The 113590-nt window shown below is 58.9% G+C and carries 106 protein-coding genes, 4 tRNA genes, 2 pseudogenes and 1 riboswitch (2 of these 113 running past the window's edge); of the genes and pseudogenes, 50 read left to right on the top strand and 62 right to left on the bottom strand.

Annotation, left to right across the window (positions count from 1 at the left end):
* The 6 genes from ACYZUD_RS15555 to ACYZUD_RS15580 all read left to right on the top strand — a co-directional run.
* Positions 1-338, top strand: the end of a protein-coding gene (locus ACYZUD_RS15555; protein WP_462024786.1) for a TonB-dependent receptor plug domain-containing protein. It extends 1786 nt beyond the left edge of the window; only the last 338 of its 2124 coding nucleotides appear in the window; the start codon falls outside the window, past its left edge; its stop codon occupies positions 336-338.
* 1 nt (position 339) lies between these two features.
* Positions 340-1269, top strand: coding sequence for an ABC transporter substrate-binding protein (locus ACYZUD_RS15560; RefSeq protein ID WP_462024787.1), 930 nt, complete (start codon positions 340-342; stop codon positions 1267-1269).
* On the top strand, positions 1266-3167 hold the full coding sequence (locus ACYZUD_RS15565) for an ATP-binding protein (protein ID WP_462024788.1): 1902 nt from the start codon (positions 1266-1268) through the stop codon (positions 3165-3167). Before ACYZUD_RS15560 ends, ACYZUD_RS15565 begins: the two co-directional genes overlap by 4 nt.
* 247 nt (positions 3168-3414) lie before the next feature.
* Complete coding sequence (gene fabA / locus ACYZUD_RS15570) at positions 3415-3930, top strand: 3-hydroxyacyl-[acyl-carrier-protein] dehydratase FabA (RefSeq protein ID WP_042560484.1); 516 nt, start codon at positions 3415-3417, stop codon at positions 3928-3930.
* A gap of 11 nt (positions 3931-3941) precedes the next feature.
* Positions 3942-5162, top strand: coding sequence for a beta-ketoacyl-ACP synthase I (gene fabB / locus ACYZUD_RS15575; RefSeq protein WP_462024789.1), 1221 nt, complete (start codon positions 3942-3944; stop codon positions 5160-5162).
* A gap of 401 nt (positions 5163-5563) precedes the next feature.
* Complete coding sequence (locus ACYZUD_RS15580; RefSeq protein ID WP_462004470.1) at positions 5564-5752, top strand: hypothetical protein; 189 nt, start codon at positions 5564-5566, stop codon at positions 5750-5752.
* A gap of 68 nt (positions 5753-5820) precedes the next feature.
* Here ACYZUD_RS15580 and ACYZUD_RS15585 read toward each other — a convergent pair whose 3' ends face one another.
* The 7 genes from ACYZUD_RS15585 to ACYZUD_RS15615 all read right to left on the bottom strand — a co-directional run bounded on the left by ACYZUD_RS15585 (position 5821) and on the right by ACYZUD_RS15615 (position 14283).
* Positions 5821-6363: a DUF2058 domain-containing protein gene (locus ACYZUD_RS15585; protein WP_007899055.1), complete on the bottom strand. Its 543-nt coding sequence runs from the start codon at positions 6361-6363 to the stop codon at positions 5821-5823.
* A gap of 28 nt (positions 6364-6391) precedes the next feature.
* A complete protein-coding gene (mazG, locus tag ACYZUD_RS15590; RefSeq protein ID WP_462024790.1) occupies positions 6392-7225 on the bottom strand; it encodes a nucleoside triphosphate pyrophosphohydrolase in 834 nt (277 codons plus the stop codon).
* A 136-nt stretch (positions 7226-7361) separates the two neighbouring features.
* Complete coding sequence (relA, locus tag ACYZUD_RS15595) at positions 7362-9605, bottom strand: GTP diphosphokinase (protein WP_462024791.1); 2244 nt, start codon at positions 9603-9605, stop codon at positions 7362-7364.
* A 123-nt stretch (positions 9606-9728) separates the two neighbouring features.
* Positions 9729-11081, bottom strand: coding sequence for a 23S rRNA (uracil(1939)-C(5))-methyltransferase RlmD (gene rlmD / locus ACYZUD_RS15600; RefSeq protein WP_462024792.1), 1353 nt, complete (start codon positions 11079-11081; stop codon positions 9729-9731).
* On the bottom strand, positions 11081-11983 hold the full coding sequence (gene cysM / locus ACYZUD_RS15605) for a cysteine synthase CysM (RefSeq protein WP_462024793.1): 903 nt from the start codon (positions 11981-11983) through the stop codon (positions 11081-11083). The genes rlmD and cysM overlap by 1 nt, the downstream gene beginning before the upstream one ends.
* Before the next feature lie 166 nt (positions 11984-12149).
* Entirely contained in the window at positions 12150-13574 is a 1425-nt protein-coding gene (locus ACYZUD_RS15610) for a histidine kinase sensor domain-containing protein (RefSeq protein WP_462024794.1), read from the bottom strand.
* Positions 13561-14283, bottom strand: coding sequence for a response regulator transcription factor (locus ACYZUD_RS15615; RefSeq protein WP_462024795.1), 723 nt, complete (start codon positions 14281-14283; stop codon positions 13561-13563). Before ACYZUD_RS15615 ends, ACYZUD_RS15610 begins: the two co-directional genes overlap by 14 nt.
* 213 nt (positions 14284-14496) lie before the next feature.
* Here ACYZUD_RS15615 and ACYZUD_RS15620 point away from each other — a divergent pair, with 213 nt between their 5' ends.
* Together ACYZUD_RS15620 and ACYZUD_RS15625 are read left to right on the top strand one after the other, a co-directional pair.
* A complete protein-coding gene (locus tag ACYZUD_RS15620; protein ID WP_462024796.1) occupies positions 14497-17286 on the top strand; it encodes a response regulator in 2790 nt (929 codons plus the stop codon).
* Between the two features lie 207 nt (positions 17287-17493).
* Complete coding sequence (locus ACYZUD_RS15625; RefSeq protein ID WP_462024797.1) at positions 17494-18483, top strand: 2-hydroxyacid dehydrogenase; 990 nt, start codon at positions 17494-17496, stop codon at positions 18481-18483.
* Positions 18484-18488: 5 nt separating this feature from the next.
* On the opposite strand, the gene ACYZUD_RS15630 is transcribed toward ACYZUD_RS15625, so the two are convergent.
* Positions 18489-18854: a hypothetical protein gene (locus ACYZUD_RS15630; RefSeq protein WP_462024798.1), complete on the bottom strand. Its 366-nt coding sequence runs from the start codon at positions 18852-18854 to the stop codon at positions 18489-18491.
* 133 nt (positions 18855-18987) lie between these two features.
* Here ACYZUD_RS15630 and ACYZUD_RS15635 point away from each other — a divergent pair, with 133 nt between their 5' ends.
* Both ACYZUD_RS15635 and ACYZUD_RS15640 read left to right on the top strand, forming a co-directional pair.
* The gene (locus ACYZUD_RS15635) at positions 18988-19422 is read left to right on the top strand and encodes a hypothetical protein (protein ID WP_054054862.1); all 435 of its coding nucleotides are present in this window, start codon (positions 18988-18990) and stop codon (positions 19420-19422) included.
* Positions 19422-19826, top strand: a complete 405-nt coding sequence (locus ACYZUD_RS15640) for an META domain-containing protein (RefSeq protein ID WP_462024799.1) — start codon at positions 19422-19424, stop codon at positions 19824-19826. Before ACYZUD_RS15635 ends, ACYZUD_RS15640 begins: the two co-directional genes overlap by 1 nt.
* A 112-nt stretch (positions 19827-19938) precedes the next feature.
* Here ACYZUD_RS15640 and ACYZUD_RS15645 read toward each other — a convergent pair whose 3' ends face one another.
* Positions 19939-20406: a TlpA disulfide reductase family protein gene (locus tag ACYZUD_RS15645; protein ID WP_462024800.1), complete on the bottom strand. Its 468-nt coding sequence runs from the start codon at positions 20404-20406 to the stop codon at positions 19939-19941.
* Between the two features lie 114 nt (positions 20407-20520).
* Between ACYZUD_RS15645 and arsC the strand changes: the two genes are divergently transcribed.
* From arsC to ACYZUD_RS15660, 3 genes are read left to right on the top strand one after another with little or no spacing between them, the layout of a single operon-like run.
* On the top strand, positions 20521-20874 hold the full coding sequence (arsC, locus tag ACYZUD_RS15650) for an arsenate reductase (glutaredoxin) (protein ID WP_462024801.1): 354 nt from the start codon (positions 20521-20523) through the stop codon (positions 20872-20874).
* The gene (wrbA, locus tag ACYZUD_RS15655) at positions 20871-21467 is read left to right on the top strand and encodes an NAD(P)H:quinone oxidoreductase (RefSeq protein WP_462024802.1); all 597 of its coding nucleotides are present in this window, start codon (positions 20871-20873) and stop codon (positions 21465-21467) included. Before arsC ends, wrbA begins: the two co-directional genes overlap by 4 nt.
* Position 21468: 1 nt before the next feature.
* Positions 21469-21894, top strand: a complete 426-nt coding sequence (locus tag ACYZUD_RS15660) for a DUF2069 domain-containing protein (protein ID WP_462024803.1) — start codon at positions 21469-21471, stop codon at positions 21892-21894.
* Between the two features lie 88 nt (positions 21895-21982).
* Here the strand turns inward: ACYZUD_RS15660 and ACYZUD_RS15665 are convergent, their stop codons facing one another.
* Both ACYZUD_RS15665 and ttcA read right to left on the bottom strand, forming a co-directional pair.
* A complete protein-coding gene (locus tag ACYZUD_RS15665; protein ID WP_462024804.1) occupies positions 21983-22657 on the bottom strand; it encodes a DNA-3-methyladenine glycosylase I in 675 nt (224 codons plus the stop codon).
* A gap of 91 nt (positions 22658-22748) precedes the next feature.
* Positions 22749-23573, bottom strand: a complete 825-nt coding sequence (ttcA, locus tag ACYZUD_RS15670; protein ID WP_462024805.1) for a tRNA 2-thiocytidine(32) synthetase TtcA — start codon at positions 23571-23573, stop codon at positions 22749-22751.
* A gap of 372 nt (positions 23574-23945) precedes the next feature.
* Between ttcA and ACYZUD_RS15675 the strand changes: the two genes are divergently transcribed.
* Together ACYZUD_RS15675 and ACYZUD_RS15680 are read left to right on the top strand one after the other, a co-directional pair.
* A complete protein-coding gene (locus tag ACYZUD_RS15675) occupies positions 23946-24548 on the top strand; it encodes a Yip1 family protein (protein WP_462024806.1) in 603 nt (200 codons plus the stop codon).
* A 172-nt stretch (positions 24549-24720) separates the two neighbouring features.
* Entirely contained in the window at positions 24721-25215 is a 495-nt protein-coding gene (locus ACYZUD_RS15680; protein ID WP_462024807.1) for a SprT family zinc-dependent metalloprotease, read from the top strand.
* Positions 25216-25335: 120 nt separating this feature from the next.
* On the opposite strand, the gene ACYZUD_RS15685 is transcribed toward ACYZUD_RS15680, so the two are convergent.
* Both ACYZUD_RS15685 and ACYZUD_RS15690 read right to left on the bottom strand, forming a co-directional pair.
* A complete protein-coding gene (locus tag ACYZUD_RS15685) occupies positions 25336-26517 on the bottom strand; it encodes a CaiB/BaiF CoA transferase family protein (RefSeq protein WP_462024808.1) in 1182 nt (393 codons plus the stop codon).
* A gap of 145 nt (positions 26518-26662) precedes the next feature.
* Complete coding sequence (locus ACYZUD_RS15690; RefSeq protein ID WP_462024809.1) at positions 26663-27997, bottom strand: dicarboxylate/amino acid:cation symporter; 1335 nt, start codon at positions 27995-27997, stop codon at positions 26663-26665.
* A gap of 337 nt (positions 27998-28334) precedes the next feature.
* Between ACYZUD_RS15690 and ACYZUD_RS15695 the strand changes: the two genes are divergently transcribed.
* Positions 28335-29333, top strand: coding sequence for an AraC family transcriptional regulator (locus ACYZUD_RS15695; RefSeq protein WP_462024810.1), 999 nt, complete (start codon positions 28335-28337; stop codon positions 29331-29333).
* Positions 29334-29430: 97 nt separating this feature from the next.
* On the opposite strand, the gene ACYZUD_RS15700 is transcribed toward ACYZUD_RS15695, so the two are convergent.
* The 3 genes from ACYZUD_RS15700 to ACYZUD_RS15710 form a co-directional block, all read right to left on the bottom strand.
* Positions 29431-30777, bottom strand: a complete 1347-nt coding sequence (locus ACYZUD_RS15700) for an ATP-binding protein (RefSeq protein WP_462024811.1) — start codon at positions 30775-30777, stop codon at positions 29431-29433.
* Entirely contained in the window at positions 30774-31451 is a 678-nt protein-coding gene (locus ACYZUD_RS15705) for a response regulator (RefSeq protein WP_218439667.1), read from the bottom strand. Before ACYZUD_RS15705 ends, ACYZUD_RS15700 begins: the two co-directional genes overlap by 4 nt.
* Positions 31452-31677: 226 nt before the next feature.
* Positions 31678-32280: a hypothetical protein gene (locus ACYZUD_RS15710; protein ID WP_462024813.1), complete on the bottom strand. Its 603-nt coding sequence runs from the start codon at positions 32278-32280 to the stop codon at positions 31678-31680.
* A 146-nt stretch (positions 32281-32426) separates the two neighbouring features.
* Between ACYZUD_RS15710 and ACYZUD_RS15715 the strand changes: the two genes are divergently transcribed.
* Together ACYZUD_RS15715 and ACYZUD_RS15720 are read left to right on the top strand one after the other, a co-directional pair.
* Positions 32427-33218 carry a dienelactone hydrolase family protein gene (locus ACYZUD_RS15715; protein ID WP_462024815.1) on the top strand — a complete coding sequence of 264 codons (792 nt, stop codon included), beginning with the start codon at positions 32427-32429 and terminating at the stop codon, positions 33216-33218.
* A 163-nt stretch (positions 33219-33381) separates the two neighbouring features.
* Positions 33382-34107: a 4'-phosphopantetheinyl transferase family protein gene (locus tag ACYZUD_RS15720; protein ID WP_462024816.1), complete on the top strand. Its 726-nt coding sequence runs from the start codon at positions 33382-33384 to the stop codon at positions 34105-34107.
* Positions 34108-34233: 126 nt separating this feature from the next.
* On the opposite strand, the gene ACYZUD_RS15725 is transcribed toward ACYZUD_RS15720, so the two are convergent.
* Both ACYZUD_RS15725 and ACYZUD_RS15730 read right to left on the bottom strand, forming a co-directional pair.
* Positions 34234-35844, bottom strand: a complete 1611-nt coding sequence (locus ACYZUD_RS15725) for an ATP-binding protein (RefSeq protein WP_462024818.1) — start codon at positions 35842-35844, stop codon at positions 34234-34236.
* Positions 35841-36563: a response regulator gene (locus tag ACYZUD_RS15730; RefSeq protein WP_462024819.1), complete on the bottom strand. Its 723-nt coding sequence runs from the start codon at positions 36561-36563 to the stop codon at positions 35841-35843. The genes ACYZUD_RS15725 and ACYZUD_RS15730 overlap by 4 nt, the downstream gene beginning before the upstream one ends.
* Positions 36564-37298: 735 nt before the next feature.
* On the opposite strand from ACYZUD_RS15730, the gene ACYZUD_RS15735 reads away from it, so the two are divergent.
* Positions 37299-40193, top strand: coding sequence for a ribonucleoside-diphosphate reductase subunit alpha (locus ACYZUD_RS15735; protein ID WP_462024820.1), 2895 nt, complete (start codon positions 37299-37301; stop codon positions 40191-40193).
* Between the two features lie 268 nt (positions 40194-40461).
* Here the strand turns inward: ACYZUD_RS15735 and flgE are convergent, their stop codons facing one another.
* The 6 genes from flgE to ACYZUD_RS15765 all read right to left on the bottom strand — a co-directional run bounded on the left by flgE (position 40462) and on the right by ACYZUD_RS15765 (position 45555).
* Positions 40462-41784, bottom strand: coding sequence for a flagellar hook protein FlgE (gene flgE / locus ACYZUD_RS15740; RefSeq protein ID WP_462024821.1), 1323 nt, complete (start codon positions 41782-41784; stop codon positions 40462-40464).
* 31 nt (positions 41785-41815) lie between these two features.
* Positions 41816-42538, bottom strand: coding sequence for a flagellar hook assembly protein FlgD (gene flgD, locus ACYZUD_RS15745; protein WP_462024822.1), 723 nt, complete (start codon positions 42536-42538; stop codon positions 41816-41818).
* 15 nt (positions 42539-42553) lie between these two features.
* Positions 42554-42997: a flagellar basal body rod protein FlgC gene (gene flgC / locus ACYZUD_RS15750; RefSeq protein WP_046046514.1), complete on the bottom strand. Its 444-nt coding sequence runs from the start codon at positions 42995-42997 to the stop codon at positions 42554-42556.
* A gap of 3 nt (positions 42998-43000) precedes the next feature.
* Positions 43001-43408, bottom strand: coding sequence for a flagellar basal body rod protein FlgB (gene flgB / locus ACYZUD_RS15755; protein WP_123360312.1), 408 nt, complete (start codon positions 43406-43408; stop codon positions 43001-43003).
* A gap of 338 nt (positions 43409-43746) precedes the next feature.
* Positions 43747-44574, bottom strand: coding sequence for a protein-glutamate O-methyltransferase CheR (gene cheR, locus ACYZUD_RS15760; protein WP_192227950.1), 828 nt, complete (start codon positions 44572-44574; stop codon positions 43747-43749).
* A 48-nt stretch (positions 44575-44622) separates the two neighbouring features.
* A complete protein-coding gene (locus tag ACYZUD_RS15765; RefSeq protein ID WP_462024823.1) occupies positions 44623-45555 on the bottom strand; it encodes a chemotaxis protein CheV in 933 nt (310 codons plus the stop codon).
* 82 nt (positions 45556-45637) lie between these two features.
* Between ACYZUD_RS15765 and flgA the strand changes: the two genes are divergently transcribed.
* From flgA to ACYZUD_RS15785, 4 genes are all read left to right on the top strand, one after another.
* Positions 45638-46399 (top strand): flagellar basal body P-ring formation chaperone FlgA, encoded by a 762-nt coding sequence (gene flgA / locus ACYZUD_RS15770; protein ID WP_462024824.1) that lies wholly within the window; start codon positions 45638-45640, stop codon positions 46397-46399.
* A gap of 167 nt (positions 46400-46566) precedes the next feature.
* The gene (gene flgM / locus ACYZUD_RS15775; protein WP_462024825.1) at positions 46567-46890 is read left to right on the top strand and encodes a flagellar biosynthesis anti-sigma factor FlgM; all 324 of its coding nucleotides are present in this window, start codon (positions 46567-46569) and stop codon (positions 46888-46890) included.
* 51 nt (positions 46891-46941) lie between these two features.
* Positions 46942-47409, top strand: a complete 468-nt coding sequence (locus ACYZUD_RS15780) for a flagella synthesis protein FlgN (protein ID WP_462024826.1) — start codon at positions 46942-46944, stop codon at positions 47407-47409.
* Positions 47410-47501: 92 nt separating this feature from the next.
* Positions 47502-48248, top strand: coding sequence for a flagellar brake protein (locus ACYZUD_RS15785; protein ID WP_462024827.1), 747 nt, complete (start codon positions 47502-47504; stop codon positions 48246-48248).
* 64 nt (positions 48249-48312) lie between these two features.
* On the opposite strand, the gene ACYZUD_RS15790 is transcribed toward ACYZUD_RS15785, so the two are convergent.
* The 4 genes from ACYZUD_RS15790 to ACYZUD_RS15805 form a co-directional block, all read right to left on the bottom strand.
* The gene (locus ACYZUD_RS15790; RefSeq protein ID WP_462024828.1) at positions 48313-49683 is read right to left on the bottom strand and encodes an MFS transporter; all 1371 of its coding nucleotides are present in this window, start codon (positions 49681-49683) and stop codon (positions 48313-48315) included.
* 69 nt (positions 49684-49752) lie between these two features.
* A complete protein-coding gene (locus ACYZUD_RS15795) occupies positions 49753-50994 on the bottom strand; it encodes a glutamine synthetase family protein (RefSeq protein WP_462025048.1) in 1242 nt (413 codons plus the stop codon).
* 298 nt (positions 50995-51292) lie between these two features.
* On the bottom strand, positions 51293-51985 hold the full coding sequence (locus ACYZUD_RS15800; RefSeq protein ID WP_462024829.1) for a sensor histidine kinase: 693 nt from the start codon (positions 51983-51985) through the stop codon (positions 51293-51295).
* Complete coding sequence (locus ACYZUD_RS15805; RefSeq protein WP_462024830.1) at positions 51982-53586, bottom strand: response regulator; 1605 nt, start codon at positions 53584-53586, stop codon at positions 51982-51984. Before ACYZUD_RS15805 ends, ACYZUD_RS15800 begins: the two co-directional genes overlap by 4 nt.
* 248 nt (positions 53587-53834) lie before the next feature.
* Between ACYZUD_RS15805 and ACYZUD_RS15810 the strand changes: the two genes are divergently transcribed.
* A complete protein-coding gene (locus ACYZUD_RS15810) occupies positions 53835-57971 on the top strand; it encodes a CheR family methyltransferase (protein ID WP_462024831.1) in 4137 nt (1378 codons plus the stop codon).
* Between the two features lie 7 nt (positions 57972-57978).
* Here ACYZUD_RS15810 and ACYZUD_RS15815 read toward each other — a convergent pair whose 3' ends face one another.
* Positions 57979-58518 (bottom strand): hypothetical protein, encoded by a 540-nt coding sequence (locus ACYZUD_RS15815; protein ID WP_462024832.1) that lies wholly within the window; start codon positions 58516-58518, stop codon positions 57979-57981.
* A 147-nt stretch (positions 58519-58665) separates the two neighbouring features.
* Positions 58666-58742 (bottom strand) — tRNA-Arg (locus ACYZUD_RS15820).
* Between the two features lie 290 nt (positions 58743-59032).
* Between ACYZUD_RS15820 and ACYZUD_RS15825 the strand changes: the two genes are divergently transcribed.
* The gene (locus ACYZUD_RS15825) at positions 59033-59266 is read left to right on the top strand and encodes a hypothetical protein (RefSeq protein ID WP_462024833.1); all 234 of its coding nucleotides are present in this window, start codon (positions 59033-59035) and stop codon (positions 59264-59266) included.
* A gap of 21 nt (positions 59267-59287) precedes the next feature.
* A complete protein-coding gene (locus tag ACYZUD_RS15830) occupies positions 59288-59467 on the top strand; it encodes a PA3371 family protein (RefSeq protein ID WP_462024834.1) in 180 nt (59 codons plus the stop codon).
* On the opposite strand, the gene phnN is transcribed toward ACYZUD_RS15830, so the two are convergent.
* The gene (phnN, locus tag ACYZUD_RS15835; RefSeq protein WP_462024835.1) at positions 59442-60014 is read right to left on the bottom strand and encodes a phosphonate metabolism protein/1,5-bisphosphokinase (PRPP-forming) PhnN; all 573 of its coding nucleotides are present in this window, start codon (positions 60012-60014) and stop codon (positions 59442-59444) included. The genes ACYZUD_RS15830 and phnN overlap by 26 nt on opposite strands.
* A gap of 387 nt (positions 60015-60401) precedes the next feature.
* On the opposite strand from phnN, the gene ACYZUD_RS15840 reads away from it, so the two are divergent.
* A complete protein-coding gene (locus ACYZUD_RS15840; protein WP_003204761.1) occupies positions 60402-60728 on the top strand; it encodes an Arc family DNA-binding protein in 327 nt (108 codons plus the stop codon).
* Between the two features lie 100 nt (positions 60729-60828).
* Here ACYZUD_RS15840 and mgtE read toward each other — a convergent pair whose 3' ends face one another.
* Complete coding sequence (gene mgtE, locus ACYZUD_RS15845; protein ID WP_462024836.1) at positions 60829-62271, bottom strand: magnesium transporter; 1443 nt, start codon at positions 62269-62271, stop codon at positions 60829-60831.
* Positions 62272-62591: 320 nt separating this feature from the next.
* On the opposite strand from mgtE, the gene ACYZUD_RS15850 reads away from it, so the two are divergent.
* Positions 62592-63110 carry a cell envelope protein SmpA gene (locus tag ACYZUD_RS15850; RefSeq protein WP_462024837.1) on the top strand — a complete coding sequence of 173 codons (519 nt, stop codon included), beginning with the start codon at positions 62592-62594 and terminating at the stop codon, positions 63108-63110.
* 19 nt (positions 63111-63129) lie between these two features.
* On the opposite strand, the gene ACYZUD_RS15855 is transcribed toward ACYZUD_RS15850, so the two are convergent.
* The 7 genes from ACYZUD_RS15855 to ltaE form a co-directional block, all read right to left on the bottom strand.
* Positions 63130-63206: transfer RNA gene (locus ACYZUD_RS15855), tRNA-Arg, on the bottom strand.
* Between the two features lie 71 nt (positions 63207-63277).
* Positions 63278-63354 (bottom strand) — tRNA-Arg (locus tag ACYZUD_RS15860).
* A gap of 107 nt (positions 63355-63461) precedes the next feature.
* A tRNA-Ser gene (locus ACYZUD_RS15865) sits at positions 63462-63552 on the bottom strand.
* 62 nt (positions 63553-63614) lie between these two features.
* A complete protein-coding gene (gene csrA / locus ACYZUD_RS15870; protein WP_002554426.1) occupies positions 63615-63803 on the bottom strand; it encodes a carbon storage regulator CsrA in 189 nt (62 codons plus the stop codon).
* 186 nt (positions 63804-63989) lie between these two features.
* The gene (locus tag ACYZUD_RS15875; protein WP_031319071.1) at positions 63990-65231 is read right to left on the bottom strand and encodes an aspartate kinase; all 1242 of its coding nucleotides are present in this window, start codon (positions 65229-65231) and stop codon (positions 63990-63992) included.
* A gap of 91 nt (positions 65232-65322) precedes the next feature.
* Positions 65323-67947, bottom strand: coding sequence for an alanine--tRNA ligase (gene alaS, locus ACYZUD_RS15880; protein ID WP_462024838.1), 2625 nt, complete (start codon positions 67945-67947; stop codon positions 65323-65325).
* 146 nt (positions 67948-68093) lie between these two features.
* Positions 68094-69098: a low-specificity L-threonine aldolase gene (ltaE, locus tag ACYZUD_RS15885; RefSeq protein ID WP_462024839.1), complete on the bottom strand. Its 1005-nt coding sequence runs from the start codon at positions 69096-69098 to the stop codon at positions 68094-68096.
* A 197-nt stretch (positions 69099-69295) separates the two neighbouring features.
* Positions 69296-69466, top strand: a riboswitch (FMN riboswitch).
* Between the two features lie 102 nt (positions 69467-69568).
* Between ltaE and ACYZUD_RS15890 the strand changes: the two genes are divergently transcribed.
* The gene (locus ACYZUD_RS15890) at positions 69569-70078 is read left to right on the top strand and encodes a 6,7-dimethyl-8-ribityllumazine synthase (RefSeq protein ID WP_462024840.1); all 510 of its coding nucleotides are present in this window, start codon (positions 69569-69571) and stop codon (positions 70076-70078) included.
* A gap of 166 nt (positions 70079-70244) precedes the next feature.
* Here the strand turns inward: ACYZUD_RS15890 and astE are convergent, their stop codons facing one another.
* From astE to ACYZUD_RS15925, 7 genes are all read right to left on the bottom strand, one after another.
* The gene (astE, locus tag ACYZUD_RS15895; protein ID WP_462024841.1) at positions 70245-71255 is read right to left on the bottom strand and encodes a succinylglutamate desuccinylase; all 1011 of its coding nucleotides are present in this window, start codon (positions 71253-71255) and stop codon (positions 70245-70247) included.
* Between the two features lie 12 nt (positions 71256-71267).
* Positions 71268-71555, bottom strand: coding sequence for a hypothetical protein (locus ACYZUD_RS15900; protein ID WP_033056735.1), 288 nt, complete (start codon positions 71553-71555; stop codon positions 71268-71270).
* Positions 71556-71605: 50 nt separating this feature from the next.
* Positions 71606-72952 carry an N-succinylarginine dihydrolase gene (gene astB, locus ACYZUD_RS15905; RefSeq protein WP_033056736.1) on the bottom strand — a complete coding sequence of 449 codons (1347 nt, stop codon included), beginning with the start codon at positions 72950-72952 and terminating at the stop codon, positions 71606-71608.
* A 140-nt stretch (positions 72953-73092) separates the two neighbouring features.
* A complete protein-coding gene (astD, locus tag ACYZUD_RS15910) occupies positions 73093-74562 on the bottom strand; it encodes a succinylglutamate-semialdehyde dehydrogenase (RefSeq protein ID WP_462025049.1) in 1470 nt (489 codons plus the stop codon).
* Entirely contained in the window at positions 74559-75584 is a 1026-nt protein-coding gene (gene astA, locus ACYZUD_RS15915) for an arginine N-succinyltransferase (RefSeq protein ID WP_008154313.1), read from the bottom strand. The genes astD and astA overlap by 4 nt, the downstream gene beginning before the upstream one ends.
* A 70-nt stretch (positions 75585-75654) precedes the next feature.
* Complete coding sequence (gene aruF / locus ACYZUD_RS15920; protein WP_462024842.1) at positions 75655-76674, bottom strand: arginine/ornithine succinyltransferase subunit alpha; 1020 nt, start codon at positions 76672-76674, stop codon at positions 75655-75657.
* A 216-nt stretch (positions 76675-76890) separates the two neighbouring features.
* Positions 76891-78111: an aspartate aminotransferase family protein gene (locus ACYZUD_RS15925; protein ID WP_462024843.1), complete on the bottom strand. Its 1221-nt coding sequence runs from the start codon at positions 78109-78111 to the stop codon at positions 76891-76893.
* Positions 78112-78397: 286 nt separating this feature from the next.
* On the opposite strand from ACYZUD_RS15925, the gene ACYZUD_RS15930 reads away from it, so the two are divergent.
* Entirely contained in the window at positions 78398-83113 is a 4716-nt protein-coding gene (locus ACYZUD_RS15930; RefSeq protein ID WP_462024844.1) for a dermonecrotic toxin domain-containing protein, read from the top strand.
* 8 nt (positions 83114-83121) lie between these two features.
* Here ACYZUD_RS15930 and argR read toward each other — a convergent pair whose 3' ends face one another.
* The 7 genes from argR to acs form a co-directional block, all read right to left on the bottom strand.
* Positions 83122-84102, bottom strand: coding sequence for a transcriptional regulator ArgR (gene argR, locus ACYZUD_RS15935; RefSeq protein ID WP_462024845.1), 981 nt, complete (start codon positions 84100-84102; stop codon positions 83122-83124).
* A gap of 296 nt (positions 84103-84398) precedes the next feature.
* Entirely contained in the window at positions 84399-85163 is a 765-nt protein-coding gene (locus tag ACYZUD_RS15940; RefSeq protein ID WP_008154324.1) for an ABC transporter ATP-binding protein, read from the bottom strand.
* 27 nt (positions 85164-85190) lie between these two features.
* Positions 85191-86315, bottom strand: coding sequence for a M14 family metallopeptidase (locus ACYZUD_RS15945; RefSeq protein ID WP_462024846.1), 1125 nt, complete (start codon positions 86313-86315; stop codon positions 85191-85193).
* 1 nt (position 86316) lies between these two features.
* Positions 86317-87015, bottom strand: coding sequence for an ABC transporter permease (locus ACYZUD_RS15950; RefSeq protein ID WP_462024847.1), 699 nt, complete (start codon positions 87013-87015; stop codon positions 86317-86319).
* A complete protein-coding gene (locus tag ACYZUD_RS15955; RefSeq protein ID WP_075945348.1) occupies positions 87012-87701 on the bottom strand; it encodes an ABC transporter permease in 690 nt (229 codons plus the stop codon). The genes ACYZUD_RS15950 and ACYZUD_RS15955 overlap by 4 nt, the downstream gene beginning before the upstream one ends.
* A gap of 91 nt (positions 87702-87792) precedes the next feature.
* Positions 87793-88566, bottom strand: coding sequence for an ABC transporter substrate-binding protein (locus ACYZUD_RS15960; RefSeq protein WP_102595633.1), 774 nt, complete (start codon positions 88564-88566; stop codon positions 87793-87795).
* 680 nt (positions 88567-89246) lie between these two features.
* On the bottom strand, positions 89247-91202 hold the full coding sequence (acs, locus tag ACYZUD_RS15965; RefSeq protein ID WP_462024848.1) for an acetate--CoA ligase: 1956 nt from the start codon (positions 91200-91202) through the stop codon (positions 89247-89249).
* A gap of 482 nt (positions 91203-91684) precedes the next feature.
* On the opposite strand from acs, the gene ACYZUD_RS15970 reads away from it, so the two are divergent.
* From ACYZUD_RS15970 to ACYZUD_RS16015, 10 genes and pseudogenes are all read left to right on the top strand, one after another.
* Positions 91685-91948 (top strand): DUF2790 domain-containing protein, encoded by a 264-nt coding sequence (locus ACYZUD_RS15970; protein ID WP_462024849.1) that lies wholly within the window; start codon positions 91685-91687, stop codon positions 91946-91948.
* A 190-nt stretch (positions 91949-92138) separates the two neighbouring features.
* Positions 92139-92453, top strand: coding sequence for a hypothetical protein (locus ACYZUD_RS15975; protein ID WP_462024850.1), 315 nt, complete (start codon positions 92139-92141; stop codon positions 92451-92453).
* Between the two features lie 517 nt (positions 92454-92970).
* Positions 92971-94221 (top strand): ribonucleotide-diphosphate reductase subunit beta, encoded by a 1251-nt coding sequence (locus ACYZUD_RS15980; protein ID WP_462024851.1) that lies wholly within the window; start codon positions 92971-92973, stop codon positions 94219-94221.
* 415 nt (positions 94222-94636) lie between these two features.
* Entirely contained in the window at positions 94637-95170 is a 534-nt protein-coding gene (locus ACYZUD_RS15985) for a BRO-N domain-containing protein (RefSeq protein WP_462024852.1), read from the top strand.
* Between the two features lie 110 nt (positions 95171-95280).
* Positions 95281-95994: an HNH endonuclease gene (locus ACYZUD_RS15990; RefSeq protein ID WP_462024853.1), complete on the top strand. Its 714-nt coding sequence runs from the start codon at positions 95281-95283 to the stop codon at positions 95992-95994.
* 189 nt (positions 95995-96183) lie between these two features.
* Complete coding sequence (locus tag ACYZUD_RS15995; RefSeq protein WP_462024854.1) at positions 96184-97374, top strand: S-type pyocin domain-containing protein; 1191 nt, start codon at positions 96184-96186, stop codon at positions 97372-97374.
* A 10-nt stretch (positions 97375-97384) separates the two neighbouring features.
* A complete protein-coding gene (locus ACYZUD_RS16000; RefSeq protein ID WP_259153025.1) occupies positions 97385-97636 on the top strand; it encodes a pyocin S6 family toxin immunity protein in 252 nt (83 codons plus the stop codon).
* A gap of 50 nt (positions 97637-97686) precedes the next feature.
* Positions 97687-98562: pseudogene (locus ACYZUD_RS16005) on the top strand (colicin E3/pyocin S6 family cytotoxin); the annotation flags it as partial.
* The gene (locus tag ACYZUD_RS16010) at positions 98559-98786 is read left to right on the top strand and encodes a DUF7683 domain-containing protein (RefSeq protein WP_462024855.1); all 228 of its coding nucleotides are present in this window, start codon (positions 98559-98561) and stop codon (positions 98784-98786) included. The pseudogene ACYZUD_RS16005 and the gene ACYZUD_RS16010, both read left to right, overlap by 4 nt.
* A 207-nt stretch (positions 98787-98993) precedes the next feature.
* Positions 98994-99266, top strand: coding sequence for a colicin E3-like toxin immunity protein (locus tag ACYZUD_RS16015; RefSeq protein ID WP_462025050.1), 273 nt, complete (start codon positions 98994-98996; stop codon positions 99264-99266).
* Between the two features lie 230 nt (positions 99267-99496).
* Here the strand turns inward: ACYZUD_RS16015 and ACYZUD_RS16020 are convergent, their stop codons facing one another.
* Both ACYZUD_RS16020 and ACYZUD_RS16025 read right to left on the bottom strand, forming a co-directional pair.
* Positions 99497-99868 (bottom strand): type II toxin-antitoxin system VapC family toxin, encoded by a 372-nt coding sequence (locus ACYZUD_RS16020; protein ID WP_462024856.1) that lies wholly within the window; start codon positions 99866-99868, stop codon positions 99497-99499.
* An 11-nt stretch (positions 99869-99879) separates the two neighbouring features.
* Positions 99880-100125 (bottom strand): type II toxin-antitoxin system Phd/YefM family antitoxin, encoded by a 246-nt coding sequence (locus ACYZUD_RS16025; protein ID WP_414912573.1) that lies wholly within the window; start codon positions 100123-100125, stop codon positions 99880-99882.
* 277 nt (positions 100126-100402) lie between these two features.
* Here ACYZUD_RS16025 and ACYZUD_RS16030 point away from each other — a divergent pair, with 277 nt between their 5' ends.
* Positions 100403-101389: a hypothetical protein gene (locus ACYZUD_RS16030; RefSeq protein ID WP_462024857.1), complete on the top strand. Its 987-nt coding sequence runs from the start codon at positions 100403-100405 to the stop codon at positions 101387-101389.
* A 30-nt stretch (positions 101390-101419) separates the two neighbouring features.
* Here ACYZUD_RS16030 and ACYZUD_RS16035 read toward each other — a convergent pair whose 3' ends face one another.
* Genes ACYZUD_RS16035 through ACYZUD_RS16045 form a run of 3 tightly spaced genes read right to left on the bottom strand, consistent with a single transcriptional unit; the run spans position 101420 to position 103351 of the window.
* On the bottom strand, positions 101420-102115 hold the full coding sequence (locus tag ACYZUD_RS16035; protein ID WP_462024858.1) for a DUF6933 domain-containing protein: 696 nt from the start codon (positions 102113-102115) through the stop codon (positions 101420-101422).
* 30 nt (positions 102116-102145) lie between these two features.
* The gene (locus ACYZUD_RS16040; protein WP_462024859.1) at positions 102146-102496 is read right to left on the bottom strand and encodes a hypothetical protein; all 351 of its coding nucleotides are present in this window, start codon (positions 102494-102496) and stop codon (positions 102146-102148) included.
* A 39-nt stretch (positions 102497-102535) separates the two neighbouring features.
* On the bottom strand, positions 102536-103351 hold the full coding sequence (locus tag ACYZUD_RS16045; protein WP_462024860.1) for a sulfite exporter TauE/SafE family protein: 816 nt from the start codon (positions 103349-103351) through the stop codon (positions 102536-102538).
* Positions 103352-103463: 112 nt separating this feature from the next.
* Here ACYZUD_RS16045 and ACYZUD_RS16050 point away from each other — a divergent pair, with 112 nt between their 5' ends.
* The 3 genes and pseudogenes from ACYZUD_RS16050 (at position 103464) to ACYZUD_RS16060 (ending at position 105052) form a co-directional block, all read left to right on the top strand.
* Entirely contained in the window at positions 103464-104231 is a 768-nt protein-coding gene (locus ACYZUD_RS16050) for an AraC family transcriptional regulator (RefSeq protein WP_462024861.1), read from the top strand.
* Between the two features lie 83 nt (positions 104232-104314).
* Positions 104315-104632: a helix-turn-helix domain-containing protein gene (locus ACYZUD_RS16055; protein WP_462024862.1), complete on the top strand. Its 318-nt coding sequence runs from the start codon at positions 104315-104317 to the stop codon at positions 104630-104632.
* Between the two features lie 100 nt (positions 104633-104732).
* Positions 104733-105052: pseudogene (locus ACYZUD_RS16060) on the top strand (helix-turn-helix domain-containing protein).
* A gap of 33 nt (positions 105053-105085) precedes the next feature.
* On the opposite strand, the gene ACYZUD_RS16065 reads toward ACYZUD_RS16060, so the two are convergent.
* The gene (locus tag ACYZUD_RS16065) at positions 105086-106564 is read right to left on the bottom strand and encodes an amidase family protein (protein ID WP_462024863.1); all 1479 of its coding nucleotides are present in this window, start codon (positions 106562-106564) and stop codon (positions 105086-105088) included.
* A gap of 136 nt (positions 106565-106700) precedes the next feature.
* A complete protein-coding gene (locus ACYZUD_RS16070) occupies positions 106701-107753 on the bottom strand; it encodes an MBL fold metallo-hydrolase (RefSeq protein WP_462024864.1) in 1053 nt (350 codons plus the stop codon).
* A 214-nt stretch (positions 107754-107967) separates the two neighbouring features.
* Between ACYZUD_RS16070 and ACYZUD_RS16075 the strand changes: the two genes are divergently transcribed.
* The 3 genes from ACYZUD_RS16075 to ACYZUD_RS16085 all read left to right on the top strand — a co-directional run bounded on the left by ACYZUD_RS16075 (position 107968) and on the right by ACYZUD_RS16085 (position 110411).
* Positions 107968-108576 carry a TetR/AcrR family transcriptional regulator gene (locus ACYZUD_RS16075; RefSeq protein WP_462024865.1) on the top strand — a complete coding sequence of 203 codons (609 nt, stop codon included), beginning with the start codon at positions 107968-107970 and terminating at the stop codon, positions 108574-108576.
* 156 nt (positions 108577-108732) lie between these two features.
* Positions 108733-109809, top strand: a complete 1077-nt coding sequence (locus tag ACYZUD_RS16080; protein WP_462024866.1) for a diguanylate cyclase — start codon at positions 108733-108735, stop codon at positions 109807-109809.
* A gap of 71 nt (positions 109810-109880) precedes the next feature.
* Positions 109881-110411 (top strand): DUF1003 domain-containing protein, encoded by a 531-nt coding sequence (locus ACYZUD_RS16085; protein ID WP_462024867.1) that lies wholly within the window; start codon positions 109881-109883, stop codon positions 110409-110411.
* A 6-nt stretch (positions 110412-110417) separates the two neighbouring features.
* Here the strand turns inward: ACYZUD_RS16085 and ACYZUD_RS16090 are convergent, their stop codons facing one another.
* Positions 110418-111359, bottom strand: a complete 942-nt coding sequence (locus ACYZUD_RS16090) for a LysR family transcriptional regulator (RefSeq protein ID WP_462024868.1) — start codon at positions 111357-111359, stop codon at positions 110418-110420.
* A gap of 15 nt (positions 111360-111374) precedes the next feature.
* On the opposite strand from ACYZUD_RS16090, the gene ACYZUD_RS16095 reads away from it, so the two are divergent.
* Together ACYZUD_RS16095 and ACYZUD_RS16100 are read left to right on the top strand one after the other, a co-directional pair.
* The gene (locus tag ACYZUD_RS16095) at positions 111375-112082 is read left to right on the top strand and encodes a CTP synthase C-terminal region-related (seleno)protein (RefSeq protein ID WP_462024869.1); all 708 of its coding nucleotides are present in this window, start codon (positions 111375-111377) and stop codon (positions 112080-112082) included.
* The gene (locus ACYZUD_RS16100; protein ID WP_462024870.1) at positions 112079-112402 is read left to right on the top strand and encodes an antibiotic biosynthesis monooxygenase family protein; all 324 of its coding nucleotides are present in this window, start codon (positions 112079-112081) and stop codon (positions 112400-112402) included. Before ACYZUD_RS16095 ends, ACYZUD_RS16100 begins: the two co-directional genes overlap by 4 nt.
* A 135-nt stretch (positions 112403-112537) precedes the next feature.
* Here the strand turns inward: ACYZUD_RS16100 and ACYZUD_RS16105 are convergent, their stop codons facing one another.
* On the bottom strand, positions 112538-112864 hold the full coding sequence (locus tag ACYZUD_RS16105; protein WP_462024871.1) for a DUF2025 family protein: 327 nt from the start codon (positions 112862-112864) through the stop codon (positions 112538-112540).
* 218 nt (positions 112865-113082) lie between these two features.
* On the opposite strand from ACYZUD_RS16105, the gene ACYZUD_RS16110 reads away from it, so the two are divergent.
* Positions 113083-113590, top strand: partial view of a glycerophosphodiester phosphodiesterase gene (locus ACYZUD_RS16110; RefSeq protein ID WP_462024872.1) — the start only. The gene runs 620 nt beyond the window's last position; only the first 508 of its 1128 coding nucleotides appear in the window; its start codon is at positions 113083-113085; its stop codon lies beyond the right edge, outside the window.

The following is a 113590-nucleotide window of genomic DNA, read 5'->3' on the forward strand; positions in this document are numbered from 1 at the left end:
CCGATCGCTTGCGCCTGACCTATGCTTACGTCGATGCCACGGCCAGCAATCCGCTGGATGCGAAACAGACTGCACGCAACAGCGGCTCCGCCGGTTGGCTGCGCGATTGGGGTCATGGCTGGAACAGCGCACTCTTCTACTATGGCGACGACACCCTCAACGGTTACCGCTTCGAACGGGTCGACACACGTATTGCCAAACACATCGGCCTGGGCAAGGCCAGCCTGGAACTGGCGGGCGTGCTCCAGCAACGCCTTGACAATCAGCCCACCACCTTCGTCGACAACCGCTACGACGAACGCCGGGTGCTGTACTTCAGCGCGGAGTTGGCGTTCTAAGATGCGCTATTCGTCACGGAAGACGCCAACCCTTGGCCGCCTGCTGGTCGGGCTATGCCTGGTGTGTAGCGGTCTGCTCGGCAGTCTGCCGACAAGGGCCGCCGACATCCTGCTGACCGCGGCCGAAGACAGCCCGGCCGTGCAATCCTTCACCCAGGCCCTCGGCCAAATGCGACCCGCCGACAGCGTGCGCTTCCAACCACTGGCCAGCCTGCCGGCGCCGGGCAAGCTGCCCGCCAGTACCCGTTTGATTCTGCTTGACCTGCCAAGCCTCGACTGGCGCCTGCAAGAGACCCAAGGCCCGGCGACGCTGGTGCTGCGCATCAGCCGCCTGCAAGCCCGACAACACTTGGGCACTTCGCTGCCCCCGCGTTTAAGCCTGCTTTGGAGTGACCCGCCCCTGGACCGGCAACTGCGCCTGGCCCAAACCCTGTTGCCTCAGGTCAAACGGGTCGGCGTGCTCTACGACAGCCACAGCGAATTTCTCTTGAAAGAATTGCACCAGGCCGCCCTGCCCCTGGGCCTCGAGATCGTCACCGAGCGCTGGGACAACACCAATGACAGTCGGCCGCTGCAGGCGCTGTTGAAAACCAGTGACGTGCTGCTGGGCCTTGACGATCCCGACCTGTACAACCCCAAAACCGCGAAAAATCTGCTGCTCAGCAGCTACGCGCGGCAACAGGCGTTGATCGGCCCCAACGCAGGGTTCGTCAAGGCCGGGAGCCTGGCCAGCACCTACAGCGATCAGGCCGATTGGCTGGAGATGCTCCACGACTTGCTCGATCGGCCACCGGCCACTTGGCCGCGCACGCACTACCCGAATCGCTTCAAGGTGTTGAGTAACCCGCAAGTGGCTCGTTCATTAGGTATTGAACAGATCCATGAAGCGTTTGTCGCAACACAGTTGGCCGCAGGAGAAAGCCGCCCATGACTTTCCGTCGTCGTTGGGACATCAACACCCGAACCCAGATCATCAGCCTCGGCCCTGCCCTGCTGCTGACGTTGCTGTTGATCAGCTTTTTCACCTTTGTACGGATCCAGGACCTGCGCCAGGAACTCAACCACACCGGTCAACTGATCGCCAACCAACTGGCGCCGGCCGCCGAATACGGGGTGATATCGGGCAACAACGAGGTGCTCGAAAGTTTGCTCAAGGCCACCCTCGCCACGCCCAATGTGCGCTTTCTGGAAGTCCAGGACAGCGCCAACCGGATTCTGGTGTACGTCGAGCAACCGTCGCAAAACCAGAACCACCCGCACCAGGTCGAAGTGTTCCAGGCGCCGGTGCGGCTGCAACGCATCCCGCTGCACAATGATTTTTTCCAGGGCAGCAAAGTCGCCACCACTGCCCCCGCCGAGGATTATCTGGGCCGGGTGATTGTCGGTCTGTCCAATGACGCCTTCAGCAAGCGCCAGCAGGAAATCCTGTTCAAGGCCGGGATCCTGGCGTTGTTCGCCCTGCTGTTTACCTACCTGATCGCACGGCGCCTGGCCGGCAGCCTGTCGCAACCGATCCGCGATATCGGCAACGCAGTCAAGGCGATCCAGGAAGGCGACTACAAAACGCCGCTGCCAATCGTCGACGACGCCGAACTGGGCGCGCTGTCACAGCACATCAACAACCTCGCCAGTGGTCTCGAACAGGCCAGTCGCGAGCAGCATCAAGCGATGGCGCAGCTGATCCAGACCCGCGAAGAAGCGGAAAAGGCCAACAACGCGAAGTCCGATTTCCTGGCGATGATGAGTCACGAACTGCGCACGCCGATGAATGGCGTGCTGGGCATGCTGCAACTGCTGGAAACCACCGAGATGACCGAAGAGCAGGTCGAATACGCGGCGCTGGCCTCGGAGTCCACTGAACACCTGCTCAAAGTCATCAACGATATTCTCGACTTCTCGCGCATCGAGCGTTCGGAACTGGAGCTGGAGCACATTCCGTTCAACCTCGCGGACCTGATCAGCAGCTGCGCGCAGTCGTTCTCGCACAGCGCGGCGCAACGCGGCCTCGACCTGGCGCTGCTGATCCCCGAGGACATGCGCGCGTTGCAGGTTCAGGGCGATCCGACGCGGATCCGGCAGATCCTGGTCAACCTCATAGGTAACGCGCTGAAGTTCACCGAGCAGGGCCGCATCACCATCGAACCGCAGTGGCAGTCGCTGGATCACGAACTGTTGTGGTTCACCTGCACGGTGCGCGACAGCGGGATCGGTATCTCGGCCGAAAGCCTGGAGTTGATGTTCGACGCGTTCCAGCAGGCCGACAGTTCTATTTCAAGGCGTTACGGCGGCACCGGGCTGGGCCTGCCGATCGCGCGTACATTGGCCGAACGCATGGGCGGCACCTTGCGCGCTCAGAGCGAGGAAGGTCGTGGCTCGGTATTCACCCTGGAAATTCCGCTGGCACTCTATAAGCAGACGCTGCCGGTATTGACTCAGCGCACGCCGACCGGCAGCGGTGATGGCGAAGGCCGCAATGTGCTGCTGGTCGAGGACAATCCGGTCAACCAGACCGTCATCGAAGCAATGTTGCGCAGTCTGGGCTTTACTGTCAGCGTCGCCACCGATGGCGCGCAGGCGGTGCGCAGTGCCGAGAGCCTGATTTTCGAAGCGATCCTGATGGACTGCCGACTGCCGATCATTGACGGCTACGAGGCGACCCGGCAGATCCGCCAGTTGCCCGGTTGCGCGGACTTGCCGATCATCGCACTGACCGCCAACGCCTTGCAGGGCGACCGCGAAGCCTGTTTATCGGCGGGAATGAACGATTACCTGGCCAAGCCCTTCAAACGCACTGATCTGCAGCAAATTCTTCAGCGATGGGTGCAGTAGTGCAGGCCTTTCGACCATCTGCGACTGGCGTGAAAGGCGAAAGTGCGGCAGTCTTAGGCACCCGAACAGGCCCGAAAAGGGGCTTGAATAATAATTTCAGTGCACAAGTGTACATTCATGTCCTTGGTGCTGTGACTTTCACCACAACGCAATAGTCTATGAGTAGGCTGCTGACTCGAGGCATGAATGCTTCGATCGGTCGGGAAGATTTGCCCCACCTGCCGCATGGGACTATTGAGGAGCTCGCATGACCAAACAAAACGCCTTTACTCGGGAAGACCTGCTGCGCTGCAGTCGCGGTGAGCTGTTCGGCCCAGGTAACGCGCAACTGCCCGCCCCGAACATGCTGATGGTTGATCGCATCACCCACATCAGCGAAGAAGGTGGCAAGTACGGCAAAGGTGAATTGGTCGCCGAGCTGGATATCACTCCGGACCTGTGGTTCTTCGCCTGTCACTTCGAAGGCGATCCGGTGATGCCGGGCTGCCTGGGCCTCGATGCCATGTGGCAACTGGTCGGCTTCTTCCTCGGCTGGCAGGGTCTGCCGGGCCGCGGTCGCGCACTGGGTTCGGGTGAAGTGAAGTTCTTTGGTCAGGTCCTGCCGACCGCCAAGAAAGTTACGTATAACATTCAGATCAAGCGCGTCCTGAAAGGCAAGCTGAACCTCGCTATCGCCGATGGTTCGGTCAGTGTCGACGGCCGCGAAATCTACACCGCCGAAGGCCTCCGGGTCGGCGTGTTCACCTCCACTGAAAACTTCTAAGGGTTATCCGCATGCGCCGCGTCGTTATCACTGGTCTGGGCATCGTTTCGTGCCTGGGCAATGACAAAGAGACCGTCTCCGCTAACCTGCGTGCAAGTCGCCCTGGCATCCGGTTCAATCCGGAATATGCCGAAATGGGTCTGCGTAGCCAGGTTTCCGGCTCCATTGACCTTCCCCTCGAAGAGCTGATCGATCGCAAGATCTATCGCTTCGTCGGCCACGCGGCGGCTTACGCCTACCTGGCCATGAAAGACGCCATCACCGACTCCGGTCTGACCGATGAGCAAGTCTCCAACCCGCGTACCGGCCTGATCGCCGGTTCCGGTGGCGCCTCCACGCTGAACCAGATGGAAGCGCTGGACATCCTGCGCGAGAAAGGCGTCAAGCGCGTCGGCCCATACCGTGTAACGCGGACCATGAGCAGCACCGTTTCCGCTTGCCTGGCCACGCCGTTCAAGATCAAGGGCCTGAACTACTCCATCGCTTCTGCCTGCGCCACCAGTGCTCACTGCATCGGTAACGCCATGGAACAGATCCAGATGGGCAAGCAGGACATCGTATTCGCCGGCGGCGGTGAAGAAGAACACTGGAGCCAGTCGTTCCTGTTCGACGCCATGGGCGCTCTGTCCAGCCAGTACAACGAAACCCCGGAAAAAGCTTCCCGTGCCTACGACGCCAAGCGTGACGGTTTCGTCATCGCCGGCGGTGGCGGCATGGTCGTGGTCGAAGAGCTGGAACACGCCCTGGCCCGCGGCGCGAAGATCTACGCGGAAATCGTTGGCTACGGCGCGACCTCCGACGGCTACGACATGGTCGCCCCAAGCGGCGAAGGCGCCATCCGCTGCATGCAGATGGCCATGTCCACCGTTGACACTCCAATCGACTACCTGAACACCCACGGCACCTCGACTCCGGTCGGCGACGTCGCGGAAATGAAAGGTGTGCGTGAAGTGTTCGGCGACAAGGCTCCGGCCATCAGCTCCACCAAGAGCCTGTCGGGTCACTCCCTGGGCGCCGCCGGCGTTCACGAAGCGATCTACTGCATGCTGATGATGGAAGGCAACTTCATGGCGGGTTCCGCCAACATCGACGAACTGGACCCGGAAGTGGCAGACATGCCGATCCTGACCAAGACTCGCGAAGACGCCACCATCAACACCGTGATGAGCAACAGCTTCGGCTTCGGTGGCACCAACGCGACCTTGGTACTGAAGCGTTGGCAGGGTAAGTAATACCCCGCCGCTTCGCTGCACATAAAAACGCCCCGACTGGTTCGGGGCGTTTTTTTTCGCCTGAAAAAACGCAAAAACCTGTGGGAGCGAGCCTGCTCGCGATAGCGGTCTGACGGATACATTGATGTTGAATGTGAGGCCGTCATCGCGAGCAGGCTCGCTCCCACAGGTTTTTGCACTTTTGGGCTCAATCAGTGATTTTCCTCACTGCGAACATGAAGCTTTTGTCATAAAACTCAGCGACCTGCGACCGAATGCCGCGTGTTTCGCGGGCTGCAGGACTTTCTCCAGTTTTGCAAAAATCCGTTATCCAACTTTGTCGTTTACTTAGCAGGCTAACCAAACATATAACGGAGTCCTGCACACGCCTTGCTGCAGATAACAGAGATTGGAGCTAGCAGATGACTGTAAAAGTAACTGAACGCGACGATTCACATATGTCCCACGAAGGCGTAGCCGCCGGTATCCGGATTTGGGACGTGCACCAACAAGACATGCTGGTGGGGATGTTTCACTCCGAGACCGACGCCCACAGCTACAAGGCCGAACTGGAAAAACTGGAGCAGCAACGAGAGCTCCGATCTGCATAAGCAATCACAGCATTGAAAACGACAAACCCCGCCATGAGCGGGGTTTGTCGTTGTTGAAGCCTAACGGCTTACCACATCAGATCATCAGGGATCTGATAGGCCGCGTACGGATCGTCTTCGGCACTGACCTCTTCGGTCTTCACGTTCAACTGCACGATGCGCTGCGGATCGCGCTCCTGGATCTTCAGGGCCGCTTCACGCGGGATCACTTCGTAGCCGCCGGCATGGTGCACGATGGCCAGCGAACCGCTGCTGAGCTTGTTGCGCATCAGGGTGTTGACGGAGATGCGCTTGACCTTCTTGTCGTCGACGAAGTTGTAGTAATCCTCGGTGGTCAGCTTCGGCAGACGCGAGACTTCGATCAATTGCTTGACCTGGGCGGCGCGAGCCTTCGCCTCGGCCTTCTCCTGCTGCTGACGGTTCAGTTCCTGGTCGCGCTTGACCTTTTCGGCCATGGCTTCCTGGGCGGCGCGCTGCTGCGAGTCGTCGAGTTCGATCTGGCCTTTGTGGGCCAGACGCTGCTGTTTCTGCTTTTCTTTGCCGACCTGTTTGGCCTGCTTTTGGTTGACCAGCCCTGCTTTGAGCAACTGGTCGCGAAGGGAAATGCTCATGGTGCTTATTTCTCACTTAGGCAACTGCTCAACCGCAGCTGGGCAAATTCTTTTCCTGACGTTTGGCTTCGCCCCACAAGGCGTCCAACTCTTCGAGGGTGCAATCTTCCATGGGACGGTGGGTGTCGCGCAATGCCTGTTCGATAAAACGGAAGCGTCTTTCAAACTTGCTGTTAGCGCCACGCAGCGCGGTTTCCGGATCGACCTTGAGGTGCCGTGCCAGATTGACCACGGAAAACAGCAGGTCACCGACTTCATCGGCAATCGCTGCCGGGTCATTGTCGGCCATGGCTTCGAGCACTTCGTCGAGTTCTTCGCGGACCTTGTCCAGCACCGGCAAGGCGTCCGGCCAATCGAAGCCGACCTGCCCTGCACGCTTCTGCAACTTGGCCGAACGGGACAACGCAGGCAGCGCGGCGGGCACATCATCGAGCAAGGACAACTGCTCGGGTGCGGCAGATTTCTCGGCGCGCTCTTCAGCCTTGATCTCTTCCCATCGCTGCTTGACCTGCTCTTCACTCAGGCGCGGAACATCCAGCGGCGCGTACAGATCACCGGTGGGGAACACGTGAGGATGACGACGGATCAACTTGCGGGTAATGCTGTCGACCACGCCATCGAATTCGAAGCGCCCTTCTTCCCGGGCCAGCTGGCTGTAATAAACCACCTGGAACAGCAAATCCCCCAACTCACCCAGCAAGTGATCGAAGTCACCACGCTCAATGGCGTCGGCGACTTCGTAGGCTTCCTCGAGGGTATGCGGGACGATGGTGGCGTAAGTTTGCTTGATGTCCCACGGGCAACCGAACTGCGGGTCGCGCAGGCGGTTCATCAGGTGCAGCAAGTCTTCAAGTGAATACATCAATCTTCTCGGTTAGCGGTGCATCAGACAAATCACATCCCTGTAGGAGCTGCCGAAGGCTGCGATCTTTTGACTTTCAAGAGCAAGATCAAAAGATCGCAGCCTTCGGCAGCTCCTACAGGGGACCGATCACCGCTTACGGCGTCCGGTTACGCCGGGTTTCGATGATGTTCGGCAACTGGGAAATGCGCCCCAGCAACCGACCCAGTGCATCCAGCCCCGGAATCTCGATGGTCAGGGACATCAACGCGGTGTTGTCCTCTTTGTTCGAGCGGGTGTTGACCGCCAGCACGTTGATCCGCTCGTTGAGCAGCACTTGCGAAACGTCACGCAGCAAACCGGACCGGTCGTAGGCACGGATGATGATGTCCACCGGGTAGGTGAGCACCGGCACCGGGCCCCAGCTGACCTGGATGATCCGCTCCGGCTCGCGGCCGCCCAGTTGCAACACCGAAGCGCAGTCCTGACGGTGGATGCTCACGCCGCGGCCCTGGGTGATGTAACCGACGATCGCATCCCCCGGCAGCGGCTGGCAGCAGCCGGCCATCTGGGTCATCAGGTTGCCGACGCCCTGGATCTGAATGTCGCCACGCTTGCCCGGTTTGTAGCCGGTGGCTTTGCGCGGGATCAGTTCCAGCTGTTCGTTGCCACGTTCCGGCTCGACCAGTTGCTGCGCCAGGTTCACCAGTTGCGCCAGGCGCAAATCGCCGGCACCGAGTGCGGCGAACATGTCCTCGGCGGTCTTCATGTTGGCCTTTTCGGCCAGTTTGTCGAAATCGACCGCTGGCAGACCGAGGCGGTTGAGTTCGCGTTCGAGCAGGGTTTTACCGGCCGCGACGTTTTGATCGCGCGCCTGCAATTTGAACCAGTGAACGATCTTCGCCCGCGCACGCGAGGTGGTGACGTAACCCAGGTTCGAGTTCAGCCAGTCGCGGCTCGGGGTGCCGTGCTTGCTGGTGATGATCTCGACCTGCTCACCGGTTTGCAGGCTGTAGTTGAGCGGCACGATGCGCCCGTTGATCTTGGCGCCGCGGCAGTTGTGACCGATTTCGGTGTGCACGCGGTAGGCGAAGTCCAACGGCGTCGCGCCCTTCGGCAAGTCGATGGCGTGACCGTCCGGGGTGAAAATGTAGACCCGGTCCGGCTCGATATCGACCCGCAGCTGTTCCGCCAGGCCTCCGATGTCGCCCAGCTCTTCATGCCACTCGAGGACCTGACGCAGCCAGGAGATTTTCTCTTCGTAGTGGTTGGAGCCGGATTTGACGTCGGTGCCCTTGTAGCGCCAGTGCGCGCAAACGCCCAGCTCCGCTTCTTCGTGCATCGCGTGGGTGCGGATCTGTACTTCCAGCACCTTGCCCTCGGGGCCGATCACCGCGGTGTGCAGCGAGCGGTAGCCGTTCTCCTTGGGGTTGGCGATGTAGTCGTCGAACTCTTTCGGGATGTGCCGCCACAAGGTGTGGACGATGCCGAGCGCGGTGTAGCAATCGCGCATTTCCGGCACCAGCACACGAACGGCGCGCACGTCGTAGATCTGGCTGAACTCCAGACCCTTGCGCTGCATTTTGCGCCAGATCGAATAGATGTGTTTGGCCCGACCGCTGATGTCGGCATCGACACCCGTGGCCTGCAATTCGTTCTTGAGCTGGCTCATCACGTCGGCGATGAAGCGCTCGCGATCCAGACGCCGCTCGTGGAGCAACTTGGCGATCTGTTTGTACTGATCGGGCTCGAGGTAACGGAAGGACAAATCCTCCAGTTCCCACTTGATGTGCCCGATACCGAGACGGTGAGCCAGCGGTGCATAAATGTCGAAGACTTCACGGGCAACGCGGTTGCGCTTCTCGTCGTCGGCGGTTTTCACCGCACGGATCGCGCAGGTGCGCTCGGCCAGTTTGATCAGCGCGACGCGGACGTCGTCGACCATGGCCACGAGCATCTTGCGCAGGTTTTCAACCTGGCCCTGAGTGCCCAGCACCAGGGATTGACGGGGGCTCAGGCTGGCGCTGATCGCCGCCATGCGCAGTACGCCGTCGATGAGTTTGGCGACCACCGGACCGAAGCGCTGGCTGACCGTCGGCAGTTCGATCTGGCCTTCGCGCACGCCGCGGTACAGGACCGCTGCAACCAACGAATCCTGATCGAGTTTGAGGTCGGCGAGAATCTCGGCGATCTCAAGGCCCGTACGGAAACTCGAGGTCCCTTCGGACCATAGATTCTTCGCCGCATTGGCCTGTTGTTCAGACGTGCGAGCGAACTCGCACGCGTCCTTCAAGGCTTCGCGATCCAGTGCCAGATCGACACTGACCGCGTGATCGAGCCAAGCCTCGAGATTGATACTGCCGTCGGTGTTGATCGGCTGGTGTGCTCTCACCTGTACCATCTTGCTTACCTTCCCTACGACGCAGATTCAATGCGTCAAATCGCTGACCTTCGTTGCCCGTGCGCACACGTCAGGGCTGGTGCGCGGCTGCACGGGCGGGCCAGTCGGACCAGACGAGCCTTCCTAGCTCGCTTCAAATAACGCCATGGCCTCGACATGTGCCGTCTGAGGAAACATATCGAGAATCCCGGCACGTTTTAACCGGTAGCCCTGCTTGATCAATTCGACCGTGTCGCGCGCCAGAGTTGCAGGGTTGCACGACACATACACCAGCCGTTCGGCGCCCAGGGCCTTGAGCTTGCGCACGACCTCGTAAGCACCGTCACGCGGTGGGTCCAAGAGTACCGCACAAAAGCCTTCGCGCGCCCATTCGGCATCGGTCAAAGGCTGGGATAAATCGGCCTGAAAAAACTTCGCGTTATGCAGATTGTTGCTAGCGGCGTTCGCGGCTGCCCGCTCGACCATCGCCTGCACACCTTCGACCGCCACCACTTCGCGAACGGCTTTGGCCAGCGGCAACGCAAAGTTACCCAAACCACAGAATAGATCCAGAACCCGCTCATCCGCCGCCGGCTTCAACCAGTCCAGTGCCTGGGCGACCATCGCTTCGTTGACCCCGGCATTGACCTGAATGAAATCTCCGGGCCGGTATGCCAGATTCAAATCCCACTGTTCCAGGCGATAGCCCAAGGACTGATCGGCATCGACCGGATATGGCTCGCCGTCACCGTGCAGCCACAACTGGGCTTCATGGAACGCGCAGAAATCCTTGAGGATCGTCATGTCGGCATCGGACAACGGCGCCATGTGCCGCAGCAAAACGGCCAGTGACGTGCCGCTGAACAATTCCACATGCCCCAACGCCTGAGGCTTGCTCAAGCGTCGAAGCATTTCCGGCAAGCGAGTCATGATCGGCTGCAAGAGCTGTACCAGCACCGGGCATTCGTTGATCGCAACGATGTCCTGACTGCCCGCCGCGCGGAAACCGACTTCGAGTTTTTTCGCCTTCATGTCCCAGCGCACCGCCACCCGGGCGCGACGACGGTAACCGAATTCCGGACCACTCAACGGCGCGGCCCATTCTTCGGGTTCGACACCCGCGACCTTGAACAATTGCTCGGCGAGCATGCGCTGTTTCAGGGCGAGTTGTTCGTGGTGAGGCAGATGTTGCACGCTGCAACCGCCGCAGCGGCCAGCATGCGGGCACGGCGCAGGACGACGCAGCTCGCTGGCCTGGAACACCCGCTCGGTGCGCGCCTCGACCACTTTGCCGTGGGCGCCCAGCACGCGCGCCTCGATCTCCTCACCGGCCAATGCGCCGATGACGAACCAGGTACGACCTTCGAAAAACGCGATACCGCGACCGTCATTGGCCAGGCGCTCGATGCTCAAGCGTTGCTTTTTGCCGGTCGGAATTTGCGGGGCCTTGCTGCCGCCCGTGGGCTGGAAGCGCAGGCCTCTCTCTTGCTTGGCCATCAGTTGGGCGCGTCGAAAATGCCGGTCGACAGGTAACGGTCGCCACGGTCGCAAATGATCGCGACGATCACCGCGTTTTCAACTTCCTGGGACAGGCGCAGCATCGCCGCCACGGCACCGCCCGAGGACACGCCACAGAAGATGCCTTCTTCGCGGGCCAGACGACGGGTCACGTCTTCGGCTTCGCTTTGGGCCATGTCGACGATCCGGTCCACGCGATCGGCCTGGTAGATCTTCGGCAGGTATTCCTGCGGCCAGCGACGGATGCCCGGAATCGCCGAGCCTTCCATCGGTTGCAGACCGATGATCTGCACGTTGTCGTTCTGCTCTTTCAAGTAGCGCGAGACGCCCATGATGGTACCGGTGGTGCCCATGGAGCTGACGAAGTGGGTGATGGTGCCCTCGGTCTGGCGCCAGATTTCCGGGCCGGTGGTGGTGTAGTGCGCCTCGGGGTTGTCCCCGTTGGCGAACTGATCCAGCACCTTGCCACGGCCTTCGGCTTCCATTCGCTGGGCGAGGTCGCGAGCGCCTTCCATGCCTTCTTCCTGGGTGACCAGAATCAGCTCGGCGCCGTAAGCCGTCATGGCAGCTTTACGTTCGGCGCTGGAGTTGTCCGGCATGATCAGGATCATCTTGTAACCCTTGATCGCGGCGGCCATCGCCAGGGCGATCCCGGTGTTGCCCGAGGTCGCTTCGATCAGCGTATCGCCAACGTGGATCTGCCCGCGCAACTCGGCGCGGGTGATCATCGACAGCGCCGGCCGGTCCTTGACCGAACCCGCCGGGTTATTCCCTTCGAGCTTGAGCAGAAGGGTGTTGCTGGTGGCGCCAGGCAGGCGCTGCAAACGGACCAGCGGAGTGTTGCCGACGCAATCGGCGATGGTTGGGTACTGCAAGGTCATGGCGTATTCGCAATCCAGACTGCGGGGGCGCCTATCATACCGGCAAACGTTCGCAGGCCATATCACGCAAAGTGCGGTGCTTATGGCATATGGGAATAAGGGAGGTTTTGTGGTGACTGGGAGGGCCTCTTCGCGAGCAGGCTCGCGCCCACAGGGTCCGCGCTGCTCACACTTTTTTTGGTTGGAGCCGTTCCAATGTGGGAGCGAGCCTGCTCGCGATTGCGTCGGCACTGACGCCATCGACTTCAGCCAATAGCCGAATATTCAGTCGCAGCCCCTGCCCGGTGTTCTCAGCCCAAAGCCTCCCGCCCTGCCGCTGCACCGCATTCCTGGCAATGCTCAATCCCAACCCGAACCCGCCATTCCCCGGCCGCGAACCGTCGAGACGAATGAACGGCGAGAAGATCCGCTCAAGATCGACCTCAGCCACCCCGCCCCCCTGATCGTCTAGCCACAGGTGCCAGAAATCGCCATCGCGCCGTCCATCCAGACGCACCACGCCGCCCAGCGGTGAATGACGAATGGCATTGCGCAGAATGTTTTCCAGCGCCTGGGCCAGGGTATTGAGGTTGCCACGCACCCAGCAGGACGAATCCAGTGCACATTGCAACTGGCCAACCGGGCAGCCACTTTCATAGCAGGCATTTTCCGTGAGCATTTCCCACAGCGCCTGAATCTGGATCGCTTCATCGGGCAACGGCGAGCGCTCGGTGTCGAGCCAGGCCAGTTGCAACGTGTCCTCCACCAGACGCTGCATGCCATCGACCTCCCGGCCAATGCGCTCGCGCAATTGCGCCAGCCCCTCCTCGCTCTCACTGGCCACCCGCAGACGGCTCAACGGTGTGCGCAGTTCGTGGGACAAGTCGCGCAGCAATTGTTGTTGCAGGGCTACCGTGCTCTGCAGGCGTTCGGCCATGTGATCGAACGCTCGGCCCAGCTCACCCAATTCATCGGAACGGCTGGTCGTATGACTCGACAACCGCACGCCCAGTTGATCGGCGCGCCAGGCGTTGGCTTGTTCGCGCAGGCTGTTCAACGGCACCACCAGCATTCGATACAGGCCGACGCACAGCAACAAGGTGAACAGTCCGGGAATGACGCCGTTGGTGATCACGCGCCAGAACACCCGGTAGCGTCCCGGCAGGAGCCGCTGGGGCAATTCGATCACCAGGCTGCCGGCGGACGGGTCACCGGGAAACGGCACCCGCAGCCACGGCAGGCCTTTCTTGTGGATGGGCCAATCCAGGCCGCGCAGAAACGTCAGGCGCTGGATTTCCTTTTCCGTCAGCGATTGACTGCTCAACGACTGTAGGTCACCGCCAATGACACCCACCCAGCCCGCTTCGCGCTCGTGCATGCTCTGCAACCAGCTATCGACGCCAGCACGCTGGCGCTGATGCCAGGCCTGCTCGGCCTCGGCGGCGTAGCCCGTCAGGGTGCCTCGGGCCTCATCCGACAGGAACTGGTTCTGCTCTTCCATGTAGCGGCCCCAGGACCAGCTCAGCCAGATCATCAGCAGACAGAACGCCACCAACAGACAGGCCAGTTTCCAGAACAGTGAATGCCGGCCCGGCAGGTCAGACACTTTCATCGGCGCCACTCAATACGTAACCCTTGCCCCATACCGTGCGCACTTCCCGCTCGGTGTAGCCGATGGCCTTGAGTTTGCGGCGGATCTGGCTGATGTGCATGTCCAGGCTGCGGTCATGGAGCGCGTAACCCCGTTGCAGCACATGCTGATAAAGGAAGGCTTTGCTCAGCACTTCATCGCCGTTGCGGTTCAGCGTGTCCAGCAGCCGATACTCGCTGCGGGTCAGCCCGGCGGCGTGCTCACCATAAAAAACCTCACAGCGTTCATCGTCGAAACGCAGGCTGTCCGCCGAAGGGACAAGCGGCGCCGGTGCCGGCCGACGGTCGAGCGCCACCCGCCGCAGGATCGCTTCGATGCGCACCCGCAACTCGACCATGCTGAACGGTTTGGGCAAGTAATCATCGGCACCGAGGCGGAAGCCGCTGATGCGGTCCGCCTCGGCACCCAGCGCCGACATCAGCACCACCGGGGTGGAATGGCTCTGGCGCAATTGAGTCAGCACGTTCAGCCCGTTCAGACCCGGCAGCAGAATATCCATCAGCACCACATCGAAGGCTTGCTGGCGAGCAATGTCCAGGCCTTCCTGACCGTCCTGGCACCAGGTCACCTCAAAGCCACAGCGCCCCAAATGCTCGTGCACATAGGCACCGAGCACCAGGTCGTCTTCGATGGAGAGGATTCGGGGATGGCCAACAGGGATGGGAGTCATGAGTATCTGCAAATAATTCTCAGTTGGCGATTATTCAAGATTGCCTCGCCAGGGGCAACCCAAGGTTTGCCACGACGCAAAAGCGTTGAACCGACCGACGAATGACGACATCAATTTTAGAAAGATTGCCCGCCAGCAAATCGCTACACTGCGCAGGTGGCGCGTGCCGGATGTACGCGCGGGTTATTCAATGGCTGGATGCAGGAGAGATGCGTGCTCAAGAACCTGGGAATTAAAGGCCGCGTGCTGTTGCTGACCCTGTTGCCGACCAGCCTGATGGCCTTGGTTCTGGGCGGCTATTTTACCTGGACGCAGCAGTCCGACCTGCAAACCCAACTCATGCAGCGTGGCGAAATGATCGCCGAACAGCTGGCGCCCCTGGTGGCCCCGGCCATGGGCCACAAGAACAACGAGCTGCTGGAACGCATCGCCACCCAATCCCTGGAACAACCGGACGTGCGCGCGGTGACCTTCCTCGCCCCCGACCGCACGCTGCTGGCCCACGCCGGGCCGACCATGCTCAATCAGGCCCCGTCGGGCAACGGCTCGCAGATGCTGCACCGCAGCGGCAACGATGCGACTCGCTACCTGCTGCCGGTGTTTGGTAAACACCGCAACCTGGCCGGCGACGTGATTCCCGATGAAACCGACCGCCTGCTGGGTTGGGTCGAGCTCGAACTGTCCCACAACGGCATGCTGCTGCGCGGTTATCGCAGCCTGTTCGCCAGCCTGCTGTTGATCGGCGCCGGCCTCGCCGGTGCGGCGCTTTTGGCATTGCGCATGGGGCGGACCATCAATCGACCACTGAGCCAGATCAAGCAAGCGGTGGCGCAACTCAAGGACGGTCATCTGGAAACCCGCCTGCCGCCCCTCGGCAGTCAGGAACTGGACGAACTGGCGTCCGGCATCAACCGCATGGCCGGCACCCTGCAGAACGCGCAGGAAGAATTGCAGCACAGCATCGACCAGGCCACCGAAGACGTACGCCAGAACCTGGAAACCATCGAAATCCAGAACATCGAGCTGGACCTGGCACGCAAGGAAGCCCTGGAGGCGAGCCGGATCAAATCCGAATTCCTGGCCAACATGAGCCATGAGATCCGCACGCCGCTCAACGGCATTCTCGGTTTCACTCACCTGCTGCAAAAAAGCGAGCTGACCCCGCGCCAGCTCGACTACCTGGGCACCATCGAAAAATCCGCCGACAGCCTGCTGGGGATCATCAACGAGATCCTCGATTTCTCGAAAATCGAGGCCGGCAAACTGGTGCTCGACCATATTCCGTTCAACCTGCGGGACTTGCTCCAGGACACCCTGACCATCCTCGCCCCGGCCGCCCACGCCAAGCAGCTGGAACTGGTGAGCCTGGTTTATCGCGACACGCCGCTGTCACTGGTGAGCCTGGTTTATCGCGACACGCCGCTGTCACTGGTGGGCGATCCGCTGCGGCTCAAGCAGATTCTCACTAACCTGGTGAGCAACGCGATCAAGTTCACCCGCGAAGGCACCATCGTCGCCAGGGCCATGCTCGAAGAAGAACATGAAGACAGCGTGCAACTGCGCATCAGCATTCAGGACACGGGCATCGGCCTGTCGAACCAGGACGTGCGCGCGCTGTTCCAGGCGTTCAGCCAGGCCGACAACTCACTGTCCCGGCAACCCGGCGGCACCGGCCTGGGGCTGGTGATTTCCAAGCGCTTGATCGAACAGATGGGCGGCGAGATCGGCGTCGACAGTACGCCGGGCGAAGGCTCGGAATTCTGGATCAGCCTGAGCCTGCCCAAGACCCGCGACGACGCCGAGGACCTGCCCGGCCCGCCGCTGCTCGGGCGCCGCGTGGCGGTGCTGGAAAACCACGAACTGGCGCGCCAGGCCTTGCAGCATCAACTGGAAGACTGCGGCCTCGAAGTGACGCCGTTCAATACCCTGGAAAGCCTGGCCAATGGCGTGACCGGCGCCCATCAGACCGATAAGGCGATCGATCTGGCGGTGCTCGGCATCACCAGCAACGACATGCCGCCTGAGCGCCTCAATCAGCACATCTGGGACCTCGAACACCTGGGTTGCAAAGTTCTGGTGCTGTGCCCGACCACCGAACAGACGCTTTTCCACCTCTCGGTGCCCAACCCGCACAGCCAGCTCCAGGCCAAACCGGCCTGCACCCGCAAGCTGCGTCGGGCGTTGTCCGATCTGGTCAACCCGCGCCAGCAGCGCAGTGAGCCCGGCGAGCCGGTATCGAGCCGTGCGCCGAAAGTGCTGTGCGTCGACGACAACCCGGCCAACCTGCTGCTGGTGCAAACCCTGCTCGAAGACATGGGCGCCAAGGTGCTCGCCGTCGAAAGCGGTTACGCCGCGGTCAAAGCGGTGCAGACCGAAACCTTCGACCTGGTGCTGATGGACGTGCAAATGCCGGGCATGGACGGACGCCAAAGCACCGAAACGATTCGCCAGTGGGAAAGCGAACGGCATTGCACACCGCTGCCGATCGTGGCCCTTACCGCCCACGCCATGGCCAACGAAAAACGCGCGCTGCTGCAGAGCGGGATGGACGACTACCTGACCAAACCGATCAGCGAGCGGCAACTGGCGCAGGTGGTGTTGAAGTGGACTGGCCTGGCGCTGCGCAATCAGGGGCCGGAGCGTTCCAGCGAAAGCCACGGCGGCGGCCATGAATTGCAGGTGCTCGATCACGAAGAAGGCTTGCGCCTGGCCGCCGGCAAGGCGGATCTGGCGGCGGACATGCTGGCGATGCTCCTGGCGTCTCTTGAAGCCGACCGCGAAGCGATCCGCAGCGCCCGGGAAACCAATGACCAGAACGCCCTGATCGAACGCGTCCATCGCCTGCATGGGGCGACCCGTTATTGCGGCGTACCGCAACTGCGCGCCGCTTGCCAGCGCAGTGAAACCCTGCTCAAACAACTGGACCCGAAAGCCTACAGCGCCCTCGAAGAGCTCGACCGGGCCATCAATCGCCTGGCGGCCCATGCCCGTATAAACGCCTGATGCAGCGCAATGGCGCCGGACACCCATTCCGCTAAGCTCATCAGCCCCTGTCCGGTGCGGCGCCGTTCCACTGTGGGAGCGAGCCTGCTCGCGAAAGCGGCGTGTCAGGCACTAGTGATGGCGGCTGACACTCCCTCTTCGCGAGCAGGCTCGCTCCCACAGTGGAACGGCGTTGCACAGGACACGTGAAATATCCAGGAGGACGCCATGCGCACGATTCTTTTCAGCAGCCAGACCTACGACCGCGACAGTTTTCTGAGCGCCGACCTGCCCGCCGGTATCGAACTGCACTTTCAATCGGCGCGACTGAGCCTCGATACGGTGGCGCTGGCTGAACATCACGAGGTGGTCTGCGCCTTCATCAATGATGATCTCAGTGCCCCCGTGCTCGAACGCCTGGCCGCCGGCGGTACACGCCTGATCGCCCTGCGCTCGGCCGGTTACAACCATGTCGACCTGGCGGCGGCGAAGCTGCTGGGGTTGTCGATCGTGCGGGTTCCGGCCTACTCGCCGCACGCCGTGGCCGAACATGCGGTAGCGCTGATCCTGGCGCTCAATCGCCGTCTGCACCGCGCCTACAACCGCACCCGCGAAGGGGATTTCAGCCTGCACGGGCTGACCGGTTTTGACCTGGTGGGCAAGACCGTCGGCGTGGTGGGCACCGGGCAGATCGGCGCCACCTTCGCCAAAATCATGAACGGTTTTGGCTGCCGGTTGCTGGCCTACGACCCTTTTCCGAATCCTCAGGTCGAAGCCCTCGGCGCTCGTTATTTGAGCTTGCCGCAACTGTTGGCCGAGTCGCAGATCATCAGCCTGCACTGCCCGCTCAACGAGCAGAGCAAACACTTGATCAACAGAGAGTCACTGGCGCACATGCAACCCGGTGCGATGTTGATCAACACCGGACGCGGTGGTCTGGTGGACACGCCGGCGCTGATCGACGCATTGAAGGACGGCCAACTGGGTTACCTGGGACTGGATGTGTATGAGGAGGAGGCGCAGTTGTTCTTCGAGGACCGTTCCGACCTGCCGCTGCAGGACGATGTGCTGGCACGGCTGCTGACCTTTCCGAACGTGATCGTCACCGCGCACCAGGCCTTCCTGACCCGGGAAGCCCTGGGTGCGATTGCCGCGACGACGTTGCAGAACATTGCAGCCTGGGCGGCCGGGCAGTCACAGAATCTGGTTGAAGGTTGACGGGCTCAGGCCTTGGACAACGCGATCATCAGGGCCAGCCAGCCGAAGCCGATCAAGCGCTGCTGCAGGGAATGCCCGCGACGTAGCAGGAACCAGACAAAAAACGGTGGCAGCAAAAACACCATGATCTTCAGCCAGAGCTCGACCTGACGCGGTCCTGCCGCCGGCTCGACCTCAACCCCGGCCTTGGGCTTGCGCCCGAAAGCGGCGGGCGTAACCCGGGGGACGTTCTGATCCGTCGGTAAACGCCCGAAAGACACCGGCGCCTCCGTGGCCGCCTGCACCGCCATCGCAGGTGCACCGCAATGAATGCAAGCAGGCGCCGAAGAGCTGATGCGTTGCTTGCATTCATAACATTCGATCAACGCCATTTCCGTTCCTTAGAGATGCAAAGCGGCAGTTTGCCATGAGTCCGAGGGGCATTTGAACCAGATCGAAGGTCATCTGCCCGCGCCATGCTGCGTGCTGGCCCGTGATAGCATACCGCGCATATTTGGAGGACCCATGGTCGAACACGATTTCCGCTACAGCCTGATGAACCCGCAACACACCCTCACCGAATGCCGCGCCCTTGTGCCGGGGCGTTATCAAGTCACCGGCAACGGCGGCTCGATTCGTAATAACGACGTGCTGGTCGTGACCCTTAAAGGCAGCAAGGACTTGTCCATGCGCCTGACCGTCGAAACGGTTCGCCACCTGATCAACCCGCCTGGCCAATGGGTCGCGGTAGCCAGTGGCCCGGTATTCGGCGAACTGGCGATCCACACCTGGAAAGTGAACTGCGACAGCTGCGCCAAAGAGCTGAGCTTCGAGTTCGCGGTCGACGCAAAACTGGGCAACAAGGCCGAAAAACCTGCCGCCACTGCGCGGATCGCCGAGTTGGGCTGGACCACCGCTGGCGAGAAGCACCTGTGCCCGAAATGCCAGGAGCCTGCGTGATGAAACGCCTTGCCCTGACCGCAATGGTTGGCGCCGGCCTGTTGGGCTGCGCTGCCGAGCCGGTGCAACTGCAGCAGAACCGCAGCTACATTCTGGAGTGGATCGGCGAACGTCCGTTGATGGATTACAGCCACCTGACCGTCACCCTCGGTGAAGACGGTCGGGCCTACGGCAACGGCGGCTGCAACCACTGGTTCGCGCCGTACAGCCTGGAAGGCGACAAGTTGAGTTTCGGCAAGGTCGGCAGCACCCGCAAACTCTGCGCGCCGGCGTTGATGGAACAGGAAAAGCGTTTCCTGCAAGCCCTGGAAAACGTTCAGCGCTGGGACGTCTCCCCGATCGACCAGATGCGCTTCTGGCCGGCCGAAGGCAAGCCGCTGCGTTGGTGGCTTGAAGAGGGTTGATCATCGATCCCCGAAAAGATCGCAGCCTCGCCAAGGCTCGACAGCTCCTACAGGGTGTTCGGCAATCCATGTAGGCGCTGTCGAGCCTTGGCGAGGCTGCGATCTTTTGCTTTTAGTTCCTGGCCTGCAACGCCTCAAGCTTCGCCATCACTCCCGCCGCCGTCTGCTCGCCCATCAGCTGTTCCCGCACCTTACCCTTGTTATCGATGATGTAAGTCACCGGCAATGCCTCACTGCGCGGCAATTCGAAAAGATCCGCCGGATCCTGAGCCAGCACGGCGAACTTGATCCCCAGTTTCTCACTGGCGCTTTTCAGCTCTTCGCCCTGCACATTGTCGAAGTTGACCCCGAACACGCCAATCTTCTTGTCCTTGAGTTGATCGGCCAGGGCGTTCAATTCCGGGATCTCGGTACGGCACGGGCCGCACCATTCGGCCCAGTAGTTGAGCACCAGCCATTGTTTGTCCAGACGTTCGGCAGCGACTTTATGACCGTTCTGGTCGATGCCATAGTCGTTGCCGCAGCCCCCCAGCAGTAGCGTTCCGATGATCGCCAATGCCGCTGCCAATCGCCTTGTCATGTCGTGATCCTTGTCGAAAAAAGAATACTGCCGCGACCCATTGCCTCCCAAGGTTCTGGATTACGCGCTGCACAGTTAGAATAGCCGCCACCTTACGCAAGATGCGACCCGCACATGACCGATCTGACGCTTTATCACAACCCGCGCTGCTCGAAATCCCGCGGTGCGCTCGAACTGCTGGAAGCCCGTGGCCTGACCCCGACCGTGGTCCGCTACCTGGAGACCCCGCTGGACGCCGCACAAATCCAGAGCCTGCTGGGCAAACTCGGCATCAGCGCCCGGCAACTGCTGCGCACCGGTGAAGACGAGTACAAAACCCTCAACCTGGCCGACGCCAGCCTGAGCGAGGCGCAATTGATCGCCGCCATCGCCGCCCACCCGAAACTCATGGAACGACCGATTCTCGAAGTCGGCGACAAAGCCATCATCGGCCGTCCACCGGAGAATGTGCTGGAGTTGCTGCCGTGAGCGCACCGTACATTCTGGTTCTGTATTACAGCCGCAGCGGCTCGACCAATGAAATGGCCCGGCAGATTGCCCGGGGTGTCGAGCAGGCCGGCCTTGAAGCCCGGTTGCGCACGGTGCCGGCGATTTCCACCGAGTGTGAAGCCGTGTCGCCGGACATCCCCGACGAAGGCGCGCTGTACGCCAGCCTCGACGACCTGAAAAACTGCTCAGGCCTGGCCATGGGCAGCCCGACCCGGTTTGGCAACATGGCGGCGCCGCTCAAGTACTTCCTCGACGGCACCAGCAACCTGTGGCTGACCGGCGCGCTGGTGGGCAAACCGGCTGGCGTGTTCACCTCCACCGCGAGCCTGCACGGCGGTCAGGAAACCACGCTGCTGTCGATGATGTTGCCGCTGCTGCACCACGGCATGTTGATTACTGGCCTGCCTTACAGCGAATCGGCCTTGCTGGAAACCCGTGGCGGTGGCACGCCTTACGGCGCCAGCCACCACGCCGGTGCCGATGGCAAAAGCGGTTTGAATGAGCACGAAGTGGCGCTGTGCCGGGCCTTGGGCCTGCGCCTGGCCAAAACTGCTCAGAAGCTGGAGAGCTAACGTGGCCAAGAAGCCGAAAATCCTGCCCTCCATCGAGTGGCTCGAACCCCGGGTACGGGCGATGCGCGTCATCAGCCTGCTGTGTTTTTTCGGTTTGGTCGGGCTGCTTTGCGGCTACTACCTGATGGTCGCCGACCTGCACGGCGCGCGTCCGTGGGTGATTCTGCTGATCGAACTGGTGCCGCTGCTGTTGCTGGCACCGGGGATGATTGTCGGCAGTGCGCGCGGGCATTCGTGGATGTGCTTCGTGGTGAACCTGTATTTCATCAAGGGCGCACTGGCCGCGTATGACCCGAACCGGCAGTTGTTCGGTCTGCTGGAAATGGGCGCGAGCCTGGCGGTGTTCTGCTCGGCGCTGTTGTATGTGCGGTGGCGGTTTCAGTTGAATCGCAAGTTGGCGGGTGAAGGCGAGATTTCCGCCGCCTGACACACCGCTATCGCGAGCAGGCTCTCTCCCACAAGGACGGCGTGAACCCTGTGGGAGCGAGCCTGCTCGCGATGGGCGCGACTCGGTGTTAATGATTCACGGTGTAAGCCAGCATCATCGAAATCTGGCTCATCGGCCGCCCGCCACTCTCTTCATGCCATTGGTTGAACACGCCCTGCACAGTGGCCAGGTCCCGCAGACTGGTCGGCACCTTGTCGACGATCTTCTGCGCATTCAACGCCGCCACCACGTCATAGCTCGGCACGAAGGTGTCCTTGCCGACCATCCGCAAGAATCGCGGCGCCGACAACCCGCCCAATTGATGACCGCGTTTTTTCAGGCAGGTCCACAGCCCGACGATATCGGTCACCGGCCAATCGGCGATCAACGCACCAAAACTGCCCTTCTCATGGGCCACATCAAGCACGAACTGCGCATTGCGCGGCACGCTCTTGAGCTTGCCCAGATGGCGGATGATCCGGGCGTCCTGCATCAAGCGTTCAAGGTGTTCGGCGCTCATCAGCACAACTTTTTCCGGGTCGAACTTGAAGAACACTTCTTCGAACGCCGGCCATTTCGCGTCCACCAGACTGTGCTTGAGCCCGGCGCGAAATACCCGCAACGCCATGGTCGAGAGGTAGCGGTCGTCGCTGATCTTGCGCAATTGCGCGGGGGTCTTGGGAACGGGCAGATGGGCTTCCAGTTCAGCCGCCGAACCGAAGCGGTTCAGACAGTACTCGTGCAGCCACTTGTAATCGCGCATGCCCTCTCCTGAGGAATAAAACAAAAACCTGTGGGAGCGACCTGTGGCGAGGGGGCTTGCCCCTCGCCACAGGTCGCTCCCACAATGTTGATCAGAGGTTCACTACGTTGACGAACCGCGACATGGCGGTTTCATCGATACGCAAGTTGGTGAAATCGAACAGGTTGCGGTCCGCCAGTTGCGACGGGATCACGTTCTGCAAGCTGCGGAAAATGCTTTCGGTACGGCCCGGCGTCTTGCGTTCCCACTCCTGAAGCATGTCCTTGACCACCTGGCGTTGCAGGTTTTCCTGGGAGCCGCAGAGGTTGCACGGGATGATCGGAAATTGCTTGAGGTCCGAGTAGGCCTGGATGTCTTTTTCGTTGCAGTAGGCCAGCGGACGGATGACCACGTTGCGACCATCGTCGGCCCGCAGCTTCGGCGGCATGGCCTTGAGCGAACCGTTGAAGAACATGTTGAGGAAGAAGGTCTCGACGATGTCGTCACGGTGGTGACCGAGGGCCATTTTGGTCGCACCGATTTCGTCGGCAAAGGTGTAAAGCGTGCCGCGACGCAGGCGCGAGCATAGCGAGCAGGTGGTCTTGCCTTCCGGAATCAGCTCCTTGACCACCGAATAAGTGTCTTTCTCGACGATGTGGTACTCGATGCCCAGTGCCTTGAGGTAGGCCGGCAACACGTGCTCGGGGAAACCCGGCTGCTTCTGGTCCATGTTCACGGCCACGATCTCGAACTTGATCGGCGCAACCTTCTGCAAGTGCATCAGCACGTCGAGCATGGTGTAGCTGTCTTTACCACCGGACAGGCAGACCATGACCTTGTCGCCGTCTTCAATCATGTTGAAATCGGCAATAGCCTCACCGGCCTGGCGGCGAAGGCGCTTTTGCAGTTTGTTCTGGTTGACCGTAAGAGTGCCCATGACGCGAATCCGTGAGGTGTGACGAAAGGCCGGCATTTTACGCAAAAACCCATCAGGGGCGAAGTGCCCACCATCCCCTGTGGGAGCGAGCCTGCTCGCGATGGCGGTGTGACAGGTTGCATTGATGCTGACTGACACACCGCCATCGCGAGCAGGCTCGCTCCCACAGGGATTGTTGGTGACAGACCCTGCGGCGATTAACAGATGTGTTTACAGCGCGATTTGCTCTAAGCCCCTCGTACCGGCGCGGGTAAGACCTTTCTATACTGCGACATAAGGTCGCACACATATCCAGACCTTTCCTTACTCGGCCACTTTGGCCCGTAGGCGCTCCACTGGGGGGCGACGGTAAAAACAAGAGGAGTGACTGGCATGATCCATCACGTAGTGGGGCTCTTCACCCACCCTGACCAAGAATGGAAAGAGATTCGTGGCGATCAGGAGGAAAGCATCAGCCACATGTATCTCACCCACACCCTGATTCTGGCGGCGATCCCGGCGGTGTCGGCGTTTATCGGCACCACGCAGGTCGGCTGGGTCATCGGCAATCGAGCGCCGGTGATGCTGACGGTAGAGAGTGCGCTATGGATGACGATCATGTCGTACCTGGCGATGCTCGGCGGCGTTGCGGTCATGGGCGCGTTCATCCACTGGATGGCCCGTACCTATGACGCCAACCCGAGCCTGTCCCGTTGCGTTGCGTTTGCGACCTATACCGCGACCCCGCTGTTCATCGGCGGCCTGGCGGCGCTGTACCCGCACATGTGGCTGGGGATGATCGTCGGCACCGCGGCCATCTGCTACACGGTGTACCTGCTGTATGTGGGGCTACCAACGTTCATGAACATTCCATCAGACGAGGGATTCCTGTTTTCAAGTTCGGTGCTTGCCGTAGGCCTGGTGGTGCTGGTGGCCATCATGGCGTTCACGGTGATTGTCTGGGGACTCGGCGTGGGGCCGGTCTATACGAATTAGCAACACACCACCCAAAAACAAGATCTGCCAATACAGGCCGCCGCAAGGCGGCCTTCTAATGTTCAGGACAGAGAGCTCCAGGATAGAGCATCGCGATGACCATTCGGCGCCTCGGCGATTCGCAAGTCCCGAGGGTTGCGGCATACTCGACGTCTCTGGAGATCCATCAAGCATGCCCGAGCAACTCAATACCCGCGTCGAAGACTGTTACCAGCAAGCCGAATCCTTTTTCAAACGAACGTTCAAGCGCCCCGTGGTGAGCCTCAAGCTGCGCGGCCAAAAAGCCGGTGTCGCGCATCTGCACGAGAACCTGCTGCGCTTCAATCCGCAGCTGTACCGGGAAAACACCGAAGATTTCCTCAAGCAGACGGTGGCCCACGAAGTCGCCCACCTGATCGCCCATCAATTGTTCGGCGACCGCATTCAGCCCCATGGCGAAGAGTGGCAACTGATCATGCGCGGCGTGTACGAATTGCCGCCCAATCGCTGCCACACCTATGACGTCAAGCGCCGAAGCGTGACCCGCTACATCTACAAATGCCCGTGCGCCGAGAGCGATTTCCCGTTTTCGGCGCAACGTCATGGTCTGGTGCGGCAGGGACGGCGGTATGTGTGCCGGCGGTGTCGGAGTACGTTGGTGTTCAGTGGGGAGATGCGGGTCGAGTAATTGGATTTGTGGTGTTTGTTCTGGCCTCATCGCGAGCAGGCTCGCTCCCACAGGGGATCTTCGGTGTGGCATAGATCCAGTGTGGGAGCGGGCTTGCTCGCGAAGGCGGCCGAACAATCACTACATAACGATCTTGGCAGTGCGCAACGCTTCTATCCTCTCGGAGCTATACCCCAACTCCCCCAACACCTGATCGGTATGCTCACCCAGCGCCGCACCGATATGTCGCGGTTCAGGCAAGCCATCAGAGAATTTCAACGGGCACGCCATCTGCGCCTGGCTCGTTCCATCGCCACGTGGCACCTCAGTTACCAATTGCCGCGCCTTCAACTGCGGGTGTTGCACCGCTTCGCCCAAACTCAGCACCGGTTCCACGCACGCATCCAGTTCGGCAAACAGTGCACACAACTCGGCAAAGTCATGTTTCTCGAATTCGATTGTCAGCGCCTCCTTGAGCTTCTTTTGCTGCGCCGGTTTCGGTGACAAACCGAGGCTCGCCAGCTCCTCCAGCCCCAACGCCGTACACAACTGTTTCATGAACGCCGGTTCCAGACTGCCCACCGATAACCAGCGCCCATCGCGGGAACGGTAATAGTCGTAGAAGCTGCCGCCGTTGAGCATCTGCTGCTCCCTGCCCGGTTCCTCTCCACAGGCCAGATACCCTGCGCCAGCCATGGCGTTCAGGCTGAACACGCAATCGGTCATGCTCACATCAAGGTGTTGCCCCTGCCCCGTCTGCTGCCGGGCGATTACCGCCGCCAGCAGCCCGATCACCCCGTGCAACGAACCACCGGCGACATCCGCCACCTGCATGCCCAACGGCAACGGCCCGCTGGCGGCATGGCCGGTGTAGCTCGCCAACCCCGCCAGCGCCAGGTAATTGATGTCGTGGCCGGCGCGGTCCTTGTAGGGGCCGGTCTGGCCATAACCGGTGATCGACACATAAATCAGCTTCGGATTGATCGCTTTCAAGGCCTCGTACCCCAGGCCCAGCCGCTCCATGACGCCGGGGCGAAACTGCTCCAGGACGATGTCGTAGTCCTGCAGCAACTGCTTGATCACCTCCAGCGCCTCAGGTTGTTTGAGGTCCAGCGCCAGGCTGCGCTTGTTGCGATTGAGGTACGCGTGGCTGGCCGACACCCCCTGATCGTGAGGCGGCAGCACCCGCAGCAGGTCCATGCGGGTCGGCGATTCGATGCGCAACACTTCGGCCCCCATGTCCGCCAGCAACAACGAGGCGAACGGCCCCGGCAACAGTGTCGAAAAATCCAGAACCTTGAGTGATGCCAGTGGACCGAGCATGGGTGTTCTCCGTAAACGATGTCCCCAGACTAGGCAGCCATTGGCATTGCAGCAATCACCTTATGCGCCAGGTGCAGTGACCGTTGTGCTCAAATCGCAGGCATGAAAAAACCCGCCGAAGCGGGTTTTTTCATAACAGCGAGTCTTACTTGACGCTGTTCGGGGTTGGGCCTTCGGCCACGCCCAGGTCGTCTTCTTCACGCTCTTCGGCGATACCGCGACCGCCGGAAGCCAGCTCGGATTGCAGTACGTCGGTGTCCAGTTCCTTGACCCACTTGGCCACAACAATGGTGGCAACGGCGTTGCCTACCAGGTTGGTCAGGGCACGGGCTTCGGACATGAAGCGGTCGATACCGAGGATCAGCGCCAGACCGGCAACCGGCAGGTGGCCGACAGCGGACAGAGTGGCGGCCAGTACAATGAAGCCACTACCGGTCACGCCCGCAGCGCCTTTCGAGGACAGCAGCAGCACTACCAGCAGGGTGATCTGGTGAGTGATGTCCATGTGGGTGTCGGTCGCTTGAGCGATGAACACAGCCGCCATGGTCAGGTAGATCGCAGTACCGTCGAGGTTGAACGAGTAACCGGTCGGGATCACCAGACCTACGACGGATTTCTTCGCGCCCAGACGCTCCATTTTGATCAGCATGCGTGGCAGTACCGATTCCGAAGAAGAAGTACCCAACACGATCAGCAGCTCTTCACGGATGTAGCGAATCATTTTCAGGACGCTGAAACCGTGAGCGCGAGCGATACCGCCCAGCACCAGCAGCACGAACAACAGGCAAGTGATGTAGAAGCAGGCCATCAACTGACCCAGTTGCACCAGCGAGCCGACACCGTAGGCACCGATGGTGAACGCCATGGCACCGAAGGCACCGATTGGCGCGAGCTTCATGATCATGTTGATGATGTTGAACATCACGTGGGCGAAGCGATCGATGAAGTCCAGGATCGGCTTGCCGTAGGCACCCAGGCGATGCAGGGCGAAACCGAAGATCACCGAGAACATCAGCACTTGCAGGATATCGCCCGTGGCGAACGCGCCGACGATGGTGGACGGGATCACGTTCAGCAGGAAGCCAACCACGCTTTGATCGGCACCGGCCGCGACATACTGAGCGACTTTGGAGGCATCCAGCGTGGCCACGTCGATGTGCATGCCGTTACCCGGCTGGATGATGTTGACCACCACCAGACCGACCAGCAAGGCGATGGTCGAAACGATTTCGAAGTACAGGAGCGCGTAACCGCCGGTCTTGCCGACCGACTTCATGTTCTGCATGCCCGCGATACCGCTGACAACGGTGCAGAAGATGATAGGAGCGATGATCATTTTGATCAGTTTGATGAACCCGTCACCCAGTGGCTTGAGGGCCACACCGGTCTGCGGGTAGAAGTGACCGAGCAAGATGCCGATGGCGATAGCAACGATCACCTGGAAATACAGGGATTTGTACAGTGGCTGACGAGTCGTCATTGCAAAGTTCCTCAAGAGCGTCCCGCGACAACATCCATCTGTTGTCAACGACACCTCATTTGCGAACCCTCCTGCACTGGAGGGATTTGTTTTGTCGAGCTGCTCAACGGCAGGCATCTGCTCGTTCTATCGCAAAGCCCGTGCCACCTTCGATAAATTGCCTGCAAGCCTTTTGACATCAGGGTTGCGGGTTTTTACGGGTCATTGATGGTTACACAAGAGTGGCGGATTTCCGCCCACAGACCAAACCTCGTCCTGCAATTTGGCGGATATCCGCCTTGCTCATCGCAAGACACCCCGGCTACCATCCGCCGCTCAATGGATGGATCTGCCTTCTATGCGCGAACGCACCATCGCCAGTCATTTCGCCCGTGCAGCCCTCGGTGGTGCGCGCAGGCTGGGTTACGACTATTCAAATCTGTTGCAGCAACTCGGGATCAGCCCCGAACTGCTCGATGAGCCACGTGCGCGCATCGCGCCTGAGCAGTTCACCCGTTTGATCCAGGGCTTGTGGCTGGCACTGGACGACGAGTACCTGGGTTTCGGACCGGCGCCGAGCAAGCCGGGCAGCTTCGCGATGATGTGTCATGCGGTGATCCATTGCCGCAACCTGGAGAAAGCACTCCATCGCGGCTTATTGTTTTATAGCCTATTCCCCGACTCTCCGCGCCTGACCCTGACCCGCGAAGACGAAATGATCCGCCTGAGCCTGGACGATTCGCAGTTCCGCGATCCGGACCATTTCCTCACCGAAAGCCAGCTGATGGTCTGGCATCGACTCGGCAGCTGGCTGATCGGCCAGCGCATACGGCTGGAACAGGCAACGTTCAGCTACCCCAAGCCCGAACACGGCGCCGAATACGATTTACTGTTCCCTTGCCCGATGGCGTTTTCGACGGCGCAGAGCAGCCTGCTGTTTCACAGCCGCTACCTGAACATGCCTTTGTTACAGGACGAACGGACCCTCAAGCATTTCCTCGAACACTCCCCCGCCGACCTGCTGTCGCGACCGGATGACGGCGACAGTTTGAGCAGCCAGTTGCGGCGTTTGCTCAGCCGCGACAGTTCACGCTGGCCGGACCTGGAAGCGGTGGCCGCGCACCTGCATATCAGCCCGCAGACGCTGCGTCGGCATTTGCGCGAGGAGGGTTCGAGTTTTCAGGAGCTCAAAGATCAGTTGCGCCGGGACATTGCGATTTATCACCTGAGCCGCGCGGACCTGTCGTTGCAACAGATCGCTGAACAGCTGGGGTTTTCCGAACCTTCGGCGTTTCACCGGGCGTTCAAGAAGTGGACTGGATTGACGCCCGGGGCTTACCGAGCGCAGGAAAATTAAGATCAAAAGATCGCAGCCTTCGGCAGCTCCTACAGATCTACGCCAATCCATGTAGGAGCTGCCGAAGGCTGCGATCTTTTCGGCCACACCGCCGACTTCAAACCACCGGAAAATGAATCCGGAACGCCGCCCCGCCCATCGGTGAATCCCCCAGGGTCAGCTTCGCGCTGTAGCTCTCAATGATGTCCTTGACCACCGCCAGCCCGATCCCCTGCCCCGGATGCTGGCGGTCCAGCCGCTCGCCACGCTGGAGAATCCGCGCACGCTGATCCGACGGCACACCGGGGCCGTCGTCCTCGACGCACAACTCAATCGCGCTGAGGCTTTCGCGCACGCTGATGCGCACTTCGCCAAGGCACAGGCGATAGGCGTTTTCCAGCAGGTTGCCCATCATTTCCAGCAAGGCGCCCTGCTCGATCGGCACATAACACTGCTCCGGCAGATCGAAGGCGACCCGCACACGCTTGTCGCGGTAGACCTTGTCCAGCGTGTCGCAAAGACTTTGCAGCACCGGCCGCAGGCGTACCTGATGACGCACCAGACCGCTTTTGCGCAGGCTGGCGCGCTGCAATTGATAGCCGATCTGCTGGCTCATGCGTTCGATCTGGGTTTGCAGCACCCAGGCCTGATCGCGATTTTCCGGACGCTGCGCCATGTCCTCGCTGACGCCTTGCAACACCGTCAGCGGCGTCTTCAGGCTGTGAGCCAGGTCGTCCAGAGAATCACGATAACGGCTGCGCTGTTCGCGCTCGCTGTGCAGCAAGCGGTTCAGGGAGCCGGTCAGGCGCAGCAGTTCGCGCGGATGTTGTTCGCTGAGGCTTTCGCGGGCGCCGCTTTCGATCTCGTCCAGTTCCTGGCTCAGCCGGCGCAACGCTTGCAAGCCCCAGGTCAGGCCGATCCACAGCAACGCCAGCAACACCAGCAACGCAGCGCCGAAGCCCAGGTAGAGATTTTCCCGCAGGCCTTCGAGGGTGACTTCGTACTCACGCACCGGTTGCAGCGCGACGATGCTGAACGCGGCGCTTTTGCCACCCAGCAGTTTGACCTCGACGTCATAGACGAAGAATTCCTGGCCATCGGCCTCGCTGATTCTGGCGAACTCGTTACCGCGCCCGTCGTAACGAGGTTTGTAATTGATGTTCTCTTCCCGGGTGCCCTTCGAACGCCAGACCAGATGCCCTTCGCGGTCATAGATGTAACCGAGCAAACGACTGTCGGTGAGGTTGAAGCGCTCATCGGGTAACTGCGCCGGCATCTGCAGGTGGTTGTTCTCCACCCGCGCGGCAGAAATCAGCGTGGTGACGTCCGACGCCAGCCGCTGCTCGATCGAATCCTGCAACGCGAGGCTGAACGCGCCCTGCATCGCCGGCAGCAACGCCAGCATGAACAACACCGCCAGGAGGGTGGCGGCGAGCATCAACCGGACACGAAGAGAACGAATCAAGTGCAGCGCTCGTTAAACAGGTAGCCGAGGCCACGCACGGTATCGATCGGTTTGAAGCCGGTCGGGCCTTCGAGTTTGCGGCGCAGACGGCCGACCAGCACTTCGATCACGTTCGGATCGCGCTCGTCGTCATCGGGGTAGAGCTGTTCCATCAAGCGGTCCTTGGCCACCACTTGCTGGTGATGACGCATCAAGTACTCAAGAATCCGGTACTCGTACGCCGTCAGTGCCAGCGGCTGTTCGTCAAGGGACGCCTGTTTGCGGTTGAGGTCCAGCAGCAACGGCCCGGCGACGATGGTCGATTGGGTGAAGCCGCTGGAGCGACGCAGCAAGGCATTCAGGCGCGCGTCCAGCTCTTCGAACTGGAACGGCTTGACCACGTAGTCGTCGGCGCCGGCGGCGAGGCCTTCGACCTTGTCCTGCCAGTTGCCGCGCGCGGTGAGGATCAGGATCGGAAAGGTCTTGCCCCGGGAGCGCAGTTGACGGATCAGGTCGAGCCCGCCCATGCCCGGCAACCCGAGGTCGATCACCGCCAGGTCATGGTTGAACTGCTCGGTCTGGTACAGCGCCTCTTCGGCGTTGGCCACGGACTCGACCACGTGGCCGCTGTCCGTCAGGCGGGTTTGCAGGTGATGGCGCAACAGCGCTTCATCTTCGACGACCAGCAGTTTCATAACGCTCTCCTAGGCAAATCGTTATCTCCCGCAGCACAGTTTCGCACCTCTATTCCCGACAGGGCGACGTCAGTCAGTCGAGCGAAATCCCTGTGGGAGCGAGCCTGCTCGCGAAAGCGATGTTTCAGGCAACGGTGATGTCGACTGAGACTCCGTCTTCGCGAGCAGGCTCGCTCCCACAGGGGGGGCGCTTACCTGACGGCATTGGCACGTGCCCGCGATCTGTTTAGAAAGCGTAGTTGGCGGACAGGTACGTCTGGGCGCTGCTGGTCAGGTCCAGCGAACCCTGTTTGCTGCCACCGCTTTCGCTCATCTCGGTGCTGGCGTTGCTGCGCAGGTAACGGTAACCCAGTTCAACCGAGGTATTTTGCGAAACCTGTTGCAGCACACCGAACTGGCCACCGACGGCATAACCGATGTCGCTGTCGCGGCTGAAGCCTGGCGAGTCCTGAGTCAATTTGGTCAAGCCGGCCGTGGCACCGCCGAACAATTTGGTGCTGCCGCCCACCGGGTAGAACAGATCGTAGCTGCCCAGGAGGTTTTCCTGACGCAGTTTAATGCCATTGTGCGAGCCCGACACGTTGTCGTATGTGGCGTAGTAGCGACCCTGGCTGTTTTGCTGACCCAGACGCAGGCCCCAGGTGTTGCCCTTGCCGATCACGCCGTCGGCGTCCGGATTGTTGAGGTTGGTGTTCAGGGCATTGGACTTTTTGACCTTGTCACTGGTCTGTCCAAATGTAAGGCTGGCGAAGTTGTCGTCGGCCGCGTGCACCGCGGCACTGGCGCTCAGGACGGTAAAAGCCAGAAGCAGTTTTTTGAAGCCGGTCATAGGGAATTTCCTCATGCGCAATGTGCTTTTTGGGTACGGGGCAAGGTTACTCACCCGGCCCTGAACTCCCCCTGAACGCACTCTGAACCTAAGCTGAACCAGATCGACCCAGCGGTTTTAATGACTTTTTTGCAGGAGATCCGATCATGCGTACGTTTTTCGCCCTCTTGTTATTGGCCTTGAGCGGACTGAGCCAAGCCGCCATCAAGACTCAGGAAATCCCTTATCAGAGCCCCGACGGCACCAAGCTGATCGGTTATTACGCCTACGACGACGCCCTCAAAGGCCAACGTCCGGGCGTGGTGGTGGTGCACGAATGGTGGGGCCTCAACGACTACACCAAGCGCCGCGCCCGTGATCTGGCCGGCCTTGGTTACAGCGCACTGGCCATCGACATGTATGGCGACGGCAAGAACACCGAGCATCCCAAAGACGCCATGGCGTTCATGCAAGCCGCGTTGAAAGACAGTGCGGCATCCAGCGCACGCTTTCAGGCCGGGCTCGATCTGCTGAAGAAACAACCGCAGACCGATCCGGGAAAACTGGCGGCCATCGGTTATTGCTTCGGCGGAGGGGTGGTGCTGAATGCGGCCCGTCAGGGCTTGCCGCTGGCGGGCGTGGTGAGTTTCCACGGAGCGCTGGCGACCAAAACGCCTGCCACGCCGGGTAGCGTGAAAGCTAAAATACTCGTCGAGCATGGCGCTCTGGACAGCATGATCACCGCGGACAACGTCGCGGCGTTCAAGGCGGAAATGGACAAGGCGGGTGCCGACTATCAGTTCGTCAGCCTTGAGGGCGCCAAGCATGGGTTCAGCAATCCCGAGGCCGATCGCCTGGGCCATGGCGATCATGGTGGACCGGATATTGGTTACAACAAGGTAGCGGATGAGAAGTCGTGGGCGGACATGCAGGCGTTCTTCAAGAAGATCTTTGGCTGATCAGGAAGACCGCGGCGCGGCCATCGCGAGCAGGCTCGCTCCCACACTGGATCTATGCCACACCGAAGATCCCCTGTGGGAGCGAGCCTGCTCGCGATGGCCACACCGCCGATCTGAACCGTTGCACTACCCAGTTGCAAGGCAACCCGGCAAAATGCCCGACATGAATCCCGCCCCCGCCCTGCCCGTTTGCTGCACCCCACTCGATGCCCATTGGCCGCTGCCGTTCGCGCTGCCCGATACGGTGCTGCTGAGCACCCATTTCGACACCTCGCAACTGGCCAGCGATGATTTCCAGCGCAGCGCCATCGAGCCACCGGCCAGCATCCAGCGCTCGGTCGCCAAGCGCCAGGCGGAGTTTCTCGCCGGACGTATCTGCGCTCGGGCGGCGTTGCAACAACTGGATGGGCTGAACGTCATCCCGGCCATCGGCGAAGACCGCGCGCCCGTGTGGCCCGGGCATATCACCGGTTCTATCACCCACAGCACCGGCCGGGCCGCGGCGATTGTCGCGAAGAAAGCCCACTGGCGCGGCTTGGGCATGGATCTGGAAAACCTGCTCAATGTCGAACGGGCCGAACGCCTGGCCGGGGAAATCCTCACCCAGCCCGAGTTGCAGCGCATGACCGCCGGCCATCGCGATCAACTGGCGACGTTGGTGACACTGACGTTTTCGGTGAAGGAAAGTTTGTTCAAGGCGCTTTATCCGATTGTTCAGCAGCGGTTCTATTTTGAACATGCCGAAGTGCTGGAGTGGAGCGAGAGCGGCGAGGTGCGGCTGCGGTTGCTGACCGACTTGTCCAGCGAATGGCGCAATGGCACCGAACTGGATGCGCAGTTCGGGGTGATGGATGGGCAGTTGTTGAGTCTGGTCAGCATCAAGGCCTGAGGTTTTTCAGTGCCTGATAGGGCCTCATCGCGAGCAGGCTCGCTCCCACATTGAATCAATGCAACACCACAAATCCCTGTGGGAGCGAGCCCGCTCGCGATGGCGGCAGATCACTCACCGCCGATCTCAACGCTTCTCCTGATTTCTGGGCCAGCTCAAACTGAAACAAGCCCCACCCAAACTCTTGCTCTTGCTGATCAACGCACGCCCGTCATGCCAGTGGATGATCCGCCGCACGATGGACAGGCCCAACCCATGCCCGCCCGAGGCACGGGTACGGCTGTCATCGAGGCGCAGGAACGGCGTGAAGATTTTCTCCCAGGCCGACTCCGGCACACCCGGCCCGTCATCCTCGACATCCACCCGACAGCGCTGTTGCCCCACCTGATAACTGACGGTCACCCGCGATTGCGCATGGCGCATGGCATTGCTCACCAGGTTCTGCAACGCCCGGTGCAGGTAGCGCGGCTCGGCTTCGACCCAGGCGTCGTCGCAATCGGCAGCCGACAGGCACAACCCCCGCTGCACCGTGACGTCGGCGCGCAATGGCGCCAGTTCTTCGATCACTTGATTGACCAACGCATCCAGATCGATCCGCTGAAAATTCAGTGCCGGCGAGCCCTGCTCCAGCCGCGCGTAGGTGAGCATCTCGTCCACCAGCCGATCAAGATCCTCGATATCGTGGTCCATGCCCTCGCGGTATTTTTCCAGCGCCTGCGGGGTGGTGGCCGAGCCGATCATCTCCAGGCCAAAACGCAGGCGCGCCACCGGCGTACGCAGTTCATGGGACACGGCGCGCACCAGTTCACGCTGGATCGCCAACAGTTGCTGCAAGTGCTCGGCCATGCCGTTGAACGCCGAAGCCAGACGTCCTACCGAATCCGCGCCGCGGGCCGGCACGCGGGTTTCCAGGCTGCCTTTGGCGATACGCGTGGCGGCCGCTTCCAGGCCACGTAAACGGCGCTCAAGTTGACGCACCAATAAATAGACGATCAAACCGATCAGGCTCAAACCGAGGGCCGCGATCAGCACCAGCCACTCCGGCGGGTAAGGATTCATCTGATACAACGGACCGATTTCCAGCACCCACGGCGTGCCGACCATGCCGGCAAACACCCGGATCGAATCGCCGCCCTTGCCCAACGCCATCACCGTGTCGCCTTCCGACACCCGGCGACTCTGGTCTTCGTCCATGTCTGCTTCGTCAACCGTGACCAGCCGCAAGTCGAAACCAAAACCTTTGTCTTCTTTCAATTGCGCCAGGCGCTTGGGCTGCTCGGCTACCGGGACGCGCACCAGTTCGTCGGCCAGCAGGTAAATAGTCGCCCGGGCCAGTTGCTCGCTGATCTGCTGCACCTCGCCGGTCAGCACCAACTGCTCCTTGTCGCTGACCAAGCGGTAAACCTTCGCCGCATGCGGGCCGGTCTGTTCCACCAGCGCCTGGCCACGCAGCACGCGGGTGCGCTGGGTGAGGTCGAGGTCGGTCTGGGCAAAAGTCTTCAGCGCCAGGGGAATCCCGAGCAACCGCTCCCACACCAGCAAGGCACGGTGGCGTTCGGTCTCGTTCATCGGTTGCAGGTTGTCGGCCATCAGCGAAAACGTGCCGTGGGCCAGGCGTTCCCGATATTGTTCGCTGCGTACCTGGTTGAGCATGTGCAAGGCCAGCACGCCAAGCACCGCCACCAGAATCAGCGCTGCGCACATGCCGCCATAGATGCGCAGGAAGATCGAGTTCACAGGGACAGGTCTGCGCAGGCCTCGGGAACGAACAGATACCCTTTGCTGCGGATGGTTTTGATCAGCCGCGGATGCTCCGGGTCATCGCCGATCTTGGGGCGGATGCGCGAGATGCGCACGTCGATGGAACGATCCTGACCGTCATAACCGATGCCCCGCAACGCGGTGAAGATTTCTTCCCGGGACAGGATGCGCCCGGCGTTGGCCACCAGCAGCCACAACAGGTCGAACTCGGCGCTGGTCAGTTCGATGCCGTTGTCGTGCAGCCAGGCTTCGCGCAACGCGTTGTCCACCACCAATGGGCCGAACTGCAGGCGCCGTTGTTTTTCCGGGGCCGCTTCAGGGACTTCACTGCGTCGCAACAGGGCCTGGATACGCGCCAGCAGCAGGCGTGGGCGAACCGGTTTGCACACGTAATCGTCGGCGCCCAGGTCCAGGCCGAGGATCTGATCGGTGTCGTCGGTACGGGCGGTGAGCATCAGGATCGGACCGTCATACTTGTCGCGGACCTTGCGGCAGATGCTCAGGCCATCTTCGCCCGGCAGCATCAGGTCGAGAATCACCAGGTCCGGCTTCTCCTTGATGATACGGGCCGCCGCCAGGGCGCCATTGCCCTCGATCGACACACGCAGGCCATTGGCTTCCAGGTAATCGCGGGTCAGTTCGGCCAGACGCTGGTCGTCCTCCACAATCAATACCTGCCAGGCTTCTTGCTCCACGGTGACCTCTGCTTGCCAACAACACTAATAAGGAAGGATCCGCCCGTCTTTTTGTAATGATTGGGGAGGATAAGAATGCATGTGCACTGGCCGATTGTATAAACGTCGAGCGCCTGGAACACAAGCCGGCAAATGCGTTCGGACAAGCCGGCTTTTTGTGATAGGGTTCGCGCCCTCAAAAATCCGAATGACTGTTTTCAATCAGTGAAAATCGATGAAAAACGGCCCGGTCCAGCAGCGTCGCGGCTTACACGCGCGTTCCGACTTTCACACACAATTTACGCACAGGTTTATCCACAGGTAGTACGTTGCAACACCCTCCAAAACGCATTATCTTGTACCTCGGCGCTAAAAAAACCCTACATGTAGGGGTTTACGCCAAAAACCAAACACAAACCGGACACTGATTTCAAGGGCTTTTATTGCCTGTTTCCGGTTGAACCAAACGTATTTTCGAAAGACCAAACCGCGCGTGCGGATGGCTACTGTTTTTGAGCCGAAAACGGCGATAACGGTACGGGTGTTGCAGTCAATTGCTGTCACCCAAAAGGATTCCGGTTTCAGGCTCAAGGCTTGGGACCAAAGACTTCGGCATGGAAGCGGCGCCCAATAGCCCCCTTCCTACTGTCCCGAAGTTGTTATACCCGGCGCTCGCCGGTTGTAGTGCTTCAGGACGGAACGGTGGGCACCGTGATGGTGCCCAAACAAACATAGAGAATGTGGAGACACCCCCCCATGCAAACCGACACAACTCGCGAGAACCCGCAGGGCACCTTGCCGCAGGCCGCTGATTCGAATTCGGATCTGTCCGCCACCGCGCCTGGCCAACTGCGCGTGATCAAGCGTAACGGCACTGTCGTTCCTTACACCGATGACAAAATCACCGTCGCCATCACCAAAGCGTTTCTCGCAGTTGAGGGCGGCACCGCTGCCGCTTCGTCGCGAATCCACGACACCGTTGCCCGCCTGACCGAACAGGTCACCGCGACCTTCAAGCGTCGCATGCCTTCGGGCGGCACCATCCACATCGAAGAAATCCAGGACCAGGTCGAACTGGCCCTGATGCGTGCCGGCGAGCAGAAAGTCGCCCGCGACTACGTGATCTACCGTGACGCCCGTTCGAAAGAACGCGCTGTACGCGCTCCGGCCGACGAAACGGTCAACGCTCACCCGTCGATCCGCATCACCCGCGCCGATGGCACCTTTGCTCCTCTGGACATGGGCCGCCTGAACACCATCGTCACTGAAGCGTGCGAAGGCCTGGAAGAAGTCGACGGCGACCTGATCCAGCGCGAAACCCTGAAGAACCTGTACGACGGCGTGGCACTGACCGACGTCAACACCGCCCTGGTGATGACCGCCCGTACCCTGGTTGAACGTGAGCCGAACTACTCGTTCGTGACCGCTCGCCTGCTGATGGACACCCTGCGCGCCGAAGGCCTGAGCTTCCTGGAAGTTGCCGAAAGCGCGACCCACCACGAAATGGTCGACCTGTACGCCAAGGCGCTGCCAGCCTATATCGCGAAAGGTATCGAATTCGAATTGCTGAACCCGGTCCTGGCCACCTTTGACCTGGAAAAACTCGGCAAGGCGATCAATCACGAGCGCGATCAGCAGTTCACGTACCTGGGCCTGCAAACCCTGTACGACCGTTACTTCATCCACAAGGACGGTATCCGCTTCGAACTGCCGCAGATTTTCTTCATGCGCGTGGCCATGGGCCTGGCGATCGAAGAGAAGCAGAAAGAAGACCGTGCGATCGAGTTCTACAACCTGTTGTCGTCCTTCGACTACATGTCCTCGACCCCGACCCTGTTCAACGCCGGCACCCTGCGTCCACAGCTGTCGAGCTGCTACCTGACCACCGTGCCGGATGACCTGTCGGGCATCTACCACGCGATCCACGACAACGCCATGTTGTCCAAATTCGCCGGTGGCCTGGGCAACGACTGGACCCCGGTTCGTGCGCTGGGTTCGTACATCAAGGGCACCAACGGCAAATCCCAGGGCGTCGTACCGTTCCTGAAAGTGGTGAACGATACCGCCGTCGCCGTTAACCAGGGTGGCAAGCGCAAAGGCGCTGTGTGTGCCTACCTGGAAACCTGGCACATGGACATCGAAGAGTTCATCGAACTCCGTAAGAACACCGGTGATGATCGTCGTCGTACCCACGACATGAACACTGCCAACTGGATCCCTGACCTGTTCATGAAGCGCGTCTTCGATGACGGCCCGTGGACCCTGTTCTCGCCGTCCGAAGTGCCGGACCTGCACGACCTGACCGGCAAGGCCTTCGAAGAACGTTACGAGTACTACGAAGCCCTGTCCCAGTACCCGGGCAAGATCAAGCTGTCCAAGACCATCCAGGCCAAAGACCTGTGGCGCAAAATGCTGTCCATGCTGTTTGAAACCGGCCACCCATGGCTGACCTTCAAAGACCCGTGCAACCTGCGCAGCCCGCAGCAGCACGTCGGCGTGGTTCATAGCTCGAACCTGTGCACCGAGATCACCTTGAACACCAACAAGGACGAGATCGCCGTTTGCAACCTGGGCTCGATCAACCTGCCGAACCACATCGTCAACGGCAAGCTGGACACCGCCAAGCTGGAACGCACCGTGAACACCGCCGTTCGCATGCTCGATAACGTGATCGACATCAACTACTACTCGGTGCCACAAGCGAAGAACTCCAACTTCAAGCACCGTCCGGTCGGACTGGGCATCATGGGCTTCCAGGACGCGCTGTACCTGCAGCACATTCCTTACGGTTCCGACGCTGCCGTCGAGTTCGCCGACAAGTCCATGGAAGCGGTCAGCTACTACGCGATCCAGGCTTCCTGCGACCTGGCCGACGAGCGCGGCGCCTACGAGACGTTCCAGGGTTCGCTGTGGTCCAAAGGCATCCTGCCGCTGGATTCGCAACAGATCCTGATCGAGCAACGTGGCCAGAAATACATCGACGTTGACCTGAACGAATCCCTGGACTGGGCACCGGTTCGTGCCCGTGTTCAGAAGGGCATTCGTAACTCCAACATCATGGCCATCGCACCGACCGCGACCATCGCCAACATCACTGGCGTATCGCAGTCGATCGAACCGACCTACCAGAACCTCTATGTGAAATCGAACCTGTCGGGCGAATTCACCGTGATCAACCCGTACCTGGTTCGCGACCTGAAGGCTCGCGGTCTGTGGGACTCGGTCATGATCAACGACCTGAAGTACTACGATGGTTCGGTGCAGCAGATCGAGCGCATCCCGCAAGAACTCAAAGAGCTCTACGCGACTGCCTTCGAAGTGGACACCAAGTGGATCGTCGACGCAGCCAGCCGTCGTCAGAAGTGGATCGACCAGGCTCAGTCGCTGAACCTGTACATCGCCGGTGCTTCGGGCAAGAAGCTGGACGTGACCTACCGCATGGCCTGGTACCGTGGCCTGAAAACCACTTACTACCTCCGTGCCCTGGCCGCGACCAGCACCGAGAAGTCGACCATCAACACCGGTAAGCTGAACGCTGTTTCCAGCGGCGGCAACCACGGTGACGACTCGGTCCTGGCGGCTCCGGCCGGTCCGGCTCCAGTGCCGAAGGCTTGCGCCATCGACGAGCCGGATTGCGAAGCTTGCCAATGATGCCGATAAGCTAAGCCGGCAGGCGCCGCGAGGCGCTTACCCGAAACCCCCGATCAGTCCTCTGGATTGTCGGGGGTTTTCTTTTGCCCTGAGGAAAGCAAGGTCAAAAGATCGCAGCCTCGTTTCACTCGACAGCTCCTACAGGTGAATGCGGCCCCATGTAGGAGCTGTCGAGTGAAACGAGGCTGCGATCCCTTGATTTTTATCTGCCCATAAAAAAGCCCCTCTTGCGAGGGGCTCTTGGTGAAGCGCTATCAACCAACCTGCATCAGGTCATCTGAATGATGGTCTGCATGATGGTGCTCTGGGTAGAGATGGTCTTGGCGTTCGCCTGGTAGTTGCTCTGCGCCTTGATCAGGTCGACCAGTTCGCTGGTCAGGTTGACGTTGGACTCTTCCAGCGAGTTGGACTGGATAGAACCCAGGGTGCCGGTTTCCGGCGCATCGTAGCCTGGGATACCCGACGCGTAGGTTTCTTTCCAGCTGGTGCCACCTACCGGCTGAAGACCTTGTTCGTTGGTGAAGCTGGCGAGCGAGATCTGGCCGATTGGCTTGGTCTGGTTGTTGCTGAAGTTGGCCAGCAACACGCCGCTGCCATCGATGGTCAGGTTGGTGATCTGGCCAGTGGCATAACCGTTCTGCGCAGGAATCGAACGCGCGGTGTCGGCGTTGAACTGCGTGGTGTTGGCCATGGAGATGGTCACGCCTGCCGGATCGGCGGCGGCACCGTTGGCTGCCCATACGCCGTTGGTTACTTTGCCCGGAATCCAGCCCGTGATTTGCAGGTCAGGGCTGACGACCACTGGGGGGCCCGGAGTGGTGACGGAAAGCAGCTTGCCTGAAGTGTCGAACACCATGGTCGAAGCGACCGGCGGGTTCGCCGGAATTGCGGTAGGACTAGGGTCGCTGCCATCCGGGTTGCGACCATCGATCAGGGTATAGGTGTCCCAAGTGTTCGGACCAGTCTTGACCATGTATTGATCCATGGTGTGCTGATTACCCTGAGTGTCGAAAATCGGGGTGCTGAATTGCTTGGTGAAGGATTCCGTCTTGGACGGGTCGAACGGATTGGCAACAGTGTCGATGGTGTCAGCCGTGGAGTTCAGGTTGATCGTCGACGAAACGGTGGTGGTGGTCTTCGGCGCCAGGTTCGACGTGTCAATGCGCAAGTCGGTCAGAATGCCATTGACGATCTTGCCATTGGCATCCACACCGTAGCCTTGCAGACGCGCAGTGCCGTCGGTGTTGGTGACATAACCATCCTTGTCGACCTTGAACGTACCGGCACGGGTGTAGGACATCGAACCGTTGTTATTCAGCACGAAGAAGCCAGAACCGTTGATCCCCATGTCCAGCACGTTGCCGGTGTTGTTGATGTCACCCTGGGTGAACTGCTGGGAAACGTTGGCCAGGCGTACACCGTTACCGACGGTTTTGCTACCGGAACCCAGCTTGGTGGCCGAGTAAACGTCTTCGAATTCTGCACGGGACGATTTGAAACCAGTGGTCGCGACGTTGGCGATGTTGTTGCCGGTCACGTCCAGTTGTTTGTTGGCTGCATAGAGACCGCTAAGGCCGATATTGAAAGACATATTCCACTCCTTTGTGCCGTGTTAGTCGGCTCTACATACCAATGGTTTGTACTTTGGACAGGGCGATGCTGCCCAGCCCGGCCAGATTGAGCATCAACTCACCGCCGGTCTGGCTGATGGTAACGCTGCTGACGGTCGCCGGCAGGTAGGTAACCAGCGAGGTCGCCTTGCTGTCGTAGGTCGCGGTGGCGGCGAAGGTGTACGTACCGGCCTCGGCCACTTCGCCGGCATCGTTCTTGCCGTCCCAGATGAAACTGGCGTTGCCGGCGTTCTGGCTGCCCAGGTCGATGGTGCGGATGACCTTGCCGTCGGCGTCGGTGATCTTGAGCGTGACCGGGTCCGCCGATGCCGGTACCGCGATGGTCCCGTTGAAGCTCTTGGCGGTATCGACCACGGCCTTGTCGCCCGGTGCGATGACCGAACGCCCCACCAGCGACGAAGCCTGCAACGCCTGGGACGAGTTGTAGTTGCTGGCAATGCCGGCCACGGTGTCGTTGAGCGTGGTAATGCCTTCCAGACTGCTGAACTGCGCCAACTGGGCGACGAACTCGCCGTTGTCCTGCGGCTCCAGCGGGTTCTGGTTTTTCAGTTGGGTCACCAGCAACTGCAGGAACGCGTCCTTGCCCAGGGCCTTATTGCCGGTGGCGCTGTTCGTTGCGGACGCAATGCCGTCGTTACTGGTGTTGGTCTTGATCGAAGAGTTGGCCAGGATGTCGTTGAGGCTAAGGCCACTGGTGGTATCGGTAACACTCATCTGAGTCGCCCCTTATCACTGACCTAGGGTCAGGACCTTCTGCATCATGGTTTTGGCGGTGTTCATCATTTCGGCGTTGGTCTGGAACGAACGGCTCGCGGAAATCATGTCGGCCATTTCTTCGACGACGTTGACGTTCGGGTAGTAGACGTAGCCCTTGGCGTCGGCGGCCGGATGGTTCGGCTCGTAACGTGCTTCAAGGTTGCTCTGGTCTTCGACCACGCCCAGCACTTGCACGCCCTGGCCTGCTGCGTCCTGGTTCTGGAACAGCGAATCGCTGCCGCCGCTCTGGCCGCCCTGGAACATGGTGGCGAATACCGGGTGACGTGCACGGTAGGTCTGGTCGATGCTCGACGAGACGGTTTCGGCGTTGGCGATGTTACTGGCGACGGTGTTGAGGCGAGTGGTCTGGGCACTCATGCCGCTACCGGCAATGTTGAAAACGCTGGCTAGCGACATGATTTACTCTCCACGCAGGGCTGACACCAGCCCTTTGAATTTGCTGTTGAGCAGGGTGAAGCTCGCCTGGAAGTTGACCGCGTTTTCCGCGTAGTTCGACTGTTCCAGTTGGGCGTCCACGGTGTTCTGGTCGATCGACGGTTGCATCGGCGTGCGATACATCAGCGACTCGTCGCCGTTGCCCAGGCCTTCAGCTTCGATATGACGGCTGTTGGTCATGTTCAAGGCGAAAGTACCGTTCTTGGTTTTCTCGTTCTGCTCGGCGAGCACTTTCGAGAAGTCCAGATCCCGGGCCTTGTAGTTCGGGGTGTCGGCGTTGGCGATGTTGTTGGCCAGGACTTCGGCGCGCTGAGCGCGGAAGCCCAGTGCTTGTTCGTGAATACCGAGCGCTTTATCGAAGCTGATGCTCATGTCGGGAAACCTTCGGGTGACCTGATTTTTCGTACGATGAACATAGCAAGCGGCGTGCCAATTCAAAAAAGCCCGTAAACCGGGGCTTTGCGGGCAGGGGCAATGCGGCAATGCCAGAAAAGCGGCAACCGATTTCCGCCGCCTGCCGCTTTTCTGCCGCTTTCCCGGGTTGCACCACCCTTCCCCTGTAGGAGCTGCCGAAGGCTGCGATCTTTTGATCTTGATCTCAAAACAAGATCAAAAGATCGCAGCCTTCGGCAGCTCCTACGTGATGCAAAAGCGGCATAAAAAAAGGGAGTCTTTGAGGACTCCCGTTTTTTATGCCTGCCGCTTTTGCATCACTTCGCCTGGTAAATGATCCCCGGGCTGCACTGGACCATCTGGTAATGATCCGGCAAACCGTTCAGCGCTTCGGACGCGCCGAGGAACAGATAACCGCCCGGCTTCAACGTGCTGTGGATGCGCAACAGGATGTCTTTCTTCACCTCTGCGGAGAAGTAGATCAGCACGTTGCGGCAGAACACGATGTCGAACTTGCCCAGGCTTGCGTAGCTGTCCAGCAGGTTGAACGAGCGAAACTCCACCCGGCTCTTGATCGGCGCCTTGATTGCCCAGCGGCCCGGCCCTTTCGGGTCGAAATAACGCTGCAGGCGCTCGGGCGACAGACCGCGACCGATCGCCAGGCTGTCGTACTCGCCAGTCTTGCAGTTGGTCAGCATGGTGCCGGACAGGTCAGTGGCAACGATCTGCACGCCCATCTTCAACTGGCCCATGTTGACCCGCTCGAACTCATCGATCGACATCGACAGCGAGTACGGTTCCTGACCCGACGAGCACGCCGCCGACCAGATTCGCAGGCGCTGGCCAGGGGCAGCCTTGATCGCTTCGGGCAGCACCTTGTTCTTCAAGACTTCAAACGGATAGGTATCACGAAACCATAGGGTTTCGTTGGTGGTCATGGCATCCACCACCAATTCGCGCAAACCGCTGCGCGGCTGGGTCTGGATGCGCTGGACCAGCTCACCCAGGGACTTGATGCCTTGCTGCTCCATCAGTTTGTTGAGACGGCTCGAGACCAGGTACTGCTTGTTTTCACCGAGCAAAATGCCACAGGCTTTTTCCAGGAAGACCCGGAACTGTTCGAAATCCAAATTACCCGTAGACAAAGATACCGCCTCTTTTAAATCGTGTTAACCGCCAGGGGCAGAAGGCCCCTAGCTGATGTCTGCTGCTTTGATCCGGTCGACTACCCGGGATGCCAGGTCATCAGGACGGAATTTGGCCAGGAAGTCATCGGCACCGACTTTCTTGACCATCGCCTGATTGAACACACCGGACAACGAAGTATGCAGGATGATATGAAGCTTTTGCATGCGCGGGTCGTTGCGGATCTCGGCCGTCAGCGTGTACCCGTCCATCTCCGGCATCTCGATGTCGGAAATCATCATCAGGAACTCTTCTTCCGGCTTCTTGCCCTCGTCGACCAGCTTGCGCAAGTAATCCAGCGCTTGCTTGCCATCGTTCAACGCGACCACTTCGACGCCGACCGTCTGCAGGCAACGCGAGACCTGCTTGCGCGCCACCGACGAGTCATCGACCGTCAGCACACGCAATGACAGCGCCTTGTGCTGGGTTTCGACATCCACCACGCCAACGGAAATCGCTTCCGGTGTCGGCGCCACTTCCGCCAGGACTTTCTCGACGTCGATGATTTCGACTAGCTGATTGTCGACCCGAGTCACAGCCGTCAGGTAATGATCGCGTCCGGTGCCCTTGGGAGGCGGATGAATTTCCTCCCAGTTCATATTGACGATGCGTTCCACCGAGCGCACCAGGAAACCCTGGGTCTTGGTGTTGTACTCCGTGATGATCACAAAGGGATTGCTTTGATCCAGCAACCGACCTGAACCGGTCGCCATCGCCAGATCGAGAATCGGAATGGTCGCCCCCCGAATATTTGCCACACCGCACACAACAGGACTGGACTTGGGCATCAACGTCAGCTTGGGGCATTGCAGCACCTCGCGAACCTTGAACACGTTGATCCCATACAGCTGCTGGCCGTCGAGACGGAACAACAACAGCTCAAGGCGATTCTGCCCTACCAGTTGCGTGCGCTGGTTTACCGAATCCATTACACCAGCCATGCCCAGACTCCTACACCAACGCTAAGTGTGTTGCGACGCACATTCATCACTAAACGGCACGGCGCTTGCTTTTTAACTTCTTATGAACACAGAACCGACATTTTTCCGACGCCTGACATCACGCTACCGCAAATTGCTTTGCGCGATATCGGCCGTTTGCCTGTTCAACGCTGGCAGCCCTGCCCTTGCTGACGCAGTTACCTTGCCTGACATGCTTATCGGCGTCACTCAGGGCTTTCTTGAATTCACCGTAGAAGACTATCTGGCTACCAGTCAAACGGAAGGTCGCTACGAAATCCAGGTCAACCAGCTCGATCCGCGACTGCGCATGCCCATGTGCGACAAGGAATTGACAGCCACTCTGGAGAGTCCGGCCAAGCCGCTGGGGCGCGTCACGGTCAAGGTTCGCTGCGAGGGCGCATCCCCCTGGACAGTCTTCGTACCCGCTCAAGTGCGCCTGTTTCGCGACATTGTGACCACCACCCGGGCCCTGCGGCGCGCCGGCATTGTCGAGCCCGAAGATGTGACCCTGCGCGAGCACGACGTCAGCCTCATCAGCCAGGGCTACCTGACCTCCCTCGACCAGGCGATCGGGCAGAAACTTACCCGACCAATGGTCGCCGATCAGGTCATTACTCTCGTGCACATGGAACAGGCGGAAGTCATCAGCAAGGGCGACCAGGTGGTGATTACCGCCCGCAGTGGTACGCTCAGTGTGCGTATGCCCGGCGAAGCGCTGTCCAACGGCGGTATGCGGGAGCAGATTCGCGTGAAAAACCTCAACTCCAAGCGAGTCATCAAGGCGCAAGTCATCGCGCCGGGCCAGGTGGAAGTGGCCATGTAGGGCTCTGTGTTCGTGAAGATGTGGCATTGCCCGAGGGTGTTCCCTAAACTGTGCCGCACGCAGGAGAAGCGCTGGCGCATGCAGACTCATTGATAAATGGGTCTAAAGTTTTCATAGGGATTGCCGAAAACATGGCAAGCGTCCAAATACCCAGAGGTTTTTTTATCATGGTCATCGATTTCAGCCGTTTGAACAGCTCCTCGCCACTTACGGGCAGTACACGTACCAGCGCCAACAAGGACATTGCCGACGCCGGCAAATCCGCGCCGCTGAATACTCCGGCCGAACAGGCCACCGTCAAAAGCGGGGAATCGGTACACCTCAGCAATGAGGCTCAACAGTTGCAACAGGTCACTGACAAGCTGCGCGATCAGCCTGCCGTCGACAAAGCCCGCGTGGCCGAGTTGAAAGCAGCGATTGCCGATGGCAGCTACAAAGTCGACAGCAACCGTGTAGCCAGCAAACTGCTCAACTTCGAAGCCCAGCGCTAGGCCCATCCGGCCGGCGCCAGGCTTTTGGACGCTTAAAACCCAAGGCCAGCCATGCACGACACTAATTTACTGCAACTGATCACCGACGACTTTGCTCCAGCGCAACACTTGCTGGAGTTACTGCAAACCGAGTCCATCGCTTTGCACGGTCGCGACATGCCACTGCTTGAAGAGATTCTGGCGCAGAAACAGGCATTGATCATTCTGCTCGAACAGCATGGCCGCAAGCGCAGTGAAATCCTCGCCAGCCTCAATCTGCCGACCAATCGCCAGGGCCTGGAGCAACTTGCCAGCCACTCGAGCATTGGCGAAGAGTTGTTGGCGCAGAGCAATGTGCTGACCGACCTCCTGGCTCAATGCCAGGCCGCGAACGTCAATAATGGCCAGTCGATCCTGGTCCAGCAGGCCGCCACGGCCAACCAGCTGAAAATCCTGACCGGCGGTGAACCGCCAGCGCTTTATGATGCCCGCGGATCAACCGCCAAGCTTGCGAAGCCGCGCCCGCTCAGTCAGGCTTGAGCCTATAAATGACCACGCCCTATCAAGACTCGCGACATGCTGGCAAAATGCTGGCCAGCCGTAGTCATATTTTGTCTGGAGATTGATGAACCGTGTCCAATGCCTTAACCGCGGAAGATGCCCCGCAGCCACCCAAGGTGCTTACCACACCCTTGGAAATCTCCGGCAGCCTGCGCCAACTGCAAGACAGCCATGATCCGCTGATCATCACGTTCCATGAACGTACCCAGCGTTTCCAGAGTTATCTGGTGGACGTAGACCGTGAACGCGGCACGCTCGCCCTCGACGAAATGATCCCGCGTGACGGCGAACGCTTCCTGCTGGCAGGTGAACCGTTCAAGGTCGAAGGCTTTCATGAAGGCGTGCGCATTGCCTGGGAAAGTAACGGTCAAATGGCGATCGACGAGTCTGGCGATAGCCGCTGCTATCGTGGCGCCCTGCCCGAACAAGTGGTCTACCACCAGCGCCGCAATGCCTTTCGCGCGGCGTTGAAGCTGGCACAACTGGTCAACGTCGATCTGGACGGTGAAAAGCTCAAGGCACCGATCAGCGGCAAGCTACTGGACATTTCCGCCACCGGTTGCAAGTTGCGCTTCGAAGGCGACATCACCGGCAGCCTGCAACTGGGCCAGGTCTACGACCGCTTCGCCGCCGCCCTGCCCTTTGGCAAAATGACGGCACCGGTCGAGCTGCGTTACCTGCACTTTGAAGAAAGGATCTCCACCACCTTCGCCGGCATACGCTTTCACAACATGAGCGGGCTGGTGCAGCGTCAGGTCGAGCGGTTCGTCTATCAGCTTCAGCGTGAAGCACGACGCTTCGACAAAGACGACATGTAACACGACACTTCAATAAAAAACGGGCAGTCCCTTGCGGTGATTGCCCGTTTTTTATGCCCTGGATTTAAGGCCTGGCCTCAGTGAAGCTTTGTTCACGTCCGGCGTCAGGGTCTTCGGGAGGCGGATCGCTTTCGGGCTCCGAGTCGGGCTGCGGATCCGGCTCGGGGTTGATCGGGCTATGCATCTGGTCCTGCACCACTTGCTCATCGACCCGCGGGTCCAGGCAAGCGACCAGTGGCGAACTCGACATGCTGTCCGGCATGGCGACGTGATGCAGCGGCGCATCGTCTACCTGATGCAGATTGGTCACGGCTTTCGGACGAATCCGCCACACCAGCACCAACGCGAAGAAGCTGAAGAAGGCATAGAGCATCTGGCTGCCGAACAGCTTCATCAGCACCCCGGCCACCAGCGGCCCGACACTGGCACCGACACCGTAGGTCACCAGCAACATCGCCGTCAGGGACACCCGACGATCACCCTCGACATGGTCATTGGAGAACGCCACCGCCAAGGGGTACAGGCAGAATTTCACCAGCGAGCAGATAAACCCGGTGATAAACAACACCTCCAATGGCACCTGTTTCATGATCGCCAACGGCAACGCGGCAAGCGCCAGGACAAGCGCAAAACAGCGGATCAGCAGCGCCCGGTCATAACGATCGGACAGCCAGCCCAACGGCCACTGCACCAGCAGGCCGGCGAAAATGCAGCTACCCATGAACAGACCGACCTGCTCCGTGGACAATCCCTGCTGTGAGGCATACAGCGGTGCCAGGCCATAGAACGAACCAATGATCAGCCCCGCCCCCAGTACCGTGCTCAACGACTGCGGCACGCGCTTGATGAAGAATCGCGGCTCCATCGGTGCGGGGTGTAAAGGCGCCGGGTGAATTCGCCGGGTCAGGGCCACCGGCACCAGGCACAGGGCAAAGCACAAAGCGACCAGCATCAAGAGTTCGAGGCCCAGGGCCGGGTGCATGACCAGAATCAGTTGACCCAGCACCAACCCCAGGTAGGAGGCGATCATGTAACCGCTGAACACCGTCCCGCGTTGCGAGGCTTCGGCCTGCTCGTTAAGCCAGCTTTCGATCACCATGTACTGGCACATCATGCCGAGGCCGACGATGACCCGCAGGAACAGCCAGGCAGGCAACCAGTCCACCAGGCCATGACCCAGCACCGCCGCGCCGACAATCCCGGCGCAGGCCGAATAGGCTCGAATATGCCCGACCCGGGCAATCAGCCGATGGCCGATCTTGCCACCCAACACCAGGCCGAAATAGTTGGCCGCCATCAACGCACCGACCCACAGGCTGTCGACGTGATCGGCCGCCAGGCGCAAGCCCAGGTAAGTGCTCAGCAAGCCGGAGCCGATCAACATCATCAGCGAGGCGAAATACAGCGCTCGAAAGGGTTTCCAGATTTGGCGCATCGGCGTTCCGAGCGGCTCCTTGCAGTGAGAATCGGGCTATCCGAACGATAGCCCGATAGAGACGATGCGTCAGGCCTGGGCTGCTAAAACACGCCGCTCCCAGGGAGTAATTTCATCAAAGAAGCTGGTCAACTCCATGGTCTTCGAAGCGATGTAGCCTTCGATGAACTCCTTGCCGAACAGTTCCTTCGCCAATTGGCTACGTTTCAGACGCTCGAGAGCGGCATGCAAGGTACACGGCAACGAAAGATTGTCCGGCACTTGGAACTCACCCTGAATGGCCTCGCTCGGCTCCAGTGCGTGCTCGATGCCATACAACCCCGCCGCCAGGCTCGCGGCAATCGCCAGATACGGGTTGGCATCGGCCCCCGGCAAGCGGTTCTCGACCCGACGAGCGGCCGGCGAACTGGCCGGAATGCGCAAACCGGCCGCCCGGTTATCGTGGGACCAGCAGGCATTATTCGGCGATGCGAACGGATGGCACAAGCGCTGATAGGAATTGACGTTCGGTGCGAACAGCGCGGTGAAGTCCGCCATGCCGGCCTGCTGACCAGCAATGAAATGACGGAAGATCGCGGTCGGCTGACCGGCCTCGTCGCTGAACACGTTACGCCCGCTGCCGATCTCGACGATGCTCTGGTGAATATGCATCGAACTGCCCGGCGTATGCGCCAGTGGCTTGGCCATGCAGACCACGGTCAGGCCATGCTTGAGCGCGACTTCTTTAAGCAGATGCTTGAACAGGAACGTCTGGTCGGCCAGCAGCAGCGGATCGCCGTGCAGCAGGTTGATCTCGAACTGGCTGACGCCCATCTCGTGCATGAAGGTATCGCGCGGCAAGCCAAGGGCCGCCATGCATTCGTACACTTCACTGAAGAACGGCCGCAAGCCGTTGTTGGAGCTGACGCTGAACGCCGAATGACCGTCCTCGCGACGACCGTCCAGGCCCACCGGCGGCTGGAAAGGTTGAGTCGGGTCGGTGTTGGGCGCGAAGACAAAGAATTCCAGTTCAGTCGCCACCACCGGCGCCAGGCCGAGGGCCGCGTAACGCGCGATCACCGCCTTGAGTTGGCCACGGGTCGATAGGCGGGAGCTTTCACCGGTCAGCTCATCCGCATCACAAATGGCGAAGGCGCGCGGCTGCTTGCTCCAGGGCAAGCGATGGATATGCGCAGGATCGAGAATCAACGCCAGGTCGCCATCATCGCTGCCATAAAAACGCGCTGGCGGATATCCGCCCATGATGCATTGCAGCAGTACACCCCGCGCCATCTGCAAACGCCGCCCTTCGAGAAAACCCTCGGCAGTCATTACCTTGCCACGGGGTACGCCATTCAAGTCCGGCGTGACACATTCAATCTCATCAATGCCCGTCAATCGCTGCGCGAGTGAACGATGGCCATCGGTTGTCATGACGCAATCCTTTGTTGTGCAAGCCGCGAACGGCGACCCGTACAAAATAGGCTCCGCCTGTTCGGAATATCAAGCACCGTAAAAACAAAATGCGCAATCCCGTAGGAGCTGCCGAAGGCTACGATCTTTTGATCTTGCTGTTGAGAGCAAAGTCAAAAGATCGTAGCCTTCGGCAGCTCCTACAGGGATCGTGCATTCAGGGCAGGTAGAGGCTGAACACACCGCCGCCCAATGGGCCGCCATTGCTGATTTCGGTGCGTCCGCCGATGCCATTGCGCTGATGCAACGCGGCAATCCGCCCGGCGAAGTACAGGCCAAGGCCAGTGCTGCCGCTGCTGTGGTTGATACCCTGCACGTAATCGGCCTGGCGCTCGATCATCTCGGCCGGATAACCCTCGCCATCGTCGTTGATGGTCAGCACCAGTTGCCCGGCCTCGTCACTGACGCTGATCAACACCGCATGACGGGCGTATCGAATGGCGTTATTGATGCTGTTGGCCAGCACCGAAGCAATCAGCTCCCGATCGAAGAAACCCAGCGGGCTCAACGGGTCCACTTCATAGGTCGCCATGATCCCGCGACTGGCGAACACGTCCTGGTGGCAGGCCAGTTGCGCTTCGATGAAGTCATCCAGTTCATGGTAGGCCGGTTGCAACGGCATCTGATTGACGCCGAGTTTGTACAGCCCCAGCAACTGCACCAGCATGCCGTTGAGGTGCGCGAACTCGAACTCGATCACACCCTGCTCGGGGGTGTGCCGCTCAGGGTCGGGCAAGCGCGCCAGCCATTGACTGTGGGCCTGCATCAGCATGGCCAGCGAGTTCTTCATGTCGTGCACGGTGGAAGCAATCACCGTGGAGAAATCCAGTGCCGGGTCGTCTTGGTTCATCCGCCGAACGCCTTGATTTTCAGTTTCTGATAACGCGCATAACGCGCATCGGTGTCGGGCATCATGCCGACCGTTTTCAGGCAGGCCCGACATTCTTCCAGTTCCGCCGACGGCACGCTGGTGTCGGTGCCATGCAGCAGCGACTGCGCCATGTTCAAGGCGATACTGATGTTCTTCGGTTGCAGCGCCAGGGCCTTGCGGAATACATCCCGGGCTTCCACCAGGTTGCCGGTCTTGTACACCCGCACGCCCTGACGGTTGAGATCGGCCGCCGCATTGCCAGAGTTGAGGATGGTCGGATCGTCGGTCAGCTTGGCAATGCCTTGCATGACCGTCGGATCGTCGCCATAAATTTCCGCACAGTTTTTCAGCATCGAGGCACCGGCGCTGGCCTGCCCGAGCATTTGCAGTTGCTTGGCCACCAGCAGCGCCGCTTCGGCGCTCATGAACTGCTCCATGCCATCGAGGCGCATCATCGCTTGCTCGGTGAGCTTCTCGGCGGTTTCGGCATCATTAAGCAACAGGCTGGTGGCTTTCATCAGCCGCGCACGGATCTGCAAGCCGGGATCGGTAGGGTTTTCCTTGGCCACCGCACTCAGCGTCGTGTTGATCTCCAGTCGGGTTCGGGTATCCAGGCCCTTCTCGCTGCCTTTGCTGATCAAGGCGTGAGCCAGGCCGAGGTTGCTTTCCGCGTCCTTGAAGCGTGACTGGGCACCCTGGGACACGGCCTGGCGATAGGCTTTGGAAGCCGTTTCAAAGTCTTCGTTGGTCATCGCCAACTTGCCCAACAACGCTTGCCGGCGGACCGCCAAGGGCGACAATCGAATCGCCTCTTCCAGCACACTCTGGGCCGCCTTGGTGTCGCCCTCGGCGACCAGCACATCGGCCATGCCGTCGTAGAGGGCCGGCATCATCGGGAACACTTTCAGGGCTTTTTCGTAGATGCCTTTGGCCTGGCTGACCTGGCCGCGCTTGAACAGCAACTTACCCAGCCCGGCAAACGCCCATGGCAACGGTCGATCAGCAATGATGCTGTCGTAGAGACGCTCCAGCGCCTCGTTCTGATTCAGGTCGCGCAGGGCATCGGCGCGGTAGCGCAGGCACAGTGGCGAATAGCGGATGTCTTGCTTGCACAGGGCGATACAGGCATTGAGCACTTCAACCGGTTTGCCCCGGTCTAGGGCCTGCAGGATCGGCTTGAGCAACGTCTTGCGTTGCTCCAGCCGCTCCAGGCGCTGGGCCAGGCCGGAACGGTTGAACGGTTTGGTCAGGTACGCGTCCGGCTCATGTTCCAGGGCGCTGAGCACCATGGCCTGGCTGGTCTCGGCGGTGACCATGACGAACACCGCTTCATGGCTGATCAGCTTCTCGATCATCAAATCTTCGAGCACCTGCTGACCGTTCTTCTTGCCATCGCCCAGGTGGAAATCCTGCAGGATGAAATCGTAGGACTTCTGCGAGCACATACGCAGCGCCTGCTCACCGGTATCGGCAGTGTCCACGTCCTTGACGCCGAGCTCACGCAGCATGGACCTGACGGAACTGCGGAAATCAGAGAAATCATCGACGATCAGAAAGCTTTTTTGGTGATACGACAGCATCGAAGATTTCCAGGCAATTTAAGAAGAAGACCATGAGCGTTCGGGTTATCGGCCAGTAGTGGCCTTCACTTGAAGCCATGGAAGTGTATTCGCGCATTTGTCTGTCAAAGAAATCAAGGCGCCCCCCAATTGCGAGCTAAATATTTGAAGGCGTTATTGAAAAACGGGATTATCCTGATTTATTGACGTGCGCTCCCCCCTCGCTTGATCCAAAAGACGCTCCCTCGTCGCCGCCAAAAGGCAGAATTATGACTACCACACCCAAGCACTCGGCCACGGCTCCTGAGCGTAAGGCCCTGAGCCCCAGCACTCTGGACTTTCCGGTGGTGGGTATCGGGGCGTCGGCGGGCGGGTTGCAAGCGATCAAACTGTTCTTCGAAAACATGCCCCAGGACAACGGCATGGCGTTTGTGGTCATTCTTCATCTCTCCCCCGATCACCAAAGCATCGCCGACAAGATCATCCAGGAATCGACCAAGATGCCGGTTCTGCAGGTCACCGAAAGGGTCCACATCGAGAAAAACCGGGTGTACGTCATTTCACCGGCGCAACGGCTGGCGATGAATGACGGCTTTCTTGAGGTCAGTGCCATGGACCCGCGCGAAAGTCGCCACGCGTCCATTGATCTGTTCTTCCGCGACCTGGCTGATGTGCACCGCGAACGTGCCTTCTGCCTGGTGCTGTCGGGCTCTGGTTCGGACGGTGCTGTCGGGTTGTCACGTATCAAGGAACAAGGTGGCGTGACCCTGGCCCAGGCACCGGAAGACGCCGAGTTCGACGGCATGCCCCGCGCCGCCATCGACACGCGTATGGTTGACCTGGTGTTGCCGGTTGTTGAAATGCCGCAAAAGTTGCTGGAGCTGTGGCGTAACTCTCAGGAAATCAGCTTGCCTACCGCCAACGATCCCGAATTACAAACCATTGCCGCGGTATCCGAACGCGAAGCACTGGTTGCCGAACAAGTGCTGCACGACATTCTCATCCAGTTGCGCACCGGCACCGGCCATGATTTCAAACACTACAAACGCGCCACCGTGTTGCGCCGGATCGAACGCCGGATGCAAGTCACGGCCCAGCCGGACCTGGCTGCCTACTACCGCTTCCTGCAAAGCAACCCCGAAGAAACCAAGGCACTGCTGGGCGACATGCTGATCGGCGTGACCAACTTCTTCCGCGATCGTGAAGCCTTCGAAGCACTGGAGCGCGATGTCGTGCCGCAACTGGTCAGTGCCGTCGTGTCAGCGCAACCCGAGAAAGAAGAAATCCGGGTCTGGTCCGCCGGCTGCTCCACGGGCGAAGAAGCCTACAGCCTGGCCATGCTGCTGCACGATCAGTTGCAACTGGACGCCAGCAAGGCCTCGATGCAACTGTTTGCCACCGACATCGACGAGCGCGCCATCAGCGTCGGTCGGGCCGGGCTGTATCCGCAAGCGATCATTACCGACGTGCCGCCGACGCGATTGCGGCATTACTTCGTCAAGGAAGACGACCACTATCGAATTCGCAAGGAAATCCGCGAAAAAGTGCTGTTCGCCAAACACAGCCTGTTGTCCGATCCGCCCTTTTCGCAAATCGACCTGATTGTTTGCCGCAACCTGCTGATTTATCTGGATCGCGAGGTGCAGCGCGAAATCCTGCAGATGTTCCACTTTGCCCTGCGTCCCGGCGGCTTCCTGTTCCTGGGCTCTTCCGAGAGCGCGGATGCGTGCCACGAATTGTTCTCCCCGGTCGACAAGCGCAACCGGATCTTTCGCGCCAAAACCGGCACGGCCAACAGCCGTCGTACCCCGACCATGCCCCGTGGCAGCTACGTGCGGACCAATGTTTCCCAGCATCCCCCGCAAAGAAACGTGCAGCGCAAACTGTCCTTCGCCGATATCCATCAACGTGCCATCGAACAGTCCGCGCCACCGAGTGTGATCATCGATGCCAACGCCGACATCCTGCACATGAGCGAAAGTGCCGGCCGTTTTCTGCGCCATGTCGGCGGTGAATTGTCACGCAATCTGCTGACGCTGATTCTTCCGGAACTGCGCCTGGAAGTCCGCACCACCTTGTTCCAAGTCCAGCAGAGCGGCCTGCCCGTCAAATCCCGCGAGGTGCCGATCAAACGCGATGAGCGGCGTTATCTGATTGATCTCGTCGCCCATCCCTACAAGGATGAAGAATCGGACGGCGAATACATTCTGGTGATTTTCGAGGAGGTCGAAGTCGACCCTTCTGAGCTGGCAGCCACTACCCAGCTACAAACGGAAAGCCAGGAGCTGTCCAACCTTGAACGCGAACTGCAACGCACCAAGCTGCACCTGCAGGACACCATCGAACAATCGGAAGTCTCCAGCGAAGAACTCAAGGCCTCCAACGAAGAAATGCAGGCCATTAACGAAGAGCTGCGCTCCGCCACCGAAGAGCTGGAAACCAGCAAGGAAGAACTGCAGTCGATCAACGAAGAGTTGCTGACGGTCAACTACGAGCTGAAAACCAAGGTCGAAGAAACCGACAAGATCAACGACTACCTGACCAACCTGATTGCCTCCACCGACATCGCCACGGTGTTTGTCGACCGCAGCATGCGCATCAAATGGTTCACCCCGCGCGCCACCGACATCTTCAGCATGTTGCCGGTGGACACCGGTCGCTCCTTGCTCGACATCACCCATCGCCTGGACTACGACAACCTGGCGGGTGACGCGGCGCTGGTGTTCGAATCGCTGAACATGATCGAACGCGAAGTCAGCAGCACCGACAACCGCTGGTACATCGCCCGCCTGCTGCCCTATCGCTCCAGCGAAGACCACATCGACGGCACGGTGCTGACGTTCATCGACATCACCAAACGTCGGGCCGCCGAAGAGGAGTTGCGCCTGGGTGAAGAACGCATGCGCCTGGTCGCCGAAAGCACCCGCGATTACGCGATCATCACCCTCGATGAACTGGGCGTGATCACCAGCTGGAACAAAGGCGCCGAACTGATCTTCGGCTACAGCAAGGCCGAGGCGGAAGGCGCTTACTACGATTTCATTTTCTCCGCCGAGGACCGCGCGGCCGGCGTGCCTGAAACCGAACTGTTGTCAGTGCGCACCCACGGGCGCAGCGAAGACGAGCGCTGGCACCTGCGCAAGGACGGCAGCCGGTTCTTTTGCAGCGGGGAAGTCACGCTGCTCAGTGGCGACAATCTTCGCGGCTACGTAAAAATCGCCCGGGACCTGACCGGCCACAAACGCCAGCACGAAGAACAGAGCCAGCAACTGGCCGAGACCCGCAACACCAATTACCTCAAGGATGAGTTCTTCGCGGTCATGTCCCACGAGCTCAAGCATCCGCTGAACCTGATCCAGCTCAACGCAGAACTGCTGCGCCGCTTGCCGGTGACCCAATCGGTGGCACCTGCGGCCAAAGCAGTGAACACCATCTGTGATGCGGTCACCAGCCAGGCACGGATCATTGATGATCTGCTGGATGTCGCCCGGGTCCGGACCGGCAAGCTCAAGTTGCAGCCGGTCGCTGTGGATCTGGCCCGTGTGCTGCGCGACATCCACACCGTTGTCCTCAACGAACAGAACGACGTCACGGTTGAATTGCGGGTGCCCTCAGACGCGTTAATTGTCCAGGCCGACCCGACGCGCCTGGAACAGATCATCTGGAACCTGGTGAACAACGCACTCAAATTCACGCCGCCCAAGGGACGTGTGCAACTGATCGCCAGCCAGGCCGGGAACATGGCGCGGCTGGACGTCAAAGACAACGGGGCCGGCATTGCGGCCGAGAACCTCGAACACGTATTCGACCTGTTTGGCCAGGCTGAAAAGCAGCACGCCACCCACAGCCGTGAAGGGCTGGGGATTGGCTTGTCGCTGGTCCGCCAGTTGACTGAAGCACAACGGGGGACGGTTGAGGTGAGTTCTGCCGGGGCGGGAACGGGCTGTACGTTCACCGTGTACCTGCCACTGGCCAATACCGAAGGTGAGGTTCAATCCCCCGTCCGGATTGAAGAGGTCTCCGGAAGGCTGAGCGGCTTGACCATCCTGCTGGTGGACGACTCCGCCGATGTACTGGAAACCCTGAAAATGCTGCTGGAAATGGAAGACGCGCACGTGGTTGCCTTCGACCGTCCGGGGGCGGCCCTGGACGCGGCCAAGAGCACCCGTTTCGACCTGATCATCTCGGACCTGAGCATGCCGGTCATGAACGGCCACGAGTTGATGAACGCGTTACGTCAGTTGCCACTCGTCAAGGACGTGCCAGCCATTGCACTGACCGGCTATAGCGCCCACAGCGACATTCAAAAGTCCCGGCAATCGGGCTTTGACCAGCACATCGGAAAACCGGTGTCCTACGATGACCTGATCGAAACCATCGAGGCCTTGCGAAACCCGCAACGCTGAGGCAGCGTCAGCTCAAGTAGGCACGCTGTACGCAGGCGCGCCGGTCTATCGCCTGCCTGAGCCGCTCCTTGTGATCGACCCAGACCTTGGGGTCAACCTTGGTTGAGCGCATCAAGTCCAGCATGGCCGTCTTGGCGGCCAGGTACTCCGACCAGGCATCATCAGACCTGAGCTTCAAAGATTCGCGCTCGGTCATTTCCATGCGCCGCAGCGCCAGTACCGACTCATCGGTAATCACCGGACTCAAAGTCAATTGCACTCGGTGCGGCGCGACGAACTTGCGCGTATCCGCCACAATCTCCCTCGCCCGTTGAGCGCCCCACTTCAACGCAATGCAGTAATGCTCACCGACACGCCGGTCATGAAATTCCTCGCAAATCGCCCAGCCGTCAGTGCCATAGACGCCCACAAATACCTGAGTAACCCCCTCCTGACTGGCCCGCGCCTGTACCTCGATCTGCACACCATCGTCCAGCACTTCATCATGGGTATGAAGGGGCAACCGCGTGTTGGTCCATAACCAGAATTTGGCGCCTCTTCGTCGCATCGATTTCGCTCCATGAGTTGTCTCTGGAGTAAGGCACAGCAATGACCGACTTTCCAATGTAGATCGTCGGGTGATCGGGCATAAAAAAGCCCCGCCGAATCAATATTCTGGCGGGGCTTTTCAACAGCTTGAGCGCTGAAATTTTTATGGTGTCCCAGGGCAGGTTCGAACTGCCAACCTTCCCCTTAGGAGGGGGATGCTCTATCCAATTGAGCTACTGAGACACAAGTCGCTCGCGAGAAACGCGGCGCGATGGACGGCGTGCATGTTAACGGGCAAGCCTGCTTTTGTCATGTCGTCCGTAGGGCTTTTTAAGTGTAGGCAGACGCCACGCGACGGTGCGGCATTGTTACCGTGCAAATTGCATCACCCTAAAAAGCCATCATTGCAAATTGCAATGCAGGTTTCTCGAACAAATATCTTAATTAATTGTTTTTAAAGGATTTAATAGCCGCCAAACTCTTGGCATGCGGGGTGCTTTAGCTGTTCTCAAAGAACAACGGAGGCCAGCCTCATGAACAGCGCCCTTTTACTCTCGAATGCGATCGCTCTGGCGGTTTTGTTGGGTTTTCATTTTGTCCCCGAGAGCGGCGCTGAGCCGGTTGCCCAACGCATGCCTCATTACCTCCAGGTACAGAAGGCGCCTCAATTGGCAGTGATGAGCGATCAGCACGGTTTTGTCAGCCAAGAGGTGAGCCAGGATAACATCCTGCTGCCGGCCCAATCTTCCGAACGCTTGGTATTTTGATTCATCCATCAGGAGCACAGCATGTCCAGATCAGCCGCAGGATTTTTCGTCCTTGCCTTACTGAGCGGCATTCTTCATCTGTCATTGGTCCAGGATTCGGCTGTCACCCTGCCCTTGATTGCCTGCGGCATTTTCGGCGCGCTGTTCGTGCTGGCGCTGATTGCCGGGCGCAAGATCAAGTTCGATCCGGTTTTGCGCTGACACTTAGCAGATTCAAAAGATTGGCAACGGTGGTAGCAAGATCGCCGGAATTATCCAGTCGATGGATCGGCGTATCACCGATTAAATCGTCAGCCGTGAACAACTCGTTTCGGCGCAGTCTCGCCTCGATCTGCGCAATACTTTCACGGCCCCGCCGCAGCAGACGTTCTCTCAGGACCGCATCCTTGACGGTCAACAGTACCGGCAACAACGTCGGATAGCGATTTAGTGCCTCATTCAGATGGCCGCGCGAACCATTGATCAACACGTGGCGACCGGCCTTGAGCCAGTGGTCTATCTCGATCGGAATTCCGTAATCCAGGCCATTGGCATTCCACGACAACGTAAAGTCGCCCGCGCTCCTGCGGCGCTCGAATTCTTGACGGGACACGCCGATGGCATCCTCACCCACGGACTCGGCCGACCGGGTAATGACCCGGCGCACCACTTCGCAATTCAGTGCCTGCAGAGGTTCTCGAACGGCTTCGATTAGGCTGTCCTTGCCGGATCCGGAAGGCCCTATCAAGTAAATCAGCCTGCCATCCATCCTGAAATCGCCTCCCAAACCACGTCTGCCACTAGTAAATCGGCCATTTGCCACTATCCTGTATAAGGTAAGGAATCATGATCGAGTCCGCATAGCATGCACCTTCAGGCGTCTTCGGACATCACCCGTTGGGTAAGCGGACGCGGCCAGCGATACGGACCAGGACAAACTTTTCAAACCAGTCCGCATTTTTGATAATTGGTGCTGGCATAACGCCTTTATCCAGTTCAATATTTGTCACAGAATTGACGCCAATGAACTAGCTACTTTGAGGCATGATGCGAGCCTCTATCAATTCAGGTTGAACATTTGGCCAGAGTCCTTGTCCTATCAGACATCCTGCGGCCAATCCCGAGAACCGCTCCCCTGAACTAACCGGTTAAATATATGCGCCCATTGAAACAGGCAATTTATTCCAGCCGTACGGCTGACAAGTTCGTCGTACGTCTGCCAGACGGAATGCGTGAACGCATTGCCGAGGTGGCTCGCAATCATCATCGCAGCATGAACTCCGAAATCATTGCGCGCCTTGAGCAGAGTCTTATTCAGGAAGGCGCACTGGGCGAAGAATTGAGCATGCGCCTGGACAGTCCGGAGCTGTCATTGCACGAACGTGAACTGCTGCAACGCTTCCGCCAACTCTCCCACCGCCAGCAAAACGCTCTTGTTTCGCTGATTGCCCATGACGCCGAAATGGCCGCAGACGCAACCTGATTCATCCGAAAGCTCAAGCCAGCCTAATCGCTGGCTTTTTTTTGCCTGAAATTCGGGCATAAAAAACCCGCCGATTGGCGGGTTTTTAAACGCAGGCAAGTCAGAGCAGGAAAATCGTCGCCAGCCCGAGGAAGATGAAGAAGCCGCCGCTGTCGGTCATGGCGGTGATCATCACACTGGCACCCATCGCAGGATCGCGACCAAGCCGCGCCAGGGTCATGGGAATCAATACCCCCATCAACGCCGCCAGCAACAGGTTGAGCGTCATGGCGGCGGTCATCACCACACCAAGGGACCAACTGCCATAAAGCAGGTAGGCGACAACGCCGATCACTCCGCCCCAGACCAGGCCATTGATCAGGCCTACCGCCAACTCCTTGCGCATCAGGCGCGACGTATTGCCGGTACTCACCTGGTCCAGCGCCATGGCCCTGACGATCATGGTGATGGTCTGGTTACCCGAGTTGCCACCGATACCCGCCACGATCGGCATCAATGCCGCCAGCGCTACCAGCTTCTCGATGGAGCCTTCAAACAGACCGATTACCCGGGATGCGATAAACGCAGTGATCAGGTTGATCGCCAGCCAGGCCCAACGGTTACGCAGGGACTTCCAGACCGACGCAAAAATATCTTCTTCTTCGCGCAGACCCGCCATGTTGAGAACTTCATTTTCGCTCTCTTCACGAATCAGGTCGACCATTTCATCGATGGTCAGACGGCCGATCAGCTTGCCGTTCTTATCGACCACGGGTGCCGAGATCAAGTCGTAACGCTCGAACGCCTGAGCGGCATCGTAGGCATCTTCGTCCGGGTGAAAACTCACCGGGTCGCTGGCCATGACTTCAGAAACCTGTTTTTCCGGGTCGTTGACCAGCAAACGCTTGATCGGCAACACACCCTTGAGCACACCGTCGTAATCGACCACGAACAGTTTGTCCGTGTGGCCCGGCAGCTCCTTGAGGCGACGCAGGTAGCGCAATACCACTTCGAGACTGACGTCCTCACGGATCGTCACCATCTCGAAGTCCATCAGCGCACCGACCTGCTCCTCGTCATAGGACAACGCGGAACGAACGCGCTCACGCTGTTGACCATCGAGGGTTTCCATCAGCTCGTGGACGACGTCTCGCGGCAGCTCGGAGGCCAGGTCAGCAAGTTCGTCGGCATCCATGTCCTTGGCTGCAGCCAGGAGCTCATGATCGTCCATGTCGGCGATCAGGGTTTCACGAACAGAGTCGGATACTTCAAGCAGGATGTCGCCGTCGCGATCAGCCTTGACCAATTGCCAGAGCGTCAGACGATCGTCCAGCGGCAAGGCTTCAAGGATGTAGGCAACGTCGGCGGAGTGCAGATCATCGAGCTTGCGTTGCAGCTCGACGAGGTTTTGCCGGTGAACCAGGTTCTCGACCCGGTCGTGATGCGGACCTTCCTGGCGATGAGTCAGGTCTTCGACCACCCGTTGACGCTGCAGCAGCTCAACGACTTGAGCGAGGCGGTCTTGCAGGCTTTCTTGCGTTTTCTTTACTTCAACTTCAGACATAGGCGAACTCCACTCCCAGCAGCGGGGCACGCCGGAAGGATCAATCAGTCAATTCATGATTGGAAAAACGGTTTACTGAGTAACTACTGGGTAAGTCCATGGAGGTATTCCACAAGCCCCGGCGGGGCTGACGGGCGCAATGATACACCGCCCGACGGTTTTAAACGTTAAAAAATAGCGGCTGAAACAAGCGCTTGCGAGACAAACCTGAGCACCGTCCTGATTCATGAAAATGCGACGACTCATTCTGAAAAGAAAACACACCAGCGTTGAAAAATGTAGCGGCTACCCTTGAGATGGACCGTCAAGGAGGACGTTTAATGCCATCGAATGCACAATGTTTTTTGCTGATCGCCCTGCTCTGCCCGCCAGCCGGGACGTTTGCCGCGACCGTTCACCGATGCGAGGCCGCCAATGGGCGCATTACGTTTACCACGTTGAGCTGTGCGGCCGGAGACAGCCGTTCGCTCCAGGATGTCCGCACTTTCACGCCCGGCAGTACGATCTCATTGATGCCCGAAGCGGACATTCGCGAAACATCAGGTATGAAAGTCAAAAGGAGAGATCCGACGGTCGTCGGTCAGACCAAGGACAAGTGTGGAGACCTGATCAGCGCCCGGGAGCGTCGGGAAGCGATCATCAATCAGCGGGTAGTCGCCGGCATGAATCAACAGGATGTCGAAAGCGCCCTCGGCAAACCGGACAAGATCACTATTCGCAATTCGGCCACGAGTTACCGTTACGACCCCAAGCGGGGTCGTAGCGCACATGTCGAGTTCGATGAGAAAGGATGTACCAAGGGAAAAGCCAAATCCCAGACGGCAAAAAGCCCGCGTTAAACGCGGGCTTTTTGGTGTTTGGTGCACTCGACAGGATTCGAACCTGTGACCGCTCGGTTCGTAGCCGAGTACTCTATCCAGCTGAGCTACGAGTGCATTTGTGTTTTTATACCAGATCACAACTGGTTAAAGCCAAGTCATTCACATTACTGCAAACAACTCTTAAATGGTGCACTCGACAGGATTCGAACCTGTGACCGCTCGGTTCGTAGCCGAGTACTCTATCCAGCTGAGCTACGAGTGCATTTGTTGCCGCGCATTATAGGCCGTCGAATCTTTTTGTAAAGCGCTTTTTCTAGTAATTTCAACCACTTACCGAATAAGCCAGATAACAACGTACTACGCAAATAATGGCGGAGAACGGGGGATTCGAACCCCCGACACCCTTTTGAGGTGTACTCCCTTAGCAGGGGAGCGCCTTCGGCCACTCGGCCAGCTCTCCGCAACACGGGGCGTATATTAACCAGCTTTATCCCCGTTTGCAAACATAAAAAACGATAAAAATTAATGGCTTGGTTCTTCGTCCTTCTCTTTCTTTATACGCAGGTAAATTTCCTCACGGTGGACCGCAACCTCTTTCGGGGCGTTGACACCGATACGCACTTGATTTCCTTTGACGCCGAGCACGGTCACGGTGATTTCGCCATCACCAATAATCAGGCTTTCTGCGCACCGACGAGTCAGAATCAGCATACCTTTCTCCTCACGCATTTCATTTCAGGGACAACAGTCTGCAAAAAAAAGGCACTCGACCTACAACCTGAACGATCGCAGCCCTACATGCCTGAGTATTGACTAGCGCGGGCAAAAGAACAGCTTCAGGCCGCACCATTCAAAAAAACAAAGGGCGCGGTCAGACCGCGCCCTTCGGCAAACGCATCACTCGCCCTGTCGGGCCGGCGCGTCCAGTTCGAAAGCCGTGTGCAGAGCGCGCACAGCCAATTCCAGGTACTTCTCTTCGATCACTACGGAGACTTTGATTTCCGAAGTCGAGATCATCTGGATGTTGATGCTTTCTTTGGCCAGGGATTCGAACATGCGGCTGGCCACGCCTGCGTGGGAGCGCATGCCGACGCCGACGATCGAGACCTTGGCGATCTTGATGTCGCCAACGACTTCACGGGCACCGATCTCGCGAGCGGTGTTTTCCAGCACGGTTTGCGCGGCCTGGAAGTCATTGCGGTGCACGGTGAAGGTGAAGTCGGTGGTGTTATCGTGCGCAACGTTCTGCACGATCATGTCGACTTCGATGTTCGCGGCACTGATCGGGCCGAGAATCTTGAATGCAACGCCCGGGGTGTCTGGCACGCCACGGATGGTCAGCTTGGCTTCATCGCGATTGAAAGCGATGCCGGAAATGATCGGCTGTTCCATGGTTTCCTCTTCATCAATAGTAATGAGGGTGCCCGGACCCTCCTTGAAGCTGTGCAGTACGCGCAGCGGAACGTTGTACTTGCCGGCGAACTCGACCGCACGGATCTGCAACACCTTGGAACCGAGGCTGGCCATTTCCAGCATCTCTTCGAAGGTAATCTTGTCCAGGCGCTGAGCCACGGACACCACACGCGGGTCGGTGGTGTAGACGCCGTCGACGTCGGTGTAGATCTGGCATTCGTCAGCCTTCAAGGCCGCCGCCAGCGCCACGCCGGTGGTGTCGGAACCGCCACGACCGAGGGTGGTGATGTTGCCGTGTTCGTCGACGCCCTGGAAACCGGCGACAACCACCACACGACCTGCCTTCAGATCACCGCGAATCTTCTGATCGTCAATCTGCAAGATACGCGCTTTATTGTGCGCGCTGTCCGTCAGAATCCGCACCTGATTGCCGGTGTAGGACACCGCTGGCACACCGCGCTTGATCAGCGCCATGGCCAACAGCGCAATCGTCACCTGCTCACCGGTCGAGACGATCACATCCAGCTCGCGAGGAACCGGTTGGCCGTCACCACTGATTTGCTTGGCCAGATCGATCAGACGGTTGGTTTCGCCGCTCATTGCAGACAGCACAACCACCAGGTCATCGCCGGCATCGCGGAATTTCTTAACCTTGTCGGCGACCTGCTCGATTCTCTCGACAGTGCCGACCGAGGTGCCTCCAAATTTCTGTACGATCAAAGCCATTTCAAAGCCGCCTCTGCCCATGAAGGGCGCCCAAATAATCACTCAAACAGCGTTGCGGCCCGCTACTAGACTGCGGGCCGGAGACACTGCCTTATAAACCCTGCTCTACAAAGGGAACGGTCAGGGCCAATGCCACATCCAGTGCGCCAGCGTCAGTACCACCGCCCTGCGCCATGTCTGGACGACCACCGCCCTTCCCGCCCACTGCCGCAGCGGCTTGCTTCATCAAATCACCGGCTTTGAGTTGGCCAGTCAGGTCTTTGGTTACGCCAGCAACCAGAACGACCTTTTCCTCATGGACACTGCCGAGCAGGATCACTGCGCGGCCGAGTTTGTTCTTCAGTTGATCGACCAGCGCCAGCAGCGCCTTGCCGTCCTGACCGTCCAGACGCACGGCCAACACTTTCACGCCTTTGACGTCCAGAGCGGAAGCCGACAGATCGTCGCCCGCTGCGCTGGCAGCCTTGGCCTGCAACTGCTCGAGCTGCTTCTCCAGCAGACGGTTGCGCTCCAGCACAGCCGACAGCTTGTCGATCAGGTTGTCGCGGCTGCCCTTGACCAGGTTGGCCGCTTCCTTGAGTTGTTCTTCGGCAGCGTTCAAGTATGCCAGCGCCGCGGCGCCGGTGACCGCTTCGATACGACGCACACCGGAAGCCACACCGCCTTCACTGATGATTTTCAGCAGACCGATGTCGCCGGTACGGTTGGCGTGGATGCCGCCGCACAGCTCGACGGAGAAATCACCGCCCATGCTCAGCACGCGCACGTTGTCGCCGTACTTCTCGCCAAACAGCGCCATGGCGCCTTTTTTCTTGGCGGTTTCGATGTCGGTTTCTTCGGTTTCAACGGCGGAGTTCTTGCGAATCTCGGCGTTGACGATGTCTTCCAGCGCCTTCAGTTGCTCAGGCTTGATGGCCTCGAAGTGGCTGAAGTCAAAGCGCAGGCGCTGACTGTCGACCAGCGAGCCCTTCTGCTGGACGTGCTCGCCCAGCACCTGACGCAACGCGGCGTGCAGCAAGTGCGTCGCCGAGTGGTTCAGCGAAGTGGCGTGACGCACATCGGCTTCGACGTGGGTTTCAACCGGCGAACCGATCGTCAGGCTGCCCGACGCCAGTACACCGTGGTGCAAGAACGCACCGCCGGTCTTGGTGGTGTCGCGCACGTCGAAACGGCCGTTGCTGCCTTGCAGATAACCACAGTCGCCGATCTGACCACCGGATTCAGCATAGAACGGGGTCTGATCGAGAACGACCACGCCCTCTTCGCCTTCACTCAAGACGTCGACCGACTGCCCTTCTTTATAGAGAGCAACGACTTTCGCCGAACCGCTGGTAGCGTGGTAGCCGGTGAATTCGGTGGCGACGTCAACCTTGACCAGGCTGTTGTAGTCCATGCCGAAGGAACTGGCGGAACGGGCACGGACGCGCTGAGCTTCCATTTCGCGTTCGAAGCCTTCTTCGTCGATGGTCAGGCTGCGCTCGCGAGCGATGTCGCCGGTCAGGTCCATCGGGAAGCCGTAGGTGTCGTAGAGTTTGAACACGACATCGCCCGGCACCACGTCGCCTTTGAGTTCGGCCAGATCCTGCTCGAGGATTTTCAGACCGTGCTCCAAGGTCTTGGAGAACTGCTCTTCTTCGGCTTTCAGGACGCGCTCGATGTGCGCCTGTTGGGATTTCAGCTCAGGGAAGGCTTCGCCCATCTCGGCGACCAGTGCCGCAACGATCTGGTAGAAGAAGCTGCCCTTGGCGCCCAGTTTGTTGCCGTGACGGCAGGCGCGACGAATGATCCGGCGCAGCACGTAGCCGCGACCTTCGTTGGACGGCAGCACGCCGTCGGCAATCAGGAAGCCGCAAGAACGAATGTGGTCGGCGACGACTTTCAGGGAAGCCTGGTCGTCGTTGGTGCAACCGATGGCCTTGGCCGACGCGCTCAGCAGGCTCTGGAACAGGTCGATTTCATAGTTCGAGTGAACATGCTGAAGCACGGCACTGATCCGCTCCAGGCCCATGCCGGTGTCGACCGACGGTGCTGGCAGCGGGTGCAACACGCCATCGGCGGTGCGGTTGAACTGCATGAACACGTTGTTCCAGATTTCGATGTAACGGTCGCCGTCTTCTTCCGGCGAGCCCGGTGGGCCGCCCCAGATGTCGGCGCCGTGATCGTAGAAAATCTCGGTGCAAGGACCACACGGGCCGGTATCGCCCATGGTCCAGAAGTTGTCGGATGCGTACGGCGCGCCCTTGTTGTCGCCGATGCGAACCATGCGCTCGGCCGGAACGCCGATTTCCTTGGTCCAGATGTCGTAGGCCTCGTCATCGCTGGCGTAGACGGTGACCCAGAGCTTTTCTTTCGGCAGGTTCAGCCACTTCTCGGAGGTCAGGAAGTTCCAGGCGTAGGTGATGGCGTCACGCTTGAAATAATCACCGAAGCTGAAGTTGCCCAGCATTTCGAAGAAGGTGTGGTGACGGGCGGTATAACCGACGTTTTCCAGGTCATTGTGCTTGCCGCCGGCGCGCACGCATTTCTGGCTGCTGACGGCGCGGGTGTACGCGCGCTTTTCCTGGCCCAGGAAGCAGTCCTTGAACTGGTTCATCCCCGCGTTAGTGAACAGCAGGGTTGGGTCGTTGCCCGGAATCAAAGAGCTGGAGGCTACACGGGTGTGGCCTTGCTCTTCGAAGAAGCGAAGGAAGGCTTCACGGATTTCTGCGCTTTTCATTATGTTCTTCCACGGAGGCTGCGGCCAAAGGCCTGTGCGAAACGTCAACAGACGAAGCGACGGCAAAGGGCCGCATTATATCGGCCCTGCGCGCGGGGTACAGCGTGTTTATACGATAGAAACGGTCAATTGGACGGCTAACGCGGTCAGTTGCGCGAAAACTCGACGAATGTCGCGACGACTTGCTCGATTTGAGCGCGGCTGACGTCCATGTGCGTGACCATTCTAAGGCGGCCGGCAGCGCTGAGCTTGATGCCACGCTCGGCGGCGAAGGCTTTGATCGCTTCGGCCTTGTCACCCATCTGTACGTAAACCATGTTGGTCTGCACCGGCTCGACCTCATAACCCGCCGCTCGCAGGCCTTCAGCCAGAAATTGGGCATTGGCGTGGTCGTCGGCCAGGCGCTGAACGTTGTTATCCAGGGCGTACAGACCTGCTGCCGCCAGAATACCGGCCTGGCGCATGCCGCCACCCACCATCTTGCGCAGGCGACGCGCCTTGCCGATCAACTCCGCCGAGCCGCACAGCACCGAACCGATCGGCGCGCCCAGGCCTTTGGACAGGCAGACCGAGACCGAATCGAAATACTGAGTGATCTCCCGGGCATCGACACCCAGTTTGACCGCCGCGTTGTAGAGCCGGGCGCCATCGAGGTGCAGCGCCAGGCCATGTTCACGGGTGAAACTGCGTGCCTGGGCCAGATACTCCAATGGCAGAACTTTCCCCTGCATGGTGTTTTCCAGCGCCAGCAAACGGGTACGGGCGAAATGGAAGTCGTCCGGCTTGATCGCGGCCGCCACGTGGGCCAGGTCCAGCGAACCGTCGGCCTGTACTTCCAGTGGTTGCGGCTGAATCGAACCGAGCACCGCCGCACCGCCACCTTCGTATTTATACGTGTGAGCCTGCTGGCCGACGATGTATTCGTCACCACGTTCGCAATGAGCCATCAGGCCCAGCAGGTTGCTCATGGTGCCCGTCGGAACGAACAGCGCCGACGCAAAACCCAGCCGTTTGGCCAGTTCGGCTTCCAGACGATTGACCGTCGGATCTTCGCCATAAACGTCGTCACCGGTGGCCGCGTTGGCCATCGCGTTGAGCATCCCTGCGGTCGGTTGGGTGACGGTGTCGCTGCGAAGATCGATAACACTCATGAATCTGGCCTCGGTAAGCAGGGAAAATCCCTTTCAGGTAGGAGTTACTGCGGTCATGCCGACGAATAATCAACCCTTGGGCAAGTAAAAGACGGGTTGAGCCAACGAAAAACTCGATAGCAATCATCAGAAAGCAGCAATGCGCCCATACGAAATATGTGTTAAAAACGCTTCGCCGCCAAACAATCTGGCGGCAAAAACGTTCTCAGGGCGGGGTGCAACTCCCCACCGGCGGTAATTGCGCGCAATGCGCATAGCCCGCGAGCGCTTGGCGGCAGCACGGCTTCGGCGGTGTTAGACGGCAAGGTCAGCAGACCCGGTGTGATCCCGGGGCCGACGGTCATAGTCCGGATGAAGAGAGAACGGGATTGGCGCCAAAGGGCCGTCCGCAGGCATTCGTGCGAGCGTGCGTACCCTTAAATCCCATTCGATTCATATGCCCTGTTTTTTACATAAACAGGAGTCAGAACATGCAACCCACCGCAATCGATAGCAAAAGCAAAAACCATCAGGGCGAGCGCGTCGCGTTCATCCAGGCCTGCTGGCACAAGGAAATCGTCGATCAGAGCCGTAAAGGTTTCGTCGCCGAAATGATTGCTCAGGGTTATCAAGAGTCGGAGATCGACTTCTTCGAAGTCGGCGGCGCCTTTGAAATTCCGCTGCACGCCAAGCTGCTGGCCAAATCCGGTCGTTATGCCGGCATTGTTGCCGCTGGCCTGGTGGTCGATGGCGGGATCTACCGTCACGAGTTCGTCGCCCAGTCGGTGATCAGCGGCCTGATGCAGGTTCAGCTGGAAACCGAAGTACCCGTGTTCTCGGTGGTTTTGACCCCGCACCACTTCCATGCCGGCGAAGAGCATCAGAAGTTCTTCTTCGAGCATTTCGTGCACAAGGGTCAGGAAGCGGCGAAGACTTGCGCGGATACGCTGCACAAGACACGTGCGTTGCGTCGCAGTGAACCCCGCGCAGTAGCCGTCTAAACACAACACCTGTGATCTGGGTGAGGTCTTTGGCTTCACCCGAACCCAATGTGGGAGCGAGCCTGCTCGCGAAAGCAGCTTAACATTCAACGATGATGTTGTTTGTTAGTCCGCCTTCGCGAGCAGGCTCGCTCCCACATGGGTTTTATGGTGGGCTTGAGGTCGGTCAGGCGAGGTTTTCGTCGGTAGCGGGCACGATCAGAATGCCGGCACGCAGGCCATTCTTGACCTTGGGATTCGGGAAGATGATCCGGGCGCCCTCCTCCTCGATGATCCAGCGCGTTTGGGCGATGTCTTCGGCCAGCACATAACCCACGTCCAATTCCGAAAAATTCTCGATGTCTGCCGGCAGGTTCAGGCGGAAGCTATCGCTGTGCTTGATGATTTCCCGCGCCACGCTGAACAACTGCAAACCGTCCAGGCTTTCGTCGTTCAGCGGCGGCTCGCTGCCTTCGATGATCTGCTTCAGACGGGTTTCGAGCAGTGAGACGTTAACACCCTCGTTCTGCCCGAACGGCCGCGCCTTGCCCAACTCGAGGGTGAAAGACTCGGCATCGAGCTTGTCATAGGTGTAGGAGCTGAAAACGATAGACGGCTTGTTCTGTAGCAGCACCGCTTCCATGCCGGCAGCGCGCAGGCGGCCCAGTTCCTGACGGGAATGCTGGCGGCCCTCTTTCCAGGGATACAGGGCGAACTGCTCGATTTTCGAGCCGCGAATCGCGGTGTGCAGGTCGTAATGCAGACGGTCGCGGTCCGGCAGGCTGAAGAAACTCGCCGCCAGCCGCTCCAGCTCACAGGCACGCAGGGCTTCAGAGCCGCTGCTTTGTTCGTGACGGCCGTTGAACAGCCGATTGACGTCCTGTTCGACGTAACGCTCGCCTTTGCGAATCGCTTCGGGATTGCCGAACAGGAACAGAATACGTGCGCTCGGCTTGAGGTCGCCGCGGGCGATGTCATGCAACAGGCGATCGAGCAACTCGATCGGCGCTGTTTCATTGCCATGGATACCGGCCGAAAGCAGCAGGTCCAGGCCATTGTCGCGAGCCTCGGGTGGCCGGACTTCCAGCGCACCTTCGCTCAACCAGCGCATCCGCACGCCTTCGACAGTCAGTTGAGTCTTCTCCGCCGGTTCGCGGCCGGCGAGGGTCAGTTCAAGCAGTTTGCCGAGGGCGAGCATAGAGCGGTTTCCTTAGTGGTCGTGTGCGCAATCCGGGCCGTGCACGTGGTCTTCGTCACCGACTTCAGCCGGTTCCATCTCCAGTTGCAGACTTACCAGATTAGTCGCCAATGGGCGCAGCAGCAGGTTTGCGTATTCAGCGTCACCTTCTTCGACGTCCACGCCGATCAACAATTGGCCGCGGCCGTCTTGCTGAATCCACAGCTCTTTGCCTTGCCACATGACCGCGACGCGGGTGCAGGAAGTTTCCAGTTGCGTGCCGTCGGTGTCTTCAAGGATCAGCTGCAGGGTATCGCTCATGTCTTTTTACGCTCTCTTAAGGAGATAAGCGGCGCATGCAGCGCCGGCTTTCAATTGATCTGGAATGGATAAACCGCGCCCAGTTTAAGGATTTGCGTCAGTTCATCCAGTGCCGTCCGGCACTCAAGCAGCAATTGCGGGTCCGCGAGATCGTTTTCGGTCATGCGGTCACGGTAGTGCTTGTCGACCCATTCGGTCAGCGTGCCGTACAACGGTGCCGTCATGATAACCCCTGGGTTGACCGCCGCCAGTTCGGTTTCATTCAGCGCGACGCGCAACCGCAGGCAAGCCGGGCCACCGCCGTTCTGCATGCTCTGCTTGAGATCAAAAACTTTCACTTCGCGGATCAGGCCGCCAGAGCTGGTCAAACCTTGCAGGTACTGCCAGACGCGCTCGTTGCCACGGCATTCTTCCGGCACGATCAACAGCATGGAACCGTCAGGACGCGACAGCAGCTGGCTATTGAACAAGTAGGAACGAACCGCGTCTTCCACGGTTACCGCGGAACGCGGTACACAGATCGACTGAAATTTCCCACCGACTTTGGCGAGTTTGCTTTGCAATTCAGCGAGCATCTGCTCGGTGTCGAGGAACGCGTCCTCGTGATAGAACAGCACCTCGCCGTTACCCACCGCGATCACGTCGTTGTGGAACACGCCCTGATCGATCACCGAAGGGTTCTGCTGGGCGTAGACCACGCCGTCATCGCTCAAGCCGTGCAGACGGGCAACGGCCTGGGACGCTTCAAGGGTCTGGCGCGCCGGGTATTTCTGCGGTGCCGGGTAACGGGTGTCGAACGCGCTGCGACCGAACACGAAGAACTCGACGCCAGCTTCGCCGTATTCACGGCAGAAACGGGTGTGGTTGGCCGCGCCTTCGTCACCGAACTGCGCCACGGCCGGCAATGCGGCGTGGTGAGCGAAGTGCTTCTGATCAGCGAACATCGCTCCCAGCACGCGGCTGGTGGTCGGGTGTTCGATGCTGCGGTGGTATTTGCAGTTGAGGTTGGCCGCGGTGAAATGCACACGGCCATCCGCGGTATCGGCGCTCGGGCTGACCGTGGCGGCGTTGGCCACCCACATGCTCGACGCCGAGCAACTGGCCACCAGCAATGGCATGGCGTCTTTGGCGGCTTGTTCGATTACCTGGGCGTCGGTGCCGCTGAAACCCAAGCGGCGCAGGGCTGCCACGTCCGGGCGTTCTTGTGGTGCCAGCACGCCCTGTTGAAAGCCCATTTCCATCAGCGATTTCATCTTCGCCAAGCCTTGCAGCGCGGCTTCCTTCGGGTTCGAAGATTGCTGGCTGTTGCTCTGGGACGCGACGTTGCCGTAGGACAGGCCGCCGTAGTTATGGGTCGGCCCCACTAGACCGTCAAAATTGACTTCATAGGATTTCATCAGCGAGGCTCCACGAGAATCTGTTGTTATAGGCATCAAGTAACTGTTCTTTCAGACCGAGTCGCGGCCATCGCGAGCAGGCTCGCTCCCACATTGGAATGCATTTCCCTGTGGGAGCGAGCCCGCTCGCGAAAACGGTCTTACGACATGCGCACGCCTGGGGTCAGCGCGGTTGGCAAGGTCAGGCTCGGGGTTTCCAGCGAAGCCACCGGGTACGCGCAGTAATCTGCGGCGTAGTAGGCGCTGGCGCGATGGTTGCCCGAGGCGCCGACGCCGCCGAATGGGGCGCTGCTCGCGGCGCCGGTCAACTGCTTGTTCCAGTTGACGATACCGGCACGGCTTTCCAGCCAGAACTGCTGATAACGCGCTTCGGAATCCGACAGTAGACCTGCTGCCAGGCCATAGTCAGTGTCGTTAGCTTCCGCGATCGCCGCTTCAAAATCAGCGTAGCGGATCACTTGCAGCAGCGGACCGAACAGCTCTTCGTCCGGGCGATCAGCCACTGCGGTTACGTCCAGGATGCCTGGGGTCAGCAACGCGGCTTGTGCCTGAGGCTGAGTCATTTCCAACAGCGCCACGGCGCCGTTGGCCAGCAAATGTTCCTGCGCATCCATCAGCGCTTTCGCAGCGCCAAGGGAAATCACCGAGCCCATGAACGGCGCCGGTTGCTGATCGAACGCACCGACTTCAATCGTCGAACTGACCGCCACCAGGCGCGCCAGCAGCGTGTCGCCCCACGCGCCTTGCGGCACCAGCAAGCGGCGGGCACAGGTGCAACGCTGACCGGCAGAAATGAACGCCGACTGGATGATGGTATAGACGGCGGCATCAAGATCAGCCACCTCATCGATCACCAGCGGGTTGTTACCGCCCATCTCCAGCGCGAGAATCTTGTCCGGACGACCGGCGAATTGCTGGTGCAAGTGGTTGCCGGTACGACTGGAACCGGTGAAGAACAGACCGTCGATGCCCGGATTCGCCGCCAGGGCGATACCGGTTTCGCGCGCGCCTTGCAGCAGATTCAACACGCCGGCCGGCAGACCGGCTTCGATCCAGCACTTGACTGTCAGCTCGGCGACTTGCGGGGTCAGCTCGCTCGGCTTGAACAGCACGCTGTTACCGGCCAGCAGCGCCGGCACGATATGACCGTTCGGCAAGTGCCCCGGAAAGTTGTAAGGGCCGAACACCGCCACCACACCGTGTGGCTTGTGGCGCAGCACGGCGGTCGCGTCGCCCAATGGGCCGCTCTTCTCGCCGGTACGCTCGCGGTAGCTCTGCACCGAAATCGCAATCTTGTTGACCATGCTGGTGACTTCGGTCGCGGCTTCCCACAGGGGTTTGCCGGTTTCCTCACCAATGGTGCGAGCCAGTTCGTCAGCGTGATTTTTCAGCGCAGCGGCAAAGGCCTCCAGCACCGTGATGCGCTCTTCCAGGGTCCGACGGGCCCAGCCCGGAAACGCCTGACGTGCGGCTTGCACGGCCGATTCAACCTGGGCTGTGGTGGCGCCTTCACCGGCCCACAGCACTTGCTGGGTCACCGGGTTCAGCGACTGAAAGGCTTCGCCCTGACCGGCCAGCCATTCACCTGCGATGTATAGCGAATTCATTATTTCGACTCCCGAGCAGCGGACAACGGTACGGCGCGCACTTGATCGCCGGCGTTGAGTTGAAGACGTTTGGCGGTCAGCGGATCGACCACCAACGTGCCGGCGGCGAAGCGTGCGGGTGCAGCAGTGATCCGGCAGTCTTCGCGCTTGCGGTTGTGAATCAGGAACGGCGTGGCGTCGTCACCCGGCGTACCGATGGCCAGCACCAGCGCCTGGCTGTCGCGTACCGCGCGGATCTTGCCGGTTTCGCACTCCACCGCAGGGCCAGCATCGAAAATGTCGACGTAGCCTTGATAGCTGAAACCTTCGCTCTTGAGCATCGCCAGGGCCGGCTCGGTGTCCGGGTGAACCTGGCCGATCACGTTGCGCGCATCTTCCGAGAGGAAGCAGGTGTACAGCGGGAATTTCGGCATCAGTTCGGCGATAAACGCCTTGTTGCCCACGCCCGTCAGATAATCGGCCTGGCTGAACTCCATTTTGAAGAAGTGTCGGCCCAGACTTTCCCAGAACGGCGAACGCCCGGCTTCGTCGGACATACCACGCATTTCGGCGATGATCTTGTTGCCAAACAGCTGCGGGAACTCGGCGATGAACAGCATCCGCGCCTTGGCCAGCATGCGACCATTGAGACCAGTGCGGTAATCGGCGTGCAGGAACAGCGAGCACAGCTCGGAGTTACCGGTCAGGTCATTGGCCAGGAACAGCGTCGGAATTTCCCGGTAAATGTTCAGTTCTTGCGAAGCGCTGACGGTCAGGCCAACCCGGAAGTTGTACCAAGGCTCACGCAGACCGACGGCGCCGGCGATGGCGGAAATACCCACCACGCGGCCGTCATCGTCTTCGAGCACGAACAGGTAGTCCGCATCGCCCCGACCGGCTTCGCCGCGAAAGGTCTTCTCGGCCCAGCCGACCCGATGGGCCAGACGTTCTTCGTTGGCCGGCAAGGTGGTCAAGCCGGTGCCGGTGCTACGGGCCAGGTCGATCAGAGCGGGTAAATCGCTGCTGCGTACGGGACGAACGATCATGCTATCTCCTCAAACGGGCCGCTTGCGCCACCCGCGAAACTTCGCTGCTTTCTAAGCACTAAAGCAGTCGTTAAACCGCCACCAGGCGCACGCTCGCACCTTCACCGACGCCCAGGGCTTCGGCGGCTTCCAGGTCCAGGGTGACCGGTTTGCCCGGCGCGTAATCGAGCTCAAGCAATACCGCGCGGTAATCCTGCAACTGGGCGTTGGCCACCAGGTACTGACGACCGGCACCTTTGACCGGCTCGCCGATTTTCACCGGGACCACACGGCTCTGGGCGATCGAACGAATCCCCGAGACGCGGGCGTGCAGGGTCGGGCCGCCGTCGAAAATATCGATGTAATGATCGGTCTCAAAACCTTCGCGCATCAGGATGTCGAAGGTGATCTGCGCCCGTGGGTGCACCTGGCCCATCGCTTCTTGCGCGGTGTCCGGCAGCAGCGGCACATAGATCGGGTAATGCGGCATCAGCTCGGCCAGGAACGTCCGGCTCTTCAGACCGCAAAGACGTTCGGCTTCGGCATAGTTGAGGTCGAAGAAGTTGCGACCGATGGCATCCCAGAACGGCGAGTCGCCATTTTCATCGCTGTAACCGACGATCTCGGTCACCACGGAATCGGCAAAGCGCTCCGGATGGCTGGCCACGAACAGCAAGCGACCACGGGAGTTGAGTTCCGACCAGGCCGAACCCACCAGCTCCGGCAGTACGTAGAAACTGGTCAGCAAACTGTTGCCGGTCAGGTCATGGCACTGGGAGAGCACGTGGATCTTGTTATGAATCTTCAGCTCGCGGGAGGCGTGCACGAAGGTTTCATTACGGAAGCTGTAGAACGGCTCGGAATAACCGGCCGAAGCAACGATGGCCGAGCAGCCGGCCAGTTTGCCGGTGGCGGTGTCTTCGAGGACGAAGAAATAGCTCTCTTCACCGTTGAAGCTGACTTCGGCGGCGAACGAGGCTTCGCTTGCTGCGATCTTGTCGCTCAGGCGTTCAACGTCATCCGGCAAGGAAGTGACACCAATCGGGCTGTCCGCAGCCAGACGCTGTACCTCGCCCAGATCAGCCATTTGCGCGGGGCGCATCACCAGCATGGTGTCACTCCTTTCTCGAAAACTCTTATAGGAAAATAGCCCCAGACAGACCACTGAGACACTGTGGGAGCGAGCCTGCTCGCGATTGCGTCCTGTCAGGCAACAAAGTTGTTGGCTGTCAGGCCCTCTTCGCGAGCAGGCTCGCTCCCACATTGGGTCCGGTCTGGAACAAAAAATTTGGATCGACGCCTGAAACTTCAGGCCTCGAAGGGTGAATCAGGCTTGCGTCAGCTTGGCCGCAGCGCGTTCGAAGCGGTCAAGACCGGCATCGATATCGGCGTCTTCAACCACCAGGCTCGGGGCGAAACGAACTACGTCCGGCCCGGCTTGCAGAACCATCAGGCCTTCACGCTCGGCGGCGTTGAAGATGTCCTTGGCTTTACCTTTCCAGGCATCGCTCAGCACGCAACCGATCAACAGGCCCATGCCACGGACCTTGGTGAACAGGCCGTACTTCTCGCCGATCTGCTCCAAGCGAGCCTTGAACTTGTCGTGCTTGGCATTGACACCGGCCAGCACTTCAGGGGTGTTGATCACGTCGATCACAGCTTCCGCGACAGCGCACGCCAGCGGGTTGCCGCCGTAGGTGGTGCCGTGAGTGCCGACGACCAGGTGTTTAGCCAAGTCTTCGGTGGTCAGCATCGCCGCGATCGGGAAACCGCCGCCCAGGCTCTTGGCGCTGGTCAGGATGTCCGGGATCACGCCGTATTGCTGATAAGCGAACAGCTTGCCGGTGCGGCCCATGCCGGTCTGCACTTCGTCGAAAATCAGCAGCGCGTTGTGCGCGGTGCAGAGGTCACGGGCGCCTTGCAGGTATTCGAGTTCGGCCGGGATGACACCGCTCTCGCCCTGAATCGGCTCCAGCACCACGGCGCAGGTCTTGTCGGAAATGGCAGCTTTCAAAGCGGCCAGATCGTTGTACGGCACGTGGGTGATACCGGTGATTTTCGGACCGAAACCATCGGAGTACTTCGACTGGCCACCGACGTTCACGGTGAACAGGGTACGACCGTGGAAGCTGTTGAGCGCGGCAATGATTTCGTACTTCTCGCTGCCGAAACGATCGAAACCGACGCGACGGGCCAGCTTGAAGGCGGCCTCGTTGGCTTCGGCGCCGGAGTTGCAGAAGAACGCGCGCTCGGCAAACGTGGCGTTGATCAGCTTATGGGCCAGGCGCAGGGCCGGCTCATTGGTGAACACGTTGGACACGTGCCACAGCTTGTTCGCCTGTTCGGTCAATGCAGCGACCAGCGCCGGGTGCGCATGGCCCAATACGTTAACGGCAATCCCGCCGGCGAAGTCGATCAGCTCGCGGCCAGACTGGTCCCAAACGCGGGAACCGGCACCACGCACAGGAATGAATGCGGCAGGCGCATAGTTGGGAACCATTACCTGGTCGAAATCGGCGCGTTGTACCGCAGCGTGCTCAACGGACATCGGAGTCTCCTGATGAGGAACACTCGCCTGAAACTGGCGAGCTTGGTGAGGATTGTAAGGACAGTTTTCAGCCCGGCCTTGCCGCCAAGCGACAACTTCTTATAGCGCAAACCCCGGTTTCAGCCGGGTTTACGGCAATGCGACATATAGCGTCGCAAAGGCGCAGTTTAAACTGCCGGCACAGGTTATAGGCAGGGTTGTCCAGCAGTGCGGTAATTATGTACCGCACGAAGCACGCCGCTATCTGTTTTCCTTGCGTCTAATCCAAACGCTAAGGGACTGGCGCATGAACAAACACGATCACGGGCTCGCTACTCATCCGGACACTCACTACCAACACCTTTCCAGAATCCTTCCAAGCTGGGTGCTACAGGCATCGCCCAACACGCGAAGCGCTCTGAAGAATGTCACGCTCGATGTTCCCTTCCGAGGTGGCCAGGCAACCCGTCTGCATGACCAAACGCTCAAAGCACTCAGCATTGAACACTGGTCCCATCGAAACCGGCTGGACCATATGCTCGGCAAACTGCTAAACGCCCGGGACTTTGCCGCACCGCTTCTGGCCGAAGCCCTGAAAACCCGCTTCGGTCTGGAACTGGACGTCAAGACAACCTTCCTGCGCCTCTACATTCCTCAGACCATTCCCTGGTTTCCAGTCAAATCCGGCGCCGCACGCACCTGGACCGTGTCATTGCTCGATGCAGCCCTGCACAACTTTCAGGAATCGGAGACGCAAAGGGGGGCCTACGAGTCCGCCTCCACCTTCATCACCGAGCCCTCACCCACAGGACAGTTCGACACGTTGCCGACGATCAAGCAGAAAATCACCCTCCCGGAATTCACCAGGCTGTGCCGGGAACTGGACATCGGCAGCCGGTACAGCGCTTACCTCAACAACAACCTGGGGGTGACCAATCCACTGATCGATGCCGTTTTGAGGCCGAACGTCAGAAACGCACACCAGGCCGCGCTCAAGTCGGCGCTGCATCTTGGGCGGCTTCGGCAAGACCTTGAAGACGATGCTTGCGACTCTATTCTCGGTCTCCTGGAAGGTCGACCCGGCATGAAACTGAACGGAGAACCGTTGCACTGTCATGACCTGACGATGATGTCTTCAGCACTGACCGGCATTGTCATTTTTGCGCCCGACCTTGAGCGTGCGCGCAAGGCCGCGCGGATCGTGGTTTACATCCCGGATGACCCTGAGCATCCCATCAAGCAGTATCCCGACACGCTGGCGTTCATGACGGAACTGACCCGCAAGTTGCGTTCGCCCGCCTATCAACAGTTTTTCAGTCGGTTTGTCGACCACCCGGAACGAGGCCACTTTTTCGCCGACCTCAATCGTCGCCTCAGCGCCGTGACCTGGCATCAGGGCCAGCATGGCAACCCGCTGCCCAATTGGCGAGATACCCCCATCGACAAACCCAACCTGCAGTTTTCGGTGAGCGCGATCAAAACCGGCCTGTGGTCCGACCTCTATCAACGACAACTGAACAAGATCCTGAATGACGCACGCACCATCGCCGTTTCCACCGCCAGCGCCGATCGAAATGCACGATGGGCACGGTGGGACGCCTTCAGCAAAATCGCTTCGACGATTCTTGAGGTGGCCGCGTTCGTTGCCCTGCCCTTTGTACCGTTCCTCGGTGAATTGACGCTGGCCTATATGGCCTGGCAGGCGCTCGACGAAACCTTCGAAGGCATCGTGGATTGGGCCGAAGGGTTAAAAAAGGAAGCGTTCGCGCACCTGATGGGCGTCGTCGAATCGGCGGTTCAACTGGGGACATTCGCTGTGGGCGGCGCCATCATCGTCGGGGAGCTCAAGCCTCTGCTGCCCCGAGACACGCTGACGTTTTTCGACAAGCTCACCCCGGTCAAGACGTCCGATGGCAAAACCCGTTACTGGAAGCCGGACCTTTCACCCTACGAGCATTCCGTGAACCTGCCGACAACGGCCAAACCCGACCACCTCGGCCTGTACTGGCATGAAGGCAAAAACCTGCTGCCCATTGAAGGCAAGCGTTATGCCGTAGAACGGAACAGCCAGACCGGTCAATTCGAGATCCAGCATCCCGACCGTGTCGATGCTTATCAACCTCCTCTGCGACACAACGGCCACGGTGCCTGGCAAACCGGACTCGAACAACCACTGAGCTGGGACAGAGAGACTGTCATGCGCCGGATCGGCCATAGCGTCGAGTCGTTTTCCAGCGTCGAGCGTGAACAGATCCTGCGTGTCAGCGGCTATCACGACAATGTGTTGCGCGAGATGCATGTCGATAACCTGCCGCCACCGTCATTGCTGACCGACGTGATCAAGCGCTTCAAAATCGATCGGGACCTGCAGACGCTTAGCGAGCAGATCGGCAGTTCAGACCCCGAGCACTATCAGGCCCTGACCCATCGCAAATCGCTGTTCGAATCTCGCTACCGGGCACTTGAAGCAACAGACAATCGAGCAGCTCAGCGACTGATCGCCGATGTACAGGGACTACCGACTGATGTGGCCCAAGAACTGGTGCGCAATGCAACAGGCTCCGAACTGCTGCAACTGCACAACGATCGTGTGCCCCGGCGCCTCAAGGACGTCGCGCAAAAAGCCATGGAGGCGGTGCGGGCGAGCCGTGCCTACGAGGGACTTTATTCTGATTCACTGGAAACCGTGGATACCCACCGGCTGGCCTTGCACAGCCTGGATTCGCTGCCCGGCTGGCCCGATACCCTGCGTATCGAGGTGAGGGATTATTCCCATGACGGAGTGCTGCGCGACAGCATTGGCCACGCCGACGCCTCCCCCCTCAAGACACTGGTGCGCGCTGAAGACGGCACTTACCAGGTTCATGAGGGTAGCGAACTGCCCGGCGACTTTTACACAGCCATACTGCAAGCGCTGCCGGAAACGGAACGCAATGCGTTGGCCCTCTCCATTGAAGACGGCCAGTCTCTCAAACAGCGCATCGCAGCACATGCACTGGGTCAGCCGGCGTTACGTACGCTGTTTGCAAAAAATCCCCACCGCAAACCTTTCTATGACCCGACCACCATGCGCCTGCCCGGGGGGACGGAAGGTTACAGGCGCACTCACTCCAAGACACCCACCCTCAACGACAGGGTTCGCGAGGTTTATCCCGACCTGACCCAAGAGGAACTCCGGTCCGTCGTCGCCCATTTGCAACGTCACCCCGATGGCGCTCGCGTAGAGCTTTCTCGCCTGAGCCGAGAACTTGAACGACTGCATCAAGACCTGGACACCTGGATAAATGATGCCCCCACGGTCCACCCCGAAACCAGGCTCCCGCTCAGCGATCTGGAACAACAGGCCCAGCGGCATAACCGCCGATTGCTGGCCCAGGAAATCCAGCGTAGCTGGCGTCGACAATCGGACCGGGACCTGGACTCTCCGGGCAGCAGTGACCGATATGTACTGCGGTTCGCGGAGCCGATCCTGGGTGATCTGCCGGCACTGACTGCCGACTTCAACCACGTATCACTGCTAAGCCTTGAAGGCAGTCATGCGGAGCAAGGCATTCACGGTTTTCTGCAACGTTTCAATGGCCTTCGTCGCCTCGATTTACGCCGCTTCTCCCTGACCACCCTGCCCGATGCCATTCCCCAAATGACAAACCTCGATGCATTGGTGCTCAACGATTGCGGCATCAGGTTTGATATCGCAGCCTGGTCAAAACTGTCCTCACTGAAAAAACTGGTGATGCTGGACCTGTACAAGAACCCGTTTGAACGAGTACCCGACATCGACTCATTATCTGAACTCGTGCACCTGGACCTGAGCGACACCGGCCTGGCTGAAATTCCCGACAGCGCCATGCGACACCCCAAGCTCGACACTCTGATGCTGATGAACAACAGGATTACCGAGTTGCCTGCCGGGATATTCGACAGTGTTGTCTACGACAAGCGCGGGGTGCATCTTTCGCGCAATCCGCTCACCAACCAGGCAAGACAACTCATCAAGCATCAATACTTCGAAACCTCTTACGATTTAGGTGTCTTCGCCCCCGAGGCGGATATAGAGCGAGTCAGGGCGCTGTACCCGAATCTGGAAGTCGAGCAAGCCAGCGACCTCGTCTACGAACTGCCCGGCACACTAGAAGATGGCCGGGTAGAGCTGACAAATCTGGAAGCAGAGCTCGCTCAGCTAAGCAACGATCTGGCGGCATGGACAGCCAATCTGCCCCCCCGGCATCCACTGACGGGCGAACCCTTCAATGCGCAACAACAGCTCATCGAGCATGCAAACCGCGATGAATTCAAACAGGCACTGGAGCAGTGCTGGCGGCATGAAAGTGAGCTGGACGATTTTAATGACGCACTTGAGCCCTCCTTTGAGCTCAACATCAGCCCCGTCATAAACGGTGATCTGCCAACGCTCAGTGCCGACTTCAGTCATGTCTCGGCACTGGAGCTGCAAAGCCTCGATGGCGTGACGGGTATCGGGAGCTTCCTGGAATCCTTTCCCAACCTCAAAAGCCTCAGGCTGCGCGACTGCAACCTGGGTAATATTCCCGACGCCGTGTTCAAGATGGGTCAATTGAGGTCACTGTCCCTCCCCAACTGCCGAATCACTTTGTCACCGGAGTCGGCAAACGCATTAGCGGGAATGGAGCTGCTTGACTACCTGGATCTGGGCCATAACCCTCTGGGACAAACGCCCGACCTGAGCCAAATCAAGGAGCTCGCGACCGTCCTGCTCCATGACACCGGCATCACCAAAATTCCGCAGGGTCTGTACCAGTTGGAGGAACTGGATTGGGCCGACCTGAGCACCAACGCCATCACCGAAATGCCCAGCGACGTATTGGAACTACCCGTGGAGATCGCAGAAAACATCAACTTGCGAGGCAATCGGTTTTCTGAGGAGAGCCTGGTGCGAATGATCAGTTACTACGAACGCACGGGAGTGGATTTCGGTGTGGATGAGGTGATCAACCGAGGGGAGATGGAAGTGTCTTCCACCGATGGTTCCGAAGTCGACGAATAAAGCCGTCCTCAGCCACGCTCCGAAGGCACCGACGATAATTCAAACGGACTGCTGCTGCGCCGCTGGTTGCGATCTTCCCGCGGCGTGGCGCCGAAGAAGTTGCGGTAGGCGCTGGAGAAATGCGGCCCCGAGGAGAAGCCACACGACAGGCCGATCTGAATGATCGACTTGCTGGTTTGCATCAACATCTGCCGGGCCTTGTTCAAACGCAGTTCCAGGTAGTACTGGCTCGGCACACGGTTGAGGTATTGCTTGAAGATCCGCTCCAGCTGCCGACGGGACACGCACACATGCTGGGCGATTTCGTCGGTGGTCAACGGTTCTTCGATGTTGGCTTCCATCAGCAACACCGCTTGGGTGAGCTTCGGATGGCTGGAGCCGAGGCGGTTCTGCAGCGGAATGCGCTGGCGTTCGCCGCCTTCGCGAATGCGCTCGACCACCAGTTCTTCAGAGACCGCACCGGCCAGTTCGGCGCCGTGATCACGAGCCAGCACTGCCAACAACAAGTCGAGTACCGACATGCCGCCACAGGCAGTCAGGCGGTCGCGATCCCAGTCGAACAAATGACTGGTGGCGATGACTTTCGGGAAGCGTTCGGCGAAATCGTCCTGCCAGCGCCAGTGCACCGCCGCGCGATAACCGTCGAGCAAACCGAGTTGGGCCAACGGGTAAACACCGGCCGACAGACCACCGATCACGCAACCGGCGCGCACCAGTTGTTTCAGCGCACTGCTGAGCGCCGGCGCGAGTGTGGTCGGCGGCTCATCGGCGAGCAGGAACAGTTTCTGGAAGTTTTCGAGCTTGCCGGCCCACGGCTCACCCGGCAATTGCCAGGCCCCTTCGACCGGCGGTTCGGCCTGCAGGAACGACAGTTCGTAGACCACGTCCGGATGCACACGCTGGGCAACACGCAAGGCCTCCTCAGCCAGCGCAAGCGTCAGTGCTTTAGTGCTGGGCCAAATCAGGAAACCAATTCGATGGGCAGTCATGGGCGGGCGATCCGAAGCGAAGAACAGTGATAAAGGCATGGGCCAATGCTAGCCCGTAAATGATCACAAATCTCAAAACCAGCAGAGATCAAATGTGGGAGCTGGCTTGCTGGCCCCCCTGTAGGAGCTGCCGAAGGCTGCGATCTTTTGATCTTGATTTTTCAAATCAAAAGATCGCAGCCTCGTTTCACTCGACAGCTCCTACAGGGGGGCCAGCAAGCCAGCTCCCACAGGGGATCGGGCCAGCCTCTAGACTGCGAAGCATGCACTATCGCGGTGCACAACGGCAGTCCTGATTATTTCAAGCTGCCGGACAGGAATTGTTGCAAGCGCTCGGACTGTGGATTGACCAGCACCTCACGCGGGTTGCCGCTTTCTTCGACGACACCTTTGTGCAGGAACACCAGCTGGTTCGACACTTCACGGGCGAAGCCCATTTCGTGCGTGACCACCACCATGGTCCGACCTTCCAGGGCCAGGGCCTGCATCACCTTCAGCACGTCGCCGACCAGCTCCGGGTCGAGTGCCGACGTCGGTTCGTCGAACAGCATCACCTCAGGTTCCATCGCCAGCGCACGGGCAATCGCCACACGCTGTTGTTCACCGCCGGACATGTGACCCGGGTAGGCATCTTTACGATGCGCCACACCGACCTTGTTCAGGTAGTGCTCAGCCTTCTCGCGGGCTTCAGCCTTGGACATGCCGAGTACGTGAACCGGCGCTTCCATGATGTTTTCCAGCGCCGTCATGTGCGACCACAAGTTGAAATGCTGGAACACCATCGACAGGCGCGAACGCATGCGTTGCAGCTGTTTCGGGTCGGCGGCCTTCAGCGCGCCGTCCTTGTTGGCCACCAGTTTCAGCTCTTCGTTGTTGAGCAGAATCTTGCCCGCGTGCGGCTGCTCCAGCAGGTTGATGCAACGCAGGAAGGTACTTTTGCCGGAGCCACTGGAGCCGATGATGCTGATCACATCGCCAGCCGCCGCTTTCAGGGACACGCCCTTGAGCACTTCGTGACTGCCATAGCGTTTATGCAGGTCTTGGACTTCAAGTTTGTACATGCGGTCGGTTCTCACAAAAACAGTCAGTCAGTCGTTGAGCAAGCGCCCGTGACGCAGCGCTTCGCGCCCCGCCACCTTGGCCAGCCAGAAACCGGGTTGGGCATAACGCAGCCGTTCAATGGCAAACAGCACCCCGGACGTACCAGCACACACCGTGCTGACCCGATCCGATAACGGATCGATCACTTCGAAAATCTCGTCGCCGGCCTCGATCCACTCACCGGGTTTACGCAAAAAACTGATCACGCCCGGATGCGGCGCGAACAGCAATTCAGTGCCTTCGAACGGCAGGCCTTCGCACGCGTCGTGCGCAGGTTTCGGCCATTCGCCGCTGATCAAGCCTTGCTCAGCGAGGAACGCCAGAATGCCTTCGGCGTAAGCGCAGGCTTCAGCGCGACCGGTATCGGACTGACCACCCAGTTCAATGGTCGTCGCCAGGCAAGCCAGTGGAATCTGTGCATCCGGGAACAGACGCGACAGGCGCAACCATGGCAGCGAACACGCTTCGTCGAACGAACTGCCGCCGGAATCTTCGGCCAGCAAACCCACCTTCACGTTCAGGTGCGCGGCGAGCGAACGCCACTGCGGCCAGTGCTGCGGCAAGGCGTACATGTGCAGCGCCGCTTCGGCATCGCAATGCAAGTCCAGCACCACATCGGCGGTGCAGGCATGGCTCAGCAGAATGCGCTGCATGCCTTGCAATTGACTGGCGGCGGGCGGCAACGCGGCCAGCACATCGCTCATGGTCTGACGGATCAAGCGGATATTGGCGTGAGGATCATCGCCCAAGTGCCCGTCCAGTTCAGCGGCCACCGGCGCGCTGAGCTCGACGAAATCGCGGTTGAAATTCTTGCCGCTGCCCGCTTCGAAACGCCCCTGATGATTGCCCTGAAGCAGTTGACCAAGGCCCAGAGGGTTGGCCACCGGAACCAGCTCGATCACACCGTTGAGCAAGCCTTGGGCTTCGAGTTCGGTCAGGCGCTTTTTCAGCTCCCAGGCCGTGCGCATGCCCGGCAGTTCATCGGCGTGCAGGCTGGCCTGGATGTAGGCCTTGCGCTCGCCACTGCGCTCCTTATTGCCGAAACAGAACACCGAAATCTGGCGTTCGCTGCCCAGGTGGCTCCACGGCAATGCATGATCGAGGCGTTCCATATCAGTGCTTCCGCGGGGCCAGGTAGCCCAGCCAGCGGCGCTCGGCCAGTTTGAACATTTTCACCAGAATGAACGTCAGGCACAGGTAGAACACGCCCGCCGTGATATAGGCCTCGAACGGCAAGTAGAACTGAGCGTTGACCGTGCGCGCGGCACCGGTGATATCGATCAGGGTCACGATGGACGCCAGACTGGTGGTCTGCAACATCATGATCACTTCGTTGCTGTACTGCGGCAGCGCCCGGCGCAGGGCCGATGGCAGCAGGATCCGCTTGTACATTTTGAAGCGCGACATGCCCATGGCCTTGGCCGCTTCGATCTCGCCGTTCGGCGTGGCGCGCAGGCTGCCGGCAATGATTTCAGCGGTGTAGGCGCTGGTGTTGATGGCGAAGGCCAGGCAGGCACAGAACGTTGCGCTGGACAGCCACGGCCAGAGGAAGCTTTCACGTACCGCTTCGAACTGCGCCAGACCGTAGTAGATCAAAAACAGCTGCACCAGCATCGGCGTGCCGCGGATCACGTAGGTGAAGAGCCAGGCACTCATGTTGACGACCGCATTCTTCGAGACGCGCATCAAGCCCAGCGGCAACGCCGCCAGCAGGCCGAAGAACAGCGACAGCGCGAGCAATTTGAGGGTGGTCACCAGGCCGCCGAAGTACAGCGGCAAGGCCTCCCAAATGACGTTGTAGTCGAAGATCATAGATCAGCCGCCCTTACGCCTACCGAGTAGCGCTTCTCAAGGTGACGCAATGCCAGCAACGAGACGCTGGTGATCACCAGGTACATCGCCGCCACTGCGAGGAAGAAGGTGAAAGGCTCGCGGGTGGCATCTGCCGCCTGCTTGGCCTTGAACATCATGTCTTGCAGGCCCACTACCGAAATCAGCGCGGTGGCCTTGGTCAGTACCAGCCAGTTGTTGGTGAAACCCGGAATCGCCAGGCGAATCATCTGCGGCACCAACACCCGGAAGAACACCTGAAAACTGCTCATGCCGTAGGCCATGCCGGCTTCTGCCTGACCTTTGGGGATCGCCATGAACGCGCCACGGAAGGTTTCCGACAGGTACGCACCGAAGATGAAGCCCAGGGTGCCGATACCGGCGGCCAACGGGTTCAGGTCGATGTAGTCGTCAAAACCGAGCATCGGTGCGACGCGGTTGAGCAGGTCCTGACCACCGTAGAAAATCAGCAGGATCAGCACCAGATCGGGAATACCGCGAATGACCGTGGAATACAGATCGCCCAGCCAGGCCAACCAGCGCACCGGCGACAGGCGCAGCGCAACGCCGATCAGCCCCAGAACAATGGCCAGGGCCATGGACGACAAGGCGAGCTGAAGCGTCAGCCATGCGCCATCGAGGATGACAGCCCCGTAGCCTTTCAACATGATTCAGGTCCTCGAAAGTTGGGATGAAAAAATGGCGCAAACCTCAGAGATCCTGTTGCTTGCGCCATTTCGGACTTGTCGCCGGGACGTGTTACTTGCCGTAGATATCGAAGGCGAAGTATTTGTCCTGGATCTGCTTGTACTTGCCGTTCTCGCGAATGGCAGCGATCGCGGTGTTGATCTTGTCTTTCAGCGCGTCACCCTTGCGAACTGCAATACCCACGCCGTCGCCGAAGTATTTGACGTCGGTGAAGGCCGGGCCAACGAAGGCGAAACCTTTGCCGGCGTCGGTTTTCAGGAAACCGTCATCCAGCAGCGTAGCGTCTGCCACGGTGCCGTCGAGGCGACCGGCGGCTACGTCGAGGTAAATTTCGTTCTGCGAACCGTAAGGCTTGATCTCGGCACCCAGCGGGGCCAGGACTTCGCGGGCGAAACGCTCGTGGATCGAACCACGTTGCACGCCGATGTTCTTGCCCTTCAGCTCGGTCAGGCCGTCGCTGACTTGAGTGCCAGCCTTCATGACCAGGCGAGCCGGGGTGTTGTAGTACTTGTTGGTGAAGTCCACGGACTTCTTGCGATCTTCAGTGATCGACATGGACGACAGGATCGCGTCGATCTTGCGCACTTTGAGTGCAGGGATCAGACCGTCGAACTCTTGCTCAACCCAGGTGCACTTGACCTTCATCTCTTCGCAGAGGGCGTTACCGATGTCGTAGTCGAAACCTACGATGCTGCCGTCCGGTGCTTTGGACGCGAACGGAGGGTAAGCCGCTTCGATACCGATTTTCAGAGGTTTTTCATCAGCGAAAGTCGGCAGGGACAGCACGGACAGTGCCAGGGCGCCAAGCAGCACGAGTTTCTTCATCTTGGGACTCCATCGGTAAAGGGCTAAAACGGCAGAGTGAGCGACAGCCCAATATGCGAATGAGTGAAACCGGAAAGCGGTGCTGCGTCCTACGGATCTCGCGTTGATTTCAACGCGAGCAACGACGAGCGAGTGATCGGCATTCTAACGACAGGCCCGAAGCCGATATTTCTTCAATGCGACAACAAATTACAGAAGCACCGAGAAAGCCGTTTGGGCACGTTGACAGCCTTGCAAATTCATGCAAGAGCAAAAGACAGCGAACCGATCTACGCTGCAAATTGCGGGCCTATTATTGGCAAACCCTTCTAATCCGGCAAGCGTAGCGTTGCTTCTTATTTTTTCGGGTTGTATTACTGCGCTGATGCGGGGCTTCGCGTTTCCCAATGCCCCGTATCGGATCGAGCGGTTACACATTCAGTTACTTGAAGGGTGGCGGGTAACAGTGGGAAATGACCTACAGATGAAGCCGATAATTATTGGTTGTTGTTTAGGTAGTGCCTGACAAGACGCCTTCGCGAGCAGGCTCGCTCCCACATTGACCGAGTTGCCCCCCCCCTGTGGGAGCGAGCCTGCTCGCGAAGAGGCCCGCACAGCCGCAGACGCTGAAACATGATCACCATAAAAAAGCCCCGCCAGACACAAGGTCTGGCGGGGCTTCGATGACTCACGAACCGCTATTAAGCAACGTTCATGGTCTTGTGCGTATCAATCAAATGCTGCACCACACCCGGATCCGCCAGGGTGGAGATATCCCCCAACCCATCGTATTCAGCCGTGGCAATCTTGCGCAAAATCCGGCGCATGATTTTGCCCGAGCGGGTTTTCGGCAAGCCCGGCGCCCACTGGATGACATCCGGCGAAGCAATCGGACCGATCTCTTTACGCACCCAGTTCTTCAGTTCCAGACGCAATTGCTCGCTCGGCTCTTCGCCAGCGATCAACGTGACGTAGACATAAATGCCCTGCCCCTTGATGTCGTGCGGCACACCGACCACTGCCGCTTCGGCGACTTTCGGGTGAGCGACCATCGCGCTTTCAATCTCGGCGGTGCCCATGCGGTGACCGGAAACGTTGAGCACGTCATCCACACGACCGGTGATCCAGTAGTAACCATCCTCGTCACGACGCGCACCATCACCGGTGAAATACATGCCGCGGAAGGTCTTGAAGTAGGTGTCGACGAAGCGGTCATGATCGCCGTAGAGCGTGCGCGCCTGGCCCGGCCACGAGTCGAGAATCACCAGGTTACCCTCGGCCACGCCTTCGATGATGTTGCCCAGGTTGTCGACCAACGCTGGCACCACACCGAAGAACGGACGCGCCGCAGAACCTGGCTTGAGGGCGTGAGCGCCCGGCAGCGGGCTCATCATGTTGCCGCCGGTTTCGGTCTGCCACCAGGTATCGACAATCGGGCAACGGGACTTGCCCACATTCTTGTAGTACCAGTCCCAGGCTTCCGGGTTGATCGGCTCACCCACCGAACCGAGCAGGCGCAAACTGCTGCCATCAGCACCTTCAACAGCGGCTTGGCCCGACGCCATCATCGCGCGGATTGCGGTTGGCGCCGTGTAGAGGATGTTGACCTTGTGCTTGTCGACGATCTTCGCCACCCGGGTGATGTCCGGATAATTCGGCACGCCTTCGAACAGCAGCGTGGTCGCACCGTTGGCCAATGGGCCGTAGACAATATAGCTGTGACCGGTGACCCAGCCGACGTCGGCGGTGCACCAGTAGACTTCGCCCGGACGGTAGTCGAACACACGCTCGTGAGTCATCGCCGCATACAGCAGATAACCGGCGGTGGTGTGCTGCACGCCCTTCGGCTTGCCGGTGGAACCGGAGGTGTAAAGGATGAACAGCGCTTCTTCAGCGCCCATCTCTTTCGGCGCGCACACACTGCCCGCCACTTTCATCAGGTCTTCGTACCAGATGTCGCGATGCTGGTTCCACTTGATGTCGCCACCAGTGCGCTTGCACACGATGACTTTCTGAATGCTGCTGGTTTCCGGGTTGGTCAGCGCGTCGTCAACGTTAGTCTTGAGCGGGATCTTCTTGCCGGCACGAATGCCTTCGTCGGCCGTGATCACCACTTTGGATTTGCAGTCGATGATGCGACCTGCCAGGGCTTCCGGTGAGAAACCACCGAACACCACCGAGTGAATTGCGCCGATCCGGGTGCAGGCCAGCATGGCGACCACGGCTTCGGGGATCATCGGCATATAAATAGTCACCACGTCGCCGCGGTGCACATCCTGGCCGCGCAGGGCGTTGGCGAACTTGCAAACTTGTTCGTGCAGCTCGCGGTAGGTGATGTTGCGGCTTTCGGCAGGGTCATCCCCTTCCCAAATGATCGCGACTTGATCGCCGCGCTCGGCCAGATGACGGTCGAGGCAGTTGTAGGAAACGTTCAGGGTGCCGTCGGCGAACCATTTGATGTCGACATGGTGGTCGTCGAAGGACGTCTGCTTCACCGTGGTGAAAGGCTTGATCCAGTCGAGGCGCTTGGCTTGTTCGCGCCAGAAGCCGTCCGGATTGACGACGGACTGCTGGTACATGGCCTTGTAGGTCGCCTCGTCAGTCAGCGTGTTGGCCAGAACCTCGGGACGAACGGGATACAGAGAAGCCGCACTCATCTTTCTTACCTCGGTGGAATAGTTGTTTTTGTATGACCCTGTTGTAGCCGGGCCGGGCCTATAGAACCATTCGACGATGGTAGTAACAAGCCCCTACAAAATGTCCTGATTATTCCCACAAGTTTTGTTAAAACGCTCTAGCCCGGTCGATAGCGGCCAATGTAGGAGCTGCCGAAGGCTGCGATCTTTTGATCTTGGCGGCCGTCAAAAATCAAAAGATCGCAGCCTTCGGCAGCTCCTACAGGGAATGCGTACAAGCCTTATTCGGGGATTGTTACGAAATCTGTCAAAGGTGTTTATCAAAAGCACGGCTATATGAATGTAACCCCCACGCCTAAAATCAGCCTCGCCAACAAGGCAACGTGATTAACCAAGTTGCAGCCCCCACGAAGGCAGTTAATCCAAAACCCGGTAATCAAGTTCCACACGCAACCCCAAAAAGGTTGCGTGACCCCACTCGACCTCTAAAAGGTAAATTTGAAATGAAAGCTTTATTAGTTCTGGCCCTCAGCAGTCTGTGCGCAACCGCCATGGCAGACGAGGTCCCGACTGATGTTGCACAGCAAAAACCCGCTATCGAGGAATACACTTACTCCACTGATCTGGACATCGCCAAAGTTATATCCATCAGCGAAATCCCGAACGTCTGCGAAGTTGTTCCGGCAAAAATGGAATACGACGACTCCAAAGGTCAGCGCCACATTCTGCGTTACAGCGTCATGGGTAACGGCTGCTCCAACGGCTGATCCACCCGCTCCCACTCTCCAAAGGTTCGACCCACCCGCCCGCTATTTAAGGCAGATGAAGCGCCGAACCTGATACATCGATTTATACGATTATTTTAAGCGTTTATTTGCACTTTTTTATCAAATTATCTGGCGTAGTATGAATTCCACACCCAAGGCACATAACGCCAACGAACCTGGAGCCACTACCATGAAAACCAAACTGATCCTCGCCCTGACCCTCTCTGTCCTGGCCGCTAACACTTTCGCCGCTGACGGTTACGACCGCACGGGCTCGGCTGCTTTCACCACCGAGTCGGCTGTCGCTTCTGACGGTTACGATCACACCGGTTCGGCGTCCTTCGCTGCCGATGGCTCGGATCACGTCGGTGCTAGCAAACTTGCTTCTGACGGTTTTGATCACACTGGCACCGCCAAAGTCGCCGCTGACGGCTTCGATCACACCGGTGCGGCCAAGGTGGCTGCCGATGGTGCAGATCACGTCGGTGCCGCTCGCCTCAGCTAATCTTCGAGCGTGACTTACAGCCCGACCTTGGTCGGGCTTAGTTGTGTCTGGCAGCGTCGAAAACCGACTCAAAACACAACATGTAGTAAAAAATGCAGTTTTTTGGCTGTTTTTTGAACAAAAATATTGCCCGCCAAAATTTATAAAAAAAAATCTTCGCCCGCGATCACCAGTCAAAGCCCTGTAAACCCTCGCTCCGACCGAAAAACCCTCCTTCTCGACCGCTCCATGCGCGGATTCGCCCCACCACGGCCGCAAAAATTTCCCTATAATGCCGCCTTAAACGGGCCTGCAATATTCCCTTACAGGGATGACAGCCAGTCTGAAGCCCACGCCGAAGTCTTCACCGATTTCTGCGCCCGTCAGAGGCTCTCGGAACCCCGTACAAAATTATGTTTATTTGCCTGCGTGTACCGCTGCAAAAAACGCTATCCAACGCGGCCAGTACGGCCGTGTGAAAAACCAACCGATCAGTTTTCACACGGGCATCTGGCCCTCACGCAGGAGACGACACGTCATGCTGAGCTGGGACGAATTCGACAAAGAAGACAGCGGCGAAGCCGTGGTAAAAGGCGCCAACGCCGGCCACGCGACTGAAGCCAACATGGACCGACTCGACGCCGCCGGTGGCGTTGCCGCTCAAGAAGCTCGCGCCGTGACCGCCTCCGACTCCGCCGCGATCGCCCGCGCCAAGGCCGCCCTGGACACCCTCGACGTTGCCGAAGGCCTTGCCGAACTCGAAGGCGCCTCCGCCCGTGTCGCTGTCGACGAAAAGCGCATGATCAACTGCCGCGCCGACCTCAACCAACTCGTGCCCTTCAAGTACGACTGGGCCTGGCAGAAGTACCTGGACGGCTGCGCAAACCACTGGATGCCGCAAGAAGTCAACATGACCGCCGACATCGCCCTCTGGAAAAACCCGGAAGGCCTGACCGACGACGAGCGCCGCATCGTCATGCGCAACCTCGGCTTCTTCTCCACCGCCGACTCCCTGGTTGCCAACAACCTGGTCCTGGCCGTGTACCGCCTGATCACCAACCCGGAATGCCGCCAGTACATCCTGCGCCAGGCCTTCGAAGAGGCGATCCACACCCACGCCTACCAGTACTGCATCGAATCGCTGGCCATGGATGAAGGCGAGATCTTCAACATGTACCACGAGATCCCATCGGTCGCGAAAAAAGCCACCTGGGGCCTCAAATACACCCGTTCGATCTCCGATCCGAAGTTCGAAACCGGCACCGTCGAAACCGACAAAGAATTGCTGCGCAACCTCATCGCTTACTACTGCGTCCTGGAAGGCATCTTCTTCTACTGCGGCTTCACCCAAATCCTCTCCATGGGCCGCCGCAACAAAATGACCGGCGTCGCCGAGCAGTTCCAATACATCCTGCGCGACGAATCCATGCACCTGAACTTCGGCATCGATGTGATCAACCAGATCAAAATCGAAAACCCGCACTTGTGGGATGCTGAGATGAAGGAAGAGGCTTCGCAGATGATTCTGCAGGGGACTCAGCTGGAGATTGAATACGCGCGGGATACCATGCCTCGTGGCGTACTCGGCATGAACGCGGCGATGATGGAGGACTATCTGAAGTTCATCGCTAACCGTCGTCTGTCGCAGATTGGGTTGAAGGAAGAGTATCCAGGAACGACTAACCCGTTCCCTTGGATGAGCGAGATTATGGACTTGAAGAAAGAGAAGAACTTCTTTGAGACTCGGGTTATTGAATACCAAACCGGCGGCGCACTTAGCTGGGATTGATTCCCGAGTTCGCCGCGATTTGACGATTGCAATCTGAGTCGACAAATCGAAAAAGCAAAAGCTCCGATCTGATCGGGGCTTTTTTTATTGGGGAATGAATATCCTTTTTCATCCCTACGTTGCTATGCCAAAACTCCTACAACACTTACAGCTGCTTCCGCATTGATGCCCATTCAAAGCACCTCTAAGCTCCATGTCAGGTGCCTAAGAAACGCCCAACGTAGAAGCTACTTCCACACACAGAATCGCGTTTGTCTCAACGACATATGCGCAAATTTGTGTTTGAAAGAGACTGCTTGTTGGGATTTCTTAATCCTCTACGTCGGGTTCTGGCCCTCTCAAAACTCACACGTAGAGGTAATGGATATGCCGACACAAAGACCACTCTGCTCTCCCTCCGTCTCGGAGGTCGGTCATGCCTGATCCGTTCATTCCAACACTCTTCACACGCCACAACCTCCATCTCCACGCTCTCCTCTTGGAAAACCAACCATGGTTTTGTGCGCGAGATCTGGGTCGCTTAATGGGCTTCCATCTGAATGATCGCGTGGTTAGCAAACTAGACGAGGATCAGCGGCATACGCTGTTGATTGACTACAACGGACAACCAGATAAACGGTTGATGCTCAGTGAATCCGGTGCGTATGCGTTGTTGGTGTATCACTACGCGCCGGGGAATCGTTTGTTGCGTGAGTGGTTGACCCATCAAGTGGTCCCGGCCTTGCGTGATGCGGGGAAGTCGAAGAACGCGGATAGACCAATGTTGAGCTTGTTGGATTGGCCGGAGATGTCGCTGAGTTTGCTGCATTGGCAGGATGAAGGCTGGATTCGGCTGCGAGACATGCCTTATCTGCTGCTCAATCGCACGCGAAGGCGTATGCCAGCGGTTAAGCCTTGGTGGCGTAAGGTTTTGGAGGCGTTTCAGGCTTCAAAGCATTCGGTGGGTTAGCCTTTGTAGGATCGACTGAAAGAAGCGTCGGAGTGCCATGTAGGAATTTTCGTAGACAGTCGTAATGGCCACTCAGTATCGTCCGAGGGTTTTCAACCCTCGGCGATTGTATGGACACGGAAAAGAGCAACAGCGATTGGAGTGATACGGAGATTCAGGCTGCGGTGGATGCCTATCTCAGCATGCTGTCACGTGAACAGAGCGGTCAGAAGGTCAATAAGGCTCATGAGAATCGTGTCCTGCGCGAGGGCGCCTTGGCAGGCCGCACCAAAGGTTCGGTTGAGTTTCGGATGCAGAACATCTCTACCGTGTTGGTCGAACTCGAACGAGATCGTATTGAGGGATACAAACCCGCCAAGAACGTCGGCGCGAATGTTGCGCGCAGTATTCGTGAAGCGCTGAACGCGCCTAGTACTTTAACGCGGGAAGATTTTGCCCCGACCGCTGATGAGGCAACGCTAGAACAACGTGCTGCCAAACTTGAGAAGCAATCGCTTAAGGGCGAGCCGAAGGGGATTTTGAAACCACAACAAGTGCCGAACTCGGGCAATTCTTTTGTACGCGATCCTGAGGTTAGAGCCTGGGTGCGGAAAGAAGCCAAGGGTATCTGCGAGGGTTGCGGAAAACCGGCTCCGTTCGAAAAGGACGGCAGGCCGTTTCTTGAGGTTCATCACGTTAAGCATTTGGCGCAGGAAGGTTCGGATCGCCCGAGCAATGCTGTGGCGCTGTGTCCGAACTGTCATCGACGTTGTCACCATTCGAGCGACCGGGATGAGTTCACTGCTTCACTGTTTCAGAAGGTGGATCGGTTGAAATTTGAGTGATTGGGCCTGAAAAACTTCATCGGCACATGTGTACGAAGGCGGCGAGTCGTAAGGATTGCGCTGCCATCCTGATAAAAAGAGAAAACCCTTAGAGTCATCAAAGACTCGTCCTACAGCCACGATTAGCCACGTTCGTTAACGTCGCGCAGCCCCTTTTTCCGGGGCTGCCGATGGATGAAAGGATAATCAGTGGCTGGCAACAAGGACATTCCGCGGATTAAGAATCCACCCTCCGGTGATGGGCATCACGTTACTCACCGCTTCATGACGGCCACCGAATTGGCCGAGCGGGACGCCAGACAAAAAGCCTACGAGGCCATGCTGGCCAGGCAAGACGCCTTCGAACGCAGCCGTCAGGTCATAGCGGAAAAGCAAAGGCCCACTCAAGCCGGATGTGTCTTCGCCAAGTCCTGCAAGCTGCCGGACGCCATCATCGATTACTCGAATCCCTCAGGGATGGTGCCGACCGATAGCCTGAAAGACTACGGTGACCTGATTCTGCTGGGTGCTCGCGAAGCGGATGAATCAGGCGCTGTGCAACTGAAGAAGATCAGCGGCACTGCGATTCCCGTCGGTCTGGGCTCTCTCGCCCTGGCTGGCTCGGCATTCGCCGCTGTTCCCGTGGCTGCGGCGAGCGCCGTAACAGCAACGTTGGTTGGCCTTGTTGCGCTGGTCACACCATCGAGTCTGGGCGACAGCTCGCTTTACACCGAAGACCAACTCCGTGCGCTCAAACAGGCCCGCACTCGCGTTCGCCTGCGGGTCGAGCAACAGACTGACGGCAGCCTCAAGGGATATGGTTTCTACACCGGCAAAAATCGCGATTGGGAAATGGTTGATGTCGTGCAGTTCACATTGCGTGGCAGCCAGCAGGTGGCTGACCTGGGTGACGGCATTGAACTGATCTGGACACCGGCTGTGGATGGTTCCGACATCCTGGGCATTCCTGCGCTGGAGGCCGCCCCGCAAGCGCCGCATATCTGGGTTTACCCGCCGACGAAAGCGGCTGACAGCATCATCGTGAACCCGGTGTATCCGCCGGAGCACAAGGATTTCATTCTGGTGTTTCCGGCTGATTCAGGGATTAGGCCGGTATACATTGTTCTCAGTCAAACCAGTGATCATTCGTATTATGACCACCCGAAAACGCTTCCCGCATTCCCAGATACAACCCGCGTAAAGTCGAAGTCATCTGTTCAAGGGGGAGGGAGGAAACGCGCTCGTTGGGTTGACCGTAAGGGGCGAATTTATGAATGGGACTACAAAAGTAATGCTGTGGAAAAATACGACAAACTCGGAATCCATTTAGGCGAGTTCAACCACATCACAGGTGAACAAACAAAACCTGCGAAACCAGGCAGAAAAACCTCAAGAAATTAAGGATTACAGCATGCGCTACCTTTTAATAACTGGCTTTTATCCGGATGACAAGCAGGACGACTCCTTGCAGTTTGAGCTGGATATCGAAGGAAGTGAACTCAATGAGAAAGTTGCCCATTTGATTGAATCGAAGCCACTTAACGAAGTGGAACCAGGAGAGCTGCTTTTAAACGAAGATCAGGTAATGGCACTGTCAAGACTACTGGGCATCAGTTTCCCAGAGGGTTTAGAGTACTTTATGGGGACTTGCTCCAAGCAATGAAACCCAATGTGATAACCCTCCGGTGATGGGCATGACGTCACCTACCGAACCTGATTCTGCTAGCTGCTCGCGAAACGGATGAATCAGGCGCAGTGCCACTGAAGAAGATCAGTGGCACTGCGATTCCCGTCGGTCTGGGCTCTCTCGCCCTGGCTGGCTCGGCATTCGCCGCTGTTCCCGTGGCTGCGGCGAGCGCCGTAACAGCAACGTTGGTTGGCCTTGTTGCGCTGGTCACACCATCGAGTCTGGGCGACAGCTCGCTTTACACCGAAGACCAACTCCGTGCGCTCAAACAGGCCCGCACCCGCGTTCGCCTGCGGGTCGAGCAACAGACTGACGGCAGCCTCAAGGGATATGGTTTCTACACCGGCAAAAATCGCGATTGGGAAATGGTTGATGTCGTGCAGTTCACATTGCGTGGCAGCCAGCAGGTGGCTGACCTGGGTGACGGCATTGAACTGATCTGGACACCGGCTGTGGATGGTTCCGACATCCTGGGCATTCCTGCGCTGGAGGCCGCCCCGCAAGCGCCGCATATCTGGGTTTACCCGCCGACGAAAGCGGCTGACAGCATCATCGTGAACCCGGTGTATCCGCCGGAGTACAAGGATTTCATTCTGGTGTTTCCGGCGGGGTCAGGGGTGAGGCCAGTGTATGTGGTTGTTAGTGCCTCTCACAGCTACCATCCGAAACCGGACACATTTCCCGCGTTTCCAGATGCAAAATGGGCCCCACCCAAAACACGCATGAAAGGTGGTGGTTTGCGCCCTCGCTGGAAGGATGGAGCCGGTACGATATACGAATGGGACTTTCAGCATGGCGCACTAGAGAAATACAACAAGCGTGGGAAACACCTAGGTGAGTATGACCATACATCAGGAGTTCAAACAAAACCCGCCGATCCGACACGGAGGATAGATCCTTGAAACACACAATAATGGGTGTTCGAGATGGGGAAGATTTCGCATCTTACGAAAAAGCACTCCCAATTCTCAGCGACGAACTCGCTGTTTTAATGGGCTGGGAAAGTAGAGAAGACTATGTGTATGACTACAAACTGACAAAAAACCAAATCAGCGCAATCGAGCAAGCTTGCTCGATATCGTTCCCTAATGATTTGGCTCTGTTTTTAACCAGCAGTGAAAGCTGACAACAATGAGATGAAGTTGAATCAGAAATCGCTCGATGTCTGAAACAAAAAAAACCGACCTGATCGTGTTTTATTTACTCGCCTTCTTCGCTTGCATAAGCTCGTGTTTTCCGGGGGCCGGGGCTGCGATGTAGCCCCACGGGGCAAGGTCCCTCGCCACAGATAGGTGGTTTGCTCAAAGCATCAAAAAATATTTATGAAGACGTTATGGGACTGAAGATCAGGCTGGAATGGTATGACAAACAAACAGAGATGGGCGAAGGGGAAGAATTGTCGAAAGACTTTGGCGATGATGGCTCAGTTATCGAAGCGCTAGGCATACCCATTGAAAACAATGTGAACAATGGCGGCTTCAACGTCTCTCCCGACTGGGTCAGCACTCTTCAGCCCCATTTCCACCATGCCATTCAGTTGCTCTCCTATGACTACCAAGTTGCGTTCGTCTATCGAGACAAGTGGCTCGAAGTGAGAGTGGACTGAACGAGCCAACACAAAAAGACCGACCGATCCCCTGATCGGTTTTTGTTTACTCGCTTTCTTCGCTTCTTGCGAAACGCGACTCGTCAGCTCGTGCTTGCCGGAACCGGGACTGCTACGAAGCCCAACGTAGGCAAGCCGCCTCGCCTCTGCTTGGTTGGGGAATGTGGTGATAGCAGGCTCGCTCCCACAGGGATTTGCGGCAGGTTTGGGAACATCGGCGTCCCGCCCCCTCACGAACGTGCCGAAACTACCCTCACTCCGTACTTCGGAATAATCCCGTCCGCGGTGACCAACTCCAGCCCTTCCGCCTGAGCCTGAGCAATCAACATCCGATCAAACGGATCGCGATGAATCTCAGGTAACTTGCCCGCCTGCTGTCCATGGAACAGCGAAATCGGCAGTTTGGTGAAACCCTCGTCCTCAACCAGCGCCTCAAGATCCTCTGGAACCTCCAGCATCCCTTTAGCCTGTTTGATCGATACCTCCCAGATCGAAGCGGCGCTCACCAAGACCTGATTACGCGGCTCCCCGATCATCTGTCGAGCATCTGCGCCCAATGCAGGATCATCAGACAGCCACCAAAGAAACGCATGGGTATCCAACAACAAGCGCCTCATAGACTGCCCTCAAATCCATCGATGATGTCCTCGGGGGTCTTGTCAAAATCCGCAGACATCCGAATCTTCCCTTTCAACCGCCCCGGCTTGCGCGCCCGAGGTGTCTCGACATGAGGCAGCAAATCCAGATAAGGCTTGCCGGCCTTGGCGATCACCACCTTATCGCCATGCCATACACGTTCGGCAAGTTGGGAGAGTTGGGATTTTGCTTCGTGCATGTTTACTTGCACCAGTTCATTCATATGGCACCTCCATTTGGTTAGCTAAGCTAGCCTAAGCTGGAGATTTCCAATAGGCAAGGTGTCGAGCGGACCGCTTGTCAAAAAGCGAGCTTGTCCGAGAAGACCGACATCGCGTTTAACCCGATGCCCCGTGGTGTTTCTGGGTTTTTCGCGAGCAGGCTCGCTCCCACAGGTTTGGTGTGTTGCCGCAGATTTTTCGGTGTGTTGAAAACATTCAGTGCAACCCGTCCCACCTCCCGCTATTAATACCCTTCCCACTCAAGGACCCGAGCCAGCCATGAAATTCGACCTCGCCTACTGCCTCAGCCTCGAGGACAAGCTGTCGATCTATGACGTGCGCGATTTGAATTTCGACGAAACCATGGAGTTCGATTCCGCCAAGGAACACTTCCAATGTCCCAATGACGCATGCAGGGCAGCGTTCGATGCAGCGAATGTGTTGACGACGTTCAACGCCAAAAACGTGAATTACGTTCGCACCCCACACTTCAAGAACACGCCCAGCACCCGGCATGTGGCGGATTGTCCTTATGTCAGTCTCAAGGCGCCGGCATCGAGTGTGGACGCGGACGGTGCGGAAACGGATGACAGTCGCGAGGAGCATTTTCCGTCGGAATTGTTGCTAACTCGGCGTCAGTATGTGCGTAAGCCGTCGAACCCGGCTGTGGCGGCGGATGTACTGCGGGACGATCCGAAACGTCTTACAAGGCCCAGCGATAACGAGCACCCAAGGCAGGAATCAGCACCGGACAAGACCAGCATCTTCGCTCACCCGGTGGAGTGTTTTGTCTCAAACTTCGAGGACAAGGACCTGCTCAAGCGCATGCCGCTGAAGATCGGCGAGCACACAGCGCCTTATGGGTCGTTCTTCAAGAAGATCGAATACCTGACGGACAACAAGGGGCTGATTTACTGGGGCAAGATCAAGGAGATCAAGGATTACACCCAGAGCTTTCGCATCGATTTCGAGCAGAAGGTCTGGTTCAAACAAGCGGATGAGGCGAAGAAGAAGCCTTATTCGGTCAATGTTTACCTGAGCAAGAAGTTGATCGAGAACTACCGCAAGCGCAAAGCGTTTCTGGAGGAGATCAAGCACGCCATCGACAGTGACGCCGAGTTGTTTTGTTTCTTTTATGGCGTGACGCCGGAGTTGAAGCAGGTGCCGAGCAAGAAAAACCCCGAGCAGGCGTTCGGGGTGTTCAGTGCGAATATCGAGAACCTGGATCACTTTATTATTCGGGAAGCGCCAGGCCTGAAGAGTTAGAAGACCGCGCCGCGGTGTTACCGCAACGGCTCATTGCACTTCGAAATCAAGCCTACTTTGGAGCGCCCTTATCTCGCGTTTCACTTCCATGCGCCGTTCACAGGCTGCGTGGATTGCGAGCTCATCCAAGCCGCCATAACGGCGCAACCAGTGAACGATCATTTCCTCATCGGGATAGTAGTAATCTTTATGCCCTTTGCTTCCTCTTGGGGTGTCATTCATATCGCCATCGAAGCGGCCGGCCGAGAATTCATCCGACGGCAAGGTTCCCCATTCGGCGGCGCAATCTTCAAATACCCAGGCGATTTCATTGAGGTGTTTTTGCGCACCACGATGACCGCGTTTGTAAAACATGTACTCGCTGCAACTTTCCAGGAAACGTTCCATCATCGGCTCGTCATCGATCCAACGAAGCATGTCGTACTGCCCTGCATGGCGGATCAAGCCGTTTATCCAACGCTCGGAAAAGCGTTTAACGAAACCTTCGATGTCCGCTTTTTTCGCGTCCGCGAAAATCATGCAGTAGCGGGTTTGCACATGGATGACGAACAACACGTGCTTGCGTTGCACGGTGATGGCGTGGACCAGCCATTGCTCGGCGGATCCGGTTGCCTCATCGTCCTCGATAACGGGCGATGTCGGTTTCTCCACCGGAGTGATTTTCTTACCCTTGTTCACGCGGCTGAAGAAGTTGCTGGCCGCTTCGGTGCAGTTGAAGATCAACATCTTGGCTCTCTGGTCAATGTTTGAAAAATGCTATGAGTCTTTAGCCCATTCAATCTCATAAGGCTGGCGAACGGCATCGGAAATTCTCTGCCGTAATTCCTCACTCAGAACTGACAACTCCTCATCGCTCAGCAGGTCATACGCGACCATTAACATCAAGGATAACCAGACATCCGAGCGTCCACCTGTGTTGAATGCACTCGCCAAATCCTTGTCCCGACTTCGCATCAGGCGATAGAGCGTACGGTATCGCGCATGAGCCGATAAAGCCTCGTTTTGCGCGATAGTCTGGGCATTAGCGAGAACGCCTTGGCAGAAGCGATCCAGCGCCAGTTCGTGGAGTTCCTGGTACTTCTTCCAATCACTGTCGGATATCGACATCGCACCCTCCTTCACTAGATTTGTACCGCGCAGCGCGGTTTACCGTACCAACATGCTCAACATCACGATTATCAACAATCCAATATAGACCCGGGCATGAATTCGATCCGGAATCCGCCCGATCCACGGCGTGGCCAGGCGAATCCCCACCAACGATCCCATCGTCAAAACGGCAAATGCCAGCAGATCCACATAACCAACAAACCATGCCCCCAGATCAAACTCGGTGAAACCGGCCATCGCCATGTAAGTCACCGTCCCGGCCAACGCCACGGGCAGGCTCAGCGGATTAGCCATGGACGTTGCCTGCGACATGTTCAGCCCGCATCGACGCAACAACGGCACGGTCATGACACTGCCGCCGACGCCGAGAAACGTGGCGATAGCGCCGATTCCTACACCGCCACCCGACGCTTCCGCCCTCCCCAATCGCCGTGGGATTGCGTTATCGGCGTGCGTAAGAAATCCGCGTCTGAACAGGCAATCCACAATCGTCACGCCCAGGTAGGCAATGAAGGCATACCGAATCACTTCGCCACTCACCCACATCGCCGCCACCGCGCCGACCACCGCGCCCAACCCGATAAACCCACCCAACGGCCACAAATAATGGCGAATCAGATTACCCGCGCGGTGATGTTTTCCGCTGGCGACCAGCGCGTTGACGATCATTACGCAGGTCGAAGTGGCCACCGCAATGTGCATCGCCGATTGGCCAATCGGATCATCCGTACCGTGACTGGCCAGGAGCATGCGATAGAGCAACGGCACGACGACGAATCCGCCGCCGAAGCCGAACAGCACAGCGGTGACGCCGGTCATGCAGCCGAAGAGTGCCAGCAAGAGATAGAACATCGCGTGTCGTCCGTTGGTTGAGAGCGGTCGACGATAGAGCGATGCGGCTTGGCCTGCTTCAGCAAGTCAGCCAATAATGTTGGCGTTTACGCCAACTGCTGGAAGCCGCTCGATGCGCAATGTTTCGATTGATGTATTGGATGACACGCCACGGCCGGTGGTGGCGATCGGTACGGATTATTCCTACGGTCATGTGTTGCCCCGTCATACGCATCGGCGGGCGCAATTGTTGTATGGCACCACCGGGGTGATGCAGGTCAGCATCCACGACGGCAATTGGGTGGTGCCGCCGCAGCGGGCGGTGTGGATTCCGGCGGGGGTGGCGCATGAGGTGTTGATGCTGGGGGTGAGCACGCGGAGTTTGTACATCGAACCGACGGCGGTGGATTTGGGCAGTCGTTGTCAGGTGCTCAGCGTTTCGCCGCTGTTGCGGCATTTGCTGATGGAGGCGGCAGAGATTCCGCTGGCGTACGACAAGGACGGGCGCGATGGCGTGTTGATCGATTTGCTGCTGCATGAATTGGCGCGCAGTGCGCATCTTCCGTTACACATTCCGTTACCGGTCGATACGCGGTTGCTCGCCTTGTGCCAGGGCTTTCTGCAGCGGCCCGATGCGCATCAGTCGCCGCAACAATGGGCGGATCAGTTACACATCAGTTTGCGCACGTTCAATCGTCTGTTCCGCCAACAGACTGACCTGAGTTTCAGCCAGTGGCGGCAGCGGGCCTGCGTGGTGTTGGCCCTCGCGCGGTTGGCGGAGGGGGAGGCGGTGACGCGAATTGCGCTGGATTTCGGCTATGACAGCCCGGCGGCGTTCTCGACGATGTTTCGTCGAGTGCTGGGTCAGGCGCCGTCCGTCTGGTTGGATGGGTCGAAATAAAAAATGAGTTTGATCCGGGCGCAAAACAACTGTACAAAATAACAGTACTTTCTGAATAAGCACTCTTGAGCCCGGAGAACACCATGGCCTCTTATGCGATGAAAATCACCCTGGAACGTATCGCCCTCTTCCAATTCACCCCCGCACATTGCGCCCAGGCCCGGGCGATGTTGGGTTGGAGCGTTGACGAGCTTTCCCGGGAGTCCAGCGTTTCGGTAGAAGCGATTGAGCGATTTGAGGCCAGGCGCGATGTGCCGGATGTTGACCGATTGGCGTTGGCGTATCGGTTCGAGTCGGAGGGGCTGATGTTCTTCCCGGGGTTTGCGCCGGGGCGAGGCATGAATGTGAAAGGGACTGCGCCGAATCCGGTGGGTCGGGCGGATTATGCGATGGTTGAGTGAGAAATCATCGATTGACGATTATTCCCACCCGCGCAGGGCGACATCGATTTGATCAGGAAGAGACTTCAAGCGGCGCAAGATCACGCAAAAGGATCAGAAAATGATTGAAATCGAAGAAAGCAGTGGGAACGTCTACGAAGACCTCGGGACGCCCAACGCCAATGAAATGCGAGTCAAATCCCAACTGGCCGCAAAATTGGCGAGATCATCAAGGCTCGCCATTTGACCCAGGTGCAAGCGTCGGAAATTCTGGGTCTGTCACAACCCAAGCTCTCTGAGATGTTGCGCGGAAAGTTTCGCGGCATCAGTGAAGCCAAGATGATGGAATGCCTCTCCCTGCTCGGGCATGACGTGCAAATCGTGGTCAAGTCGGCGCCCCGATCAAGAAAAGAGGGTCGAATTGAGGTGGTTTTCACCTGAAGCGCACAGCACAGCGCTATGCGCTCAGAGCCGTTACGGTTTGAACTCAGGAGTTGGCCGCGCGTGGGACGCTTGTTCATAACCGTAAGCTAACGCCAGCAGCAAAGCTTCGCTCCAGCGGGTTCCGAAGAAGAACACCGAGGTGGGCACCCCGCCTTCGTCCATTCCGGAAGGCATCATGATGCCGGGATAACCCGCTAGCGGTATGACATTCAAACCAGGCGAACCCACATCCAACACCAGGCCGTCCAGTTGATGCGCTACCAGCAAATCATCGATGACAGACGCATTTTCACTTTGAATTTTTTGCCACAACTCGTTGTACGTGCGCTCATCAAAATCAACGTTGCTAGCCGCGCTTAACGTGGCTTGCCCATAACCGTCGAGGCCAGGAGAGTTCTCATTGTATTGCAGCAGATCCTCCAGGCCCTGGATCGCAAGACCGGTTCGCGTCGCAAGATAATTGGGAAGATGCCACTTGATACCCATCGAGAACGCCCTGTCTACCTCCTCCGGCGTTTGCGATTCAGGATCATTGAACTCCACCGGAATCAATGTAGCCCCTGCGGCCTGCATCACTTCCAGCGCCAGGGAAAACTGAGGGTCGCTCTGTGTCGCCTCGCCGCTTGTATCGAACTTGATCGGATAACCAATGCGCCGTCCGACCAATGAATTCGGAAGTAGCAGTGCCGTGTAGTTCACACCTCTGATGGCGTGAGGTTTTTTGATGAGTTCGGCGTCGTCGTTGCCCGTCATGGCATTCAATAGCAGTGCGGCCTCGCGAACGGTACGTGCCATTGGCCCGGGGGTATCGACTTTATGACTCACCGGGACGATGCCACTGCGGCTCAGCAGACCCACGGTGGGCTTGAGACCCACCACGCCATTAAGGGAAGCCGGGGCGATAATCGAGCCGGCCGTTTCCGTGCCGACTGCCAGCGGTGCAAAACCTGCGGCAACCGCCGCGCCGGAGCCAGAGCTTGAACCGGATGGCGTTTCACTCAACATGTGCGGATTTTTTGTTTGCCCACCTCGGCTGCTCCAACCATCAGGGATGGCAGGGTCGCGAAAATTGGCCCATTCACTGAGGTTGGTTTTTCCGAGAATCACAGCCCCAGCTGCCCTGAGGCGTTGCACGATGAAGGCATCCTGCACGGCGGGTTGCCCGACCATGGCCAACGAGCCGGCGCTGGTCTGCATCTGATCGGACGTATCAATATTGTCTTTGAGCAACACCGGAATGCCATGCAGAGGACCCCGAACATGGCCACGTCGGCGCTCTTGGTCCAGAGATTCAGCAATGGCCATTGCATCAGGGTTGAGCTCGATGATCGCGTTGATCGCCGGCCCCTGCTTATCCAGCGCCTCGATCCGGTGCAGCAGATGCTGCACGAGCGCTACAGCACTCAGCTGATTGCGTTCCATTCTTTGGCTGATTTCATCGACACTTAAATACTCCAGCCTCGACTCGGGTGCCAGCGTTTGCGCATAACGGTTTAACGTTACATCCATGTTTAAGAGATCCTTGTGATGACTGATAACAAGTGAATGAGCTCACTCTTTTTCCAGCCTACAGACACCGCCGGAAATGTCCGTCATCACTTATCGCTGGACCACGTATGAATATTCGCCCTCTTCTGTAGTCGTCTCAGCTGACACTCTGTTGGTACACCTGCTGCTCGACCTCATACCACCAGGCACTCCCCCGCTGCGGATACATCACGTTGAACGCCTCGCCCATCTGCGGCGTGGTGATCGATACATTGCGCTCCCAAGCCAACGCCAGGATCCGGTCAAACGGTTCGTACCACGCGTGCATCGACAAATCGAACGTGCCGTTGTGAATCGGCAGCAACCATCGGCCTTTCAGATCGATATGCGCTTGCAGGGTTTGCTCCGGCTGCATATGAACATGCGGCCAATCAACGTTGTAGGCGCCGGTTTCCATGAGCGTGAGGTCGAACGGGCCGAACTGTTTGCCGATGCGTTTGAAGCCGTCGAAGTAGCCGCTGTCGCCGCTGAAGAAGATCCGCGTGTCGCCGTCGATCATTACCCACGAGGCCCACAGCGTGCCGTTGCCATCGAACAAGCCGCGTCCGGAAAAGTGTTGCGACGGCGTGGCGATGAATTGAATGCCCTCGACTTCAGTGCCCTGCCACCAGTCCAGTTGGCGGATTTTGCTGGCATCGATGCCCCACTTGATCAGGGTGTCGCCGACGCCCAGCGGCGTGAGGAAATACTTGGTCTTGTCCGCCAGTTTGAGCACGGCCTGATAATCGAGATGGTCGTAGTGATCGTGGGACAGGATCACCGCTTCAATCGGCGGCAACTCTTCCAGGCTGATGGGTGGCTGATGAAAACGCTTGGGCCCGGCCCATTGCACCGGTGAGGCACGCTCGGCGAAGACCGGGTCGGTGATCCAGAATTTGTCCCGCAGTTTCAGCAACACCGTGGAATGGCCGAGTCGATAGACGCTGTGATTGGGTGCGGCGATCAACGCATCGTGGGTCAGGGTTTGTACCGGGACCGGTGCGGTCGGGCGGGTGTTGCTGGGTTTGTGGAAGATCACGTTCCACAGGATGCGAAGGGTTTTACGAAAGCCTTCGCGTTGCACCGGCGTATGGTTTCGGTACTGTCCTTGTGCCTGTCGAGACGCTTCAGGCGTGGAGGCGTTGTCCGCCGGGGAAGTTGAAATGGCCATGACTGAATGACTCCGGGAAAACCGCACGACTCGCGGTTTCCGCTTTGGGACGATAAATGGCCAAGGCACGCACGCATCAGCCGAAGATTCTATTTTTCACTGTGCAGGATTAACGCAACATTACACTGCACAGTGTAGTTTCTAGGTTGCATCAAACCCGATCACAAGTAAACTGATGAGTGTAATTCTCCATTTCTTCTGCCGAAGCGTACTTATGACAGCTCCACAGCGCCTCACCGACCGAAAACGCGAAGCCATCATTCAAGCGGCGATTGCCGAATTCCGTGCCAACGGTTTCGACATCACCAGCATGGACAAGATCGCCGCCACCGCTGGCGTGTCGAAGCGCACCGTGTACAACCATTTCCCCAGCAAGGAAGAGTTGTTCGCCGAAATCCTCAATCAATTATGGGCGCGGGTGACCGCAGAACAGGAAATCTCCTATCGCCCTGACCTGCCCCTGCGCGACCAGATGCGCCGGATGTTAATGGCGAAACTGCAGATGATGGGCGATGACAATTTTCTCGACCTGGCGCGCGTGGCCATCGCTGCCACCATCCATTCACCGGAGCGCGCACAGAACATGGTGGCCCGAATGGGCAAGCGTGAAGAAGGCCTGACGGTGTGGATTCGTGCCGCTCAGGCTGATGGTCGGTTAAAACCAGTCGACCCGGAATTTGCCGCCCAGCAGATTCAGGGAATGCTCAAATCCTTTGCGTTCTGGCCGCAGATTTCCATGGGCCTGCCGGGTCTGTCGCCCGAGCGGCAAATCGCTGTCGTGGAGTCGGCGCTGGATATGTTTCTGGCCTTCCACCAGCTCTAGCTCAAGCGCTAGCCGCACCCTGGCGCCGTTAAATGGCTTCGAAGGACACTGATTATTCCTGTTGGAATAAATGACAATGTCTGCCATTTACCGATGAACGGTAATTCTGAAGACAACACAACAATGTGTTTCAGAATGAATCTGGCGCAGGGAATTATGGAAAACCAACGCGGCAAGGGTTTGTCCTTGGCCAAACGCATTTACATGCCCAGAACCATTGGCCTCGGCATCGGTTGTATCAGCGTGGCGGTGGCACTGTACCCGTTGAACATGCCGCTCTGGCTCTGGGGATTGATGCTGCTCAACGGTTTTGTCTGGCCCCACGTCGCCTATCAACTGTCGAGCCGCTCGAACTATCCCTACAACGCCGAACGCCGCAACCTGCTCTACGATTCGCTGTTTGGCGGTTTCTGGGCGGCGACTATTCAGTTGAATCCGCTCACCACCGTGACCATCCTTTCGATGATGGCGATGAACAACGTTGCCACGGGAGGTCTGCGACTGTTCATGCTGGGCACACTGGCCCAAGTGGCGGGCGTGATGATTTCCTGGCTGCTGTTCGGCGCGGTGTTTGCCCCGGTCGTCACACAACTGCAGATGTGGGCCTGCCTGCCGATACTCACGCTCTACCCGTGGGCGGTGGGGATGGTCTGCTACCGGTTGGCGATCAAGCTGTCCGAACACAAACGCGCCTTGAGTGCCCTGAGCCGTACCGACAGCTTGACCGGCCTGCTCAACCACGGCGCGTGGAAAGACCTGCTGAAACTGAAGTTCCAGCACTGTCGCCAACATCAGCAACCCGCCACCATTGCCTTGATCGACATCGATCACTTCAAGCCCATCAACGACACCTACGGGCATATCGTCGGTGACTCGGTGCTGCGGCAATTGAGCGCCGAGTTCAAGCGCAACCTGCGCGAAAACGATCTGGCCGGGCGCTATGGCGGTGATGAGTTCTGCGTGATCCTGCCCGACATGCCGCTGCATCAGGCCACGGAGGTCATGGAACGGCTACGTGAAGTGCTGCATGACTACCGACATGAGGACATGCCCGAGTTGCGGGTCAGTTTGAGCATCGGCCTGGCCGCCTGGCACCCGTCGTTCAGCGATGCGATTTCCTGGCTCGATGACGCGGACAAAGCCCTCTACACCGCAAAAAATACTGGCCGCAACAAGATCAGTGTTGCCGCCAGCAATACCGACATCAACCTGTCCGCCGCCCTGGCGTTTTAGTCAAAGCCACGCGAAGCGCCAGTCGGTGGCGCTATAGTGAGCTTCAGTCCCAGCACCCTGCAGAGAGCATCATGACCACCGAAACCAAAGCCACCGCTCCCGTCGATCACCTGCGTTTTCATCGTCCGCACGCTCACCTGGCACCGACTTTCGGCAACGACAAGTTTGCCCTTCGCGCCGAAGCCTTTGCGCGGTTCTTCGGCACGCCGACCTTTCTCGGTGCGCAGACGCTGATCGTGGTGTTATGGGTGTGCCTCAATCTGTTTGGTGTGGCCCACTTCGACCTCTATCCGTTCATTCTGCTCAACCTGGCGTTCAGCCTGCAATCGGCGTACGCCGCGCCGTTGATTCTGCTGGCCCAGACCCGTCAGGCGGCGCGAGACAAAGCCCAGTCCGAGGCCGATGCGCAGCACCGCGAAGCACTGGCCGTGGCCAACAGTGAACGTCAGGCACAAGCAGCGCAGAACACCGCGCAATTGTTGGAATTGCTTGAGCAAAACACCCGTCTCACCGAGATGACCAAGGCCCTGACCGAACGCATCGAAAGCCTGACCTCGGAAATGCATCAGCATTTTGTGCGCAAGGATCAGCCGAAGGCCTGACCTGGCTCACGGCAGTTTCAATGCGCGACCCAGCTCATCGAACAATGTCACCACCGAGCGCAAGGCGCGACAGTCCGGGCGGGTCAGCAACCACAACGCCGTGTCATAACCGTGTAACGGCTCGCTCAATGCCTGCAGTCCGTCACCAATCAAAAAGTCCGGCAATGCCGCGACACCCAGCCCGGCCCGCACCAGTTCAGTCACCGACAACATGCTGTTGCAGCGATAACCCGGTGTGACGCCGGGCAACTGCTGACGGCGCCACGCGACAGTGGGGTGATCGGGCAGGAAGTCGTCCGGGGCGATCCAGGTCAGCGACGACAAGTCTTGGCCATCGACCGACTTCAGGTACGCCGTGCTGGCACAGACTCGATACGTGACCGGCGCCAGTTGCCGACCCACCAGGTGCTCGGGCGGCGTGCGGGTCAGTCGCAAGGCGATGTCCGCATCCCGACGGCTGAGGTTGGCGAAGTCGTTGGACGTGCTCAACTCAAGGGTCAACGCCGGATAGCCGGGCATGAACCGCGCCAGCGCTGGCAACAGCAAACCTTGCAGAACCGAATCGGTGCAGGTCAGGCGCACCGTGCCGCTGATGACTTCACCGCCCTGCTCCACGCCAATGCGCGCCGCTTCCAGTGCTTGCTCGGCGCGCTCAGCCTGTTCGGCCAGGGTCTGCGCCAGGGTGGTCGGCAAGTAGCCGGCGCGGCTCTTTTCGAACAGTTGCTGGCCCAGCGCGGCTTCCAGTCGGCGCACGGCGCGAAACACCGTCGAGACGTCGACCTTCAACAACGCCGAAGCCCGGGCCAGAGAGCCGCCGCGCACCAGGGCGAGGATCAGGGACAGATCGGGGTAGTCCAGTCGATAGTGCGTCGATGCATTGAACACTTGGGATAACGCCAATATTGAGTGCTTGAACGCCAATCTATAGTGGGCGCCAGGAATCAACAAGCATCGAGAGCACTCATGGAAACCAACGCAATCCGCATCGCCCTGATCGGCGATCACGACCCGCAAGTCACCGCCCACCAGGCCATCCCCATCGCCCTCGGCATGGCCGCCGAATACACGGGCAAGGATGTCCAGTTCCAGTGGTTGGCCACCGACCGCATCAACGCCGACTCACCGCTGAAGGGCTTCGACGGCTTCTGGTGCGTGCCCGCCAGTCCCTACCGCGATATGGATGGAGCGCTGCGAGCGATACGCTTTGCCCGCGAACAACAGCGACCTTTCCTCGGCACGTGTGGCGGTTTTCAACACGCGGTGCTCGAATACGCCCGCCATGTGCTGGGTTGGGAAGATGCCGGGCACGGCGAGACATCCCCCGATGCCGCGCGAGCCCTGCTCACACCACTGACCTGCTCGCTGGTGGAAGCCGTCGACAGCATTCATCTGGTTGAAGGCTCGTTGATCGCCAAGGCGTACGAAAGTGCTGAGATTCGCGAAGGCTATCGCTGCCGTTACGGTGTGAATCCCGAGTTCGAACGTGAACTGCTGAGCCAACAGCTGTGCGCCGTTGGACAGGATTCGACGGGGGATCTGCGCGCGGTGGAATTGCGCGGGCATCCGTTCTTCGTCGCCACGCTGTTCCAACCGGAACGCGCCGCGCTCAAGGGCATTCTGCCGCCGCTGGTGCGCGCGTTGATCGAGGCTTGCGTGAGGTATAAATCATGATCGCCAATACTCCTTCAGCACCTTACTACGCAGTGATCTTTACCTCGTTGCGAACCGAGGGTGATCAAGGGTACGCAGAGGCTGCCGAGCGCATGGTGGAACTGGCCCGAGAGCAACCCGGTTTCCTGGGTGTGGAATCGGCCCGGGGCGAGGATGGGCTCGGGATTACGGTTTCATACTGGGCCAGTGAAGCGGCGATTCTGGCGTGGAAACATCATCCCGAGCACAGTCAGATTCGGGAGCGTGGACGGGCGACCTGGTATTCGGCGTGTCATACGCGGGTGTGCAGGGTTGAGCGGGCGCATCTGTTTGAACAATAAGCGTTGCGGTGTTTTTCAGGCCGCTATCGCGAGCAGGCTCGCTCCCACATTTGATCCCCACCGGCCTGTACACAGAAAATCCAGTGTGGGAGCGAGCCTGCTCGCGATGAGGCCAGAACATCCATCACAAAAACATCAGTCACTCACCAAGCTGCGCACCGCCGAAATCTCCGGCACTTCCCGCCGATTCATATACACCCGCAACGGCTCGGTAATGTTGATCCGGTCATCGATGTTCTGGTCCAGCAACAGCTGGATCAGCTCGCGCTTGAGGGTCATGGCCTGCCCGGCGCCCGGCGCCCAGACGAATTCACTGGTGGGAATAATGCCGTCATCGGCCACGTCCATGCCGAACGAGTCTTCGCTGAAACGAACGATGTATTGGCCGGTCTTGCGATTGAGGCCGACGAAGCCTTTGAGTTGGTCGGCGGCCTGGCAGATGAGTTCAGAAGTGATGCGCATGATAAACCTCACAAAGGTGATCGATGGTTTACACGCAGGGCAAGTGAATGGCTTTCCCTCTGCCGGGGAAACTGCCGGGGCCAAGAGTACTGCAAAGAAGCGCACAAAAGCGCTGAAAAAATCTGCTTTAAACACGTTTATGTCGGTCTCGCGATAGCGCAAGCGGCGCTCAGTTGTTAAAAGAGACGTCTTTGAACATCTGCGAAAGGACCTCGACCATGCCCGTTACCTTCACCCAAAGCGCCCTGCTGCTGAGCGTGCTGCTCGGCCTCGGCCAGGCACAGGCCGCCAGCCAGCCAAGCCCCACCGCACTGGCCACCCACATGGGCATCCCGCATCCGGCGGTGATCGCCCACCGTGGCGCGTCCTTCGATGCACCGGAATCCACCGCCGCTGCTTATAAAGTGGCGCGCGATCTGGGTGCCGATTACCTGGAACTGGACCTGCAACGCAGCAAGGATGGCGTGCTGTTCGCCCTGCACGACGACAACCTGCAACGCACCACCGACGTCGCCACCAAGTTCCCGGAGCGCAAGGACAGCCCGGCCAACGCCTTCACCATGGCCGAACTGAAAACCCTGGATGCCGGCAGCTGGTTCAACGCGGCTTACCCGGATCGCGCGCGCCCTTCTTATGTGGGCCTGAAAGTCCTGACCCTCGATGAAATCATCGACATCGCCCAGGGCAACCCGCTGCACAAACCGGGGCTGTACATCGAAACCAAGG

Source organism: Pseudomonas sp. XS1P51 (genome assembly GCF_054897845.1).

Excerpts from the sequence above, each read along its gene's own strand:
- ACYZUD_RS15560 (WP_462024787.1), top strand. The coding sequence starts at position 340 with ATGCGCTATTCGTCACGGAAGACGCCAACCCTTGGCCGCCTGCTGGTC.
- ACYZUD_RS15565 (WP_462024788.1), top strand. The coding sequence starts at position 1,266 with ATGACTTTCCGTCGTCGTTGGGACATCAACACCCGAACCCAGATCATC.
- fabA (WP_042560484.1), top strand. The coding sequence starts at position 3,415 with ATGACCAAACAAAACGCCTTTACTCGGGAAGACCTGCTGCGCTGCAGT.
- fabB (WP_462024789.1), top strand. The coding sequence starts at position 3,942 with ATGCGCCGCGTCGTTATCACTGGTCTGGGCATCGTTTCGTGCCTGGGC.
- ACYZUD_RS15580 (WP_462004470.1), top strand. The coding sequence starts at position 5,564 with ATGACTGTAAAAGTAACTGAACGCGACGATTCACATATGTCCCACGAA.
- ACYZUD_RS15585 (WP_007899055.1), bottom strand. The coding sequence starts at position 6,363 with ATGAGCATTTCCCTTCGCGACCAGTTGCTCAAAGCAGGGCTGGTCAAC.
- mazG (WP_462024790.1), bottom strand. The coding sequence starts at position 7,225 with ATGTATTCACTTGAAGACTTGCTGCACCTGATGAACCGCCTGCGCGAC.
- relA (WP_462024791.1), bottom strand. The coding sequence starts at position 9,605 with ATGGTACAGGTGAGAGCACACCAGCCGATCAACACCGACGGCAGTATC.
- rlmD (WP_462024792.1), bottom strand. The coding sequence starts at position 11,081 with ATGGCCAAGCAAGAGAGAGGCCTGCGCTTCCAGCCCACGGGCGGCAGC.
- cysM (WP_462024793.1), bottom strand. The coding sequence starts at position 11,983 with ATGACCTTGCAGTACCCAACCATCGCCGATTGCGTCGGCAACACTCCG.
- ACYZUD_RS15610 (WP_462024794.1), bottom strand. The coding sequence starts at position 13,574 with ATGAAAGTGTCTGACCTGCCGGGCCGGCATTCACTGTTCTGGAAACTG.
- ACYZUD_RS15615 (WP_462024795.1), bottom strand. The coding sequence starts at position 14,283 with ATGACTCCCATCCCTGTTGGCCATCCCCGAATCCTCTCCATCGAAGAC.
- ACYZUD_RS15625 (WP_462024797.1), top strand. The coding sequence starts at position 17,494 with ATGCGCACGATTCTTTTCAGCAGCCAGACCTACGACCGCGACAGTTTT.
- ACYZUD_RS15630 (WP_462024798.1), bottom strand. The coding sequence starts at position 18,854 with ATGGCGTTGATCGAATGTTATGAATGCAAGCAACGCATCAGCTCTTCG.
- ACYZUD_RS15635 (WP_054054862.1), top strand. The coding sequence starts at position 18,988 with ATGGTCGAACACGATTTCCGCTACAGCCTGATGAACCCGCAACACACC.
- ACYZUD_RS15640 (WP_462024799.1), top strand. The coding sequence starts at position 19,422 with ATGAAACGCCTTGCCCTGACCGCAATGGTTGGCGCCGGCCTGTTGGGC.
- ACYZUD_RS15645 (WP_462024800.1), bottom strand. The coding sequence starts at position 20,406 with ATGACAAGGCGATTGGCAGCGGCATTGGCGATCATCGGAACGCTACTG.
- arsC (WP_462024801.1), top strand. The coding sequence starts at position 20,521 with ATGACCGATCTGACGCTTTATCACAACCCGCGCTGCTCGAAATCCCGC.
- ACYZUD_RS15665 (WP_462024804.1), bottom strand. The coding sequence starts at position 22,657 with ATGCGCGATTACAAGTGGCTGCACGAGTACTGTCTGAACCGCTTCGGT.
- ttcA (WP_462024805.1), bottom strand. The coding sequence starts at position 23,573 with ATGGGCACTCTTACGGTCAACCAGAACAAACTGCAAAAGCGCCTTCGC.
- ACYZUD_RS15675 (WP_462024806.1), top strand. The coding sequence starts at position 23,946 with ATGATCCATCACGTAGTGGGGCTCTTCACCCACCCTGACCAAGAATGG.
- ACYZUD_RS15680 (WP_462024807.1), top strand. The coding sequence starts at position 24,721 with ATGCCCGAGCAACTCAATACCCGCGTCGAAGACTGTTACCAGCAAGCC.
- ACYZUD_RS15685 (WP_462024808.1), bottom strand. The coding sequence starts at position 26,517 with ATGCTCGGTCCACTGGCATCACTCAAGGTTCTGGATTTTTCGACACTG.
- ACYZUD_RS15690 (WP_462024809.1), bottom strand. The coding sequence starts at position 27,997 with ATGACGACTCGTCAGCCACTGTACAAATCCCTGTATTTCCAGGTGATC.
- ACYZUD_RS15695 (WP_462024810.1), top strand. The coding sequence starts at position 28,335 with ATGCGCGAACGCACCATCGCCAGTCATTTCGCCCGTGCAGCCCTCGGT.
- ACYZUD_RS15705 (WP_218439667.1), bottom strand. The coding sequence starts at position 31,451 with ATGAAACTGCTGGTCGTCGAAGATGAAGCGCTGTTGCGCCATCACCTG.
- ACYZUD_RS15710 (WP_462024813.1), bottom strand. The coding sequence starts at position 32,280 with ATGACCGGCTTCAAAAAACTGCTTCTGGCTTTTACCGTCCTGAGCGCC.
- ACYZUD_RS15715 (WP_462024815.1), top strand. The coding sequence starts at position 32,427 with ATGCGTACGTTTTTCGCCCTCTTGTTATTGGCCTTGAGCGGACTGAGC.
- ACYZUD_RS15720 (WP_462024816.1), top strand. The coding sequence starts at position 33,382 with ATGAATCCCGCCCCCGCCCTGCCCGTTTGCTGCACCCCACTCGATGCC.
- ACYZUD_RS15735 (WP_462024820.1), top strand. The coding sequence starts at position 37,299 with ATGCAAACCGACACAACTCGCGAGAACCCGCAGGGCACCTTGCCGCAG.
- flgE (WP_462024821.1), bottom strand. The coding sequence starts at position 41,784 with ATGTCTTTCAATATCGGCCTTAGCGGTCTCTATGCAGCCAACAAACAA.
- flgD (WP_462024822.1), bottom strand. The coding sequence starts at position 42,538 with ATGAGTGTTACCGATACCACCAGTGGCCTTAGCCTCAACGACATCCTG.
- flgC (WP_046046514.1), bottom strand. The coding sequence starts at position 42,997 with ATGTCGCTAGCCAGCGTTTTCAACATTGCCGGTAGCGGCATGAGTGCC.
- flgB (WP_123360312.1), bottom strand. The coding sequence starts at position 43,408 with ATGAGCATCAGCTTCGATAAAGCGCTCGGTATTCACGAACAAGCACTG.
- ACYZUD_RS15765 (WP_462024823.1), bottom strand. The coding sequence starts at position 45,555 with ATGGCTGGTGTAATGGATTCGGTAAACCAGCGCACGCAACTGGTAGGG.
- flgA (WP_462024824.1), top strand. The coding sequence starts at position 45,638 with ATGAACACAGAACCGACATTTTTCCGACGCCTGACATCACGCTACCGC.
- flgM (WP_462024825.1), top strand. The coding sequence starts at position 46,567 with ATGGTCATCGATTTCAGCCGTTTGAACAGCTCCTCGCCACTTACGGGC.
- ACYZUD_RS15780 (WP_462024826.1), top strand. The coding sequence starts at position 46,942 with ATGCACGACACTAATTTACTGCAACTGATCACCGACGACTTTGCTCCA.
- ACYZUD_RS15790 (WP_462024828.1), bottom strand. The coding sequence starts at position 49,683 with ATGCGCCAAATCTGGAAACCCTTTCGAGCGCTGTATTTCGCCTCGCTG.
- ACYZUD_RS15795 (WP_462025048.1), bottom strand. The coding sequence starts at position 50,994 with ATGACTGCCGAGGGTTTTCTCGAAGGGCGGCGTTTGCAGATGGCGCGG.
- ACYZUD_RS15800 (WP_462024829.1), bottom strand. The coding sequence starts at position 51,985 with ATGAACCAAGACGACCCGGCACTGGATTTCTCCACGGTGATTGCTTCC.
- ACYZUD_RS15805 (WP_462024830.1), bottom strand. The coding sequence starts at position 53,586 with ATGCTGTCGTATCACCAAAAAAGCTTTCTGATCGTCGATGATTTCTCT.
- ACYZUD_RS15810 (WP_462024831.1), top strand. The coding sequence starts at position 53,835 with ATGACTACCACACCCAAGCACTCGGCCACGGCTCCTGAGCGTAAGGCC.
- ACYZUD_RS15815 (WP_462024832.1), bottom strand. The coding sequence starts at position 58,518 with ATGCGACGAAGAGGCGCCAAATTCTGGTTATGGACCAACACGCGGTTG.
- ACYZUD_RS15825 (WP_462024833.1), top strand. The coding sequence starts at position 59,033 with ATGAACAGCGCCCTTTTACTCTCGAATGCGATCGCTCTGGCGGTTTTG.
- ACYZUD_RS15830 (WP_462024834.1), top strand. The coding sequence starts at position 59,288 with ATGTCCAGATCAGCCGCAGGATTTTTCGTCCTTGCCTTACTGAGCGGC.
- phnN (WP_462024835.1), bottom strand. The coding sequence starts at position 60,014 with ATGGATGGCAGGCTGATTTACTTGATAGGGCCTTCCGGATCCGGCAAG.
- ACYZUD_RS15840 (WP_003204761.1), top strand. The coding sequence starts at position 60,402 with ATGCGCCCATTGAAACAGGCAATTTATTCCAGCCGTACGGCTGACAAG.
- mgtE (WP_462024836.1), bottom strand. The coding sequence starts at position 62,271 with ATGTCTGAAGTTGAAGTAAAGAAAACGCAAGAAAGCCTGCAAGACCGC.
- ACYZUD_RS15850 (WP_462024837.1), top strand. The coding sequence starts at position 62,592 with ATGCCATCGAATGCACAATGTTTTTTGCTGATCGCCCTGCTCTGCCCG.
- csrA (WP_002554426.1), bottom strand. The coding sequence starts at position 63,803 with ATGCTGATTCTGACTCGTCGGTGCGCAGAAAGCCTGATTATTGGTGAT.
- ACYZUD_RS15875 (WP_031319071.1), bottom strand. The coding sequence starts at position 65,231 with ATGGCTTTGATCGTACAGAAATTTGGAGGCACCTCGGTCGGCACTGTC.
- alaS (WP_462024838.1), bottom strand. The coding sequence starts at position 67,947 with ATGAAAAGCGCAGAAATCCGTGAAGCCTTCCTTCGCTTCTTCGAAGAG.
- ltaE (WP_462024839.1), bottom strand. The coding sequence starts at position 69,098 with ATGAGTGTTATCGATCTTCGCAGCGACACCGTCACCCAACCGACCGCA.
- ACYZUD_RS15890 (WP_462024840.1), top strand. The coding sequence starts at position 69,569 with ATGCAACCCACCGCAATCGATAGCAAAAGCAAAAACCATCAGGGCGAG.
- astE (WP_462024841.1), bottom strand. The coding sequence starts at position 71,255 with ATGCTCGCCCTCGGCAAACTGCTTGAACTGACCCTCGCCGGCCGCGAA.
- ACYZUD_RS15900 (WP_033056735.1), bottom strand. The coding sequence starts at position 71,555 with ATGAGCGATACCCTGCAGCTGATCCTTGAAGACACCGACGGCACGCAA.
- astB (WP_033056736.1), bottom strand. The coding sequence starts at position 72,952 with ATGAAATCCTATGAAGTCAATTTTGACGGTCTAGTGGGGCCGACCCAT.
- astA (WP_008154313.1), bottom strand. The coding sequence starts at position 75,584 with ATGATCGTTCGTCCCGTACGCAGCAGCGATTTACCCGCTCTGATCGAC.
- aruF (WP_462024842.1), bottom strand. The coding sequence starts at position 76,674 with ATGCTGGTGATGCGCCCCGCGCAAATGGCTGATCTGGGCGAGGTACAG.
- ACYZUD_RS15925 (WP_462024843.1), bottom strand. The coding sequence starts at position 78,111 with ATGTCCGTTGAGCACGCTGCGGTACAACGCGCCGATTTCGACCAGGTA.
- ACYZUD_RS15930 (WP_462024844.1), top strand. The coding sequence starts at position 78,398 with ATGAACAAACACGATCACGGGCTCGCTACTCATCCGGACACTCACTAC.
- argR (WP_462024845.1), bottom strand. The coding sequence starts at position 84,102 with ATGACTGCCCATCGAATTGGTTTCCTGATTTGGCCCAGCACTAAAGCA.
- ACYZUD_RS15940 (WP_008154324.1), bottom strand. The coding sequence starts at position 85,163 with ATGTACAAACTTGAAGTCCAAGACCTGCATAAACGCTATGGCAGTCAC.
- ACYZUD_RS15945 (WP_462024846.1), bottom strand. The coding sequence starts at position 86,315 with ATGGAACGCCTCGATCATGCATTGCCGTGGAGCCACCTGGGCAGCGAA.
- ACYZUD_RS15950 (WP_462024847.1), bottom strand. The coding sequence starts at position 87,015 with ATGATCTTCGACTACAACGTCATTTGGGAGGCCTTGCCGCTGTACTTC.
- ACYZUD_RS15955 (WP_075945348.1), bottom strand. The coding sequence starts at position 87,701 with ATGTTGAAAGGCTACGGGGCTGTCATCCTCGATGGCGCATGGCTGACG.
- ACYZUD_RS15960 (WP_102595633.1), bottom strand. The coding sequence starts at position 88,566 with ATGAAGAAACTCGTGCTGCTTGGCGCCCTGGCACTGTCCGTGCTGTCC.
- acs (WP_462024848.1), bottom strand. The coding sequence starts at position 91,202 with ATGAGTGCGGCTTCTCTGTATCCCGTTCGTCCCGAGGTTCTGGCCAAC.
- ACYZUD_RS15970 (WP_462024849.1), top strand. The coding sequence starts at position 91,685 with ATGAAAGCTTTATTAGTTCTGGCCCTCAGCAGTCTGTGCGCAACCGCC.
- ACYZUD_RS15975 (WP_462024850.1), top strand. The coding sequence starts at position 92,139 with ATGAAAACCAAACTGATCCTCGCCCTGACCCTCTCTGTCCTGGCCGCT.
- ACYZUD_RS15980 (WP_462024851.1), top strand. The coding sequence starts at position 92,971 with ATGCTGAGCTGGGACGAATTCGACAAAGAAGACAGCGGCGAAGCCGTG.
- ACYZUD_RS15985 (WP_462024852.1), top strand. The coding sequence starts at position 94,637 with ATGCCTGATCCGTTCATTCCAACACTCTTCACACGCCACAACCTCCAT.
- ACYZUD_RS15990 (WP_462024853.1), top strand. The coding sequence starts at position 95,281 with ATGGACACGGAAAAGAGCAACAGCGATTGGAGTGATACGGAGATTCAG.
- ACYZUD_RS16000 (WP_259153025.1), top strand. The coding sequence starts at position 97,385 with ATGCGCTACCTTTTAATAACTGGCTTTTATCCGGATGACAAGCAGGAC.
- ACYZUD_RS16015 (WP_462025050.1), top strand. The coding sequence starts at position 98,994 with ATGGGACTGAAGATCAGGCTGGAATGGTATGACAAACAAACAGAGATG.
- ACYZUD_RS16025 (WP_414912573.1), bottom strand. The coding sequence starts at position 100,125 with ATGAATGAACTGGTGCAAGTAAACATGCACGAAGCAAAATCCCAACTC.
- ACYZUD_RS16030 (WP_462024857.1), top strand. The coding sequence starts at position 100,403 with ATGAAATTCGACCTCGCCTACTGCCTCAGCCTCGAGGACAAGCTGTCG.
- ACYZUD_RS16035 (WP_462024858.1), bottom strand. The coding sequence starts at position 102,115 with ATGTTGATCTTCAACTGCACCGAAGCGGCCAGCAACTTCTTCAGCCGC.
- ACYZUD_RS16040 (WP_462024859.1), bottom strand. The coding sequence starts at position 102,496 with ATGTCGATATCCGACAGTGATTGGAAGAAGTACCAGGAACTCCACGAA.
- ACYZUD_RS16045 (WP_462024860.1), bottom strand. The coding sequence starts at position 103,351 with ATGTTCTATCTCTTGCTGGCACTCTTCGGCTGCATGACCGGCGTCACC.
- ACYZUD_RS16050 (WP_462024861.1), top strand. The coding sequence starts at position 103,464 with ATGCGCAATGTTTCGATTGATGTATTGGATGACACGCCACGGCCGGTG.
- ACYZUD_RS16055 (WP_462024862.1), top strand. The coding sequence starts at position 104,315 with ATGGCCTCTTATGCGATGAAAATCACCCTGGAACGTATCGCCCTCTTC.
- ACYZUD_RS16065 (WP_462024863.1), bottom strand. The coding sequence starts at position 106,564 with ATGGATGTAACGTTAAACCGTTATGCGCAAACGCTGGCACCCGAGTCG.
- ACYZUD_RS16070 (WP_462024864.1), bottom strand. The coding sequence starts at position 107,753 with ATGGCCATTTCAACTTCCCCGGCGGACAACGCCTCCACGCCTGAAGCG.
- ACYZUD_RS16075 (WP_462024865.1), top strand. The coding sequence starts at position 107,968 with ATGACAGCTCCACAGCGCCTCACCGACCGAAAACGCGAAGCCATCATT.
- ACYZUD_RS16080 (WP_462024866.1), top strand. The coding sequence starts at position 108,733 with ATGGAAAACCAACGCGGCAAGGGTTTGTCCTTGGCCAAACGCATTTAC.
- ACYZUD_RS16085 (WP_462024867.1), top strand. The coding sequence starts at position 109,881 with ATGACCACCGAAACCAAAGCCACCGCTCCCGTCGATCACCTGCGTTTT.
- ACYZUD_RS16095 (WP_462024869.1), top strand. The coding sequence starts at position 111,375 with ATGGAAACCAACGCAATCCGCATCGCCCTGATCGGCGATCACGACCCG.
- ACYZUD_RS16100 (WP_462024870.1), top strand. The coding sequence starts at position 112,079 with ATGATCGCCAATACTCCTTCAGCACCTTACTACGCAGTGATCTTTACC.
- ACYZUD_RS16105 (WP_462024871.1), bottom strand. The coding sequence starts at position 112,864 with ATGCGCATCACTTCTGAACTCATCTGCCAGGCCGCCGACCAACTCAAA.